The 115,343-nt window shown below is 66.7% G+C and carries 72 protein-coding genes and 1 pseudogene (2 of these 73 only partly in view); 37 read left to right on the plus strand and 36 right to left on the minus strand.

The window, feature by feature from the left end; translation table 11 throughout:
* Positions 1-60, plus strand: the 3' end of a protein-coding gene (locus tag CFB50_RS39235) for a hypothetical protein (RefSeq protein ID WP_144020736.1). The gene continues 1,002 nt to the left of window position 1, outside the view; 60 of the gene's 1,062 nt are visible here — the last part of the coding sequence; its start codon lies off the left edge, out of view; the stop codon is at positions 58-60.
* A gap of 337 nt (positions 61-397) precedes the next feature.
* Here the strand turns inward: CFB50_RS39235 and CFB50_RS34005 are convergent, their stop codons facing one another.
* From CFB50_RS34005 to CFB50_RS34020, 5 genes are all read right to left on the minus strand, one after another.
* A complete protein-coding gene (locus CFB50_RS34005) occupies positions 398-1,750 on the minus strand; it encodes a TRAP transporter large permease (RefSeq protein ID WP_059241306.1) in 1,353 nt (450 codons plus the stop codon).
* 4 nt (positions 1,751-1,754) lie between these two features.
* Entirely contained in the window at positions 1,755-2,324 is a 570-nt protein-coding gene (locus CFB50_RS34010) for a TRAP transporter small permease (RefSeq protein WP_089448839.1), read from the minus strand.
* Positions 2,321-3,307 (minus strand): TRAP transporter substrate-binding protein, encoded by a 987-nt coding sequence (locus CFB50_RS34015; protein WP_069249730.1) that lies wholly within the window; start codon positions 3,305-3,307, stop codon positions 2,321-2,323. Before CFB50_RS34015 ends, CFB50_RS34010 begins: the two co-directional genes overlap by 4 nt.
* A 212-nt stretch (positions 3,308-3,519) precedes the next feature.
* Positions 3,520-3,678, minus strand: coding sequence for a hypothetical protein (locus CFB50_RS39730; RefSeq protein ID WP_179254269.1), 159 nt, complete (start codon positions 3,676-3,678; stop codon positions 3,520-3,522).
* 473 nt (positions 3,679-4,151) lie between these two features.
* A complete protein-coding gene (locus CFB50_RS34020) occupies positions 4,152-5,369 on the minus strand; it encodes an NAD(P)/FAD-dependent oxidoreductase (protein ID WP_089448840.1) in 1,218 nt (405 codons plus the stop codon).
* Positions 5,370-5,927: 558 nt separating this feature from the next.
* On the opposite strand from CFB50_RS34020, the gene CFB50_RS34025 reads away from it, so the two are divergent.
* The 4 genes from CFB50_RS34025 (at position 5,928) to CFB50_RS34040 (ending at position 10,718) form a co-directional block, all read left to right on the plus strand.
* On the plus strand, positions 5,928-6,506 hold the full coding sequence (locus CFB50_RS34025) for a DUF4337 domain-containing protein (protein WP_089448841.1): 579 nt from the start codon (positions 5,928-5,930) through the stop codon (positions 6,504-6,506).
* Between the two features lie 113 nt (positions 6,507-6,619).
* A complete protein-coding gene (locus tag CFB50_RS34030; protein WP_089448842.1) occupies positions 6,620-7,102 on the plus strand; it encodes a hypothetical protein in 483 nt (160 codons plus the stop codon).
* Between the two features lie 749 nt (positions 7,103-7,851).
* Positions 7,852-9,015, plus strand: a complete 1,164-nt coding sequence (locus CFB50_RS39240) for a hypothetical protein (protein ID WP_144020737.1) — start codon at positions 7,852-7,854, stop codon at positions 9,013-9,015.
* Between the two features lie 167 nt (positions 9,016-9,182).
* Entirely contained in the window at positions 9,183-10,718 is a 1,536-nt protein-coding gene (locus CFB50_RS34040; RefSeq protein ID WP_089448844.1) for a hypothetical protein, read from the plus strand.
* 699 nt (positions 10,719-11,417) lie between these two features.
* Here the strand turns inward: CFB50_RS34040 and CFB50_RS34045 are convergent.
* Positions 11,418-12,509 carry a helix-turn-helix transcriptional regulator gene (locus CFB50_RS34045; RefSeq protein ID WP_089448845.1) on the minus strand — a complete coding sequence of 364 codons (1,092 nt, stop codon included), beginning with the start codon at positions 12,507-12,509 and terminating at the stop codon, positions 11,418-11,420.
* A gap of 341 nt (positions 12,510-12,850) precedes the next feature.
* Between CFB50_RS34045 and CFB50_RS34050 the strand changes: the two genes are divergently transcribed.
* A complete protein-coding gene (locus CFB50_RS34050) occupies positions 12,851-14,026 on the plus strand; it encodes a histidinol-phosphate transaminase (RefSeq protein ID WP_256979396.1) in 1,176 nt (391 codons plus the stop codon).
* Between the two features lie 63 nt (positions 14,027-14,089).
* On the opposite strand, the gene CFB50_RS34055 is transcribed toward CFB50_RS34050, so the two are convergent.
* Positions 14,090-14,341 carry a hypothetical protein gene (locus tag CFB50_RS34055; protein WP_069249736.1) on the minus strand — a complete coding sequence of 84 codons (252 nt, stop codon included), beginning with the start codon at positions 14,339-14,341 and terminating at the stop codon, positions 14,090-14,092.
* 804 nt (positions 14,342-15,145) lie between these two features.
* Positions 15,146-15,634, minus strand: coding sequence for a RidA family protein (locus tag CFB50_RS34060; RefSeq protein WP_089448847.1), 489 nt, complete (start codon positions 15,632-15,634; stop codon positions 15,146-15,148).
* Between the two features lie 282 nt (positions 15,635-15,916).
* Here CFB50_RS34060 and CFB50_RS34065 point away from each other — a divergent pair, with 282 nt between their 5' ends.
* Positions 15,917-16,216 carry an H-NS histone family protein gene (locus CFB50_RS34065; RefSeq protein ID WP_011350136.1) on the plus strand — a complete coding sequence of 100 codons (300 nt, stop codon included), beginning with the start codon at positions 15,917-15,919 and terminating at the stop codon, positions 16,214-16,216.
* A gap of 163 nt (positions 16,217-16,379) precedes the next feature.
* Here the strand turns inward: CFB50_RS34065 and CFB50_RS34070 are convergent, their stop codons facing one another.
* The 6 genes from CFB50_RS34070 to CFB50_RS34095 form a co-directional block, all read right to left on the minus strand.
* Positions 16,380-16,712 carry a cupin domain-containing protein gene (locus tag CFB50_RS34070; RefSeq protein ID WP_089448848.1) on the minus strand — a complete coding sequence of 111 codons (333 nt, stop codon included), beginning with the start codon at positions 16,710-16,712 and terminating at the stop codon, positions 16,380-16,382.
* A gap of 221 nt (positions 16,713-16,933) precedes the next feature.
* Positions 16,934-17,773, minus strand: coding sequence for a shikimate dehydrogenase (gene aroE, locus CFB50_RS34075; protein ID WP_089448849.1), 840 nt, complete (start codon positions 17,771-17,773; stop codon positions 16,934-16,936).
* Positions 17,774-17,780: 7 nt separating this feature from the next.
* A complete protein-coding gene (locus tag CFB50_RS34080) occupies positions 17,781-18,995 on the minus strand; it encodes a CaiB/BaiF CoA transferase family protein (protein WP_089448850.1) in 1,215 nt (404 codons plus the stop codon).
* Entirely contained in the window at positions 18,992-19,453 is a 462-nt protein-coding gene (locus CFB50_RS34085; protein WP_069249741.1) for a MaoC family dehydratase, read from the minus strand. The genes CFB50_RS34080 and CFB50_RS34085 overlap by 4 nt, the downstream gene beginning before the upstream one ends.
* A 1-nt stretch (position 19,454) precedes the next feature.
* Positions 19,455-19,847 carry a VOC family protein gene (locus CFB50_RS34090; RefSeq protein WP_069249742.1) on the minus strand — a complete coding sequence of 131 codons (393 nt, stop codon included), beginning with the start codon at positions 19,845-19,847 and terminating at the stop codon, positions 19,455-19,457.
* Positions 19,844-20,794 carry a ketopantoate reductase family protein gene (locus tag CFB50_RS34095; protein WP_089448851.1) on the minus strand — a complete coding sequence of 317 codons (951 nt, stop codon included), beginning with the start codon at positions 20,792-20,794 and terminating at the stop codon, positions 19,844-19,846. The genes CFB50_RS34090 and CFB50_RS34095 overlap by 4 nt, the downstream gene beginning before the upstream one ends.
* Positions 20,795-20,898: 104 nt before the next feature.
* On the opposite strand from CFB50_RS34095, the gene CFB50_RS34100 reads away from it, so the two are divergent.
* Together CFB50_RS34100 and CFB50_RS34105 are read left to right on the plus strand one after the other, a co-directional pair.
* A complete protein-coding gene (locus CFB50_RS34100; protein WP_089448852.1) occupies positions 20,899-21,819 on the plus strand; it encodes a LysR family transcriptional regulator in 921 nt (306 codons plus the stop codon).
* Positions 21,820-22,056: 237 nt separating this feature from the next.
* Entirely contained in the window at positions 22,057-22,596 is a 540-nt protein-coding gene (locus tag CFB50_RS34105) for a cytochrome b (protein ID WP_089448853.1), read from the plus strand.
* A 263-nt stretch (positions 22,597-22,859) separates the two neighbouring features.
* Here the strand turns inward: CFB50_RS34105 and CFB50_RS34110 are convergent, their stop codons facing one another.
* Positions 22,860-24,026, minus strand: coding sequence for a porin (locus CFB50_RS34110; protein ID WP_089429852.1), 1,167 nt, complete (start codon positions 24,024-24,026; stop codon positions 22,860-22,862).
* A gap of 66 nt (positions 24,027-24,092) precedes the next feature.
* Here CFB50_RS34110 and CFB50_RS39245 point away from each other — a divergent pair, with 66 nt between their 5' ends.
* Positions 24,093-24,677: a hypothetical protein gene (locus CFB50_RS39245; protein WP_144020738.1), complete on the plus strand. Its 585-nt coding sequence runs from the start codon at positions 24,093-24,095 to the stop codon at positions 24,675-24,677.
* 65 nt (positions 24,678-24,742) lie between these two features.
* Positions 24,743-25,063 (plus strand): hypothetical protein, encoded by a 321-nt coding sequence (locus CFB50_RS34115; RefSeq protein ID WP_089448854.1) that lies wholly within the window; start codon positions 24,743-24,745, stop codon positions 25,061-25,063.
* Between the two features lie 264 nt (positions 25,064-25,327).
* Here CFB50_RS34115 and CFB50_RS40470 read toward each other — a convergent pair whose 3' ends face one another.
* Positions 25,328-29,146 (minus strand): beta strand repeat-containing protein, encoded by a 3,819-nt coding sequence (locus CFB50_RS40470; protein ID WP_089449053.1) that lies wholly within the window; start codon positions 29,144-29,146, stop codon positions 25,328-25,330.
* Between the two features lie 285 nt (positions 29,147-29,431).
* A complete protein-coding gene (locus tag CFB50_RS34125; RefSeq protein ID WP_089448855.1) occupies positions 29,432-42,163 on the minus strand; it encodes an autotransporter-associated beta strand repeat-containing protein in 12,732 nt (4,243 codons plus the stop codon).
* A gap of 726 nt (positions 42,164-42,889) precedes the next feature.
* Here CFB50_RS34125 and CFB50_RS34130 point away from each other — a divergent pair.
* The 3 genes and pseudogenes from CFB50_RS34130 to CFB50_RS40340 form a co-directional block, all read left to right on the plus strand.
* Positions 42,890-43,348, plus strand: a complete 459-nt coding sequence (locus CFB50_RS34130) for a (2Fe-2S)-binding protein (protein WP_069249748.1) — start codon at positions 42,890-42,892, stop codon at positions 43,346-43,348.
* 21 nt (positions 43,349-43,369) lie between these two features.
* The gene (locus tag CFB50_RS34135; RefSeq protein ID WP_089448856.1) at positions 43,370-45,862 is read left to right on the plus strand and encodes a xanthine dehydrogenase family protein molybdopterin-binding subunit; all 2,493 of its coding nucleotides are present in this window, start codon (positions 43,370-43,372) and stop codon (positions 45,860-45,862) included.
* 19 nt (positions 45,863-45,881) lie between these two features.
* Positions 45,882-46,106, plus strand: a pseudogene (locus CFB50_RS40340) (short chain dehydrogenase); the annotation flags it as partial.
* Here CFB50_RS40340 and CFB50_RS34145 read toward each other — a convergent pair.
* Positions 46,100-47,506 (minus strand): MFS transporter, encoded by a 1,407-nt coding sequence (locus CFB50_RS34145; protein ID WP_089448857.1) that lies wholly within the window; start codon positions 47,504-47,506, stop codon positions 46,100-46,102. The pseudogene CFB50_RS40340 and the gene CFB50_RS34145 sit on opposite strands and share 7 nt — an antisense overlap.
* A 96-nt stretch (positions 47,507-47,602) precedes the next feature.
* Here CFB50_RS34145 and CFB50_RS34150 point away from each other — a divergent pair, with 96 nt between their 5' ends.
* Positions 47,603-48,484, plus strand: a complete 882-nt coding sequence (locus tag CFB50_RS34150) for a LysR family transcriptional regulator (protein ID WP_089448858.1) — start codon at positions 47,603-47,605, stop codon at positions 48,482-48,484.
* Positions 48,485-48,515: 31 nt separating this feature from the next.
* Here the strand turns inward: CFB50_RS34150 and CFB50_RS34155 are convergent, their stop codons facing one another.
* Positions 48,516-49,364 (minus strand): putative type VI secretion system effector, encoded by an 849-nt coding sequence (locus CFB50_RS34155; RefSeq protein ID WP_144020739.1) that lies wholly within the window; start codon positions 49,362-49,364, stop codon positions 48,516-48,518.
* Positions 49,365-49,508: 144 nt separating this feature from the next.
* Entirely contained in the window at positions 49,509-50,432 is a 924-nt protein-coding gene (locus tag CFB50_RS34160) for a LysR family transcriptional regulator (protein WP_089448860.1), read from the minus strand.
* 67 nt (positions 50,433-50,499) lie between these two features.
* Between CFB50_RS34160 and CFB50_RS34165 the strand changes: the two genes are divergently transcribed.
* Positions 50,500-51,117: a LysE family translocator gene (locus CFB50_RS34165; protein WP_089434031.1), complete on the plus strand. Its 618-nt coding sequence runs from the start codon at positions 50,500-50,502 to the stop codon at positions 51,115-51,117.
* A gap of 77 nt (positions 51,118-51,194) precedes the next feature.
* Here CFB50_RS34165 and CFB50_RS34170 read toward each other — a convergent pair whose 3' ends face one another.
* Complete coding sequence (locus tag CFB50_RS34170) at positions 51,195-51,827, minus strand: FMN-dependent NADH-azoreductase (RefSeq protein WP_089448861.1); 633 nt, start codon at positions 51,825-51,827, stop codon at positions 51,195-51,197.
* Positions 51,828-51,959: 132 nt separating this feature from the next.
* Here CFB50_RS34170 and CFB50_RS34175 point away from each other — a divergent pair, with 132 nt between their 5' ends.
* Positions 51,960-52,838 (plus strand): LysR substrate-binding domain-containing protein, encoded by an 879-nt coding sequence (locus CFB50_RS34175; RefSeq protein ID WP_089448862.1) that lies wholly within the window; start codon positions 51,960-51,962, stop codon positions 52,836-52,838.
* A 116-nt stretch (positions 52,839-52,954) separates the two neighbouring features.
* Here the strand turns inward: CFB50_RS34175 and CFB50_RS34180 are convergent, their stop codons facing one another.
* Positions 52,955-54,430 (minus strand): coniferyl aldehyde dehydrogenase, encoded by a 1,476-nt coding sequence (locus CFB50_RS34180; protein WP_089448863.1) that lies wholly within the window; start codon positions 54,428-54,430, stop codon positions 52,955-52,957.
* 99 nt (positions 54,431-54,529) lie between these two features.
* On the opposite strand from CFB50_RS34180, the gene CFB50_RS34185 reads away from it, so the two are divergent.
* Both CFB50_RS34185 and CFB50_RS34190 read left to right on the plus strand, forming a co-directional pair.
* Positions 54,530-55,183: a TetR/AcrR family transcriptional regulator gene (locus tag CFB50_RS34185; RefSeq protein WP_069249754.1), complete on the plus strand. Its 654-nt coding sequence runs from the start codon at positions 54,530-54,532 to the stop codon at positions 55,181-55,183.
* 131 nt (positions 55,184-55,314) lie between these two features.
* The gene (locus CFB50_RS34190; RefSeq protein WP_089449054.1) at positions 55,315-55,998 is read left to right on the plus strand and encodes a type 1 glutamine amidotransferase domain-containing protein; all 684 of its coding nucleotides are present in this window, start codon (positions 55,315-55,317) and stop codon (positions 55,996-55,998) included.
* 20 nt (positions 55,999-56,018) lie between these two features.
* Here CFB50_RS34190 and CFB50_RS34195 read toward each other — a convergent pair whose 3' ends face one another.
* From CFB50_RS34195 to CFB50_RS34210, 4 genes are all read right to left on the minus strand, one after another.
* Positions 56,019-56,510 carry a MerR family transcriptional regulator gene (locus tag CFB50_RS34195; RefSeq protein ID WP_089449055.1) on the minus strand — a complete coding sequence of 164 codons (492 nt, stop codon included), beginning with the start codon at positions 56,508-56,510 and terminating at the stop codon, positions 56,019-56,021.
* Positions 56,511-56,639: 129 nt separating this feature from the next.
* Positions 56,640-57,884: a saccharopine dehydrogenase family protein gene (locus tag CFB50_RS34200; protein ID WP_089448864.1), complete on the minus strand. Its 1,245-nt coding sequence runs from the start codon at positions 57,882-57,884 to the stop codon at positions 56,640-56,642.
* A 43-nt stretch (positions 57,885-57,927) separates the two neighbouring features.
* Positions 57,928-58,845, minus strand: coding sequence for an acetoacetate decarboxylase (locus CFB50_RS34205; RefSeq protein ID WP_089448865.1), 918 nt, complete (start codon positions 58,843-58,845; stop codon positions 57,928-57,930).
* A 176-nt stretch (positions 58,846-59,021) separates the two neighbouring features.
* On the minus strand, positions 59,022-59,471 hold the full coding sequence (locus CFB50_RS34210) for a MerR family transcriptional regulator (protein ID WP_089448866.1): 450 nt from the start codon (positions 59,469-59,471) through the stop codon (positions 59,022-59,024).
* 168 nt (positions 59,472-59,639) lie between these two features.
* Here CFB50_RS34210 and CFB50_RS34215 point away from each other — a divergent pair, with 168 nt between their 5' ends.
* Positions 59,640-60,470 (plus strand): alpha/beta fold hydrolase, encoded by an 831-nt coding sequence (locus CFB50_RS34215; protein ID WP_089448867.1) that lies wholly within the window; start codon positions 59,640-59,642, stop codon positions 60,468-60,470.
* A gap of 72 nt (positions 60,471-60,542) precedes the next feature.
* Here CFB50_RS34215 and CFB50_RS34220 read toward each other — a convergent pair whose 3' ends face one another.
* On the minus strand, positions 60,543-61,205 hold the full coding sequence (locus tag CFB50_RS34220; protein WP_089448868.1) for a glutathione S-transferase family protein: 663 nt from the start codon (positions 61,203-61,205) through the stop codon (positions 60,543-60,545).
* Positions 61,206-61,328: 123 nt separating this feature from the next.
* Between CFB50_RS34220 and CFB50_RS34225 the strand changes: the two genes are divergently transcribed.
* Complete coding sequence (locus CFB50_RS34225) at positions 61,329-62,309, plus strand: helix-turn-helix transcriptional regulator (RefSeq protein WP_089448869.1); 981 nt, start codon at positions 61,329-61,331, stop codon at positions 62,307-62,309.
* 204 nt (positions 62,310-62,513) lie between these two features.
* Here the strand turns inward: CFB50_RS34225 and CFB50_RS34230 are convergent, their stop codons facing one another.
* The gene (locus CFB50_RS34230; protein WP_089448870.1) at positions 62,514-63,158 is read right to left on the minus strand and encodes an HD domain-containing protein; all 645 of its coding nucleotides are present in this window, start codon (positions 63,156-63,158) and stop codon (positions 62,514-62,516) included.
* A gap of 168 nt (positions 63,159-63,326) precedes the next feature.
* Here CFB50_RS34230 and CFB50_RS34235 point away from each other — a divergent pair, with 168 nt between their 5' ends.
* Entirely contained in the window at positions 63,327-63,734 is a 408-nt protein-coding gene (locus CFB50_RS34235; RefSeq protein WP_089448871.1) for a DUF3224 domain-containing protein, read from the plus strand.
* 25 nt (positions 63,735-63,759) lie between these two features.
* Here CFB50_RS34235 and CFB50_RS39250 read toward each other — a convergent pair whose 3' ends face one another.
* Positions 63,760-63,945, minus strand: a complete 186-nt coding sequence (locus CFB50_RS39250; protein ID WP_144020740.1) for a hypothetical protein — start codon at positions 63,943-63,945, stop codon at positions 63,760-63,762.
* Positions 63,936-65,174, minus strand: coding sequence for an SfnB family sulfur acquisition oxidoreductase (locus CFB50_RS34240; protein WP_089448872.1), 1,239 nt, complete (start codon positions 65,172-65,174; stop codon positions 63,936-63,938). Before CFB50_RS34240 ends, CFB50_RS39250 begins: the two co-directional genes overlap by 10 nt.
* A gap of 292 nt (positions 65,175-65,466) precedes the next feature.
* Between CFB50_RS34240 and CFB50_RS34250 the strand changes: the two genes are divergently transcribed.
* Positions 65,467-66,744: an acyl-CoA dehydrogenase family protein gene (locus tag CFB50_RS34250; protein ID WP_089448874.1), complete on the plus strand. Its 1,278-nt coding sequence runs from the start codon at positions 65,467-65,469 to the stop codon at positions 66,742-66,744.
* A complete protein-coding gene (locus CFB50_RS34255; protein ID WP_089448875.1) occupies positions 66,741-68,141 on the plus strand; it encodes an LLM class flavin-dependent oxidoreductase in 1,401 nt (466 codons plus the stop codon). Before CFB50_RS34250 ends, CFB50_RS34255 begins: the two co-directional genes overlap by 4 nt.
* A 271-nt stretch (positions 68,142-68,412) precedes the next feature.
* Here the strand turns inward: CFB50_RS34255 and CFB50_RS34260 are convergent, their stop codons facing one another.
* Positions 68,413-69,840, minus strand: coding sequence for an MFS transporter (locus tag CFB50_RS34260; RefSeq protein ID WP_089448876.1), 1,428 nt, complete (start codon positions 69,838-69,840; stop codon positions 68,413-68,415).
* A 358-nt stretch (positions 69,841-70,198) separates the two neighbouring features.
* Here CFB50_RS34260 and CFB50_RS34265 point away from each other — a divergent pair, with 358 nt between their 5' ends.
* The 3 genes from CFB50_RS34265 to CFB50_RS34275 are packed head-to-tail and all read left to right on the plus strand — an operon-like array spanning position 70,199 to position 72,875.
* Entirely contained in the window at positions 70,199-71,191 is a 993-nt protein-coding gene (locus CFB50_RS34265) for an aliphatic sulfonate ABC transporter substrate-binding protein (RefSeq protein WP_089448877.1), read from the plus strand.
* A gap of 11 nt (positions 71,192-71,202) precedes the next feature.
* Positions 71,203-72,057 (plus strand): ABC transporter permease, encoded by an 855-nt coding sequence (locus CFB50_RS34270; RefSeq protein ID WP_179254270.1) that lies wholly within the window; start codon positions 71,203-71,205, stop codon positions 72,055-72,057.
* Positions 72,054-72,875: an ABC transporter ATP-binding protein gene (locus tag CFB50_RS34275; RefSeq protein WP_089448878.1), complete on the plus strand. Its 822-nt coding sequence runs from the start codon at positions 72,054-72,056 to the stop codon at positions 72,873-72,875. The genes CFB50_RS34270 and CFB50_RS34275 overlap by 4 nt, the downstream gene beginning before the upstream one ends.
* 196 nt (positions 72,876-73,071) lie before the next feature.
* Here CFB50_RS34275 and CFB50_RS34280 read toward each other — a convergent pair whose 3' ends face one another.
* The 5 genes from CFB50_RS34280 to CFB50_RS34300 form a co-directional block, all read right to left on the minus strand.
* On the minus strand, positions 73,072-73,602 hold the full coding sequence (locus CFB50_RS34280; RefSeq protein WP_089448879.1) for an OsmC family protein: 531 nt from the start codon (positions 73,600-73,602) through the stop codon (positions 73,072-73,074).
* A 476-nt stretch (positions 73,603-74,078) separates the two neighbouring features.
* The gene (locus tag CFB50_RS34285) at positions 74,079-75,644 is read right to left on the minus strand and encodes a methyl-accepting chemotaxis protein (protein ID WP_089448880.1); all 1,566 of its coding nucleotides are present in this window, start codon (positions 75,642-75,644) and stop codon (positions 74,079-74,081) included.
* Positions 75,645-75,917: 273 nt separating this feature from the next.
* Complete coding sequence (locus tag CFB50_RS34290; RefSeq protein ID WP_089448881.1) at positions 75,918-76,328, minus strand: VOC family protein; 411 nt, start codon at positions 76,326-76,328, stop codon at positions 75,918-75,920.
* 93 nt (positions 76,329-76,421) lie between these two features.
* The gene (locus CFB50_RS34295; protein ID WP_218829178.1) at positions 76,422-77,159 is read right to left on the minus strand and encodes a formylglycine-generating enzyme family protein; all 738 of its coding nucleotides are present in this window, start codon (positions 77,157-77,159) and stop codon (positions 76,422-76,424) included.
* Between the two features lie 15 nt (positions 77,160-77,174).
* Positions 77,175-77,720, minus strand: a complete 546-nt coding sequence (locus tag CFB50_RS34300; protein WP_089448883.1) for an AAA family ATPase — start codon at positions 77,718-77,720, stop codon at positions 77,175-77,177.
* Positions 77,721-78,392: 672 nt separating this feature from the next.
* Here CFB50_RS34300 and CFB50_RS34305 point away from each other — a divergent pair.
* From CFB50_RS34305 to CFB50_RS34350, 10 genes are all read left to right on the plus strand, one after another.
* Positions 78,393-79,112 (plus strand): thioesterase II family protein, encoded by a 720-nt coding sequence (locus tag CFB50_RS34305; RefSeq protein ID WP_089448884.1) that lies wholly within the window; start codon positions 78,393-78,395, stop codon positions 79,110-79,112.
* A 155-nt stretch (positions 79,113-79,267) separates the two neighbouring features.
* A complete protein-coding gene (locus tag CFB50_RS34310) occupies positions 79,268-80,218 on the plus strand; it encodes a UDP-glucuronic acid decarboxylase family protein (protein ID WP_089448885.1) in 951 nt (316 codons plus the stop codon).
* A gap of 208 nt (positions 80,219-80,426) precedes the next feature.
* Complete coding sequence (locus CFB50_RS34315) at positions 80,427-81,737, plus strand: diaminobutyrate--2-oxoglutarate transaminase family protein (protein WP_089448886.1); 1,311 nt, start codon at positions 80,427-80,429, stop codon at positions 81,735-81,737.
* Positions 81,738-81,800: 63 nt separating this feature from the next.
* Positions 81,801-82,787, plus strand: coding sequence for a TauD/TfdA family dioxygenase (locus CFB50_RS34320; RefSeq protein ID WP_089448887.1), 987 nt, complete (start codon positions 81,801-81,803; stop codon positions 82,785-82,787).
* 192 nt (positions 82,788-82,979) lie between these two features.
* Positions 82,980-87,398, plus strand: coding sequence for a beta-ketoacyl synthase N-terminal-like domain-containing protein (locus CFB50_RS34325; RefSeq protein ID WP_089448888.1), 4,419 nt, complete (start codon positions 82,980-82,982; stop codon positions 87,396-87,398).
* Positions 87,395-90,718, plus strand: a complete 3,324-nt coding sequence (locus CFB50_RS34330; RefSeq protein ID WP_089448889.1) for a bifunctional LLM class flavin-dependent oxidoreductase/SDR family oxidoreductase — start codon at positions 87,395-87,397, stop codon at positions 90,716-90,718. Before CFB50_RS34325 ends, CFB50_RS34330 begins: the two co-directional genes overlap by 4 nt.
* Positions 90,715-104,124, plus strand: coding sequence for a hybrid non-ribosomal peptide synthetase/type I polyketide synthase (locus CFB50_RS34335; RefSeq protein ID WP_089448890.1), 13,410 nt, complete (start codon positions 90,715-90,717; stop codon positions 104,122-104,124). The genes CFB50_RS34330 and CFB50_RS34335 overlap by 4 nt, the downstream gene beginning before the upstream one ends.
* A 10-nt stretch (positions 104,125-104,134) precedes the next feature.
* Positions 104,135-105,751, plus strand: coding sequence for an MBL fold metallo-hydrolase (locus CFB50_RS34340; protein WP_089448891.1), 1,617 nt, complete (start codon positions 104,135-104,137; stop codon positions 105,749-105,751).
* The gene (locus CFB50_RS34345) at positions 105,739-109,659 is read left to right on the plus strand and encodes a non-ribosomal peptide synthetase (protein WP_089448892.1); all 3,921 of its coding nucleotides are present in this window, start codon (positions 105,739-105,741) and stop codon (positions 109,657-109,659) included. The genes CFB50_RS34340 and CFB50_RS34345 overlap by 13 nt, the downstream gene beginning before the upstream one ends.
* Positions 109,656-115,343, plus strand: the 5' portion of a protein-coding gene (locus CFB50_RS34350) for a non-ribosomal peptide synthetase (RefSeq protein ID WP_089448893.1). The gene runs 3,396 nt beyond the window's last position; only the first 5,688 of its 9,084 coding nucleotides appear in the window; its start codon is at positions 109,656-109,658; its stop codon lies beyond the right edge, outside the window. The genes CFB50_RS34345 and CFB50_RS34350 overlap by 4 nt, the downstream gene beginning before the upstream one ends.

A 115,343-nucleotide genomic window follows, 5' to 3' on the forward strand; every position in this document is an offset into this window, starting at 1 on the left:
GCCTCTCTTGACCGCTACCGCGGTAAATTATGGGATCCAGAGAAAACTAAAATAGATTAAATTACACTAACAATTCATACTTAATTCAGAAGTTAATTTTATTAACTCAACAGGCCTCTAGCCTTTGCACCATGAGCACCTCGATAACACGAAGCGTGACCACTTCCCGGGGAAATACCACCACCCGTCCATCACCTGCATGTATATCGCACCAATCAAAGTAAAAGTCTGAATGAGATTACAACACGCAATCCATTCGACCTTACCTTTATCAACAGCCATCTCATCGTGTTCATGGATTGATCGCAGCAAAGTAAAGGCCACCGCAAAAGCGACCGCGGCGCCGGACAACCTCGGTCGTCCGGCGCCGCGTCGGGCGAAGCACGCGATTCGAAAATCAGAACACCGCGTGCCCGCTGATCAGGCTCGGCAGCCAGGTCGAGAAGAACGGCAGGTACGTGACGATGTTGATCGCACTGAAAATCGCGAGGTAGTACGGCCACGCCATCTTCGTGGTCTCGCCGATCGACACATTGCCGATCGCGCAGCCGACGAACTGCACCGAGCCGATCGGCGGATGCACGAGGCCGAGCGAACAGTTCAGCAGCAGCATGATCCCGAACTGCACCGGCCCGACGCCGCACGCCATCGCGATCGGCAGGAACAGCGGTGTCGTGATCAGGATGTGCGCGGCCATGTCGACGAACGTGCCGAGAAACACCTGGATGATGTTGATGTACAGCAGCATCAGCCACGGCGCGGCGGTCGACTGCTTCAGCAGCCCTTCGATCGCATCCGGAATCTCCAGGTACGACATCTGGAAGCGCAGCATGTTGGACACCGCGATCAGCAGCAGCACGACGCCCGTCGTGCGCGCCGCATGCGACAGCGCGCGGCGCAGCTTCTCGGCCGTCAGCGTCCGGTAGACCACCGCGGTCAGCACGAGCGAGTACACGACGGCGATCGCGGCCGCTTCGGTCGCGGTCGCGATCCCCTTCGCGACGCACACGAGGATGATCGCGATCACCATCAGGCCCGGCACCGCGCCGACGAAGCTGCGCAGCACCGCATACCAGCCGGGGAACGCGGGCAGCGCGGACGACCCGTCTTCACGGCGCGGATAGCCGTGACGCACGGCCTGCCAGTACGCGGCGGCCAGCACGAAGCCCATCACCCACAACACCGGCAGCAGCCCCGAGAACAGCAGGTCGCCGATCGACACGCCGCTCACCGGCTGGCCGTGCAGCATTCCGGTGATGCCCTGCGCGGCGAACGCGTAGATGATCATGTTGGTCGACGTCGGCATCAGCGCGCCGGCGAGCGACGCATGCGTCGTCACGTTGACCGCGTACGCGGCGCTGTAGCCTTCGCGCTTCATCAGCGGAATCACCACGCCGCCCATTGCAGACGTATCGGCGGTCGGCGAGCCCGACACGCCGCCGAACAGCGTACAGGCGACGACGTTCGCCATCCCGAGGCCGCCGCGGAAGTGGCCGACGGTCGCCTGCGCGAAGCGCAGGATCCGGTCCGCGATGCCGCCATGCAGCATCAGTTCGCCGGAGAAGATGAAGAACGGCACCGCGAGGAACGAGAACGCATTCATTCCCGAGATCATCGCCTGCATCGCGGTCGCGATCGGCAAGCCTTCGACCATATAGGTCAGCACGCAGGCGATGCCGAGCGCGAACGACACGGGCACGCCCAGCACGAGGAAAATCAGAAAACTGACGGACAGGATCGCGAGTTCCATGGCGTTATTGTCCCGGCGTAGAACGACGAAGCGCGAGCAGGTGCTCGAGCGAGAAGAGGATGATGGCGATCGCCGCGGGCATCGCGATCAGGTAGCGCACGCCTTCGGGCAGCCCGATGATCGGGATGCGGTCGCCCATCGTCTCGGCGGCCATGCTGCCGCAGCCGACCATGATCATGATCGCGAACGCGATCAGGCTCAGGTGCTGGATCGCGATGACGACCGTGCGCGCCTTCGGCGACAGCCGGCGCACCAGCGAATCGAGGCCGATATGGCCGCCGTCGCGCACCTTCATCGCCGCACCGAACATCGCGATCACGATCACGAGCAGCAGCGCGATCGGCTCCACGAAATCCGGCGCGTTCTCGAACACGTAGCGCATCACGACCGCGTAGAACACCAGCACCGTCAGCACCGCGAGGCACGCGGACGCGATCACGGCCAGCACGCGGAACAGCACGTCGTTCACGCAGCGCAGCAGCGGCGCGGCGTGCGGCCGCGCCGGCGCGTCGTCCGGGGCGGCGGCCGCCCCGCCCGCGGCCGACGCGCCGTTCAGGGAAGTGCGACGCGTCACTTGGTGGCCTCGATCTCGTCGACGATCTGCTTCATCTGCGGTGTCTTTTCGTACTTGGTCCACAGCGGCTGCATCGCCTTCACGAACGCCGCGCGGTCGATCTGCGCGGCCGGCAGGATCTTCGCGCCGCCCTTCGTCACCAGCTGCTGCGCGGACGCCTCGCGCGCGGTCCACAGCTTCTGGTAGTACGGCACCGAATCGGCCGCCGCCTTCCTGATCGCCGCCTGCTCCTGCGGCGACAGCGTGTCCCAGACCTTCTTCGAGAACACCAGCACTTCCGGCGTCATCGCATGCTGCGTCTCCGAGTAGTCGGGCGCCACTTCGTAGTGCTTGGTTTCCTCGTACGACGGCAGGTTGTTTTCGGCCGCGTCGACGAGGCCCGTCTTCAGGCCCGTGTACACCTCGGCGAACGGCATCGGCGTCGGCGTGCCGCCCATCGCCTTGATCTCGTCGACCATCAGATCGGACGGTTGCACGCGCACCTTCAGCCCCTTCATGTCCGCCGGCGAGCGTACCGGGCGCTTCGCATAGATCGAGCGCGCGCCGCTCTCGTAGAACGTCAGCGCGATCATCCCCTTCGCGGTGAACGCGTCGAGGATCTTCTGGCCGGCCGGGCCGTACATCGCCTTGCGGAAATGATCGACGTCGCGGAACAGGAACGGGAACGACGGGATCAGCGATTCCGGCACGATCTCGTTGAACGACGCGCCGTTCACGCGCGCCATGTCGATCGCGCCGATCCGCACCTGGTCGACCGTGTCCTTCTCCGAGCCGAGCGCGCTGTTGCCGAACACCTTGATCGAATCCTTGCCGCCCGTCTGCTTCGACAGCTCGTCGCCCATGAACTTCACGGCCATGTTGGTCGGGAAGTTGTCGCCGTGCACGTCCGCCGAGCGGAACACGCGCGCCTGGGCGGACATCGCGAAGCCGGCCATCAGCGCGACGGCCAGGGCGATACGGGAGCGGTTGAGTCGGTGCTTCATCGTCAGTCTCCTTGATGGTTGTGCTCGTTGTTGCGCGGCGATCCGCCGGCTGCGTATGCTTCGGCGCCGTGTTCGCTGACCGCCGAGTCATACGTCGTATGACGTGTTGACGCGAATGTACGTCGGTTAATCGTTTAACTCACTTGGTGCATACCCGTAGAGCGGCTGTTATGGCGGGCTTTGAGGACATTTCAGGGAATCGTTTTCTCTGTTTAGACGAATTTGCGCGAAACGTTTTCTGGAGATGGGTTTGCATTCATGCCGGATGGATGGCCGATCGCTTTTACCGTTGCCGGCAATCTCACTTTCGCTTTGTTTTCAATAGTTGTAGGATGACTGATCACGATGTCGGCATCCTGGCGCAATGTCATGAATACGGGCCGGCCGCGGAAGGAACGACGGGGAATCCGGGCAGGGACAGGCGCCTACGCCTGCCCCGCCGCAGGGCGCCAGAGTATTTTCGACTGGCGCCACGGTTTTGCGACTCGGTGTGACTAAGTTACTGCGACTGCCCTACGCATTGTCGACAACACCCCGTGATGTCGCCGCCCGGATTCATCACTAATAGGTCGCATGTTCGCGTAGAGCGCGCGGCTGACACCATGCTTTTCCGACTTTCGACCAAGTCGATGTAACCGACTTGGTCGAAACTCCAGCGGCGGCTCCCGGCCAGTAAGCGTCATTCGCCCCCACCGTCGCACGGACGTTCAAACATCGGCTTCACCCGTGGGAACGGCCATTCGATTCGCGAGGATGAACGTTGCCTCGTCTGCTATCAGGGGCCATCGGCGCAAACAACGACTATCGCCCGAAACGATCGCTGAAGAACAAGTCGGTGCTTGAGTCATCTTGCACCGTAGAAATGCCGGTACTGCCACGCGGCCCGCCTGATTAACTCGTCGTCCGGCCATGGGCCGGTTCCAAATCTGCCGACCGATAGAGGCGTTAGATCGATCGGAGGGGCACCGTCAACGATCCACGCGGCGAGCATCTCCCCCAGTGCCGGGGCGATGGAGAGTCCAGCAACATTGCAGCCGCTCGCGAAGTAAAACCCCTGAATGGCGGGCGCGGGGCCGACGATGTGCTGGCCATCTGCCGTCATCGTTGGCAGCCCGCCACGATGCTCCCGTATCTCTGCCTTCAAAAGGATCGGAAGCTGGGCCTCGACGTCCCGTGCGTAGTGCCAGAGAATCTCGGCGTCGAGCGACAGATCCTTGATGTCAAAGTTGGCGTCGAAGCCATTCATGTCGAAGAATCTCGGATTTTCCTCGTAGACTCCCCAGAGAAATCCTCCATCACAAGGTCTCATATACACCGCAGCATCCATAATTCGGACCATCGGCAATTCGGCTCGGGCATCGGGCACGGGTTCGGTGACGAACAATTGCTGCGCTGTCGTAACAAGAGGCACTCGAATTCCGCTGGCTTCAGCCACTTGTCGCGTCCAGGCGCCGGCTGCATCGACAACGACCGGGGCTTGTATGCGACCGTATGCGGTGTCGACCCCGGCCACTGCGCCGTCCTCAATCAGGACGCGCGTCACCGCCGTGTTGGGCAGTAACACGGCTCCGTTTGCCTGCGCTGCACGAGCGAAGCCGACGGCCAGTTGCGCGGGATTGAAATACATGTCATCGCCGATGCGCATCGCCGCAGCCACTCCCGTTGTTTGAAGAAACGGATTGAGCCGGTGAGCCTCGTCGATGGAGAGTGCCTCCACGTCCAGGCCGTGGCGCTGGCCGCGCAGGATGTCTTCCTGAATGACCTCGGCATCCACCGGTCGCCGTGCTACCTTGACGCTGCCCGAGTGCACCCAATCCAGGGGCTGGCCGGTATCCTCAGAGAATTGTCGGATCCTGTCAGCCGCCAGCTTGATCAGGTCGATCATTAAGTCACTCTTGCGCATGCAACTCACCATGCCAGCAGCTCGCGGTGAGGTCTGTGAGCCGATTTCGAGGCGCTCGACCAGCGCGACCCGGAGAGCGCCTCTCTTTGCTACGTGGAAGGCCGTCGCCGCTCCTAGCCCGCCTGAGCCAATGACGATCACATCTGCCGATTCGATCATTGATGCATCTCCTGTCTATCACGCGGGCCGAACTACCAAGCGGAAGGGGCCTTGACACATGATAGACCTCGGAACTGAGGCGAAGGCGGCCGTGAACTGACGGACGGCTGTTGGAAGGCGACAGCTGGCATCGGCCGCGAAGGTGGAAACGACCACAACGTGTCAGCACGCCATCGCGATCTCATCGGAAATCGACGAAGCGTTCCAACTATTGCGTGTCGAGCCCGTGGGGCTTGCCGGAATGAATGGCCGGTGTGCACGCGAAAGCCGCCGTTTTGCGTGTGAGGGATCGAATGACGGCAGAGGGTCGACTGCTGTCGACTCGTACTGGGGAAGTGGCAATTCATGCACAATGTCGAATCGTCGCCCTTTTGGCGGGAGTCGGCGTTCAAACAGCGTGCGGTTCCGCAGACCATTGACCGTTCGTTCACACTTTCGCACGAACGGACTGCTTCACCTGAGCTGCGACCCAGCGATAGTGCTACCACTTTTGCTGCACGCTCCTCACGTGTTTGGGAACCGCGTACAAGCCCTTCAACTCATGCGAACGTTCTTGTTATGCCAGAAGATTTCGAAGTTCACGGCCCGCACGATCATGCAGTAGAGCACCCTGCGGCGCATGAAGAAGACCACGGAGCGGCGCGCATCGCCGTGATGACTGCTGTCCTCGCCTGCGTCGGCGCGATTTCCGCATACCAGAGCGGTGCGGAAGAGAATTTCGCGTTGCTGCACAAGAACGAGGCCGCGATCCAGAAAACCGAGGCGGCTAACCTGTGGGCCTATTACCAAGCAAAGGGCGAGAAGCAGAATCTGGCCGAGCTCGGTGCGGCGTTGAGCCAGGAAGCATCGCCGCAAAGAAAGCGTTTCGAAGCAGACGCGGCGCGGTATCGCGAAGAGAAGGAGCCGATCCGCAAGCGCGCCGAAGCGCTCGAGCAAGAAGTCGTGAAGAGCAATGCTGCAAGCGAGGAGCGGCTACACCGGCATCATCGTTGGGCGCAGGCCACTACCATCATCCAGATCTCGATCGCGCTTGCTGCGATCACGATTCTCACGCGGCGGAAATGGATGCAACACCTGTCGATGGGTGCTGCCGCGATCGGCGTCGTACTGACAGGGCTAGCGCTCGTCGGTGTGTAGTGGGCCGACGAGCGGGCGCTTGTCGGCCAAGAGCGGTCGTCGAGACCACGGAGGTCGCGGGGGAGCGGAAAGACCTATCCTGCGCAACTTCCATGGGCTAAACCTGATACGTCATGAACGCAAATCTAGGTATTGTTCTTCATAAAAGCGAACGGGAATCGACGCTGCGACAATTGCCTCCTGAGACAAGAACCTGGGGCGATGAGGTCGTGGAGGTTGACGCACCCAATCGCTATGCATTTGCGGGCCTTGATGGCGTCGAATTCCATATTTATCCGGTCACCGACTTCATTAGGAGCCGGTTGCCAGCAAGTGAAAGGTCTGCAACGCTGGAGTATGCCTGGATGACCGGCGCTGCCTTGAGCAGTTACGCATCTTGGAGCAAGACACGCCACGACGAAGCGGCATTCATCCCGCTCGAACTCGGTTTCGTCACGTTGCTACGTCAACTTTGTTTTTGGGCCGTATTGTTTGCCCCCGAAGGGGAAAGGGTTGGCGAGGTTGCCGCCCTTAGCGCTGAAGATACGGTGCGCCTTCTGAGGTGTGGTGTGCAGAGCATAGCTGAATGCCCAGGGTTTCTGGCGCTGAGCGAATAGCCTGTCAGGCGTTGCCGAATGGACGTCCGCTTCGGGTCAGCTGCAGTCAACCGCGTACAACGAAATGCCACTACGTTAGCGCCGCAGTAAATCGATCGCACAAACTCCGACACACCACCCCAGCATCGGTGGCGCGATTGGCCGTCAGTCACTTTTTTCTGCGCGCGCAGTTGCCGATACCTGTATAAGGCTGAACTAGACCAAACAGACAGCGTCAGATCGTCTGATTCAGTTCGTGGCGGATTCGACCGCTCGATGGCCGGCCGCTCGAGTCAACGGGAGGAACGTTACTCAGTCGAAGTGGCAACGGTAACGTTTTGCCCTGTCTTCATCAGTCAACATCTTGATTTTATCGGCAACTCTCCTGCGAGTAACTTCGCTTTACCACCAACCAACGTCCCCGACGTTCGCTGGGCTTTCCGTGCGCCAGTTATCGGATCTCCTTCCTCCACGACACCAAGCTGGATTGCCCCGACGGGGAAACGTGACGAGTTAAGCGGTGTTCCAGTTCCGCCTCGGAAACGATCTTGGATTGGGCTTTTCTTTCTCATGTGCGCGAGTATGATTGGAACCGTGGGGTATTCGCTTAATCGGCGAGCGCGTCGCAGCCCGATCAAAGCTGCCTCGCACCTTCCGGGCGCCCACACACGCCGGCCGCGTCACGGCAGGAGACCAGTTTCACGCACGAGAAATAGAAACGGTGAGTGGTTGAATTCCAAAAGTCAATATGACTAGTTCGGGGGTCGTCCATGGCAAACGTCAACGTTCTATTGAGTATTGTTCTTCTCTCCTTCAATCTCCCCATCGTAGCGTTCTTGGTAGGTGTTCCCTTCACCAAGTCGTTGTCTCAAGCGTTGAAGGAGAAATCACCTACCGGAGAATCTACGGGGGTCACCAGCTATAGCCGAGTTACTGGGGCGCTTGGCGCCGTGATTCTTACCGCACTATTTTGGGCGGTCGGCAATGTCCTCCTCACTCGCTCCATCTCGGAAAGTGATATCGATAAGCTCGCACAGTTGCCGGATGCATTCAACCATTTCTTTCTGATCGGCTCCGCGCTTTTCTTACCGTATGCCTTTAATCAACTTAAAACCCTGTTCCAGTGGTCCGCAAATGCGGGTATCGCACAAGCTGACCGCCCACCCAAGAGCGCCGTGCCAGTCAGTTATGGGGCGAACGAAGTCACCCACATCACCGTCGTCAACCTTTCGACGTCCATCAACGACGCCGACTTCCAACGGGTTCTGAAAGCCGTCGGTGACCAAGTCGCGCAGCATTTCGCGCCAGAGTGGCAGCACGCGGCCACGCTGTCTCCATCCCGGCTTGCCCCCAAAGGTGCGAATGCCGTTATCGATGACGCGACAGACGCCGTCATCTACGTAGGCGACCAATCCGATGACACCGAGACCGGTCTAGGCTATGCGAAGGGCTATCACGACCAAAATCAAAACGGGAAGCCGTTTGGATTCGTCTTCCTGGACATTTGCAAGCTCTACAACGAGCCTTGGTCGGTTACCCTGTCTCATGAAGTGCTCGAGCTCTTAGCCGATCCGACGGCTACCTTCAGTCTGCAGGATCCGCGCCCGAGTGCCACGGGCGGACTGCAATACGCTCTGGAAGTCTGTGACCCGACGCAGGGAGACTACTACAGTATTGCGGGCGTACCGGTCAGTAATTTCGTGGGTCGCGCGTTTTTTTGCCTGCCAGGCGGAACAGGGGCGATAAACCACCTTCAGTTGCCACAAGTACCATTTGTGCCACGTCTCAATGGCTATCTGCAGTACCAGGATGCCACAGGAGCACCACAACAGATTTGGGGGAGTGGGGTGACCGATCTACAAAAGCAGGCCAAGGAAGCCTACGGTCCTAACCGACGAAATGCTCGACGCGCATCGCGAATGGCACCACGCTAAGCAATCCAGACTAATGTGCTCATCGCAAATTAATAGGGGGAGGATTCATGAGGACTTTAGCCACATTGATGGCGATCGCCATCACGGCTTCCGGTTGTGGGCCAAGTATCAAGGTCACGCGTTTGGCCCCGAATACCGTGCCAACTGGCGTACCGTGGAACCTCGCCATGACGCAGTACACCGTGACGATTGTGCGTCAGGTCAAAAATTGCCAAGGTGCGCTGAATGGCACCGTTTCGGTGTCGGCAGTGCCCGCCAAACGGTTAGATGAAGACCAACAATATACTCTTTTCTCGAGCGGCGTCTGGGCCACATCCGACATCACCTCCACATTGACGGGTGACGGGACCAGCACCGGCTTGAACGCCCATTCTGAGGACCAGACGGCTGCTGCAATAGGTTCTGCTGTGAGCTTCTTGTCGGCCATTAGCCTGCCGACCAGATTAGAGAGAGGAGCAAGTTTCACGTGTTCAGACGATATCGAGAAAGCGCAAGCCAACTTGAAAGGAGACGGAAAAACGACACTGAAACAACGCGTCGACCAGGAAACGCAGGACGTGGCCCGCCTGACTGCGAAGGTGACCCAACTCACAACGCTCTTTCAATCCAGCCAGGGCAAGCACGCCGATCGAACTGCATTAACCGCAGCGATGACCAAGCTGGCGAAGGCCCAAGACATATTGAACACTGATCAGGCGCGGCTCAATGCCAGCCTGAAGGCGATCACCGATACGCAGATCGTCGTGTGGCCACTATCCGCCAAAGAGAGTTTAAGTACCGCTCCGTTTGAACTCGATCAAAGCGTCGCCCAATCCTGGGTGAAGTGGTCCGGGCTCCCCAAAGATCCGGAGGGTAAGGAACTGCCTCCACCACCCCTGAACGCGAATGGGTTTAAAGTCTGGCTCGCCTTATATCGTGCCGATGGATCGGGCGGATGGCAGATTCCGGAGACGCCACCGATGGTTGGCAACACCGACGTTGGCGTGCCAGTGCGCGTGCCGCGGCTTGGTCGGTTGCTCGCGTGTTCGGGAAAACCATGCGAGAGCAAGCTCACTAGGAACTGGGGCGCCGATGAAACACACTCGCAGTTGATCGCCCCAGACGGTCCCGTGCTTCAGTTCGGCCAACTTTATAGCGTGCCTGTGACGGGCGGAATCTTCAAGTCGGAGGGCGCCGTGATTGCGCTTGACGCCAATGGTGTCCCGACATCCATTCAGGTCACAGAGAAGGCTGCGGCAGCGGCGGTCGCGGCCGGCGTGGCGCAGTCGGCCGCCGCCACCATTAGCGACATCCCCGCGAAGATCGCCGCGGCGAAGCTGGCCAAAACGCAGGTGGCCATCAGCCAGGCGAAAGCCGACAATGACCTCGCCGCGGCGAAAGCATCGGCCTCCACCGCGGGTGAAACCGCCGCGGCCAATGCCCAACTGGCCTATGTCAACGCGACCAATTCGCTCGCGACCGCCAATGCCAATGCACAAGCAGCCGGCGAACTTGGCGCCCTAGCCGCACAAACGGCGCTGGCCCAGCAGCAACTCGCGCTCCGGCAACAGCAGGCCGCGCTGGCGAGCGCGAAAGCCAATGCCGCGATCGCCCCCGCCGTCGATGCGCTCAATGCAAACACGACTCTCGTGAATGCGAAGGCGACCAATATCAATGCGCAGGTTGCGCTGACCAAGGCGGAGCAGGCCGTAAAGCAACCGTGATAACCCTGTGGATCGACTGCGCCTGCGCGCTCAAAAGCAAGGCGAGCCTTCCGGCGCAGTCGGCAAACCTGACAGCCTGCTTGCCACGGCCTTGGTGGAGTGGACCGTTGGCCGGGTTTGTTCCGCACAACCCAGCGCGCACTGGTTGGGGCTGCACCGAGCGTGATGCGACGCGCACAGCCTCGCAAGTCCTGCATTGTGCCGACCGCGCCGCGTGGATCGGGCGGTCACCTGAATTTCTCCATTTCTGCACCCTCGACATGCCATCCATCATCGATCGGCTTCGCTAGCGCCCCCACCCCAGCCCTTGCACCGGGGCATCGTGGTTCAGCCCGCAACTTTTCGCCACGACACAGCGAAAAATTCCAGCTTGTCTTCGATCCCGACGAGCGGCTGATCACGCGTGCCGATGACTTCGGCGCCTTTTCGCGTGACGACGAACTGGGCTGCCTCACCGCTTTTGCGTTGGGATCTACGCGCGGTGGGCTACCTGGTGGACGCAGCCTGGAGCGGGCGCTCGGTTGACTTTGAAAACGGCCGTTGAAGTCGCTCCAGCTTGACCGACCGCTTCGGGTCGATCACGGCCCTTGATAAAGTGACGGCGAAGCAATCTCAGACCTCATCTGACGCTGACTGATAGATCAGGTCTTGACTTACGCAGATGCTCTGGCCCCCTACACCCACGCCAGCCCCGCCCCCTCACGTCTGCATAACCAGCGACGTCAATTGCGCCGCCCGCCCCACCGCCGTCTTCGCGTAGATCGACTTGATCTGCGTGCGGATCGTGCCGATCGACACGCCGCGCAACTCAGCGCATTCCTGCGGCGACAGCCCGTCGCGACACAGCAGCACGGCAAGATCGGCCTCGGCCGACGACAGCCCGTAGAACACGCGCAGCCGCTGCGCGCGAGCCGATGGCGAACGCAGATCGGCGGCCGTCATCAGCGTCGCGACGCCCGGCCGCTCGCGCACCAGGCGCGACTGCTCGGGCACCGGCATCAGCGCCAGCGGCAACGGTTCGCCCGTTGTGCGCCGTAACAACAGCCCGCCGCGCGCGTACGCGTGCCGCCATTGCGCATCGTCGACACAGCCTTCCGGCGCGAATCGCCCGTTCACGACCCGCAGCGCCGGTTCCGCCGCGATCAGTTGATCGGCCGCGCGATTCGTGTAGCGCAGCTCACGCTGCGCGCCGAGCAGGAAGACCGGCACCGGAATCGCATCGAGCGTCGATTCGGCGGCGGCCACGCGCGCCTCGAGCTCGCCGATCCGCGCCTGGATCTGCAGCGCACGGCTGATGTGCATCCCCATGTTTTCGATCGCGTGGCGCTGATCGTCGGACAGCCCCTGCGATTCGGGGCCGCCCTGGACGCTGAGGAATGCGCCCGAGCCCTCGCTGCGATGGATGTACAGGCCCGAGATGCTGCCGAGCCCGAACGGGTGAAGGAATTCCTGATAGAACACGCTGTGTGCGCGCTGGTGCGCGGACAGGTGCTTGACGTCCTCGAACCAGCGGCCCGCCGCCCAGTCGGCGGCGACCGGCACGACCGGGTCGTACAGATAGAACTCGGTGTTGTAGGTGTGATAACACGCGGCGACCCATGACGCGTCGTCACCCGCCGCCTGCTCGATCGCCGGCACCCGCGCCGCGTCGTCGAAAGACAGCAGCGTGGCCATGCGCACGCCGACCCACGATCGCAGCCCGTCCAGCACCGTTTCCCATCGTTGATCGCCCAGCGCCGCAGCGTAGACGTCATCGATCCATGCGGATGGAATCAACCCGTTCTTTTGCATCTGGCCACCCCGCGCCGTGCGTTATTGTCGAACGTCTTCTGCGCATCTTAGTCAATCGGCGCCCACGTTTAAATCACTCGTTCGCGTTTGATCGAAATACCACGTTTGTTACCGTTTATCGTCAGACGTAATGACCGTTATTCCGGCACGCACGGTGCCGCCGGCTTTTCATCCGGATCACGGTATGCCATGATGCAGCGCATGACGATTCGAAACACCACGCTCTCGCTGCACCATCACCACGGACGCCCTCTGTTGCGCCGTGGCTCGTTTCGCATCTAGCAATTGCATCGGGTGAATGCCCGATCAAGTCGACAACCAAGGCGCCTCCGGCGCCTTTTTTGTTTTTTGCCGCCTTGAAAGCGGACTACGCCGATCCATCGAACCCGTACGGAGTGTTTTCAATGCAACAGCCCTGGAAAGACGTCGCCTTGTCGGATTTACCGCTCCGCGAGGACCTCAAGTTGCAGCACGCGTACGGGGCGCCGCAGCTCGATGTGCCGGTCTGCCTGAACGTCAACGAGAACCCCTATCCGCCGTCGCCCGCGCTCGTCGAGCGCATCGCGACCGCGGTGGCCGACGCCGCGCGCGCGGCGAACCGCTATCCCGACCGCGACTTCGCCGAGCTGCGGGCGCATCTGGCGGCGTATCTGACGCACGACACCGGCGTGACGGTCGACGCATCGAGCGTGTGGGCGGCCAACGGCTCGAACGAAGTGATCCAGCAGATCCTGCAGGCATTCGGCGGCCCGGGGCGAACGGCGCTGGCCTTTACGCCCGCGTATCCCATGTATGACGAATACTGCCGCACGACTTTCACGCGCCTGCAAACGTTGCCGCGCACCCGTGATTTCGCGCTGGATCCGGAGCAAGCGCTCGACAGCATTCGCGAGCACCAGCCGAGCGTCGTACTGCTGACGTCGCCGAACAACCCGACCGGCACCGCGCTGCCGGTCGACGATATCCGCGCGATACTCGACGTCGCGCCGGGCATGGTCGTCGTCGACGAAGCCTATGCGGAGTTCCGGCGTCACGGCGTCCCCAGCGCGGTGACGCTGCTGCCGGACCATCCTCGGCTCATCGTCACCCGCACGCTGAGCAAGGCGTTCAAGTTCGCGGGAGGCCGCGTCGGGTATTGCGCGTGCGCGCCTGCGGTCGTCGAAGCGCTGAAGCGGGTTCGATTGCCCTACCACCTGTCCGCCTTCACCCAGGCGGCGGCCTGCGCGGCGCTGGTCGCGCGTGATGAGATGCTGTCGCAGGTCGACGCGATCAAAGCCGAGCGCGATTCGACCGTCGACTGGCTGCGTGGCCTGGGGCTCACGGTGGCCGATTCCGATGCCAACTTCGTGATGTTCGGCGAGTTTGCGGATCGGCACCGGATCTGGAGCGGCCTCCTGCGTCACGGGGTCCTGATTCGGGAGTCGGGCCCGTCGCCGTATCTTCGCGTGTCGATCGGCACCGGCGCGGAGATGGCCGCGTTCCGTGCGGCCCTGCTTGTCGTGATGGCGCTCGAATAAACGACCGGCCATCCGGTCGACGACGTGATGGCGCGGATGTCCGCGCCGTATCCGACGATGTACTTACTTCATCGTCGCGAACCGCATTTCCATCGCGTTGATCTTCGCGAGCACCGCTTCGCTAAGCTTTCTGACGTGGCGCGGCACATCGGGCGCCGACAGCAGCTCCTCGATTCGCCCGCGCCAGTAGCTCGGATGCCGCACGCGCCCCGCACCCGACATCGACACATCGTCAGCGTTCGTCTCGCTGTCCAGGAGAGCCACCATTCTCTGAATGTGAGAGAGCTCTCGTTCCGCATAGTCTCGTGCCAGCATATTGATTGAAATTCCCCGAAATACGACAGCAGGCTTTCCGTCATCAACGCGCCATCGTGTTGCGATGTAAGGCATTCATCGCACACGTTTGTCGCCATCGTACGTAGAAGCTGTGTCAGTAAACCGCGTAGGCATTTGCTGAATTCGATACGGAATGGGGAGCCTGTCCGATTGTTCTGATGACTTCCGGCCCCGATGCCCTGTGGTCAATCGTAGGCTTACTGTTGGGCAATGGCATCTCCCAAAGTGGGGATGCGGGGGCGACATTGGCGGGGCGGTGTTTCCGGAATCTTCAGGTCGGTGGGCGGAGCGCGGAAGGCATGCGGTTGCCGGCCGAAGACAAAATCGCGATCAACTGACCACCTCCACGACGCGCGTCCGGCGCATGATTGACCGGCAGGTACGAGGCGACCATTTGCGGTGGGCACGAGGGTAGTGCGTAGCCATGCAAGGCGTGCAGACGCGAACATGCAGCGCTGCTGCTGTCGCACGCGTCGGTCGTCGGTCGTGGCGACCTGCGCGCCCTGCTCGGCAAGTCAGCATGCAAGATTGCCGGGACACGGGTCGATCGACAACGCAGCCCATTCATCCGATCCGCCGCGCACCTTCATATCGCGGATATCGAACGCCGCCTGAAGCTTCGCGAGATCTTCATCGGCGAGCAGCCTGTCGAAGTCCTTTGGCGGCAATTACTTGTTTTGCTTTCCGCATTGCTGGCGCGTGCTTTCACCAGCAGGTGTGTCGTGCGCCGGGTACAGGAATGTTTCGCGGAACTACACACTCGCGAGACAGGGTCCGCTGAAGTCAGATATCGACATCGCCATGCTTCAGCCCGAAAATGAAATCCACTTCGACCGAAGCCCCTTTGGGTAATTGCAGCACACCGACCGACGTGCGCGTATGAACGCCTGCGTCGCCCAGCACCGCGTACAGCATGTCGGATGCGCCGTCGGCGACTTCGCTTTGCATCGTGAAGCCGGGTGCGCTTCGCACATACACGGTGATGCGCGGCACTGTCGCTATCGCGTCGAGCGAGCCGCGGTGCTTCCTGATCAACGACAGCGCACGCAGCACCGATACGCCGGCGGCCCGGCGACCTTCGTCGAGCGAAACGGATTCCCCCACTACGCCCACGAAATGCACCACGTCGCCGATCCGCGGAATCTGGCCGGCAATGTAGGCCGTGTTCCCGTCGACCAGAATGGGCGTGTACTTTCCGCCGATCCTGATTTCCTCGTCCGGATTGAAGCCGAATTCGGCCGCGATCCGTGTCAGCTTATCGTCCCTGTTCATCAGTGAATTCCCCGATACTTCAGAAAAATGTAAAGAATAATTAAGTCTCGCCCGCTTGTCTCGACGAAAAAATCCCGCTGCGAGCGATCAAAGAGCGCGTGCCGTCGCCGTTAAAAGTTTCCGGGTAATCCTCTACGAATTCTCAAACATGACACACTTCTCAGGTGTTCGAAGCAGTCCTGCATTGCTTTATCGATGACAAATCTCGTAGTCGAAGAGAATTTCCTAAAAATTTTCCGCTGAAACCGCTATCATATGGGTACTCAACCTGAAGAGTGATACATGGCAACGTACAAGGAACTGAAAGCCCAAATGGAAGCTTTGGCCGAGAAAGCCGAAGCTGCACGTGCCGCGGAATTCCAGGCGATCGTCGACGACATCCGCACCAAAGTTGCGGAATTCGGCATTACCGAGAAAGACATTTTCGGTACGCGTCGTGGTCGACCGGCCAAACAAGCGGCCGCCCCCGTGCAGGCGAAGTATCGCGATCCGAAGACCGGGGCAACCTGGTCGGGCCGCGGTCGCGCGCCCGCATGGATCAAGGACGCGAAGAATCGCAATCGATTCCTGATCCAGGAATAAGATTCTCGACGCGCACCGGCGCGCAGTTCAGCGCGCCGCCCTGCTATTGGGCATCGATACCGGCGGCATTTAAAATGCCGTTCCGGTGCGGTGAAGATTTGTGCCATCCGGCGCGTGGTTGCACGCTACGCGCCGGATGGCATGCCGCCCAATCTTTCCTGATTCAACGTTCGTAATAAATCGCAAGCCAGACGGATTGCGTTTCTTCGTGCGTCCACGCGACGCGATGACGGCAATGCGGCTCGATCAGCACGTAGTCGCCGGGATGCATTTCATGGCGCGTCGGACCTTCTTCGAATTCGAGTACGGCTGCGCCCGATAGCAGCACGACCCATTCGGCGCGCGAGTCGTCATACCAAAAGCCATCGGGGCTCGTGTGGCCCATCGATACGATCCGCTCTACGTTCAGACGCTGCCCGGTGACGAGGAGGTCGATTTGTTCATCGTTGCCGCGCTGGCCTTCGGTGGTGAACAGGTTACCGGTTTGAAGTTGCATGGGGGCCTCGTCGCTGATCGTCGGGGGAAAGAATCGCGCGTCGAGTGACGGGGAATATTCACCGTCGTCTAACGATTACCATTGACGCTGATTCGTTTCGTCGGAAACAGCATCATAGCGTTCCGCATGCCTGAAATCGGCCTTGGATTCAACCCGTCGATACATCGAATTGATGAAAGCGCTCAGCGGATGTATCGAAGTCCCGTATCGCTCGCTCCCGTTCACACTCGATCCAGCGGAACGGTAAGCAGGTCGATCACCGCTTGCGTCTCGGGGCGCACGCCGCGCCACCACGCAAAGGCTTCCGCCGCCTGCTCCACCAGCATGCCGACACCATCGGCCACACCGGCGACCCCCGCATTGCGCGCCAGTCGCAAGAACGGTGTGAGGTGCTTGCCATAGGCCAGTTCATAGGCTGTGCCATGCGGGCTAAACACGCCGGGCGGCACGGGCGGCAAATCGCCGGTCAGACTCGCGGAGGTCGCGTTGACCACCAGATCGAAGCGCCCCATGCGATCGAGGTCGCCGTAAGCGCACGCCTTTATCGGGCCATGCGAAGCCAATTGCGATGCCAGCGCTCGTGCTTTCTCGACATGACGATTCGCGATCACCAGTTCCGCGGGGTGCGCACCCAGGAAGGGAAGCAACGCGCCGCGGGCCGCGCCGCCCGCACCGAGCAGCAATACACGCTTGCCGGCGAACGGCGTGTGAAGATTCACCTCGATATCACGCAGCAGACCGATGCCGTCGAAGTTGTCTGCGAGAATCCGACCGCCCTCGAACTTGAACGCGTTCGCCGCGCCTGCGAGCGTCGCGCGCTCGCTGCGCTCATCGGCCATGTCGAACGCCGCAAGCTTGAACGGTGCCGTGATGTTCATGCCCTTGCCGCCGGCCGCGATGAATTCCCGCACCGTTACCGCGAACGCGTCATCCGGCTCGCGCGGCCCCTCGATGGCCGTGTAGTGCATCGCCTGTTGCGTCGCTTCGGCGAAAAGCCGATGAATCAGCGGGGATTTCGTATGGCCGATCGGATTGCCGATCACCGCATAGGTATCGCTCATCGTCGCCTCACTTGTCGAACAGCACGCCATCGGTTTGCATCGCATCGATCTCGGCAGGCGTGAAACCCAGCGATTGCGCGACTTCGGTATTGTGCTGCCCCAGATCGGGAGCCACCTCGCGGATCGTGGTGTCGCACTCGGAAAACCGGAACGGCAGATTCGGCAAGCGCAGCGTGCCGTAACGCGGATGCTCCTGTTCGACGATCATGCCGCGTGCCTGAATTTGCGGATCGGCAATCACTTCGTCGATACGTTGCACCTTCGCGCAAGGCACATCGATGCCGTCGAGCAGATCGAGAATCTGCGTCACCGTGCGCGCCGCGACCCACGGCTCGACCACGCCGAGAATGTCCAGCCGATGAGTATTGCGACCCACGCTATTGTGAAACCGCTCGTCGGCGCCGAAGCCGCGGGGGCCGCCGGTCGCCTCGATCAGCGAGGCGAAGCGCTTCCAGGCATCGTCCACCTGCGCGGCGATCACCAGATCGCCATCGGTCGCGCGAAACACACCATAAAGCGTCGAGCCGGGCATGTCGTGCCCGGTCTGTTCGGGCAGCACATCTGCAAGCGTGTAGCACTGGACCGCATATTCGTGCATCGAGACGAGCGTGTCGTAAAGCGCCATGTCGATGTGCTGCCCTCGCCCGCTTTTCACGCGGCCGAGCAGTGCCGCATTGATGGCGGCGACCGCGTGAATGCCCGTGTACATATCCCCGAGCGAAATACGCAGCAGCGGTGGGCGCTCGCCCGGCGTGCCGACCATCTGCATGATGCCGCTCTTGGCCTCGGCGATCAGTCCGAAACCCGCGCGATGGGCGTCCGGCCCCGTGTGGCCATACGCAGAAATGGAGCAGTAGACCAGGCCCGGATTGCGCGCGGAAAGCGCTTCGTAGCCCAGCCCGAGTTTGTCGAGCGCGCCGGGACGATAATTCTCCACGAATACGTCCGCCGAATCGCAGAGCCGTTCCATGAAGGCCTTTCCGCGCGGGTCCTTCATGTTCACGCTGACGCCGCGCTTGCCCATATTGAGCTGTAGAAAATAGCCGCTCGAGCGATCGTCGAGCACGGTCGCATGCTGGCGTCCCGCGTCGCCGCTGCCGGGTCGCTCGACCTTGATCACTTCCGCACCCAGCGCCGCGAGGCAGCGCCCCACGTACGGACCCGCGAGAAAGTGGCTGTAGTCGACGACACGAATCCCTTCGAGTGGACGCGCCTGTTTCATCGTTCGGCTCCCGGGCGGCGCGGCACCATCAGGCGATGCTCGCCTCGCTGCACGACTTCGCCGTGCTGATTGACGAGTTCCGACGGAAGCGTCACGATGCCCCAGTCAGGACGGCTCTTGCTCGGGCGCATTGCGCCGATGCGAAACTTCACATGCAGCACGTCACCGACCTTGATCGGCAGAACGAAGTCCCAGCTCCAGCCCAGCGACATGCCCGGCAGAAAGCGATAATCGCTCCGGGTCTTCAGGCCATCGGCAATCGAAAGACCAAACAATCCATGCGCAACGAGACAACCGAAGTGGCTCGCGTTCGCATACGCTTCATCGACGTGCACAGGCGTGTGATCGCCGGTGAGATCGGCGTACGCGAGAATGCGCTCCTTCGTGACGGTGTAGCTCGGGCTCACGCATTCGTCGCCTTCGCGTGCGTCGTCCCAGTATTTTTCGACGATGGTCATGTCATGCCTCCGCGCGCGGATCGATGGCGAGCGCCTGCCCCACGCAGCGCGCGGGTTTCGCCTGAATGAATTCGATGGCAAGACCATCGGGCAAACGCAGCCAGTTCGCACCTTGCGGCATGGGCTGCACGTCATAGCGGCGGGCGGCGGCGAGCGAGGCTTCGACGTCCTCGCACATGATGCCGAGATGGCCAAGCCTTCCTTCGGGACCCGAAAAATCCGGCTGGTGGATGAACTGCATGCCGCCGAGCGTCCAGTACTGGCGCGGCGCTTCGGTCGTGCCGTCGACCTCGCGCATCGTCATGCCGAACACCTCCTCGAAAAAACGGATGTGCCAGTGGATGTCGCGCACGAAGACGGCGACGTGTTCGAGATAGGCTTTCGATTTGCTCACGCTTGCGCCTCCGCTTTCTGGCGATCGGCCATCGCACGCTCGATGCCCTTGATGCATGCAACGAGCGTGGCGTTGACGGGCGTCGGCACACCATGGCGTGCGCCCCACCGCACGACCGAGCCGTTGATGAAGTCGATTTCGGTCATGGAACCTCGTTCGAGGCTTTGCAGCATCGACGTCTTGAACGCAGCGGGCAAACCCTCGGCGGCAAGCGACCACGCCTGCTCCGGATCGTTCATCGACAGTGTGACGCCTGCCGCCTTCGCGGCCGCGATCGCTTCCGCGACGGCCGCCAGCGAAGTGGCCTTGAGCAGCGGCTCGTCATAAAGCTGGCCGTAAGTCAGCGACGTGATGCCGGTCAGCGCGCCCGTCGCGACATTCACGAGCAGCTTGTCCCACATGGTGCCGACGATGTTGTCGCTGACCTGCGTGTCGAGGCCCGCGTGGCTGAATGCCTCGGCAATACGTCGAACGCGATCCGTCACGCGTCCGTCCAGCTCGCCGACGATGGTGTGCTTGCCCACGACGCCCGACTCGATATGCCCCATGCCGCGCAGTACGCCACCCACATAGGTCTTGCCCGCGAGCACGCGTTCGCGGCCCACCACGTCGGCAAGAATGTCTTCGTGGCCGAGGCCGTTTTGCAGTGACAGTACCCGTGTTTCAGGTCCCACCAGCGCTAGCGCGCCGCGAATCGCCGCATCGGTATGGAACGATTTGACGAGCACGATCACGACCTCGGCCACCCCTGCTTCGTCCGGCCGGGTGGTTGCGCGGACTTGCACCTGGCGAGTGCCGCTTGCATCATCGACGCGCAGGCCGTGGGCGCGCATCGCATTGACATGATCGGGCGAGCGGTCGATCAGCCAGGTCTCGTGGCCGCCTTCGGTGAGCGTCGCGCCAATCGCGCAGCCCAGCGCGCCGGCACCCAGAATGGCAATTTTCAAGAGCGTCTCCTTAACGTATGACGTCACGATAGGAGCCGCCGCCTCATGTCGCAATACAATGGATACAATGGCGTCATTGCCTCACGCAATATCGTTGACCTGCGATGATTCCGACCGATCTGCCCGACCTCAAGCTGCTGCAATTGTTCGACCTGCTCTACGACACGCGCAGCGTCACGCGCGTGGCCGAACAACTCGGCCAGAGCCAGCCGACCATCAGCATCTGGCTCGCGCGATTGCGCGAGCATTTGCACGATCCGCTCTTTATCCGGACGCCCGGCGGCATGGCGCCCACACCGCAAGCCGATGCGCTGATCGGCCCGTGTCGGGAGATTCTCGAATCGTTGCGGCGCTTCTCGGCCTGGGAAATCGCCTTCGATCCGGCGACCGCGCAAAGACGATTTCGCATCTGCATGACCGATGCGAGTCACGTGACGCTGCTGCCGCGCCTGCTCGCCTACGTGCGCGCGCAAGCGCCTGGCGTGCGCCTGGACGCTGCGCGGATCGACGGCAATACGGAACGGGCGCTCGAATCAGGCGAGGCCGATCTTGCGATCGGATACGTGCCGTGGCTGAGCGGCGGGATCTATCAGCAACAGCTATACGAGCAGGATTGGGTGTGCCTGGCGAATCGCCATCATCCGCGTATTCACAAGCGGCTCGGCGTCAAGGCATATCGCACCGAAGGCCATGTGGCGATCACGGGGGGGACGGGCACGACGCTGCTTGAGCAGGCGCTCGTGCGCGAGCGCATTGAACGGCAGGTGGTGCTTGAATTGCCCGGTTTTCTGGGGCTCGGCGCAATCGTACAGACCACCGACCTGATCACGACCTTGCCGCGCCATATCGGCGAGACGCTTGCTCAGGCCAACGACCTTTCGGTACATCCCTGCCCCATTCCCGTCGAGGGTTTCGCCGTTCGGCAACACTGGCATGCGCGCTACCATCAGGAGGCAGGCAATCGCTGGCTGCGTTCGGTCGTCGCCCGGCTGTTCGGCATTTCCAGCGCGAACGTTACAGGCTGACGATTTACCGTTTCGGCATCGATGTCCGCTGATCCGTCGCGAGCGGACAATGGCACCCGGTCGCTCATCGTCCGCTCAGGTCGGTCACCGCCGGGCCGCGCCGGAACAAGCCGCACCTCACACTTCGCGAATCCCGCGGGAATAAAACCATGCCGGCTCCGGTATATCGGGGCGTCAGGCCGCTCACCACGCTGAACGAGCCGGTGCACGACGCCCAACCGAAACGGAGAGACCGCAATGTCACACCCCAACCACGTCGCCTACACACGCTTCGCGATCGCCATGCACTGGTCGATCGCCATCCTGATCCTGTCGAACCTGATGATCGGGATCTACATGGATACCTTTCCGCACAACTCGACTCAGTTCAACGGCATCCTGTTCTATCACGCGTCGATCGGCAGCCTGATTTTCATGCTGACCGTGCCACGCCTCGCCTGGCGTGCGACGCATACCCCGCCGCCGCTGCCGACCAGTGTTCCGGCGTGGCAGGCGCGGATCGCCGGTGCACTGCACGGCGTGCTGTACCTGCTGCTGTGTCTCGTGCCGCTGACCGGCTACGTGCATCGCCTTGCTGGCGCCCATCCGGTCAGTTTCTTCGGAATCACGGAATTGCCGGTGCTGGTCGGCCGCGACGAACCGCTGCGACTCCTGACCGACTCGCTGCATCGCGCGCTGGTGCTGACGCTCGGCTTGCTGCTGGTCATGCACGTCGCGGCCGGACTGAAACACAAGTTCGTCGATCGGGACGGTGTCGCGGAGCGGATGGGGATCTGAGCGCGACCTGGCGGTTGACGTTCGCCAGAAGCGGCCGCCCGAACATCGGAAACCCCGGCAGCGGGCATTCGGCGCTGTACGCAGTGCGGATGCGGATGCGGGTTGATCATCTCGCCATGCAGCAACTTCGTTACTGTCTGCAGAACGAACGATCGATGAGGGGAATTTTCAGCTCACGACACCCGCTCGAGGTGGTGCGCTACCAGAAGAATGCTGCTTTGCCGGAGTAGTGCAGCCACTACTCCGGACTTCCACGCCGGCGATCAGAAGCCGTGGTACATACCGATGTTGACTTGAACCTGGTTGCCGCCCGATGCGGTGTTGCCAAAGTCGGCAACGGAAGCCTGAGCGCCCTTAGCATGAACGTACCCGCCCATCGCGTACAGCGCGGTGCTCTTCGACAGCGAGTACGTCGCACCCAGCGACACCTGGTTGATCGACGCCATCGTGCGGCCTTCGGCAGCCAGCGCGGGCGTGGCCGCGGAGCCGTAGACATACGTGTACCCGGTCGCCAGCGACAGCGCCGGAGTGACCTGGTACTGCAGGAGGGCGCCCAGCACGTTGAAGTGGATTGACGGCTGGCCGGCGTTGCCCTGGTACTGCGCGTTCGAGTAGCGCAAGCCAGCCGTGTACGGACCGATCTGATATTGCGTTGCGACTTGCGCGATGCCTGCGCTCTTGAAGGCATTGCCGCCGTTGTAACCCGAACTCGGATAGCCCAGCGCACCACCGAAACTCGGTTGCGCCGTTGCGTTCATCCACCCGTTCTCACCCTGGTTCGCCGCGTGGAAATAGCCGCCGGCGACCGTCAGACCGCCCTGAGCATAGTTCGCTGCCACCGACCACGATTGGCCCGACCCCATCGAACCGGCCACGCCGCCGAATGAGTACGCGCCTTCAGCCTGGAAGCCATGGATGAGCGGCGAAATGTACTTCACGGCGCTGTTCTGGTTCGTCGTGTTGTCGTTGTTGTCCACGTCGCCCGGAGTCGAGAATGTCGACGCCGAAATGGCGTCGCCCGTCAGGACCTGAACCATTTCCGTCACGGCGTCGAGCTGGCGCCCCAGACGCACGGTACCGTACTGATCGGAAGCGAGGGATACGTATGCCTGGCGGTTGAACAACGAACGCGTGGAACCGATCGGCCCCTGGCCGCCTATGCCGCCCGTACCAATGTTGAAGCCGTTTTCGATCTTGAAGATCGCCTTGAGGCCGCCACCGAGATCTTCCGTCCCCCTGAGGCCCCACTTGTTCGAACCTGCGGCACCACCATCGAGGCCGAACCGCTTGTGGCCATTGATGTTCGAGGTGTAGCCGATACCTGCATCGAGCATGCCATACAGGGTGATCGACGACTGTGCCATTGCCGCCGACGATGCTGCGAAGGCGGCAACAGCGATAACGCTGACCTTGATTTTCTTGTTTTTCATCTGTATTTCACTGTCAGGAGTGGTTGCGGGATTGTTTGAAACGGGTTTTGTTGTATTCGAACGCAGATGACGGTGCACGGCCTGTGCGTCGTCTCAGGTTGCAACAGCCGGCCTCATATTCGCCAGATCGGCATATTTGTCTCGATCATTTCGTCATCCTCAAAATTTCATGCCGGAAGGCGCCTCGCATCTCGACCTATCCGGCATTCCCTCGATTGGAACCGCCGCGACGCCCGCCTGGACGAAAGCCGCTTCCTTGCTTCCGTTATCGCTCCAGCTGCTATCGAATTCGCCATCCGGACGAACGGATGGGCCGAATCCGCGAAGCCGAAAAACTCGAGCGGATCACCGCGCGGAACCGAATGTTTCTTCGATGGCAATTCGAAGAAGCACTGCATCGTCACGTTCCACACTCGCGCCATCCCCACGAGCGAGGTCGGCGATGACGAAACCGGGCCACGCTCCACCCGCGACAACAAGCGGTATGGAAATGCCGACCGCCGTCGCAGGCTGATCGAGCGTCCGGTTCAGCCGCTGGCGAAGCACGCGAACTTTTCGCCGAGCGCCAACGCAACCGGGACGCGCTTTGCAGGTGCGAAAAACCATATCAGGAACATAAATCGTCGTCAAAATTTGTTTGATATAAGTTAATCGCGTTTGATACCCGTGCGGACTATCGGGATTTCCCTGATAGGAATTGGCACCAGGACGAAGTGTTGGAAAAGGCCGTGCGGTCGGACAAAGACCTGGTGCGGAACGGATACGCCCGGGCGAGAGTCGCAGACGATCTCCACCCTGATGTCGCGTCGCTCATGAAATGGCCGCAGGACATCGCCATTCAGGTTGGCATCGCGGGGATACGCCTCTTCTACGCCGGACGCTGGCGCGGACGCAACGCTCGAAGCGGCCTCGGCGAAACGGTTCGTATCGGAGACTTGAGCGAATTTCTCACTGAATGCATTGCGGTGATTCGGATTCGGGACAGGATTACCCAATGCAACGAGGAATACGTGACGTTGGCGCGCCCCCCGATCTAATCCGGAACGTCCGATATTCAACGTCGACGCAATGTCATTGCCTGGATCGCCACATGCAAGGGTCAGGGTTCATGCGCCATTCCAGGATGAACCCACGTCCCGTCAATTGCATCGCGGATGACGCCCTCGACAGGTTGCTCAAAACGGGGGGATGGAGATGGCGCGTCGCAAGTGATGAGACCGCCATCCCGCGACCGTCGATCGTGTCGAACATGAAACGTAGCGGCCGCCCAATCAATGCGGCGGCCGCGGAAGCGACGTCGCCTACTTCTTGACCACCGGAACGGTGAGCGAACTGACGAGCGCCGTCACCGGTGCCAGCAGACCGCCCCCTGTCACGGCACCTCCCCCTTGCGCGGAATTGCCGTTCAGTGAGACAGCCAGTGCCGGGACGACGCCGGCCACCGAGCCGACTGCCGAACCGACAGAATGCACCGCCGTGTTGACGATCGTCGCGCCGCCGGAGACAAGTGTGCCGACTGCATTGGTCGCACCTCCGACTGCACCGGCTGCCGTGCCGCCGTTGAGTGCGACACTCAGTGCCGGCAACGTGCCTGCGATCGCGCCGGTCGTACCGGTTACGGTGTTCGCCAGCGTGCCCGCGAGGCCGGTCGTCACCGTCGCGAGGGATCCGGCTGCACCGCTTGCGCCGTTGATGACGCCGGTTCCGGAACCGATGATGCCGCCGACGCCGCTCGTTGCAGGTCCGATCAGCGACGTGACGGCCGATGCGATCGGCGTGATCGCCGCCGTGCCGCTGCCGGCGATTCCGGTTACCGCGCCGGACGCCGCACCGATTGCACCGTTGGCGGCACCGATCGGCAGCGATCCGCCGAGGGTGCCGACGATGCTGGTGATCGGCGTAATCAGCGCGCCGCCATTGCCCGCGATACCGGTGACGGCGTTGACGACTCCCGTGCCGGTGTTGGCCACCGTGCCCACGACACCACCCAGGCCGCCGATCGCACCACCGCTGCCGCCAACGCCGCCCAATGCGCCGGTCAACGTGCCGACCGCACCGGTTGCCGTGTTGGCTACCGTGCCGACGACGCCGCCCAGGCCGCCCGTTGCACCACCAGTCCCGCCGATGCCACCCAGTGCACCCGTCAACGTGCCGACTGCGCCGGTTGCCGTATTGGCTACCGTGCCGACGACGCCGCCCAGGCCACCCGTCGCGCCACCAGCCCCGCCGATGCCACCCAGTGCACCCGTCAATGTGCCGACTGCACCGGTTGCCGTGTTGGCTACCGTGCCGACGACGCCGCCCAGGCCACCAGTCGAACCACCGCTGCCGCCCACGCCACCCAGCGCGCCAGTGACCGTGCCAACCGCACCGGTTGCCGTGTTGGCTACCGTGCCGACGACGTCGCCCAGGCCATCCGTCGCGCCACCAGTCCCGCCGATGCCACCCAGTGCACCCGTCAACGTGCCGACTGCACCGGTTGCCGCGTTGGCTACCGTGCCCACGACGCCGCCCAGGCCGCCCGTTGCACCACCAGTCCCGCCGATGCCACCCAGTGCACCCGTCAACGTGCCGACTGCACCGGTTGCCGTGTTGGCTACCGTGCCAACGATGCCGCCCAGGCCCGTCGCGCCACCAGCCCCGCCGATGCCACCCAGTGCACCCGTCAACGTGCCGACTGCACCGGTTGCCGTGTTGGCTACCGTGCCAACGACGCCGCCCAGGCCACCCGTCGCACCACCGCTGCCGCCGATGCCGCCCAACGCGCCGGTCACCGTACCGACCACACCGCCGAGGCCACCGGTCGAGCCGCCGCTGCCGCCAACACCGCCCAGCGCGCCAGTGACCGTGCCAACCGCACCAGTTGCCGCGTTGGCTACCGTGCCAACGACACCGCCCAAGCCACCCGTCGCACCACCAGTCCCGCCGATGCCGCCCAACGCGCCAGTCACCGTACCGACCACACCGCCGAGGCCACCGGTCGAGCCGCCGCTGCCACCCACACCTCCCAGCGCGCCAGTGACCGTACCAACCGCACCGGTTGCCGCGTTGGCTACGGTGCCAACGACGCCGCCCAAGCCACCGGTTGCACCACCAGTCCCGCCGATGCCACCCAACGCGCCGGTCACCGTGCCGACCACACCGCCAAGCCCACCAGTCGAACCACCGCTTCCACCCACGCCACCCAAGGCTCCCGTTACGGTACCAATCGCGCCGGTTGCCGTGTTGGCTACTGTGCCAACGACACCACCCAGACCACCCGTCGCGCCGCCACTCCCGCCGATGCCGCCCAAGGCGCCCGTCAACGTGCCGACTGCACCGGTTGCCGTGTTAGCTACCGTGCCAACGACGCCGCCCAGGCCACCCGTTGCGCCACCAGTCCCACCGATGCCGCCCAACGCGCCCGTCACCGTGCCGACCACACCGCCGAGGCCACCAGTCGAACCACCACTGCCACCCACGCCACCCAGCGCGCCAGTGACCGTGCCAACCGCACCAGTTGCCGCGTTGGCTACTGTGCCGACGACGCCGCCCAGGCCACCCGTCGCACCACCGGTCCCGCCGATGCCGCCCAAGGCGCCGGTCACCGTACCGACCACGCCACCGAGGCCCCCGATCGGATCGCCACTGCCGCCCACGCCACCCAAGGCTCCCGTTACGGTACCGATTGCACCGGTCGCCGTATTGGCTACCGTGCCAACGACACCGCCCAAGCCACCCGTCGCACCACCAGTCCCGCCGATGCCGCCCAACGCGCCGGTCACCGTACCGACCACACCGTCGAGGCCACCGGTCGAGCCGCCGCTGCCACCCACGCCTCCCAGCGCGCCAGTGACCGTACCAACCGCACCAGTTGCCGCGTTGGCTACCGTGCCAACCACGCCTCCCAGGCCACCCGTCGCGCCGCCAGTCCCGCCGATGCCACCCAAGGCTCCCGTCACCGTACCAACCACTCCGCCGAGACCACCGGTCGGATCACTGCCGCCAACACCACCCAGTGCACCCGTCAACGCGCCGACTGCACCGGTCGCCGTATTGGCTACCGCGCCAACGACACCGCCCAGGCCGCCCGTTGCGCCACCAGCCCCGCCGATGCCGCCCAACGCGCCAGTCACCGTACCGACCACACCGCCGAGGCCACCGGTCGAACCACCACTGCCGCCCACGCCACCCAGCGCGCCAGTGACCGTACCAACCGCACCAGTTGCCGTGTTGGCTACCGTGCCAAGGACACCGCCCAGGCCACCCGTTGCGCCACCAGTCCCGCCGATGCCGCCCAACGCGCCGGTCACCGTACCGACCACGCCACCGAGGCCACCGGTCGGATCGCCACTGCCGCCAACGCCACCCAAGGCTCCCGTTAAGGTACCGATTGCACCGGTCGCGGTATTGGCTACTGTGCCAACGACACCGCCCAGACCACCCGTTGCGCCACCAGTCCCGCCGATGCCGCCCAAGGCTCCCGTCACCGTGCCAACCACGCCACCGAGGCCACCAGTCGGATCGCCACTGCCACCCACGCCACCCAGCGCACCGGTTACCGTACCAACCGCACCAGTTGCCGCGTTGGCTACCGTGCCAACGACACCGCCCAGGCCACCCGTCGCACCACCGGTCCCGCCAATACCGCCCAACGCGCCAGTCACCGTGCCAACCACACCGCCAAGACCCCCAGCCGATCCACCGCTGCCGCCCACGCCTCCCAGCGCACCGGTGACCCCACCGAGCACACCCCCGATGCCGCCTGTGGCGCCACCGCCTCCACCAATCCCGCCGAGTGCCCCCGTCACGGAGCCGGCCACGCCCGCGACCGGCTCGAGCAATCCGTTACCGAGACCGATGGCCACACTCCCCGCCCCCGACCCTGCTGTCCCGATCGCGATACCGCCGGCATTCGTCGGACTGCCAACCGAGACGATCGCGTTCCCCCATCCCGCCACGGTGCCGACGAGCCCCCCGGGCGCCGGCGATCCGCCTCCGATGATCACGCCATCGGCATTACCCAGGCTTCCCGGCACGGACGTCACGACCACCGCCTCGGACGCGCTGGCGGCCACGCTGAACAAAGCCGCGACCGACAAGGCGATACCTGTCAATTTCACGTTCATTTTCGTTTTCATGAAGACCCTCATTTCGGTTGGACAACCGCGGAACAGCTCGAACGACGACGCCTGGATCCTGCCGCCACGAAGGTGGCGCGAATCGTTTGCGGATCGCCCGATACGACACGTGTTGAAACGGGTTTAGACAGGCCGGTGCGGCGGGACGTAAAACATCGCGCCATACGTTTCATGCCAATTGATTCGCATTACGAAACTTCTGTCATGCGAATCGAACAGCCAACCATCGAACCATCGATCAACCATCTGCCGCTCGCGACAACGACATCGCGAGCGGCCGCCCCCTTAAAACTTCCACAGCAGATTGCCGTACAGCGCGTGGTCGCTGAAGCTTCCGCCGATCTGGCCGCTATACGACAACCCCAGCGACAGGTTCTTCGTGACGGCCGCATCGACACCGACCTCGAGCACCGCGGCATCTCGCGCGACCGGCACGCCGACCACGCTGAACGGTGAACCGCCGCTCGCGAACGCCAGCGTCGAACCCGGCTGCGTATTGCCGAACGCATGCCGCCAGCCGACGGTCCCGAACGCGGTGACCTTGCCCTTCGTCGTGACCGCGACATCGGTCGAGGCCCGCACGCCGAGCGTCGAGAAGCCGAGGCCGGTCGTGCTGGAATCGCCCTGCAGTGCAGCCGCGCCACCGTTCTCCTTGAAGCCGTCGGTATGCAGGCTCGCATACGCGAGTCCGACGAACGGTTCGAGTGCGACGTTGCGGATGGCCGTCGAGTACCCGATCTCGGTGAACACCTGCGTCGCGTTCGCGTCGTAGCTGGCGGTGTCGTGGTCGGCGAAGCCACCGAACGACGGATTGCGCTCGCTGTGCACGCGGTACCACGACTGCGCCAGGCCGCCGCGCACGTTCCACGCGTCGTATCGACCGCTGGCGTACAACGCGATCGTCTCGCCGTTCACCTTCGCCGACTGGTTCTGGTCGGCATTGAGCAGGGTGCGCGATGCGCCGCCCGCGATACCGACGCGCCAGTGGCTGCTGACCTCCGCATCCGTACCGACGACGAAGCCGTACAGGTTGCGGTCGACCGACGCGACGCCGTCGCCGTCGAATCGGCTATGCGAGCCGTACAGCCGGCCCCACACCGCCGGCTTGAACGACTTGGCCGGCGTACAGCCGTTCTCCGACGCCAGGCGCCGGTCGAGCGACGCCGCGTGATCGTCCGCCGACACCGGCGCCTCGCAGCCGCACAACGCGCCACCGGGCTGCGAGCCGAGACGCGCGCGATCGAGCACCGCGTCGCGCACGTAGCGGCTGTCGGACAGCAGCACGCTTCTCGTGCTCGGATGCAGATCGCCGGCAAGCTGCGCGAACGCACGGTTCGCGGTCGGGGCATCCGACGTCAGCACGGTATCGAACAGCGGATTGCCGGCGCCGAGCGTGCCGACCGCGCCCGCCACCGCTTGCCCGTCGGGCGTCGTCGCAACCGACGCGAACGGCGTGCCGTTCGGTGCCAGCGACATCAGCACCTGCGCCGGGTTGTACGTGAGCGTCGGCGTGAGGAACGCATACGTCGAGTTCACCGCGCTGAATTGCCCCTGCACGCCCGCGCCGGCGTTCACGATCGTGTACAGCTTGCCCGGCTGGTATTGCCCGGTCGCCGCGACGACCTGCACCGTCCCGCCGTTGAGCGCGGCCGAGCCGGTCACGTCGAGGCCGCCGCTTTGTTGCGGCGTCGCGCCGACCTGCAGCGTCGAGCCCGGCTGGAACGTCGCATTGCCCGCCACCTTCAGCGGCTGCCCGAGCTGGAGCACCGAAGCGGTGCCGCCGCCCGACACGACGAGGCCGCCGATCGTGCCGGTCCCGGTGACGGTCGCACCGTTGCCGACGGTCACCGGCGAGTTGGCCAGCGAACCGGTGACGGCGAGCGTGCCGCCGGCCACGGTCGTCGGCCCGGACAGCGTGTTCGTGCCGCTCAGCAGCTGCGCGCCCGTGCCGGCCAGCGTCAGCGGCCCGGTGCCCGACAGCGTGCCGGCGAAGGTGCTGGTGCCTGCGGTGTTGACCGTCAGCGGCGTATTGCCGAGGTTCACGTTCGAGCCCGTCGTGCCCGACAGCGTGCCGATCGACTGCGGCGCGGCCGAGCCCGCCAGGTTCAGCGTCGCGCCGCTGCCCGCGAGGATCATCGGGCTGGTCGGCGCGAGGCTGCCTGCGCCGGTGAGCGCCAGCGTGCTGCCGCTGCCGATCGTCGTGTTGCCCGTGTACGTGTTGGCGCCGGTCAGCGTCTGCGTGCCGCCGCCCTGCACCGCGAAGCCGCCGGTGCCCGCGATCGTGCCGCCGAACGAACCGCCCGTCGGGCCGGTCACGGTCAGCGTGTTGCCGCCGAGGTTCACCGTCGAACCCGCCGCACCCGACAACGCGCTGGCCGTCTGCGGCGCCGTCGCCCCGCCGACATCGAGCGTCGCGCCGGTACCGGCGAGCGTCACCGCACTGCCGGCCGACAGGCTGCCGGCGCCGCCGACCGCGAGCGTGCTGCCGCTGCCGATCGTCGTGTTGCCGGCGTACGTGTTCGCGCCGGTGAGCGTCGTGGTCGACGGGCCGTTCACCGTCAGGTTGCCGGCGCCGGAGATCGGGCCGCTCAGGCCGAGGTTGTTCGCGCCGCCGACCGTGAGCGTCGAACCCGTGCCGAGGTTCACCGCGTTGCCGAGCGTCGTGCCGGCCACGCTGGTGGCAAGCGTGCCGCCGTTGCCGACGACGCTCAGCGTGCCGCTGCCGAGTGCCGTCGGCGTGCCGGCGACCAGCGTGCCGCCGCCCGTGACGCTGGTGCCGCCGGTGTAGGTGTTGGCACCCGACAGCGTCGTCGTCGCCGGGCCGGTGACCGACAGATTGCCGTTGCCGGAAATCGCGCCGGTCAGGCCGAGGCTGTTCGGGCCGCTCACAGTCAGCGTGGAACCCGTCCCGAGGTTCACCGCATTGGCCAGCGTCGTGCCCGGCGTGCCGGCTGCCAGCGTGCCGCCTGCGCCGCCGGTGTTCAGCGCGCCGGTGCCGAGCGCCGTGTTGCTGCCCGCGACCAGCGTGCCGCCACCGGTCAGGTTCGTGCCGCCCGAATACGTGTTCGAACCGGTCAGCGTCTCGGTGCCCGTGCCGCCCAGCGTCAGGCTGCCGCCCGTGCCGGCGATCGTGCCGCCGTACGTGCCGCTGCCCGAACCGCCGAGCGTCAGGTTGTTGCCGCCGAGGTTCACCGTCGAACCGGCCACGCCCGACAGCCCGGTCGTCGTTTGCGGCGTCGTCGCGCCGCTGACGTCGAAGGTTGCGCCCGCACCGGCCAGGTTCAGCGGACTGCTGCCGGAGAGGCTGCCGCCCGCGCCGATTGCCAGCGTGCCGCTGTTGATCGTCGTCGCGCCGGTGTACGTGTTCGCGCCGGTCAGCGTTTCAGTACCCGTGCCGGCCATCGTCAACCCGCCCGCGCCGCCGACCGTCCCGCCGAACGTGCCGCCGAACGTGCCGCTGCCCGAACCGCCGAGCGTCAGCGTATTGCCGCCCAGGTTCACCGTCGAACCCGATACGCCCGACAACGCGCCCGTCGACTGCGGCGTCGTGGCGGCGCTCAGATCGAGCGTCGCACCCGTTCCGGACAGATCGACCGCGCTGCCCGACGACAGGCTGCCGCCCGCGCCCACCGCCAGCGTGCTGCCGTTGCCGATCGTCGTGTTGCCGGTGTACGAGCCGGTGCCGCTGAGGGTCGTCGTCGACGGACCGTTCACCGCCAGATTGCCGCTGCCCGAGATCGTGCCGCCGAGGCCCAGGTTGTTCGCACCGCCGACCGTCAGCGTTGAGCCCGAACCCAGGTTGATCGCGTTGGTCAGCGTCGTGCCGGCCGTGTTCGTGCCGAGCGTGCCGCCTGCGCCGCTCGTGTTCAGCGCCCCCGTGCCGAGCGCCGACCCATTGCCCGCGAGCAGCGTGCCGCCGCCGGTCAGGTTCGTGCCACCCGTGTACGTATTCGCGCCGGTCAGCGTTTCGGTGCCCGTGCCCGCCAGCGTCAGGCTGCCACCCGTGCCGGCGATCGTGCCGCCGTACGTGCCGCTACCGGAACCGCCGAGCGTCAACGCGTTGCCGCCGAGGTTCACCGTCGAACCCGCTACGCCCGCCAACGCGCCCGTCGACTGCGGCGACGTGGCCGCGCTCAAATCGAGCGTCGCGCCTGCACCCGCCAGATCGACCGCGCTGCCGCCCGACAGGCTGCCGCCCGCGCCGACCGCCAGCGTGCTGCCGTTGCCGATCGTCGTGCCGCCCGTGTACGAGCTCGCGCCGGTGAGCGTCGTCGTCGACGGGCCGCTCACCGCGAGATTGCCGCTACCCGAGATCGCGCCGCCAAGGCCCAGATTGTTCGCACCACCAACCGTCAGCGTCGACCCCGCACCGAGATTCACCGCGTTGCCGAGCGTCGTGCCGGCCACGCTGGTGCCGAGCGTGCCGCCCGCGCCGCTCGTGTTCAGCGCGCCCGTGCCGAGTGCCGATCCATTACCCGCGATCAGCGTGCCGCCGCCCGTCAGGCTCGTGCCGCCCGTGTACGTGTTCGTCCCGTTGAGCGTCTCGGTGCCCGTCCCGCCCAGCGTCAGGCTGCCGCCTGCACCGGCGATCGTGCCGTCGTACGTGCCGCTGCCCGAACCGCCCAGCGTCAGGTTGTTGCCGCCCAGGTTCACCGTCGAACCGGCGACGCCCGACAGCGTGCCCGTCGTCTGAGGCGTGGTCGCGCCGCTCAGGTCGAAGGTTGCGCCCGCACCCGTCAGGCTCACCGGCGTCGTCCCCGACAGGCTTCCGCCCGCGCCGATCGCCAGCGTGCCGCTGTTGATCGTGGTGGCGCCCGTATAGGCGTTCGCGCCGGTCAGCGTTTCGGTGCCGGTGCCGTTCATCGTCACGCCGCCCGTGCCGGCGATGTTGCCCGCGTAGGTGCCGCTGCCCGCGCCGCCGAGCGTCAGGTTGTTGTTCCCGAGGTTCACCGTCGAGCCGGCCACGCCCGAGATCGCGCCCGTCGATTGCGGCGACGACGCGCCGCTCAGGTCGAGCGTCGCGCCGGACGCCGTCAGGCTGACCGGGCTGCTCGACGACAGGCTGCCATTGCCGCTGATCGCGAGCGTGCCGCTGTTGATCGTCGTCGCGCCGGTGTACGTATTGGTGCCCGTCAGCGTTTCGGTGCCGGTGCCCGACAGCGTCAACCCGCCCGACCCGCCGATCACGCCGCCGTACGTGCCGCTGCCCGATCCGCCCAGCGTGAGCGTATTGCCGCCGAGATTCACGTTCGTGCCCGTGCCGCCGGACAGCGCGCCGCTCGTCTGCGGCGACGTGGCCGCGCTCAGGTCGAGCGTCGCGCCGGTACCCGACAGGTCGATCGCGCTGCCCGACGACAGGTTGCCGCCCGCGCCGACCGCCAACGTGCTGCCACCGCCGATCGTCGTGCTGCCGGTGTAGGTGTTCGCGCCCGACAGCGTCGTCGTCGACGGACCATTCACCGCGAGGTTGCCGCTACCGCTGATCGCGCCGCCGAGGCCCAGGTTGTTCGCACCGCCGACCGTCAGCGTCGAACCGCTGCCGAGGTTCACCGCGTTGCCCAGTGTCGTGCCGGGCGTGCTCGCGGACAGCGTGCCGCCTGCGCCGCTCGTGTTCAACGCACCCGTGCCGAGCGCCGAGCCGCTGCCCGCGATCAGCGTGCCGCCGCCGCTCAGGGTCGTGCCGCCCGTGTACGTGTTGTTGCCGGTCAGCGTTTCGGTGCCCGTGCCCGACAACGTGAGGCTGCCGCCCGCGCCGGCGATCGTGCCACCGTACGTGCCGTTGCCCGTGCCGCCGAGCGTCAGGTTGTTGCCGCCGAGGTTCACCGTCGAACCGGCGACGCCCGACAGCGTGCCCGTCGTCTGCGGTGTCGTCGCGCCGCTCACGTCGAACGTGGCGCCCGCACCGGTCAGGTTGACCGGGCTGCTCGCGGACAGGCTGCCGCCCGCGCCGATCGCCAGCGTGCCGCTGTTGATCGTCGTCGCGCCCGTGTACGTGTTGGTGCCCGTCAACGTTTCCGTGCCGGTACCCGACAGCGTCAGGCCGCCCGTGCCGCCGACCGTTCCGCCGAAGGTGCCATTGCCCGAACCTCCGAGCGTCAGCGTGTTGCCGCCGAGGTTCACCGTCGAGCCCGATACGCCCGACAGCGTGCCCGTCGTCTGCGGCGTCGTCGCGGCGCTCACGTCGAGCGTCGAGCCCGTTCCGGCCAGATCGATCGCGCTGCCGGACGACAGGCTGCCGCCCGCGCCCACCGCGAGCGTGCTGCCGTTGCCGATCGTCGTGTTGCCCGTGTACGAGCTCGCGCCGGTGAGCGTCGTCGTTGCCGGGCCAGTCACCGCGAGGTTGCCGCTGCCCGAGATCGCACCGCCGAGGCCCAGATTGTTCGCACCGCCAACCGTCAGCGTCGACCCCGAACCGAGATTGACCGCGTTGGTGATCGTCGTGCCGGCCACGCTGGTGCCGAGCGTGCCGCCCGCGCCGCTCGTGTTCAATGCGCCCGTGCCGAGCGCCGCGCTGCTGCCCGCGAGCAACGTGCCGCCGCCGGTCAGGTTCGTGCCGCCCGAATACGTGTTGTTGCCCGTCAGCGTTTCGGACCCGCTGCCCGATAGCGTCAGGCTCCCGCCCGCACCGGCGATCGTGCCGCCGTAGGTGCCGTTGCCCGTGCCGCCCAGCGTCAGGTTGTTGCCGCCGAGGTTCACCGTCGAACCGGCCACGCCCGACAGCGTGCCCGTCGTCTGCGGCGTCGTGGCACCGCTCACGTCGAACGTCGCGCCCGCACCGGCCAGATTGACCGGGCTGCTCGCCGACAGGCTGCCGCCCGCACCGATCGCCAGCGTGCCGCTGTTGATTGTCGTCGCACCCGTATAGGTGTTGCCGCCCGTCAGCGTTTCGGTGCCCGAACCGGACATCGTCAGCCCGCCGGTACCGCCGATCGTGCCGGCATAGTTGCCGTTGCCGGAACCGGCGAGCGTCAACGTATTGCCGCCGAGATTGACGTTCGTGCCGGAGACGCCCGACAGCATCCCGCTCGTCTGCGGCGAAGTCGCCGCGCTCAGGTCCAGCGTCGCGCCCGAGCCGGAGAGGTTGAGCGCGCTGCCCGCGGACAGGCTGCCGCCCGCGCCCACTGCCAGCGTGCTGCCGCCGCCGATCGTCGTGTTGCCCGTGTACGTGTTCGAACCCGTCAGCGTCGTCGTCGACGGGCCGCTCACCGACAGGCCGCCGCTGCCGGAAATCGCGCCGCCAAGGCCAAGATCGTTGGCACCGCCAACCGTCAGCGTCGAACCCGCGCCGAGATTCACCGTGTTGCCCAGCGTCGTGCCGCCGACGCTCGTGCCGAGCGTACCGCCCGCGCCCGTGACGTTCAGCGCGCCGGTACCCAGTGCGCTGCCGTTGCCGGCAATGAGCCCGCCGCCACTCAACGTGGTGCCGCCGCCGTACGTGTTCGTGCCGGTGAGCGTCGTCGTGCCCGAGCCGGTTTGCGCGAGGCTGCCGTTGCCGGCAATTGTGCCGCTCAGGCCGAGATCGTTCGCGCCGTTCAGCCCGAGCGTCGCGCCCGCGCCGAGATTTACCGCATTGCCGAGCGTCGTGCCGCTCACGCTGGCGTTCAGCGTGCCGTTGCCGTTCACGTTCAGCGCGCCGGTGCCGAGCGCCGTATTGCTGCCCACGCTCAGCCCGCCGCTGTTCAGCGTCGTGCCGCCGCTGTAGGTGTTCGAGCCGCCGAGCGTGGTCGTGCCCGTGCCCGACTGCACCACGCCGCCCGCGCCGGAAATGATGCCGTTCAGGCCGAAGTCGTTGAGGCCGCCGAGGTTCAGTGTCGAACCTCCGCCCAGGTCGAACCCGTTGGCGAGCAGGATGTTGGCCGTGCTCGCGTTGAGCGCGCCGCCGGTGCCGGTCACGTGGACCGTGCCCGTGCCGAGCGCCGTGCTGCTGCCAACGGACAAACCGCCACCGCTCAGCGTCGTGCCGCCCGTATAGGTGTTGGCGCCCGTGAGCGTCGTCGTCCCGCTGCCGGTCTGCGCGAGGCTGCCGCCGCCCGAGATGACCCCGCCGAGGCTCAGGTCGGCCGCGCCGTTCAGGCCCAGCGTCGCGCCTGCACCGAGATTCACCGCATTGCCGAGCACGGTGCCGGCGACATTCGCCGCCAGCGAGCCGCCCGCACCGGCGAGGTTCAGCGCACCGGTGCCGAGCGCCGTGTTGCTGCCCGCGATCAGCGTGCCGCCGCCGGTCAGGTTCGTACCGCCTGAATAGGTGTTGTTGCCTGTCAGCGTCTCCGCGCCCGTACCGCCCAGCGTCAGGCTGCCGCCGGCGCCGGCGATCGTGCCGCCGAACGTCGCGTTGCCCGAGCCGCCGAGCGTCAGCCCGTTGCCGCCCAGGTTCACCGTCGAACCGGCCACGCCCGACAGCGCGCCCGTCACCTGCGGCAACGTCGCGCCGCTCACGTCGAACGTCGCGCCCGCGCCGGCCAGATTCACCGCGCCACCTGCCGACAGGCTGCCGCCCGCGCCGATCGCCAGCGTGCCGCTGTTGATCGTCGTCGCGCCGGTATACGTGTTGGCGCCCGTCAGCGTCTCGGTGCCGGTGCCGGACAGCGCCAGCCCGCCCGTGCCGCCGATCGTGCCGCCGAAGGTGTTGTTGCCCGCGCCGCCCAGCGTCAACGTGTTGCCGCCGAGGTTCACCGCCGAGCCCGCTGCCCCTGCCAGGCCACCCGTCGCCTGCGGCGACGTGGCCGCGCTCAGGTCGAGCGTCGCGCCCGCGCCGGCCAGGTCGAACAGACTGGCCGCCGACAGACTGCCGCCCGCGCCCACCGCGAGCGTGCTGCCATTGCCGATCGTCGTACTGCCGGTGTACGAGCCGAGCCCCGTGAGCGTCGTGGTCGCCGGGCCGTTCACCGACAGGTTGCCGCCGCCGGAGATCGCGCCGCCCAGCCCAAGATTGTTCGGACCGCCAACGGTCAGCGTCGCGCCCGTGCCGAGATTCACTGCATTGCCGAGCACGGTGCCGCCGACGCTCGTGCCGAGCGTGCCGCCCACGCCCGCGACGTTCAGCGCCCCCGTGCCGAGTGCCGCGCCGTTGCCGGCGATCAGCCCGCCGCCGCTCAGCGTCGTGCCGCCCGAGAACGTATTGGCACCGAGCAGCGTCGTCGTTCCGCTGCCGGTTTGCGCGATCCCGCCGTTGCCGGAGATCACGCCGCCCAGGCTCAGGTCGGCCGAGCCGTTCAGGCCGAGCGTCGCGCCCGCGCCGAGATCCACTGCATTGCCGAGCAGGGTGCCGGCGACGTTCGTCGCCAGCGTGCCGCCCGCGCCCGTCACGTTCAGCGCACCCGTCCCCAGCGCCGCGCCGTTGCCCGCGATGAGCCCGCCGGCGCTCAGCGTCGTGCCGCCCGAGAACGTGTTCGTGCCGGTGAGCGTCGTCGTGCCCGTGCCGGTTTGCGCAAGACTGCCGTTCCCCGCGATCGTGCCGCCCAGGCCCAGGTCGGTCGCGCCGTTCAGCCCCAGCGTGACGCCGGTGCCGAGGTTCACAGCATTGCCGAGCGTCACGCCCGGCACGCTCGCGCCGAGCGACGCCGAGCCGTTGACGTCGAGGGCGCCGAGGCCGAGCGCGGTGGCGCTTCCGACGACCAGGCTGCCGCCTGTCAGCGCCGTGCCGCCCGTGAACGTGTTGTTGCCCGTCAGTGCCTGCGAGCCGGTTCCCGACAGCGTCAGCCCGCCCGCCCCGCCGATGTTGCCGGCGAAGACACCGCTGCCGCTGCCGGCCAGCGTCAGGTGGTTCGCCCCGAGATCGATCGCCGAACCCGCGACGCCCGACAGCGTGCCGATCGACTGCGGCGTGGTCGCACCGGCCACGCTGAAGTGCGCGCCCGCGCCGGTCAGGTTGACCGGGCTCGACGCGTCAAGGCTGCCGCCCGCGCCGATTGCCAGCGTGCCGCTGCCGATCGTGGTGCCACCGGTGAACGTCTCGGCCGCGGTCAGCGTCGTCGTGCCCGGGCCGCTGACATTGAGGCCGCCGGTGCCCGAGATGATCCCGCCCAGCCCGAGGTCGTTCGCGCCGCCCACCGTCAGTGCGGCGCCCGCACCGAGCTGGATTGCATTGCCGAGCACCGTGCCGCCGACCGTCGTGCCGAGCGAGCCGCCCGCACCCGTCACGTTCAGCGCGCCCGTCCCCAGCGCGCCGGCATTGCCGGCGAGGAGCCCGCCGCCGCTCAGCGTCGTGCCGCCGGAGAACGTATTGGCACCGAGCAGCGTCGTCGTTCCGCTGCCGGTTTGCGCGATCCCGCCGTTGCCGGAGATCACGCCGCTCAAGCCGAGATCGTTCGCACCACTCAGCGCCAGCGTCGCGCCCGCGCCGAGGTTCACCGCGTTGCCCAATGCCGTGCCGTTCACGCTCGCGCCGAGCGCGCCGCCCGCGCCCGTGACATTCAGCGCACCGGTGCCGAGCGCCGCGTTGTTGCCGGCGAGCAGCGTGCCGGCGCTCAGGGTCGTGCCGCCGCCGAAGGTGTTCGCACCGGACAGCGTGGTCGTTCCGGTGCCGCTCAGCACGAGTCCGCCGGACCCGTTGATCGCGCCGTTCAGGCCGAGGTCGTGCGCGCCGTTCAGCGTCAGCGACGCGCCGTTCAGGTTGATCGTGTTCGCGAGTGCCGCGCCGGCGGCCAGGTCCGCGCTCAGCGAGCCGCCGAGGCCACTCACGTTCAACGCGCCGCCGATGCCGAGCGCCGTGTTGCCTTCGACGATCAGGCTGCCGCCCCCCGTCAGGCTCGCGCCGCCGGTGAACGTGTTCGCGCCGGACAGCGTCGTCGCGCCGGTGCCGCCGAGCGCCAGGCCGCCCGCGCCGGCAATCGTGCCGCCCAGGCCGAGATCGGCCGAGCCGTTCAGCCCGAGCGTCGCGCCCGCGCCGAGGTTGACCGCATTGCGGAGCACGGTGCCGCTCGCGTTCGTCGCAAGCGAACCGCCCGCGCCGACCACGTTCAGCGCGCCCGTGCCCAGTGCCGCGCCGTTGCCGGCGATGAGCCCACCGCCGCCCAGCGTCGTGCCGCCCGTAAACGTGTTCGCGCCGAGCAGCGTCGTCGTGCCGGCGCCGGTTTGCGCCAGTTGGCCGCTCCCGCCGATCACCCCGCCGAGGCCCAGGTCGGCCGCGCCGTTCAGGCCGAGCGTCGCGCCTGCGCCAAGGTTCACCGCATTGCCCAGCACGGTGCCGCCGACGTTCGTCGCGAGCGTGCCGCCCGCGCCGGACACGTTCAGCGCCCCCGTGCCGAGCGCCGCGCCATTGCCGGCGATCAACCCGCCGCCGCTCAGCGCCGTGCCGCCCGAGAACGTGTTCGCGCCGAGCAGCGTCGTCGTGCCCGTGCCGCTTTGCGCGAGGGCGCCGTTACCGGCGATCGTGCCGCCGAGGCTCAGGCCCGCCGCGCCGTTCAGGCCCAGCGTGGCGCCTGCATCGAGGTTCACCGCATTGCCGAGCAGCGTGCCGCCCACGTTCGTCGCCAGCGAGCCGCCCGCACCGGTCACATGCAGCGCCCCCGTGCCGAGCGCCGCGCCGTTGCCGGCGATCAGCCCGCCGCCGCTCAGCGCCGTGCCGCCCGAGAACGTGTTCAAGCCAAGCACCGTCGTCGTGCCCGCGCCGGTTTGCGCAATCCCGCCATTGCCTGCGATCGTGCCGCCCAGGCCGAGGTTGGCCGAGCCGTTCAGGCCCAGCGTCACGCCGGTATCGATATTGACCGCGTTGCCGAGCACCGTGCCGCCGACGCTCGTGCCGAGCGAGCCGCCCGCACCCGTCACGTTCAGCGCGCCGCCGCCGAGCGCCCCGCTCGTGCCGACGAGCAGCCCGCCGCCGCCCGTCAGATTCGTTCCGCCCGTGAACGAATTGGTGCCGTTCAATGCCAGCGTGCCGGTGCCTTGCGCGTTCAGCGCGCCGCCGCCGGCGATCGTGCCCGACAACGCGAGCCCGTTCGCGCCGTCCACCGTCAGGCTGCCGTTCAGCGTCACGTTGTTGAGCAGGTTCACGCCGGCCGCGCCGGCCTCGAGCGTGCCGCCGCCGGCGACGATCGTGCCGGTGCCCAGCGCACCGGCGCCGTGGACGATCGCGGTGCCGCCGGTCAGCGACGCGTTCGCCGCGGTCGATGCGCCGGTGATGTCCCACGTGCCGCCCTGCACCGCGAGGTTGTTGAAATTGCCGAACGTATCGACCGCGATGGCGCCGTTCGTCGCGCCGCCGGCGGCCGGGTTCAATTGCAGGTTGAGCGTGTTGTTGCCGCCCACGCCCGCATCGACGCCGAGTCCGACCGACGATCCCGTCAACGCATTGAACGTGTTCGACGTGCCGAGGCCCGCGCCGAGCGACACGTTGCCCGTGATGGTTCCCGCGTTGGTGAACGTATTACCGGTGCCGGCCAGTCCGCTCGGCGCAAGCACCACGGAGCCATTGATCGCGCCGCCGCTCGCGTTGGTGAAATTGACCTGGGCGCCGCCCTGCGCGGTGACCACCTGTGCGGTCGGGCCCGCGGTGAAGCCGAGGATGCCGGTCGTGCCGATCGTGCCGGCATTCGTGATGTTCGTCGTCCCGCCAATGCCGTTGTAGACGGTCAATGCGGGCCCGTTGCCCAGCAACCCGCTGGTCGAACCCATCATCACGCCGGTGCTCGTGTTGGTGACGTTGACCGTGCTCGGGGACAGGACATTGCCGACGACCGTGCCGTTCGAAACGGCGCTCAGGCCGGCCAGGGATGGGTCGATCGTCCCGTTGTTGGTCAGCGTGACGCCGCTGCCCGTCAGCGACATCGCCGTCCCGCCGAACAACGGCAGCACGGAAACGGTCGCGCCCGGGGCGACCGTGACGGTGAGGCCGTTTGTGCCGTTCGCGTAGCTGGCGGTCGCGCCGGTACAGGTGACGGCAGGTGTTCCGGTGCAGGCGGCCAGTGCTTCGGCGGGAATGACCCCAGCGCCGACCAGCGCGACCAGCATGCCGGTCGGAACGAGGAATTTCGGACGTGCATCCGCGCGCTTTTTATTCGAACCCATGCGCATACGCATAATCACACCTTCCCATAAAGAGAATCGACGTCCCGAATCCTTCCCGCAATCAGGAATACAGAAAGGAAATACCGGAATCTGTTATTCGATTTTTCTGGATAAACGCCGCCCCATCATCAAACCAAAACGGATGACCGGATTGACAACTGGCGAGAATTAATCAACTGGCATTATTTAATCAGCATTTTTTACTTTTAATCCCCCTGCCCGGTAAATCTTCCACTTATTAGAAACCGCTGCTTCATGCACATCAAAGATGCCGCCGGAGAACCCACGCTGATTACGCGCGTCCCTATACAGGTCAAACGGCGGTCGCACCCAAAGTGCCCGCGTGGCAAGCCTTGCGCCATGAAAACAAACGCCGGAATCCGCCCCCGGAATTCAATCCAGGAACTGTTGTTTCATATATGGATTAGCCTGACTCCATCGTTCGATTCGTCTCCCCCGCATTGATCGCGAGTCAAATATAGGCTCGACTCGCAAACGTTTTCCATGGGGCCTGCAAGTTTTTGTCAAAACTCAACATTCTTTCTGAGACATTCGCACATTTGTATACCGGCTGTAAATTTTATATTTTAACCAACCAGCCAAAATCATTAAGAAAGGCAAAAAATCCGATTTTCGAGATGCTGAATTATTCTCGAATCTGCTTTAATTGGTTCACATCCGTCGCATTGCGGTTTTGTCTCGCGAACGATAACGCGGTGTCCAAGGGAGAACTTCACGATGGTGACGTTGAACATCAACAACCGGTCGGCGGAGATCGATGCCGATCCGTCGACGCCGGTGCTCTGGGTGCTGCGCGACAACCTCGGCCTGACCGGCACCAAGTTCGGCTGCGGCACCGGCGACTGCGGGGCGTGTACCGTGCACGTCGACGGCCGGCCCGTGCCTAGCTGCACGCTCGCGCTGTCGTCGGTGGGAAGTGCGCGCATCACGACGTCCGAACACCTCGCCGACGATGCAATCGGCAAGGCCGTCCTCGACGCCTGGGTCCGCCACGACGTCGCGCAATGCGGCTATTGCCAGAGCGGCCAGATGATGAGTGCGGCAGGGCTGCTGCGCGGCAACAAGGCGCCGACCGATGCCGACATCGATCGCGCGATGGCCGGCAACCTGTGCCGTTGCGCCACCTACCAGCGCATCCGCGCCGCGATTCATGATGCGGCCAGCGCACTTGCCTGAGACCGCCGGGAGACTGTGATCATGCGTATCCGCACTGCCGGGCGCCCGGCGAACACCGACGCCCCTGCCCCCGACGCTTCGACCGTCACCGGAGCCGGTTCTCCGGTGCTCGGCCGGCGCGGCTTCCTGAAACTCACGATGGCGGCGAGCAGCTGCCTCGCGCTCGGCATCAAGCCGACGCGCGCCGGCGTCGAAGCCGGCATGACGCTTCGGGCCTCGGCTCCTCAAGCATTCCTGATCATCGCGCCGGACAACACGGTGACGGTGGCCGTCAACCGGACCGAGTCCGGCCAGGGCGTCAGCACCGCGCTGCCGATGGCGCTGGCCGACGAACTCGATGCCGACTGGCGCAACGTGCGCACCGTGCTCGCGCCGGCCGGCGAACCGTACAAGGATCCGGTGACCGGGATCCAGATGACGGGCGGCTCGACGTCGATCAACCATTCGTTTACGCAATACCGCGAACTCGGCGCGTCCGCGCGCGCGATGCTCGTCGCCGCGGCCGCCCGGCGCTGGAACGTCGATCCGGCCACGTGCCGGACCGCGCAGGGCGTCGTGACGTCCGGCAGCCACACCGCGACCTACGGCGAACTCGCGCAGGACGCGATGACGATGCCGGTGCCGCGGCACGTGCCGCTGAAGTCGCCCGACCAGTTCCGCATCATCGGCAAGCCGACCCCGCGCGTCGAATCGCGCGCCGTGCTCGACGGGACGCTCAAGTACGGGATGGACTGGCGCCTGCCGGACATGATGGTGGCCGTGGTCGCACGCCCGCCGCGCTTCGGCGGACAGGTTGCGAGCTACAACGCGGCGGCGGCCCGCGCCGTCAAGGGCGTGGTCGAGGTCGTCGAAATCCCGACCGATCGCGGCGGCACCGGCGTGGCCGTGATCGCGAACGGCTACTGGCCTGCCAGGCTCGGTCGCGACGCGCTGCAGGTCACGTGGAAGGACACCGGTTCGACCGTCACGTCCGCCGACCAGATGCAGGCATACAAGCAGCTCGCCGGCACGCCCGGCACCGTGGTGCGCACGGCCGATGCCGGCAACGCACCGCCGGCGGCGACGCGAATCCAGCAGGACTACGAATTTCCGTATCTTGCTCATGCGCCGATGGAACCGCTCAGTTGCACGGTCGACGTCGGCCCGCCGAGCTGCGCGTGCGGGATCAAGATCTGGGGCGGTTCGTCGATGCAGACGACCGATCGCGCCGCGGTCGCGAAGGCACTCGGTATCGCGCCCGAGAAAGTCCAGATCTTCACGATGATGTCGGGCGGTGACTACGGCCGGCGCTCGACGCCCACGTCGGACTACGTGGTCGAAGCCGCCCATGTGTCCGCCGCGTACCTCGCGGCCGGCCACCTGGGCCCGGTCAAGACGATCTGGACGCGCGAGGACGATCTGCGCGGCGGCTATTACCGCCCGATGGTGCTGCATCGTGTCGACATCGGTGTCGACGGCAGCGGCGCGGTGCGGGACTGGCAGCACGTCGTCGTCGGCCAGTCGGTGCTGAAGGGTTCGCCGCTCGAGCGCACGACGATTCGCAAAAGCGGCACCGATCCCGACCTCACCGAAGGCGTGGCGAACAGCCCGTACGGTTTCCCGATGCAGGTCTCGGTCCATCAGCCGGACGTCGACGTGCCGGTCCAGTCATGGCGCTCGGGCGGCAATACGCATACGGCGTTCGTGATGGAGACGCTCGTCGACGAACTCGCGCACGCGGCCCGCCAGGATCCGGTCGCGTACCGGATGGCGCGGCTGGCCGGCCCCGAGCACGCGCGCCATCGCCAGGCGCTCGCACTGGCCGTCGACAAGTCGGGCTACGGCGCGCGCACGCTGCCCGCCGGGCACGCGTGGGGCGTCGCCATGCACGAAACCGCCGGCACGGTCGTCGCCTATGTGACCGAGGTGTCGATCGAAGCCCAGAAGCCCCGCGTGCACCGCGTGACGGCCGGCGTGCATGCCGGCCGCATCGTGAACCCGACCGGCGCGGAAGCGCAGATCCAGGGCGGTGCGCTGTTCGGCCTCGCGACGACCAAGCCGGGTTTCGCGATCGACGTCGAGCATGGTGCGGCCCGCAACGCCGGCTTCGCCGACTACTCGCCGGTGCGGATGCAGGAAGCGGCGCCGGTGGACGTGTTCTTCGTCCCGTCGGACGCGCATCCGACCGGCTTGAGCGAGGCCGGCGTGCCGCCGATCGCACCGGCGGTCGCCAACGGCGCGTTCGTCCTGACCGGCGAGCGGATGCGCGCGTTGCCGTTCGCGCCGATGCTGGTCGCGTCGACCGCGCCCGCACTGCCTGCCGCGGCGGCAACGGCCGAAGACGATCCGTACGCCGACCTGCCGGCCGGCGGTTGCCGGATGCCGCACAAGGCGAAGACGGCCGCCTTGAAGCCGAAGGTCAGTCAAAGCCAGGCTGGCGTCGGGCAAGCCAGCCCGGTGCCCAAATTTCTCCGTCCCAAGCGGAAAGCAGGCATCCCGTGCATCGACGATCTCAAGAAGCCAACGACGACCTGATGCCCGTTGCCGGTTTGGCGCGCCGAATGCCGGGATTGAAGGATGCGTGCGCGCGGCCGCGTGCGACTTCCCACGTGGCATCCGGATCAACGCCGTGAGCCCGACCGTACCGACCGAATCCGTGGACAGGTTCGGTCGGTTTTTCCCCGGCTGCGAAAGTGCGCCGGCGGCACGTGTGGCAATGGCCTGTCGACGCAGCGTGGAAGGCGTGCATGGCGGCCGCGTTTATCGGGTAGGTCACTGACGTTGAGGGTTCGTCCCGCGAACCGGAATCCCGCGCGCCCCTGCCTGCTCCAGATTCCGCCAGGCCATCACCGCCCCCGCCACCAGCAACAGAACCGAAACGATCAACGCCCGCTCCATCCCATGGACGAACGCCACGCCCCCTGCCTCACGAACGAAGAAGCCAAACAACGCGACGCCCATCACGCCGCCCACCTGTCGCGCCGTATTCAACAACCCCGACGCCACGCCTGACTGCGCGCCGCTCACCGCCGCGAGCGCCGCGTCCATGATGGTCGGTATCGTCAACGCAATGCCACTGCCTGCAAGCAGCATCGGTATCGCAAGCAACCCGTTGGATTGCGCAGCAATTGCCGGCCACATCGCCAGATAACCGAGCGCTGAAATCGACAACCCGGCCGTCGCCAGCATGCGCGCGCCCAGCCTGCCGGTCAGCCTTCCGGCGACGATGCTCATGATCATCAGCACCCCCATCATCGGCAGAAACGCGACACCCGCGCGCACGGGCGTCATATGCCAGACCGACTGAAACAGCAGGCTCAACGTAAAGACGATGCCGTAGAAGACCAGGTTCGCGATCGCGCCGATCACGATCGCGCTGCGGACGATCCGGTCCTGCCACAACCCGGCCGGCAGCATCGCGTCCGGATTGCGCGCTTCCAGCCGGACGAACGCGATGCCCAACGCAACGCATAACGCGAACGCACTCACGATGACCGGACTGCGCCACCCCAGCGCACTGATCTCGGTCGACGCGAACGTGAGCGCCGCCAGCGCCAACGCACCGGTCAGTTGCGCGGGAAGATCGAGGCGCCTGCCGCCCTGCGTTTTCGTGTCGGGCGCAAACCGCCAGGTCATCCAGATACCGGCGATGCCGACCGGCACGTTGACCAGGAAAATGCTGCGCCAGCCGACTACGGCGATGAGCAACCCGCCGGCCAGCGGCCCGGCTGCCAACGCAATGCCGCCGCCGGCGCCCCACCAGCCGATCGCGCGGCTACGCGCTGCCGCGTCGTCGAATGCGAGACGCAGCACGGCGAGCGAGTTCGGCACCAGCAGCGCGGCGCCTATCCCCTGAACGAGACGCCAGGCAATCAACGCGCCGATGGCATGCGCGATGCCGCAACCGATCGACGACAGCGTGAAGATCGCGTAACCGGCAATGAACACGCGCTTTGCACCCAGCCGGTCGCCGAGCGCACCCGCCATCAGCAGGGTCGCCGCGAACACGAGCGCATACGCGTTGACGACCCATTGCAGGTCGGTGAGCACTGCGCCAAACGCCGTTCGCAACGCATCGAGCGCCACGTTGACGACGCTGACGTCGATCAAGACGACCGCATAACCGAGGCACGCCGCCGTTTGAACCAGCCGCGGGTGATGGGTGGATGATGTCTGCATCGGCAATCCTTCGCATTCGGAGGATTGAAGCGTAGAGGATCGCCTTCTGTGCGAATATTCCGCAAAACGGCACAGCAACCTGGAGAAAATGCACCGATGTTCGACTGGGAAAACCTGCGTTACTTCATTGCCGTCGCTCAAGCCGGGAGTCTTTCCGCGGCCGCCAGGCGGTTGAATGTCGATCATGCGACAGTCAGCCGTCGCCTGGCTGCACTCGAATCCGAATTGAAGATGCGCGTGATCGACAGGTTGCCGCGCGCGTGCCGGCCGACCGCCGCCGGCCGGCAGATTCTCGAGTTCGCCGGAAAAATGGAGGAACACGCATTTGCGATCGAGCGCCTCGCGCTCACGGAACACCTGCCGATGCACGGCACCGTGACGATCAGCGTGCCGCCCGTGCTCGCCAACAATTTCTTCGCGAATCACCTGTATGCGTTCGCGCAATTGCATCCGGGCATTCGGCTGTCGATGGCCAGCCAGGCGCAAAGCGTATCGCTCGCCCGTCGTGAAGCGGATATCGCCGTGCGCCTGTTCCGCCCCGAGGAGCCGCAAAACGTGACGCGCAAGCTGGGCGAGATGGCTTTCGGGCTCTATGCGAGTCGCGACTATGCGCACGCGTCGACGCCTGACGATTGGGCCTTCATCTGCTACGACGCGCAATTCGCGGAAATGCCGCATCAGAAGTGGCTCGAGTCGATCGCTCGGGGTCGCCGCATCGCATGCGAAGTCAGCGACATCACGACGCAGCAGGTCGCGGCCCGCACGGGCATCGGCGTAGCGGGCCTGCCCGTGTTCATGGGCGACAGCGATCCCGGGTTGCAGCGCCTGCCGTTCGACGGGGAACCGTACGCCCGCGACATCTGGCTGGTCGTGCACGCCGATCTCAGGCATTCGCCGTCGATTCGCGCGGCGATCGACTTCATCGCTGACGTGACGGGCAGGACCTTCGCACCGCACGGGCCGTCCGGGCAGTCGTGACGGCCGTCACGGCAGCCCGCGATTCACGATATCAGGCTTGCCGCGCGGGTTCGTACCTGAAGTAGCACAGGTTGAAATACCAGTAAGGATGGGCGGTCGGAAGATCCGCGCTCGGCCGCGCCCGGTTCGGCCATCGAGAGACCTTTTGCAAATTGAAATTCGGCGGATCGGGCCAGCCGAATGCGTGGAAGATGCGCTCGGCCAGTTCATCTTCGATGCTGTTGCGGAACTTCCATTTCCCCAGGAAGTGAACGAGCATCATGACGAAGGCACCCGCGAAGAGTGCTCCGCCCAGCATGATCGCAAAGTCTCCGATACCGCCTTCCCCACGAATGAAATTGATCCCCAGGAAGACGGCCATGATCGACTCCACGAACACGAAGAACCCCAGCGTGCCTTTCCGTTCGAATCGGCCACGCGCCTTCGTCCCCATGACCGCATTCGGGTAGATCGCGACCACGGCGTCCGAATCGCGCTGGACCGCATAGGCGAAATAGCGGTTCTCGCCGATTTTTTCCGCCACGACCTTGACCAGGTCGCCACGGTGCATCGGCATCATCCACAGCACGCCGTGGAAATGATTTCCGCCCATCTCGAACGCCACCCAGTCCGCTTCGTCTTTCCAGCTCGATGCGTCGGTCGCATCGACCATGACCTGCGCCTGGGCTCCCATGTCCATCAACGTCGCGGCAACCGCGGTCGCACCCACGACGCCCGCTGGCGGCGGGGGAAAACGAGACGGGGCAGCCGCGCGCTTTTTCGACACACGGGTTAACGTGCCGTGCAACAGAACCAGGTTGTCCTTCCACCCCGGTGGCTGGCTTTCCGGCTCCCCGGCCTCGCGCCGGGCCGCGATCAACGCCTGCAACTCGTCTTCCATCCGTCGCTCCCTGAAGTGAGGATCCGTCCGCCCGTCCATCGTGGCACTTCGTCGGCGCACGCGCGTTGAAATTGTGCCATTGCGTGATCGGTGCCAACGTCGTTTTACGTCACGCCTGAATGGCCATTCAACCGTGCCGCTCCATCAAACCACCGCCCTCAACCACCCCAGCACATCCCCCTGCGCACTCCCCGCCACCACCGGTTCCGGCGTCAACAAGCAGTAATGCGAGCCATCCTCGACGAACCCCATCGGCGCGACGAGCACACCGCTTTCGATGTCATCGCGAACGAGATGCCACGGGCCGATCGCGACACCGAGCCCCGCGACGGCCGCCTGCAGACTGAAATAGAAATGGTCGAACGTCTGCCCGCGCCCGCCCGCGGCCGGCTGATTCGCCGCCACCGCCCATTCCTTCCACGCGTCCGGCCGTGTCCGCGTGTGCAGTCGCGGCACATCCGCCTTCAACGAACGACTGCCACGACGCGCGGAAAACCACGCATCGACCTTATCCGGCCGGCAGACCGGCCCCACCTGCTCCGCGAACAGCCGCTCCGCGTGGCAATCCGCCGGCCACGCAAAGTCATTGCGTCGAATCGCCATGTCGATGCCGCTGTCGAATGAAAACGGACCGCCCGCGGCAGCCAGGTGAATGTCGACGCCCGCATGCCGCGCCTGAAAATCCGGCCAGCGCGGAATCAGCCAGCGCATCAGCAGCGTCGGTTCGCACGACAGGACCCAGCGCCGCGCCCGGGCGGCCTCGGTACGCAATTCCTGCGCGGCGTGACGCATCAGCCCCAGCCCGTCGTGGACGGCCTGCGCCAGCTTGCGGCCCGCATCGGTCAGGAACACACGACGGCTGCGCCGCTGGAACAGCGCCACGCCCAGGTCGTCCTCGAGCAATCGCACCGCGCGGCTGACTGCACCATGAGTCAGGCACAGCTCGTCGGCAGCGCGGCTGAAATTCTCGTGACGCGCCGCCGCCTCGAAGCAACGCAACGCCATCAGCGATGGCAGGTTCGTGCGAACGGACTGTGAGTCAATCTCACCATTCTGGTCAGAAATCATCGCTTTTCCCGATGGAGCATGACCCATAAGATTGCGCCATCAAGCCATCAATCGCAAGGACAAGACGATGACCGAACTGATAGTTGTAGTCACCATCACGCTGCTGGCCGTGATCAGCCCGGGGCCGGACTTCGCGATGGTCACGCGCAACAGCCTGATGCTGTCGCGCCGCTCGGGCGTGCTCACCGCGCTGGGTATCGGGCTCGGCGTGACGGTGCACGTGAGCTACACGCTGCTGGGCGTCGGCCTGCTGATCCGCCAGTCGCTGTGGCTCTTCAATGCCGTCAAGCTGGTCGGCGCGATCTACCTGATCTACCTCGGCGTGAAGATGCTCATGACGAAGGCCGGCAACGGGCAGACGGATGCACCGGCCGCACCGCTATCCGACCTGGCCGCGCTGCGCACCGGCTTCCTGACCAATGCGCTGAACCCCAAGACCACGGTGTTCATCGTCAGCCTGTTCATGCAGGCCGTGCGGCCCGACACGCCGTTGATCGTGCAGATCGGCTACGGCGCGTTCATCGCCGTCGCGCATGCCGGCTGGTTCAGCCTGGTGGCCCTGTGCTTCTCCGCGACGGCCGTCCGCGATCGCCTGCTGGCGCTGCGGCACTGGATCGACCGCACCTTCGGCTGCCTGCTCGTGGGCTTCGGCGTCGCGCTTGCCATCGCGCGCGGCGGGCGCTGACTCGACACGGCGCGCCACGCGCCGATGCAACCGGCGGGCGCGCTTCGCTGGCGCGCCGGATGCGCCGCGGGTTCGCTTTAGAACGTGCGCGCGATCGTGCGGGCTTCGTCGATCGCGCGACTACGGTCGACCTCTCCGTCTGGACCGAACAGGGTGCGCTCGACCACGATCCCGGTGACGTCGTTCACGCCCACGAACTTGAGCCAGGTCTCCATGTACGGGCGCTGAAGATCGAATTCGGCAGCCGGCGTAAACGAGCCCGGCGACTGATAACCGAGCCCGCGCGCATAGATCACGGCCGCCTTTTTTCCGGTCAGCTTGCCGGCGAAACCGGCGCCGTCGAACGTGAACAGCACGTCCTTCTGCGAGATCGCATCGATCAGGTGCTTGAGTTTGTATGGAATGCTGAAATTCCACAGCGGCACGCCGAACAGGAACTTGTCCGCTTCGTGGAACGGTGCCGCGAGCTGCTCGATCCGTTGCCATGCCGCCGCCTGCGCCGGCGTCAACGCCTTGCCGCTCAGTCCCGCATATTTCGCGGCCAGCGCGGCTTCGTCGAATTCGGGTATCGCCAGATTCCAGATGTCGAGCTTCTGTATCGCGTGATCGGGATGGGCGTGCCGGTACGCATCGAGAAAGGCATTGCACACGTCGATGGATGCCGAGTAGTCCTTGTTGGGTGAGCCTTCGATATAGAGCACGCGTGTCATGAAACCGGTCCTTGCCTAAAGTGACGGCGGCGCGCGGGATGCGCGGTCGCCCACTGCACTTCGCAGCCTATCGGATCGACCTATAATCCGGAAACGATATGAATTGATCGAATTAACCCGAATTGGTGATCAATGAACCCACCCCTCGACACGTCACTACTTCATACGTTCGTCGCCATCGCCGACGTGCGTAGCTTTACCGGCGCAGGTCGCAAGCTGAATCTCAGCCAATCCGCAGTCAGCGCGCAGATCGCTCGTCTCGAGGAGCAGGTCGGCCGGGCGCTGCTCGCCCGCAATACGCGCAGCGTCACGCTCACCGAACATGGCCAGATGCTGCTCGGCTACGCGCGCGCGATGCTCAATCTGAGCGAGGAAGCGAGGACGAGGCTGGGCACCGGCAACGCAGTCGATGTCACGCTGCGGATCGGCGCATCGGAGGATGTCGCGGGCGGCTGGCTTCCCGACGTGATGCGCCGCCATGGCGCCGCGCGGCGCGGCTTGCGGCTGAATCTGACGGTCGACATCGGCGACAGCCTGTTTCAACGGCACGCAAACGGCGAATTCGATCTCGTGATCGGTAGCCGGTGCGCGCACACGGGCCAGGGCGCGACGTTGTGGCGAGAGCCGCTCGTCTGGGCGTTTGCGCGCCATGAGCCGCTGCCGGAAGGCGATGTGCCGCTCGCGTGCTTCCCCGATCCGTGCCCGTACCGGGGCGCGGCCATCAAGGCGCTCGCGCTGGCCGGCATGCGCTATTTCATCGCATGCGAAAGCCCGAGCGTCACGGGCATCCGCACGTTCGCTCGCGCCGGCATCGCGATCGCGCCGGTGCCGCGCAGCGCGATCGACGACACGCTCCGCGAGCTGGGCGTGTCCGAAGGCTTGCCGGCGCTGCCGGACATGGAATTCGTGATGATGCACGACGCGGGAATGCCGGCCGCCGTCGAATTCGCCGCGACGCTTGTCGATGAAACCGCCATTCGCAACGGGGCAGGCGTGCGCAACCGGCCCTAGCGGGCATCCTTCACGGTCGAGGTTCGATCCAGGCACTCACCCACACATCCGCCCTCGACTACGACGGCGCGCTGCTTGCGAAACAGTCGCGCGCCGGCTGCGGTGCGTCGCCGGTCTCAGCGCTTCGCGCTCAATCCCGCCCGCACGCCCGCCGGTTCCCGGCTGCGCCCGAGCAGCGCCGCCAGCGACAGATCCGCGAGCTTGCCGAACGGCGCACGCAGCAGGCTCGGCAGGTTCCAGCGCCCCAGCACGAACACGCCCTTGGCATGACTCATCGCGCGGAATCCCTCGATGCCGTGATACGCACCCATCCCGCTCGGACCGACGCCGCCGAATGGCAAGTCTTCCTGCGCGACATGCAGGAGCGTGTTGTTGATGCCGACGTTGCCCGACGTGGTGCGCTTGAGCAACGACTCGCAATCGCTGTCCTGCGCGCCGAAGTAATACAGCGCCAGCGGCCGCGGACGCGCATTCACGTAGTCGACGACTTCGTCGATCGTGCGATACGTGCGCACCGGCAGGATCGGCCCGAAGATCTCTTCCTGCATGACGGTCGTATCGTCGCCGGCCCCGACGATCAGCGTGGGCGCGAGCGTCCGCTTGCGGGTGGCCGCCTGCTGCGGGTTCACGCCCGCCTCGATCACGCGCGCGCCCTTGCTGCGCGCTTCGTCGACGAGACTTTTCAGGCGATCGTAGTGACGGTCGCTGACGATCGACGTGTAATCCGGGCTGGTCGGACCGTCCGGGTAGAAGCGTGCGACGGCCGCATCGTATTGCGCGACGAACGCGTCCAGGTCGTCTTCATGCACCAGCGCATAGTCGGGCGCGACGCAGGTCTGCCCGCCGTTCGACAGCTTGCCGAACACGATGCTGGACATCGTCCGGCCATCGACGTGCCCTCTCGCGACGATCGCCGGGCTCTTGCCGCCGAGTTCGAGCGTCACCGGCACCAGATTGTCGCTGGCCGCCTTCATGACCTTGCGGCCCACCTGCGTGCTGCCGGTAAACAGCAGGTGGTCGAACGGCAAGCCGCTGAAAGCGGCGCCGACTTCCGGGCCGCCGAGCACGACCGCGACTTCTTCGCTCGGGAAGGTTTCCGCGAGCATCCGGCGCATCACCTCGCTGGTGCGCGGCGTCAGTTCCGACGGCTTGAGCATCGCGCGGTTGCCCGCGGCCAGCGCGGTGGCCAGCGGAATGAACGTGAGCGCGAACGGGTAATTCCACGGCGCCATCACGCCGACGACACCCAGCGGCTGGTACTCCACGTGCGCGTGCCCGGCCCGGTAAAAGATCCCGACGTGCCGGCGCTGCGGCTTCGTGAAGCGGCGCAGGTTGCGCGTCAGGTAGTCGATCGCCTGGATCACGCCGACCAGTTCCATGATCGCGGTCTCGTGCCGCGAGCGATGCCCGAAATCGGCGCTGACCGCCTCCTCCACTTCGCTGCGATATGCGAGCACCACGGCGCGCAGCCGCGCGAGCCGGGCCTTGCGCTGCTGCACGCTCGGCGGCCCCTCGCTGACGAACGCGTCGCGCTGGCGGGCCAGCAACGCCGCCGGGTCGAAGCTCGAGCTGGATTCTGCGGAAACGGCCATGGTGCACCTCACGAGGTTGCGTCGATGTAGACACTGTCAACTTGCATGCGGCGGATCATAGGCTCACAATGTGTTCCCTGTCAACATAGGAGCAACGTGATGTCGTCGGATGGGGCTGCGGACGCCGGGCAAAAGGCTTATCACCACGGGGATCTGCGTCGCGCGATCATCGAAACGGCGCTCGACACGCTGCAGGAGCAACAGGGCTGGCAGTTCACGCTGCGCGAAATCGCGCGGCGCGCGAACGTCAGCCATTCGGCGCCGTACCGGCATTTCCCGGACAAGGCCGCGTTGCTGCACGAGCTCGCGCTGATCGGCTTCGATCGGCTGAACGAAGACCTCGCCGCGTCCGTCGATCCCGCAGCGGACGCACCGGACGTGCTGCGCGCGCTCGCTTACGCCCATCTCGCATTCGGGCAGCGCAACCCGGATCTCTATCGGCTGATGTTTGCCGCGGATGCCGGCGAACCCACGGACATCCATCTCGATCCGCGCGTGCAGGCGCCGTTCCTGCTGGTCGTCGACATCCTGGAACACGGGCAGCGCGCCGGCACGATCCGCCCGCGCCCGGCGCTCGGCCAGGCGACCGCCTGCTGGGCGCATCTGCATGGCCTGACGATGCTGGCGATCGACGGGCGGCTGGTGCGCGAGAAAGTCGGCGATCACGCGATCGAAGATGCGCTGACCACCTTGCTGGACGGTCTCGTGCTGCCTGCGAACCCCGCGCGGGCGGCGAAAACGAAAAGGCCTTGACCTTCAACTTTGCTTAAAGGTTATGGTTTGCCTCGGCAGCGTATCGAGGCCATGGGTATCGGTACTGCCATCCGACAATCCGGCGGCACGTCGACGACGTCCGCCCGTGGCCGATGAAAGGGAACCGCATCATGAGCAAGCGCATCCTTCACGTGGTCAGCAACGTCGCGCACTACGCCGATCCGTCGCAACCGACCGGCCTGTGGCTGTCCGAGCTGACCCATGCCCATCACATCTTCGCGACGCAAGGCTATGAGCAACGGCTGGTGAGCCCCAAGGGCGGCGTGTCGCCGCTCGAGCCGCGTTCGCTCAAATGGCCGCACGCCGACGCCGCCGCGAAGGCGTGGCGCGCCGACAAGGCCAATGAAGCGCTGCTGGCCACCACCGCGCGCCCCGACGAGATCGATCCGGCCGATTTCGATGCGATCTACTTCACCGGCGGCCATGCGGTGATGTGGGACTACCCGGACGATGCGGGGCTGCAGCGGCTCACGCGCGAGATCTACGAGCGCGGCGGTGTCGTGTCGTCGGTCTGCCACGGCTACTGCGGACTGCTGAACACGACGCTGTCGGACGGCTCGCTGCTGGTGGCCGGACGCCGGATCACCGGCTACTCGTGGGTCGAGGAAATCCTGGCCGGCGTCGCGAAGAAGGTGCCCTACAACGTCGAGGAGCAGATGCAGCAGCGTGGCGCGCGCTACGAGAAGGCGCTGCTGCCGTTCACGTCCTACGTCGTCGTCGACGGCCGGCTCGTGACCGGCCAGAATCCGCAATCGGCGAAGGCGACCGCGGAACAGGTCGTCGCGCTGCTGTGATGTGATGCGCCGGCGCCCGTCTAAGCGCGGGTCGGCCGGCGGCGCATAACCGCTTCGTCACGCTCGGCGGCGGCAGTCGTAGCCTCACCACCACCGCCCTCCGCCGCATTCCCCGGCGGGATGCGCGACAGCAATCGCTTCGCATGGGTTGCACAATCGACCGACTCCGGTTTCGCGGCGATGTCGGCGATCAGCGCCACGATCTGCGCCTTGCTTTGCGCCAACCGCGCCTCCAGCGCCTCGATGTCCCGCACCTTGCCGCACAGCGCGTCCAGCAACGAAGCGCAGGGCCACTGTGCGAGGTCGGCCGGCATCAGCGCGCGAATCTCGTCGAGACTGAAATCCGCCTTCTGCGCGGCCGTGATCAGGTCGAGCACCGTCACCGCTTCCTGCGGATACGTGCGATAGCCGTTCGCTTCGCGCTCGACGAGCGTCAACAGACCGATGCGTTCGTAAAAGCGAATGCGCGAAGGGGTAAGGCCCGTGCGTTCCGCCAGTTCCCCGATCTTCATGTTCCGATACTCCCCGGCCGGATCGCGTCCGGCCATCTGCCCCGTCGTGACTGTCTGTTGTCTCCTGATGTTGATTCGCAATCCGATCTTTATCGGCTTCCTGTCGCATGACGAGCGGACGACGCGCGCTCAAATCACCTCGAATCGCAACCCCGCATGGCGCACCAGGCGCTCGATGTAGCGCGCGTCGAACATCGTCGCGGGCGTCCAGAAGCCGCCGCCGCGGCCGGTCTTGACGCCGTCGCCGACGCAATCCAGCGCGAGACTGATCGCGGCCTGGCCGAGCATCTTGCCGGTGGAGCCGTAGCCGGGATCGCGGTCGCCGGTGACTTTCACGCGCAGGGCCTTCCCGTCGTCGGTGCGGCCGAAGAAGCGCAGATCGTAGCGGCCGGCCAGCTGCGCCGTGGCGCTCGGCCCCTCGCCGGGCTTCGGCAGCAGGAAACGCTCCATCAGGCCGCGCACCGGCTTGATGACGACACCCACCATGAACGCGCCGAGACCGGCCACCATCGTCACCGCGGTCAGGCGGCCCTTGAGGCCCGTGCCCGTCATCACCGCTTCGTCATACGTGAAGCGGCTGCCGTACGCGTTGCCGGCAAGCGCATTGGAGCGATGCACGACACGCTCGTTGATCGCCGCCATCACGAACGGCGCGATCCACGCGTCGAAGTCGCGATCGAATGCGGCGGATCGCACCGCATGCTGGCGGGCCGTGAAGCCATGCCCCTTCGGGCACAGCGAATAAGGATCGAGCAGTTCCCTGCGCAACGCGGGATCGGCCGCCGCTTCCCGGACGACGTTGATCACGCTCGCCACGGTGCCGCCCGACGCGCCGCCCTTCAGCGTTTTCACCCGCATCTTCACCTGCGCGGCCGGCACGCCCCACTGCTGCCGCGCCTGTTGCTGCAGGAAGAACACGCCCATGTCCGACGGCACCGAATCGAAGCCGCAGCAATGGACGATGCGCGCGCCGGATTGCCGGGCCGCGGGCTCGTACCTGTCGATCATCCGCTTGATCCATTGCGTCTCGCCGGTGAGGTCGCAGTAGTCGGTGCCGGTTTCCGCGCAGACCCTGACCAGCGGCTCCCCGTAAAGCGCATAGGGGCCGACGGTGGACACGACCACCCGCGTCTGCGCGCAGAGCGCGCGAAGCTGCGCGTCGTCGGCCGCGTCGGCGACGATGATCGGCACCGACTGCCCGGCCGCGCCCAGCGTATCCCTGACCTGCCTGAGCTTCGCTTCGGAGCGGCCGGCGATGGCCCAGCGCAGCGTCTCGCCCGCGCCGGACAGGTACTCGGACAGGTAGCGGACGAGGATCTGCCCGACGAAACTGGTGGCACCGAATACGACGAGATCGTGGGTCGGACGGGTCATGGGCGATTCCTTCGGCGCGGGCGTGCCGCGAAGTGGCGTGACGTCAACGTGGCTTTCCGGGTTCATCGAAGCCCTTCAACGGGGTCGGCAGGTTCAGCACCAGCTGCGCGTCCTTCACCACGTCGAGACGCAGGATGGTGGCCGCGCCCAGCCCGTCGAGCAGCTGGCTCAGCGGGCCGCCGTGCCGCACGAGCTCGACGTTGCGCGGCAGCAGGCGCTGGGCGAACGATAGCGCATTCGTCTGCACGAATGTCTGGTGCCACTCGCCGTCGATGCGGTTGATCATCGTCGACGTGCCCATGTGCGACTGCGACGCGACGTGGGTCAGCTCGGGCATCGGCACGCTCAGGCTCAGGTCCGGCCGGCCGCCCGGGCCGGCAATGCGGGCGCTGGCGGTGGCGCCGAGGTTCACGTCGATATCGGCGAGCCACTTGGGCAGCTGATAGCCGTGCACGCCGCGCACCCGCGCGATTTCCGTGGTGACCGGCAGCGCCAGCACGTGCGCGAAGAAGCTCCGGCGCCGCATCGAGTCGATCAGCTCGAGCGCATGCGACCCGGTCGCGCCGGGCCGCCGGATCACCACCGCGACCGACACTTCGTCATACGGATCGTTGTCGCACACCGAATACGAGAAGAAAGTCAGCGCGACCAGCCCGTATCCCGGGAGCGCGCGCAGCGGCTCGAGCGGCACCGGCAGCGTGGTCCGCAGGCGTTCGAGCGGCGCAAGGAACAGCAGCTGAATGCTGCTGGAACGGTAGTAGAAATTCGGCGCCCAGGTCGGGCCGACCCGCGACGCGACCTGACGCTTCGGAATCCGACGGAAAAAGTCGATGTTCCCCGCCGCGGGATCGCGCGCCACCTCGTCGAGGTCGGGGTTCATCCGGAACCGGTCGTAGTACCCGCCTTCGGGCACGTCGACCCGGTGTGGACCGAATTCGACCTGTGTCAACCGCCTGTCCATGTTCGTTGCCTCCCGTCGATGATCGACCGTGGCAGGCAACACCCGATGCCCGCTGACTCACTGCCGTCAGCAAGCACTCTAAGATTTAAGTCAACTTTAAGGTCAAGGCCCCGAGTAGAGGGGCGCGTCGGATTGCGTCCGGGCAACCGGCAGGCGCTCGCCGCACCGGCGCCGGATCATTTGGCGGTCGTGCGACGGCCCTTGCCGGGTGTCAACACCTCGCCCGGACTGCGCAACCGGTCCATCACCCAGCGCGTGCGCTCCGAGCAGTTCAGTTCGGTCGGCCGGTTCTTGATGCTGTCGATCGCGACGCGCAGTTGCGCCTTGTTCTCCTTGAGGCGCTTCTGCATCGCGTCGATCTCGGCGACTTTCCGTTCGAGCGCCTCCACCAGCCCGTCATGCTGCCAGTTGCCGGCTTTCAGCGGCAGCAGATGGCGGATCTGCTCCAGCGAGAATCCGGCGCTCTGCGCGCCGGCGATGATCTCGAGCATCCACACCGCGTCGTCGCCGTAGTCGCGATAACCATTCGCGCCGCGCTCGACGGCCGTGAGCAGCCCTTCAGCCTCGTAGAAACGGATCCGCGAGGCCGTCAGGCCACTGAGCTTCGCGAGCTCCCCGATTCTCATACCTGCCTCTCCAGCGTGTTGACATTAAACCTAACTTTAAACCTAGAGTGAGCGCATCGCCAATGCAGGCGGGCACCGGATGCCGCGTCATACACCGCGCCGGCCTGGCGACCCTCGCGAACGGCAAGACCGTCACGGATCGATATCGCCCACCGAACAGGAGCAGACATGGGATACGTCACAACGAAGGATGGCGTCGACATCTTCTACAAGGACTGGGGGCCGCGCGACGCCCAGGTCATCTTCTTTCATCATGGCTGGCCGCTCAGCGCCGACGACTGGGATGCGCAGATGCTCTTCTTCCTCGCCCAGGGCTATCGCGTGATCGCGCACGACCGTCGCGGCCACGGGCGCTCCAGCCAGGTGTGGGACGGTCATGACATGGATCACTACGCGGACGACGTCGCCGCGGTCGTGAATCACCTCGGCGTGCAAGGCGCCGTTCATGTCGGCCATTCGACCGGCGGCGGCGAGGTGATCCACTACGTCGCCCGCCACGGCGAAGACCGCGTCGCCAAGGCCGTGCTGATCAGCGCCGTTCCGCCGCTGATGGTCAAGACGGACAGCAATCCGGGCGGCCTGCCGAAAGCGGTGTTCGACAACCTCCAGGCGCAACTCGCAGCGAACCGCGCGCAGTTCTACTACGACGTGCCGGCCGGCCCGTTCTACGGCTACAACCGCGACGGCGCGAAGCCGTCGCAAGGCGTCATCTGGAACTGGTGGCGGCAGGGCATGATGGGCAGCGCAAAGGCCCACTACGACGGCATCGTCGCGTTCTCGCAGACCGACTTCACCGAAGACCTGAAAAGCACCACGATTCCCGTTCTCGTGATGCATGGCGACGACGACCAGATCGTCCCGTATGCGGATTCCGGGCTCCTGTCGGCGAAGCTGGCGAGGAACAGCACGCTGAAGACGTATGCCGGCTTCCCGCATGGCATGCCCACGTCCAACGCCGAGACGATCAACGCCGATCTGCTCGCGTTCATCCGCGGCTGAACACCGACGCGCCACTGCGGCCTTCAGCTGCCATCGCGGCTGAAGGCCGTCTCCTGCCACGCTCGAACGCAGCTAGTCGATCCCGCGAAGAAAGTCGGGAACCGCTTCACCGATCGAGGCAAGATAGCCGGCCATCGCACCGGCGACCTTGCGCACGGCGGGGCGTGCCGTCATCCGCTCACGCCACGCGAGCAGGCGGGGCGTCTCGTCCGTCATTGGTGCGCCCTTGCGCGCGCCGAACAACTGCGCCATGTAGAACGCGATGTCGGCATAGGAATACGTGTCGGCCAGAAACGCGCGATCCGCCAGCACGTGCTCCATGCGCCGATAGTATTCGGCCGCCGCGGCGCGCGCAGCCTGTGCCGCCGGATCGTCCGGTGTCTCCTCCAGACCCATCAGCCGGACGACGTGCGGAAAATAGATTTCGTCGCTGCAGTGCTCGAGCTGACGCGCGATCGCGCGCGCCGCCGAATGGGCCGGCCATAGTGCGGGATCGGGCCGCAGATCCTCGAGATACTCGAAGATCTGCGTGGAATCGAAAAGCTCAAGATCGCCGTCGATCAGCACCGGCACCTGCCGCTTCGGGTTGATGCGCAGCACGTCCGGATGCTTGGGATCGTAGCCGCGACGCTGGCTGAACGGCACCATCACCAACTCGAAGTCGATGCCCTTCTCGTGCGCCGCGATCTCGACCTTCGCCCCGAACATGCTCAGTGGCCCGGAAATGATCTTCATCGTTTGATCCCTCGTGATGTCATGCTGCGTCACCCGAGTCGATGAAACGGATCGGGAATGCGCGAAAGCATAAGTCGGATAACATGACACCTCATGTCAGGTATTTGAGGGAACGTATCGCTCATGAAGGCGAGCCGCCTGTTGTCGATCATGATGATGCTGCAGGCGCGCGGCCGGATGACCGCACCGGCGCTCGCCGCAGCGCTGGAAGTATCCGAGCGCACGATCCTGCGCGACATCGACCAGCTCTCCACGGCCGGCGTGCCGATCTGGGGCGACCGCGGCCGCAACGGCGGCTTTCAGTTGAGCGACGGCTGGCGTACCGATCTCACCGGGCTCACCGAGCACGAAGCGCACGCGCTGATTCTGGCGGGCTTGCCCGGGCCGGCGAGAGAACTGGGCCTCGACGGCATGGCGACTTCCGCGCGGCTGAAGATGATCGCCAGCCTGCCGCCCGGCTCGCGCGAACACGCCGATCGCGTCGCCAGCCGGCTGCACGTCGACACCGTCGACTGGTACCGCGCGCAGGAAACGCCGGCATTCCTGCGTGAAGTGGCCGAAGCGGTCTGGGGTTCGTACCGTATCGACGTGAAGTATCAGAGCTGGCGCGGCGTGTCCCGCCGCGCACTCGAGCCGCTCGGCCTCGTGCTCAAGGGCGGCGCGTGGTACCTGGTTGCCAAGGTGGTCGGCAAGCCCGGCGCACTCACGTTCCGGCTCGCGAATATCCTCGAACTCGATGCATCGCGCCGCCGCTTCAAGCGTCCTGCGCGATTCGACCTCGCGACGCACTGGCGCGACGCGATGAGCCGGGTCGAAGCCGACCTCGATCGGCTGACCGCCCATATCGCCGTGTCGCCGCGCGGCGAAACCTGGCTGGCCAACGCGCGGATCAAGGCCGCGCCTGTCGCGCCCGAAGCAGGCACCACGGAGGTGCCGCCGGGATGGAAAGCGTTCCTGATGCCGATCGAATCGATCGAGCACGGCGCGCGGAAACTGCTGGGGTTCGGCGCACACGTGAAGATCCTCGGGCCGCAGGCGCTCAAGGATCAATTCATCGACGAGCTGGCGCAGGTGAAGGCGCTTTATCAGATCGGTGACGATTGACGCATCGCCTTGCGCACCGACGTGGTCACGACGATTCGAAACCATGGAACCGTTGAGTCTTCATCAAGTTTGAAGCCGCGCGGTTCAATGCAACGGAGGTTTCGCGGGCAGAGCCGGATGATCGGCTCGCGTCGACGCGACCATCATCCGCATCGAGCCGTGCGCGTCAGACGACGTCGGCATCTGAAGGCCACATCGGCACACTCAGATCTCGTCGGAAAACTCGTCGAGAAAGCGCTGCAATCGATCACGGCGGATGATCGCCAGACGCGTACCGGTGACGGTCTGAAAACCAGTTGAAAGCCTCAGCAGTTTCGTGCGGAAGTGATCGATCGCGAATCGCGTGTCGTCGAGTTCCCGTGCCGATGCATGCGGACCGGCCGGGTCATACAACGCGCTGCCCAGCCGGCCCGCGACATAAAAACACCGTGCGACGCCCACCATGCCGATCGCATCGAGCCGGTCGGCATCCTGCAGCACCTTGGCTTCAATCGTCTTCGGCGCGACACAGGCCGAAAAACTGTGCGCCTCGACCGCGTGCGCAACCGCGTCGATCTTCGCATCCGGCCAGTCCAGCGACTTCAGCACCTGCCGTGCCTTTTCGGCCGACAGCCGCGACGCCTGCGCGCGAAGCGGGGAATCTTTCTCCACCGCCACGCAGTCGTGCAGCAGTGTCGCCGCAAACAGCACCTCTGCGTCGCCACCCTCCTTCGCGTGGATAGCAGCCGCGTTCTTCCACACGCGTTGCAGATGCGACGTGTCGTGCGAGCCGTCGCCATTGGCATCACGCCAGTACGCCAGCAAGGTGTTGCCCAGATCCTGAAACGGTGCGAACGCAGGGAGAGTCATCGGGGAAAGCGGTCGAGGTCGGGATGCCGATTATCGCCGCAAGCGACGCGCGGCATACGATCCGCCATCCGTTCCGCCCGTGATTCCGGCCTGTCATGCAAACCGTTACCTCCGGTGGAACCCCGTTGGCTTATAGTGCGGGTTGCCAATTCTACGAGGAGCGCTGCAATGACACTGCTGGCCACTGGTCCGTTTGAAGTGAAGCTGGATCCGGAATCCCTGAGTGCCGTCGCGGAACAGACCGGGCTCGGCCGCATGTCGCTGGACAAGCAGTATCACGGCGACCTGGAAGCCGTCAGCCAGGGAGAGATGCTCGCGTTTCGAAGCAGCGTCCAGGGCTCCGCCGGCTATGTGGCGATGGAAACCGTGCAAGGCGCGCTGGGCGGCCGCCACGGCAGTTTTGTCCTGCAGCACAGCTCCACCATGACGCGCGGGCAGCCGCAGCAGTCGATCACCGTCGTGCCCGATTCCGGCACGGGAGAATTGCTGGGGCTCGCCGGCTCGTTGATCATTACCATCGACAACGGACGGCATTCGTACCGCTTCGATTACACGCTGCCTGACACGCCTCGGTAAACCGACTCACGGGGATGCGACGGCTTCATCGCATCGCCGCGCCGGTGCAGTAAGCGCCCCGTGCAACATTCACCTGCCCGATACCCGGCAATTGCGCTTCGACGAAGGCAATGCCGGGTTCGCGCATGATCGTATGAATGCGTCCGACCGCGGCGACACGTTCAACCCTCGCCGAGCCATGACACCACGATCGCCACGCGTTCAATTCCACGCATGGCGCGCCGGCCGCACGCCGTTCAGGTAGTAGTTGCCGACGAGGTGATATTTCCACCGCACCGGATCGTGCAGCGTATGCGTGCGTGCATTGCGCCAGTGCCGGTCGAGGTTGTGCTCGGCCAGCGTCGACTGCGTGCCGGCCAGCTCGAACAGCTTCTCGCCCGCGAGCAGCGCGATTTCCGTCGTCAGCACCTTCGCCTCGCCCACCGCCACCGACGCGCGTGCGACATCGTCCTCGGTCACGTCGCCACGCGCCGCGATCTCGTCGAGCGTACGCGCCGCGCGCTCGAGCAGCGCCTCCGCCGCATGCAGCTGGATGTGCAGATGGCCGACCTCGCGAATCGTCAGCGGATCGTCGGCTGCCCGCTCGACGCCGCTGTCGACCCATGGCCGCGTGCGCGAGCGCACGAACGCCAGCGTATCGTCGAGCGCGGCCTTCGCGATGCCCGCGTCGATCGCGGCCTGGATGATCTGCGACAGCGGGCCGTTCAGCGTCGGCAGGTCCGACACGCGCTGCGCCGGCAGCACGTGCGACGCAGGCACGCGCACGTTGTCGAGCACGACGGTGCCGCTCGCGGTGGTCCGTTGCCCGAACCCCGACCAGTCGTCGATCACGGTCAGTCCCGGCGCGGGCTGGCGAATGTACGCGAGCCACGCGTGGCCCGTGTCGTCGAGGCCGAGCACCGGCACGTAATGCGCGAACAGCGCCCCGGTCGAATAGAACTTGGTGCCGTCGACGACGTAATCGTCGCCGTCCCGCCGCACGCGCGTCTTCAGGTCGAGCACGTGCTTCGTGCCCTTCTCCGAAAAGCCGTTGCCGAACCGCTTGCCGCTCAGCACTTCCGAGAACAGATGGCGCTTCTGCGCATCGGTGCCGGTCAGTGCGATCACGTCGACCAGCCCGAAATGATTCTGCGGCAACTGCCCGAGCGACGGATCGGCCGCCGCGACGATCTTCACCACCTCCGTCAGCGTCACGTACGACACGCCTGCGCCGCCGTATGCCTTCGGCACGGTGATGGCCCACAGCCCCGACTGCGAGAACCATTCGATCTCGTCGCGCGGCAGCCGGCGCTCCCGGTCGCGCTCGGCCGCCCCTTCCGCGAGCCGCTGCGCAAGTGCATGCGCGGCCGCGATGGCCTGCGCGTCGTCGGCGATCACGTGCGCCGCCTGCGGTTGCGTATCGGCGGGCCGTTCCTGGATCGTGGCGCTCGTCTCTGACATCGGGCTCTCCTGCTGATTGACGAAAACATTCAATCTAGCAGCGCCCCGCGCGCCGGCAAACCGAGCGATTCGCACAACGATATTCCTTCGCATGACAAACGATCCGGCACATCGCTCACGATAAACCGCGCGTCAGCGACGAAATCGACGCCCTGGCATCGACGCCACACCGCCTCGCTCGCGTAATGCCCGATGACGATAACGATGTACGAATCCGTTATTGGATCGTCGGAAGCGTGCTTCCTATACTGGCCTGCCGGCATCGACGGCCCTGCCTTTCAAGGATCACCGCATGACTTCGTCTCCCGCAGCAACCGAACTTTCCACCGGCACCGACTATGACGCGCTTGCCAGCCGCTTCAGGCCGATCTTCGAACGCATCGCGGCCGGCACCGCGGAACGCGAACGCCGCCGCGAGCTGCCGCACGAGGCGATCGGCTGGCTGAAGGCCGCCGGCTTCGGCGCCGTGCGGCTGCCGGTGCGCGACGGCGGCGCCGGTGCGTCGCTGCCGCAGCTGTTCCGGCTGCTGACCGAACTCGCTACCGCCGATTCCAATCTGCCGCAGGCATTGCGCGGGCACTTCGCGTTCGTCGAGGACTGGCTGAACGCGCCGCCCGGCGCCGATCGCCAGACGTGGTTCGACCGCTTCGCGAGCGGCCAGCTCGTCGGCAATGCGTGGACGGAAACCGGCGACGTGGCGCTTGGCCAGACCATCACGAAGGTGTCGGAAAAGCATGGCCGGCTTGTGCTGAACGGCCGGAAGTTCTACAGCACCGGCAGCCTGTTCGCCGACTGGATCGACGTGTTCGCGCAACGCGCGGACGACGGCAGCGACGTGATCGTCGCCGTCTCGACCGCGCAGCCCGGCGTGATCCGCGAAGACGACTGGGACGGCTTCGGCCAGACGACGACCGGCAGCGGCACCACGCGCTTCGAAGACGCGGCGGTCGACGCACGGGACGTGATCGACTTCGCGCGACGCTTCAAGTACCAGACGGCGTTCTACCAGCTCTTCCACGTCGCGACGCTGGCCGGCATCGGCCACGCGATCGTGCGCGACGCCGGCGACCTGGTGCGCCGCCGCACCCGCGTGTACAGCCACGGCAACGCCCCGCGCGCGGCCGACGACGCGCAGCTGCAGCAGGTGATCGGCGAGATCGCGTCGTGGGCCTATGCGGCCGACGCGCTCGCGCTGCGCGCCGCGCAGCCGCTGCAACGGGCCTACGAAGCGCACTTCGACGGCGATGAGGCGGCCGAGCACGATGCGAACGTCGCGGCCGAGATCGAATCCGCGCAAAGCCAGCTCGTCGTGTCGGACCTCGTATTGCGCGCGGCGACGCGTCTGTTCGACGCGCTCGGTGCGTCGGCGACCCGCAGCACGACGGCGCTCGATCGTCACTGGCGCAACGCGCGCACCGTGTCGTCGCACAACCCGCTCGTGTACAAGGCGCGGATCGTCGGCGACTGGGTCATCAACGGGCGCACGCCGCCGTTCGTCTGGCAGATCGGCAACGGCCCGGGTGCGAGTTCAAACACGAGCACGCATGCAGAGACAGGAGCCGCCCGATGAGCAAGACCATCCGCTTCAATGCCTTCGAGATGAACTGCGTCGGCCACCAGTCGCCCGGGCTGTGGGCCCATCCGCGCGACCGGTCGTGGCAATACAAGGACCTCGACTACTGGACCGACCTCGCCCGCGTGCTCGAACGCGGGATTTTCGACGCGATCTTCATCGCGGACGTGATCGGCTACTACGACGTCTACAAGGGCAGCAATTACCACGCGCTGCACCAGGCCGCGCAGATCCCGGTCAACGATCCGCTGCAGCTCGCCGCGCCGATCGCGATGGCGACCGAGCATCTCGGCATCGGCATCACCGCGTCGACGTCGTTCGAGCACCCGTACACGTTCGCGCGCCGGCTGTCGACCGCCGACCATCACACGAAGGGCCGGCTCGCGTGGAACATCGTCACGTCCTACCTCGAAAGCGGCGCGAAGAACGTCGGCGATCACGGCCTGCGCACGCACGACGACCGCTATGCGGTCGCGGCCGAATACGTCGAGGTGCTGTACAAGCTGTTCGAGGGCAGCTGGGAAGACGGCGCGGTCGTGCGCGATCGCGACGGCCGCGTGTTCACGCATCCGGAGAAGGTGCACGAGATCGGCCACAAGGGCCGCTTCTTCGACGTGCCCGGCTACCACCTGTGCGAGCCGTCGCCGCAGCGCACGCCGGTGCTGTTCCAGGCCGGCGCGTCCGGCCCCGGCAAGGCGTTCGCCGCGCAGCACGCGGAATGCGTGTTCGTCGCCGCGCCGACGCGCCCGCAGCTGGCGCGCTACGTGGCCGACGTGCGCGCGCAGGCCACGGCCGCCGGGCGCGACGCGAGCAAGGTCCTGATCTACAACCTCGTCACCGTGATCGTCGACGAAACCGACGAGAAGGCGCAGGCCAAGTTCGACGAATACCGCAAGTACGTGTCGTACGACGGGTCGCTGGTGTTCATGTCCGGCTGGACCGGCATCGATTTCGGCCAGTACGCGCCGAACGACCCCGTCCGGCGCGTCGAAACGAACGCGATCGTGTCGGCGGTCGAGCACCTCGCCGGCGGCGACACCGCGTGGACGATCGAGGAGCTGGCGGCCTGGGGCGGCATCGGTGGCCTGGGCCCGGTGTTCGTCGGCTCGGCCGCGACCGTCGCGGACATCCTGCAGGAATGGGTCGCCGCCACCGACGTGGACGGCTTCAACCTCGCGTATGCGGTGGCGCACGAAACCTTCGAGGATGTCGTGCGTCATCTCGTCCCCGAGCTGCAGCGGCGCGGCGTGTATCCGACCGGCTATGCGCCGGGCACGCTGCGCGAGAAACTGTTCGGCGGGTCGGCGCGGCTGCCGGACGAACATCCGGCCGCGCAGTATCGCGACATCGAGCAGGTCAAGCGCGATGCCGAACAGGTGGCTGCCTACGCGTGACGACCCTGCGTCGGCCGGTTGGCCCGCATGCGGGCCGGCCGGCTTCACGATGAGCCGCAACCGGTGCGTCGGGCCGCCGCTCGTCCGGCACGCCACCGCCTGATCTGCCGTCTCCCCTTACTCGATCGACACCCGGTGCAGCCCCGATGCGGGCGCTGCTTCCGCGCTCGTCCATCGAGCGGGCGAACCTTGTGGCTGCTGCGGCCACCAACGAAGACGCGCGCACCCGCCGTGCGCGCGTTTCCCCGACGACGAGCGACCTCGACCGCGTTCAAACAACGCCGTCGTCGTCGATATCACGCGCCGTCGGCTCATAACGCACGATCAGCAGGAACACGATCGGCGTGGCGGCGCTGATCGCGACGATCCAGAACATGTCCGTGCCGAGCCGCGCCTGCAGGATCGGCAGCACGAACAGCGCGAGCGCCTGGCCGATGCCGCACAGCGAACGCCCGAAGCCGACACCGGTGCCGCGGATCGCCGCCGGATACGACAGCGTCGGGTAGATCATCATCTGCGCGCCGGGCCCGAACCCTTCGGCGAACAGCCAGGTGCCGAGCATCAGCAGCACGAAGCCGATCGCGAGCGCGCCATGCGGATGCCCGGCCAGCGCAAGCGCCACGAGCGCGACGAACTGGAGCGCGAACCCCGCGATCGCGACATGACGCGACGCATGGCGATGGGCCAGGCGCATGCCCAGCAAGCCGCCGGTGAACGCAAACAGCACGTTCAGCGCCAGCGACGCCGCGATCGTTTCGAATACGCCCGCGCCGAGAAACTGCGACAGGATCGACGGCAGGAAGAACGCGATCGCCGTGTATTCGAACGGGATGCACAGGTTCATCACGCTGGCGACGATCGTGCGCCCCAGGTACGGCCGCTGGAACAGCACGCGAATGCGCACGGGCGGCTGGCTCGGCGCGCGCCGGGCGTCCTCTGCTTCGTGTGCATGAATCCCGTACGACTCGCGCAGAATCCGCGCGGCGTTGGCCAGGTCACCCTGGTTCGCGGCCCACAGCGGCGATTCATTCATGAACCGGTTCCTGAACAGAATGATGACGAGGGCCGGCACCGCGCCGAAGATCAGCGACGCGCGCCACAGCCATCCCGCATGCTCGGCGGGCAGTAGGAAATACAGCCCGAAGATCAGCAAGAAGCAGACCGACGACGCCACGTACCACATCGGGCACCACGCCGCGAGCCGTGACGCCTTGTTGCCGCGGCCGTTGAACTTCGAGAATTCCGCGAGAAACGCCATCGCGACGGGCAGGTCGATGCCGACACCGAGCCCCATCACGAAGCGCGCGCCGATCAGCACCCAGACGTTCGGCGCCAGCCCGGCCGCGATCGCCGCGACCACGAAGAACAGCATGTCGGCCATGAACACCTGATAGCGGCCGATCCTGTCGGTCAGCCATCCGCCGATCAGGCTGCCGAAGATCGTGCCGATCATGATCGCCGACCCGACCAGCCCGGTCAGCGCCGATGTCAGGCCGAACTCGCGCGCCACGTCGTCGATCCCGTAGGACAGCGTCGTCAGGTCGTACGCGTCGAGAAAGACGCCGCCAAGTGCCAGCAGCACGATCATCCGGGCATGGCTGACCGAGCTGTCCACCGTGTTGATCAGGCGCGCGACGTCGCTTGCCGAGCGAATGGGTGAGGATACCGGGGTGACGGCGTTCAGGTCGATCGAACTCATCGCATTCCTTAGTTTTCCGCCGGATGACCGGCGATGTCCGCATGGAGCCGGAAGTCGGGCGTATTTCGGGCGTATTGATTCGCGATCGACAGAGACCCTGTGCGGCCACGCGCCGCTCGACACGCGACGCCATCACGTTCCGGCAGCAGGCATTCTGTTCTCCGGTTCCGATTATCCCAAGCGATATAAATCGATAAATTAATCGGCCCGCGTCATTAAGTTTCTCGCCGTGCGCGCTTAGCAGCAGCGCGCATGTTCAATCGCGGATTTCTTCGTTCACGGACCGCCGATGCTTCGTTAAATTGGCTGGTCACCCTCCCTGTTCGCGGCACCTTGCCGCCCTTCCGGAGAATCCCCGATGAAGCTGTCCTGGTCCCGCGCGTGGCAATCCGCGGCCCTCGTCGTTGCCGCGTTCGCCGGTCTCGTCTCGGTGCACGCACGCGGCGCGACGCCCGCGGAGATCCGCGTCGACTATGCGTACTACTCACCGGAGAGCCTGGTGATTCGCCACTTCGGCTGGCTCGAAGACGAATTCAAGGCCGACCGCACGTCGATTCGCTGGGTGCTGAGCCTGGGCAGCAATCGTGCGCTCGAATACCTGAACAGCGGTGCGGTCGATTTCGGTTCCGCCGCGGGCCTCGCGTCGGTGCTCGCGCGCGCGAACGGCAACCCGATCCATACGGTCTACGTGTTCTCCCGCCCCGAGTGGACCGCGCTGGTGGTCCGCAAGGACTCGCCGATCCGCTCGCTCGCGGACCTGAAGGGCAAGAAAATCGCCGCGACGCGCGGCACCGATCCGTTCCTGTTCACGCTACGCGCGCTGCACACGGTCGGCCTGACCCGCGACGACGTCGAGATCGTCAACCTGCAGCATCCGGACGGGCGTACCGCCCTCGCGAACGGCCAGGTCGACGCGTGGGCCGGCCTCGATCCGCACATGGCCGCGGCGCAGCTCGACGACGGCGCGCGGCTGCTCTACCGCAATGTCGCGTTCAACACGTATGGTTTCCTGAACGTCCGCGACGCATTCGCCAGCCAGTACCCGCAGGCGGTCACGCGCGTACTGAAGGTCTACGATCGCGCGCGGCAGTGGATCGTCGCGCATCCGGCCGACACCGCGCAGATCGTCGCCGACGAATCGAAGGTATCGCTGCCGGTGGCGAAACTGCAGCTGCAGCGCAACGATTTCAGCGATCCCGTTCCGGGCGACACCCAGCGCGCGGCGCTGAAGGCGGCCGCCCCCGTGTTGACGGCAGAACAGCTGACCAAGCCCGGCGTCGATCCCGCGAAGATCGTCGATACGCTGATCGATCCGTCGTTCGCACGCCCGCTCGTCGACGCATCGCGCTGAGGCTGCCGCCCATGACCGACACCGCTGCCCGCGACGACACGCTCGCGCCCCGTCGCCCCGCTTCGCCACCCGCCAGCCGGCGCGATCCGCTTCGCCGGTGGAGGATCGCGGGCCTCGCGCTGCCGTTCGCGGCGCTCGCGTTGCTGGAGGTCGTCGTGCGGCAGGGCTGGCTGCCGAATCATCTCGTCCCGGCGCCGAGCGAGATTCTCGACACGCTCGCCCGCCTCGGCGTCACGCGCGTGGCGCGCCATGTCGGCGCGAGTACGCTGCGGGTCGCGGCGGGGTTTGCGGCGGGCGCCGGACTTGCGCTCGTGGTCGGCGCGGCGATGGGCCTGAGCCGCCGGATCGACGCGCTGTTCGAACCGACGTTCCAGGCGCTGCGCGCGATTCCGTCGCTCGCGTGGGTGCCGGTGTTGCTGCTGTGGCTCGGCATCGACGAAGCACCGAAGATCACGCTGATCGCCATTGGCGCCTTCTTCCCGGTCCACCTCGCGGTGGTCGCCGGCATTCGCGACGTCGACCGCAAGCTCGTCGAACTCGGCGCGGTGTACCGGCTCGGCCCGTTCGCGCTGTTCCGTCGCATCCTGCTGCCGGCCGCGCTGCCGCAGATCGTCACCGGCTTGCGCACCGGCCTCAGTCTCGCGTGGATGTTCATGGTCGCCGCGGAGCTGATCGCGGCCACGCGCGGGCTCGGCTTCCTGTTGAGCGACGGCCGCGAAACCGGGCGCCCCGATCTCGTGTTCGGGGCGATCCTGCTGCTGGCGTTGCTCGGCAAGCTGACCGACGGTGCGATGGCGCGCATCGAGTCGCACTGGCTCGGCTGGCGCGACGCATTCGACCACACGCCACGTAAAGGGTCGGCATGAGCACGCGTTCTTCTACACACACGGCGGCGCGCACCGCGACACCGCTGCTCGACGTGCGCATCACCCGCAAGCTTTACGGCGATCGCACGATCCTCGCCGACCTCCCGCTGCAGGTCGCGCGCGGCGAGATTGTCTGCGTGGTCGGCCCGAGCGGTTGCGGCAAGAGCACGCTGCTGCGGATCGTCGCCGGTCTCGATACGGATTTCCGCGGCAGCGTGAAACTCGGCGGCATCGCGCTCGACGGCCCGTCCCCGCGCGCCGGCGTGATCTTCCAGGAGCCGCGGCTGCTGCCGTGGCTGTCGATCGCGGACAACGTCGGCTTTGCGGCCGGCCCGCGCGGCGGGCGCGAGCCGGCCGTCACACGGCTGCTCGACGAAGTCGGCCTGGCCGGGGTCGCACGGCAACTGCCGGCCACGTTGTCGGGCGGGATGGCCCAGCGCGCGGCGATCGCGCGCGGGCTGTTCGGCGAGCCGGACCTGCTGCTGCTCGACGAGCCGTTCAGCGCGGTCGATGCGATCACCCGGATGCGGTTGCAGACGCTGCTGCTCGATGTCGTCGAGCGGCACCGGACGGCCGCGATCGTCGTCACGCACGATCTGGATGAAGCGCTGTATCTCGGCGATCGCGTACTGATGCTCGCGCCCAACCCCGGCCGCATCGACGACGAGATCCACGTCGAGGTTGCCCGGCCGCGCGATCGGCGCGACCCGGCGCTGGCCGTGCTGCGCGCGCGGCTGCTGGACGCATTCCAGCAGCTTCAGGATCGTGCCGACGAGACGAAGCGCCGAACGCGCGACCTTCAAGCCTCCGCAGCCTGACTTCGCGCCGGCCGATTCACGACCGGCGTCGCCCGGCCCCGATTCGGCACGCGCTCTGCACCGGAACGATGCATCCGTCATCGAATACCGGTGCGACAGGAATCGCAGTCGTATCGGAGCGCCGATAGGGTGCGCGAGGAATCGCGCGCCTGCTCACCTCTCAGCGAGGTGACATGCTGCAACCCACCGGCGCACTTCAACCGTGCGTATGCCGCAACTCGCCGTCGATCGTCTGCGGCAGTCGCAGCAGGTTGAAGATCGGGCACAAGGTCTCGACTGCCTGATGCAGTGCGCGAATCGTTTCCGGCGGTTCGGGCGAGACGATATCGAGCGTGTAGCGGAGGTTGTGCGGGAACACCGGCACATGCTCGAAACCCGGTTGCTGCGCGAGCGGATGCTGGTCGCCGGTCACTTCGACCTTGATCGAATCGATTTTCAGGCCGCGCTCCGCGGCCTGAATCAGCGTGATGTGCGTCAGGCAACTGCCCAGCACGCCGAGCTGCAGCTCCGGCGACGCCGGCCCGAGGTTGTAGCCCGCGAAATCGGGCGGGCTGTCGCTGATCACCTGGAAGTCGCGAATGCGGATCTCCCGCACGCCGCTGCGGCCCAGCGCGCGCACGGTCGCTTTCAGCGGGGTGGCCTTGAGTTCCGGATTGCTGCGGGCGGCTTCCTTTTTCGCGAGCCAGGCGTCGCGCTTTTGTTCGAGATAGTCGTTCAGTGTCGTCATGTCGGGCCGATACGGTCGCAATGACTGGCCACGCATACGGCGGCCAATCGAGGGGGATCTTCATGCTATTCCCATCCGCGACAGCCACTAAACGATCATTCCAGCAAAGCAATTCGCCGTATGTGATGTCACATGGCGACACGCGCGCTCGGGAATTTGTCGACTGCCGTTCATCCCCTCGAGTTATCCACAATTTCCGTGCATAACCCTGTGGAGAACGTTCGAGAAATTGCCCGTCCGCCTTGACCGACAAGGATCGCGGCGACGCCGTGCTGCATCGCGGGCCCTGAGCGCAGACAGCGTCGCATCGGGTTCGGCGATCGTCCGATCGTCGTGCTTCACCGCGCCGGTGCATGGTTCGCATCGACATCGGCAGTCAGGAAGTCCGCACCGGAAATGTGCCGCTTCGACACCGGTGCACCGCGTTGGCCATCAGTCCGACCCGACGATCCAGCTCCGGTGCCCGCATCGGTGCATCAGGCGAGCGCCTCGTCACGCAAACGGAATTGCGCAACCGCCGCACTCAGCCGCGCGCCCTGTTCGTCGAGCGACAGCGCCGCGGCCGCGGCCTCCTCGACCAGCGCGGCATTGCGCTGCATCACCTGCTCCATCTGGATGACCGCGGCATTCACCTGCTCGATACCCGACGATTGCTCCTCGAACGCGTGGCTGGTTTCGTTCATGATCGTATTGACGCGCTCGACCGCCGTGACGAGTTCGGCCATCGCCGAACCGGCCCGTGCGACGAGGCCGCTGCCGTCTTCGACACGCTGCGCGGAATGGCTGATCAGTTCGCGGATCTCCTTCGCCGCCGACGCGCAGCGCTGCGCGAGCCCGCGCACCTCGGTCGCGACGACCGCGAAGCCGCGCCCCTGCTCGCCTGCGCGCGCGGCTTCGACGGCAGCGTTCAACGCAAGGATGTTGGTCTGGAATGCGATGCTTTCGATCACGCCGACGATCCCGGAGATCCGCGTGGAACTGAGTGAAATCGCCGACATCGTCTCGACCACGCGCTGCATCGCCTCCCCACCGCGCGACGCGATGCCGGCCGCGCCTTCGACATAGGTGCGCGCATCGCGCGCGTTGTCCGCGTTCTGGCGCACGGCCGCCGTCAGTTGCTCGACGCTCGCCGCCGCCTGTTGCAGCGATACGGCCTGCTGCTCGGTGCGCGCCGACAGGTCGACGTTGCCGCTCGCGATCGTGCGGACGTCGCCGACGATCGTCTCCGTGCTCGTGCGCACCTGGCTCACGGTGTCGACGAGGCCGTCCTGCATCCGCTTCAGCGCATGCAGCAGATAGGCCATCTCGTTCTCGCCGGGCACAACGACCGTTCCGGTCAGGTCGCCTTTCGAGATCTTCTCGAACTGGTCGACCGCGAGCTTGATCGGCTCGATGATCGCCTTCGCGAGCACACGCTGCGCAAAAAAGCCGACGACGAGTGCGAAGGCCGCGACCGCCGCCATCCCCCACACGATCCGGTGGAACTGCACGCCGGCCGCCTCATAGCGCGCCTTTTCGCGCGCGACCTGGAACGCCTCGAGCGCATCGATCGCCTCCTGGTAGGCGGCGAACAGCTCGGGCGGTGCGGTACGTTGCGTGTCGAGGAAGCCGAAACCGTCGTCGCCGTCGAGCTGCGAGAGCGCCTTCAGGAACACGCGGTCGAGCAACGCCCGACGGCGATTCTGCAGCGTGTCGAACAGCGCCTGCTCGTCGGCGTTGCGCGCGTGCAGACCCGCATAGGCATCCAGTTCGTCGTTGCTCTGCTTGAGGAGCGTGCGGAGTTTCGCGATCTCGTCCTTGCCCGAGCGGCCGGCGCTGATGATCTGCGCGACGTCGCTCATGCGTTCGCGCAGCACGAGCATCCGCTCGGAGCTGGTCTTCAGGTGCAGCAGCGACGCGGTGTCGTCGCGGTACATCGCCTCGAGCGAACCGTTGCCCATATAGAGGGCCGCGATGCACGCGCCGACCACCAGCACGAGCAGCACGGTATAGCCGGCGATGGTCGCAACGAGGCCACCACGGATAGTGAGTTGTTTTCGCATGACGTTCCCTTGCGCCGGCCGGGCACGGCCAGCGGCGGATGTGGATTCCGGATCACGAAAGACGCGCGCCGCGTCGCAACACGGGGCGCATGGGCTGCGAACGGGTTAACGGCGGCGGGAACGGGGAGGTTTTATCTGCACGCGACGTGAATCTTGACGATTGCGACAGGCGCAGGGGCGAAGCGGTACGTGACGGGGGCGCGAAGCAATGCCGATGATCACCTGGGCGGGAAGCAAGGCATCCTGATCACTTCGACGCACCCGGACGGGTATCTAGCCGCCGTTCGTCAGCCTCGAACGAATCTCGTCGACCGACAGGTCGCGCTGATGCGTCGCGATCTGCCATCGATTCCCCCACGGATCCTTCACCATCGCCCGCCTGTCGCCGTACGGCATGTCGGCGGGGGCTTCGAGCGGGGTCGCATCCGCTGCAAGCGCCCGCCGATAGGTCAGGTCGGTATCCTCGACATACACGTACAGGAATGCCGGTATCGGCTCACGCAGGCCATCTTCCCCGCTGATCATCACGACGGTATCACCGATCCTGATTTCCGCCGGCAGCCCCGGGCGGTACTCGCCCTGCGCGTGAAATACCGTTCGGATGAATTCGATCAGATTGTGCGGATCCGGCACGACGATCCGGGGCGTGACGGTGTGCCATCCATCGGGCTGGAACTTGGCCATGTCGGGCAGCCTCCGAAGAAATTTCCGGGGGTATTGTGCGCCGGGCTCCCTCTGGCGGCAACGGGGCGACGCTGCGCAACGCGGCCAGCGCCGTCAATCTCCGGGCGATCCACGCACCGCGGGCGCGAGTCGCCCATCCCCCGCATCAAGCGACCGCGCAACGCGAAACCCGAGATCGTCGATTGCAAAGGTCGGATGGCTGCGACGGCGATTCGTCGCAAGGCAGCCCCGCTCGACATCGGCCCAGCCCCCGCCGCGAAACACGCGATACGAACCGTAGACCACCGGGTCGTACTGATCCGCGCACCACTCCCACACGTTGCCCAGCATGTCGTGCAGCCCCCAGCCATTGGGCTGTTTCCGGCCGACGTCGTGCGTGCGGCCGCCGGAATTGTCCCGGTACCACGCGATGGCATCGAGTTCGCCATACCTCGAGCCCTGCGTTCCCGCGCGGCATGCGTACTCCCACTCCGCTTCGGTGGGCAGCCGGTAACCGTTGCTGCCCGGAATCGGGAAGGCGCTCGTGCCGTCTTCGCCGATTTCGTAACCGCAAGGCAGACCGTCGGCCGTCGACAGCCGGTTGCAGAACCGGACGGCATCGATCCACGATACGTTTTCCACCGGGCATTGCGCGCCGACATGCGACGACGGCGATAGCCCCGTTACCGCCGCATATTGCGCCTGGGTTACCGGATAGCGGCCAATCGCAAAGCGTTGCAATTCGACGCACCAGGTGCGGCCGATCCGGTCGTCCCTCAATGCGATGGTCCCGGCGGGAACCTGCACCATCGGCAGATCGAGTGATTGAGACGGATATTCGATGTTCTCCACGCTGCCGCACCTCATTTACGAAGACAGTCTGACGGAACCGGCTTCGTCATAAGCCACGATGTTCAGCCCTTCCGTCGCAGCCGGCGCGACGAAGTACCGCGTGATCCGTTCGAACTCGGCATCCGATGCCTGGAACGGATGGTCGCCTCGCGCATTGCGTGCGTGCAACCGCGCCTTGCAAACGGCATCGCTGACGTCGAGGTAATGCAGTCGATGGTCGCGGCCGGCGGCCCGAGAAACGACGAGCCCCCATGCACGCGCGGCGACGGTATTGAACGGCACATCGAGCACCACCGACACGCCGGCCTGCAGCACCGCGCGAGCCTGATCGGCAATCACGTTGCCGACGCGCTTCGCGCACCGGACATAGTCGTCGATCGACAGGATCTCGCCCGGATAGAGCTGCGCGAGCCACGCATCCTCGCTGATCGAAACGACCGGCCCGGCGCTCGCGAGCCGCGCGACGAGCGTCGATTTTCCGGACGCGATCTTGCCGCATACCATGTGGAGCAACACGGCATCGTCCGATGCGGTCGCATGAAATGATTTCTCTGTCTGCATTTCCAGGCTCTCCCTCGAACGCCCAGAAAGCGAAAAACCCGCCTTCCGGGCGGGTTTTGACGATATCCATTCAGTCGATCGCTATCCCGCCGGCAACATTGCGGCGCAAATAATCGAACGGGTTTGCGAATGGGTCATGCGCATCAGAATAACCAACTGCTCGATCGCGAGCAAGCGGATTGGACGCGGCGCACTTCAACCTGTGCGCTTGAAACCGGTACACCAGCCGGAATTGAACAGGGCGTTCCGTGGTGTCTGCGCGCCGCCATCCATTCAGATAGGGATGGGTTCGACATGGCCGACTACGCGCGTCCCCTCTTCCTACGACATACATCCGCGCGGCCGCATGTTTAACTCATGCCCAACCGGATCGGGCGCATGCCGGATCCGGGCGGCGCGCACCTTGAATTTTCATGAAGCCAATCAACGCTTCGATGACTTCCGATGTGCTTGACGCACTGCTTGTGTACAGCGATCACGAACCGGCTATCGACGCGTGAACCAACGCGCGCGTCGCTGCCGCGCCCGTTGCTCTCCAAGTGAGGATTGCCGACGCATCGCAATGCCAACAACGACTGGAACCTGAATGGTGAGAAACACCGAACACGTGAATTTCCACAGCGCGATCGCCTGTGCGCCGGCAGCCGATGCGCCGCTCGAGTACCCGCTCGCATGCGCCTGATCTGTTTTCCCTATGCGGGCGGTTCGGCCGCCGTCTATCGTGCGCTGCAAGCGTCGTTGCCCGGCATCGAAGTGCACCGTCATGAACTTGCGGGCCGAGGCATCCGCCTGTCCGAGCCTGCCGTACGAGACATGACGACGCTGGTCGACACGTTGCTGTGCGACCTGGACAACTGCTTCGATCGTCCCTTCGCCCTGCTCGGACACAGCATGGGCGCGGCCATTGCCGCCGAACTGGCGCTGCGGCTTCCCGCCCACGCACGGCCGAACCTGCGGCATCTGTTCGTGAGCGCGCGTGCCGCACCGGGCAAGGAGCGCCACGATCGGCGCATGCAGGCGCTGGACGACCGCGCCTTCATCGATGCGCTGCGCGAGATGGGCGGCACACCGAAGGCGGTGCTGGACAACAGCGAACTGATGGCGCTGCTGATGCCGGCGCTGCGTGCGGATTTCACGCTGATCGAAAACCACCGGCCCGTGCCCGGGCCGAGGCTGGCGGTGGACATCACCGCGTTCGCGGGCCGGGGGGACAACGAGGTCCCTGTCGATGCCGTTGCGGGCTGGGGCGCCGCGACGACCGGGCGCTTCGATTTTCACGTCATCGAAGGGGATCATTTCTTTTTGAGAAACGAAATGCGGACGATGGCCGGCATCATCGCGGCCCGCCTGCGGCGCGCGGAACACGCCGCGCCGAGCGCACTGCAGGCATGACGGGCCGATCCTCGCGATCGGCGTGCCGGCCGGTGCCGTGATCGTCGAATGAAAAGGCCCGCGCGCCTGATCCGCTCCCATGCCGGAGCCGCGGGCCGGTCAAGCAAGCCGGGAGGCCGCGTCGCTTCCCGGCGCGCGATACTTGGAGTGCCATTGTGCAACGTAATCGAAAGCGAATCCTCGTAACAGGTGGCGCGGGTTTCCTCGGTTCGCATCTTTGCGAGCGTCTCGTCGAACTCGGTCACGACGTATTGTGCGTCGACAACTATTTCACCGGCACGAAGCAGAACGTGGCTGCGCTGCTCGGCAACCCGAACTTCGAGGCACTGCGCCACGACGTCACCTTTCCGTTGTACGTGGAGGTGGACGAGATCTACAACCTCGCCTGCCCGGCTTCGCCGATCCACTATCAATTCGATCCCGTGCAGACCACCAAGACCAGCGTGATGGGCGCGATCAACATGCTGGGGCTCGCCAAGCGCACGCATGCGCGCGTTCTGCAAACCTCGACGAGCGAGGTGTACGGCGACCCCGATGTGCATCCGCAACCGGAGAGTTACCGGGGCAACGTCAACCCGCTCGGGCCGCGCGCCTGCTACGACGAAGGCAAACGCTGCGCGGAGACCCTGTTCTTCGACTATCACCGCCAGCAGAACGTACGCATCAAGGTGGTACGCATCTTCAACACGTACGGGCCGCGCATGCATCCCAACGACGGCCGCGTGGTGTCCAACTTCATCGTGCAGGCGCTGCGCGGCGAGGACATCACGCTGTATGGCGACGGCAATCAGACCCGGGCATTCTGCTATGTCGACGATATGGTCGACGGGTTGATCCGGATGATGGCCACGCCCGCGGACCTCACCGGCCCGATCAACCTCGGCAATCCGCACGAGATCGCGGTCAGCGAACTGGCGCAGATCATCTTGCGCCTGACCGGCTCGAAGTCGCGGCTCGTCTTCCGTCCGCTGCCGAAGGATGATCCGACACAACGTTGCCCCGACATCAGCCTCGCACGCGCCCACCTCGGCTGGGAGCCGACGATCGGGCTCGAAGCGGGGCTCCGGCGGACCATCGATTATTTCTGCTCGACCCTCCCTGCGTGACGCCGCGTCCGGACACCCCGCTTCGATGCTCGGGAGGCAATGGCATGAGGGGGTGACGTCGCATGGACGATGTCCCATTTTCACGTGACAGACGTGATACGGCGACCATGCTCCAATCCGGTCGTACCGTTAAACATCATTGGCCAGGATGAAGCGATTCTCGTGCGCCAGTGTCCATCAATCCGCCTCGCAAGCCGGATCCGCGCGCATGGAAAAACTCGAGTATCTGAAGCAGGTCGAATCGAACGCGCGAACCTACGCAACTTCTTTCCCGCGGCTGTTTACCCATGCCAAGGGCATACGCGTACGCGACGCCGAGGGCCAGGAATACATCGACTGCCTGTCGAATGCGGGTACGCTCGCACTCGGACACAATCACCCGGAAGTCAATGAAGCCGTGATGCGGTTTCTGTCGTCCGATCAGATGCAACAGGCACTCGACCTGGCGACGCCGGCCAAGCACGCGTTCGTCGAGCAGCTCTTCTCGCTCCTGCCCGGGAAGATCGCCGAATCCGGCAAGATCCAGTTTTGCAGTCCCAGTGGGGCGGATGGCGTCGAAGCGGCGATCAAGCTGACCCGGCACCATACGGGCCGGCCGACGATCATGGCGTTCCACGGCGCCTACCACGGCATGACGGCCGGTGCACTCGCCGCGTCGGGAAACCTCACGCCCAAGTCGGCCGGCGGCAATGGACGCGACGTTCATTTCCTGCCCTATCCCTATGCCTTTCGCTGCCCGTTCGGCACCGACGGCTCGGCGACCGATCAACTCAGCATCAACTACATCCGGACCGTGCTGTCCGATCCCGAGAGCGGGATCACCAAACCGGCGGCCATCATCGTCGAAGTCGTGCAAGGCGAAGGGGGCTGCATCCCCGCCCCCGACACCTGGTTGATCGAGTTGCGCGAGCTGACGCTGCGGCATGAAATCCCGTTGATCGTCGACGAAGTGCAGACCGGACTCGGTCGAACCGGCGCCCTGTTCGCTGTCGAACATTCCGGCATCCGGCCCGACGTACTGGTGCTGTCGAAGGCGTTCGGCGGCGGCTATCCGTTATCGGTGGTGGTCTATGACGAGCGCCTGGACACCTGGCCGCCCGGCGCGCATGCCGGTACCTTTCGAGGCAACCAGATTGCGATGGTCGCCGGCTTGTCGACCATGCGCATCGTCGAACGAGAGAATCTCTCGGCACACGCGGACAAGGTCGGCAAGCGCCTGGTTGCCGGCCTCGAGGGGCTTGCCGAACGCTTCCCCTGCCTGGGCCAGATACGCGGTCGCGGCCTGATGATCGGCGCCGAAGTCGTCGTGCCCGGCACCCATGGCCGAGCCGGCCCGCCCCATGCGGAACGGGCAAAAGCCATCAAGCGGAACTGCCTGCGAAACGGGCTCGTCATCGAAACCGGCGGCCGCAACGGCGCGGTACTCCGGTTCCTGCCGCCGCTGATCGTTTCGGAAGCGGATATCGACGAGATTCTCAATCGCTTCGAGCATGCCGTGGAAACGGCGTGCCGTGCATAACCGCACTGCGGTGCGACCCGATCGGTTTCGCCGTGATCCACGTACAAGAAAGGACTATTGACGATGCAGGGCATGACGGAACGCAGGCTGCTTGCCGACGGAAGCTCGCCGTGGCTGCTGGAGCCCGTGTCGAACAGGCGCGATCTCGCGCAGGCGGTGAAGGACAACCGGGCGGCACTCGAATCCCGGCTTCTGGAACAGGGAGCACTCCTGTTTCGTGGCTTCGACGTTTCATCCGTGGGCGACTTCGAAGCGTTTGCTCACGCGATTTCGGTCCATCAGTCCGACTACGTCTATCGTTCCACGCCGCGCACCTCGATCGGCAACGGCATCTTCACCGCAACCGAGTATCCGCCGAGCGAGACGATCGCCCTGCATTGCGAAAACGCGTACCAACGCAGCTGGCCGCTGAGCGTCGCATTCTGCTGCCTGACGCCGGCCGCGACCGGCGGCGAAACGCCGATTGCCGACATGCGGGAGGTGAGCCGCAGGATCGGACCGCGCATCCTGGACCAGTTCGAGGCGAAACAGGTCCGCTATGTCAGGCACTACCGGCGGCACGTCGACATTCCGTGGGAAACCGTGTTCCAGACCAGCGACCGCAGCCAGGTCGCAGCCTTCTGCGCAGACAACGGCATCGAACTCGAATGGCTCGACGACGACACGTTGCGCACCGCCCAGGTCAACCAGGGCGTGGCCTACCATCCGGCCACCCGCGACCGGGTGTTCTTCAACCAGGCACATCTGTTCCATCTCTCGAACCTGGAAACATCGCTCGCCAGTTCGATCGTCAGCCTGTTCGGCGAGGATCGAATTCCGCGCAATGCCAGCTATGGCGACGGGAGTCCATTCGATCCCGCCGACCTCGAGCAGATCCGCACCGCGTTCCGCGAATGCGCGATCACGTTTCCCTGGCAACGGGGCGACGTCCTGCTGGTCGACAACATGCGCTTCGCGCATGGCCGCAACCCGTTCGAAGGCGAGCGCAAGGTCGTCGTGTCCCTGCTGGACCCGTACGCGCCCGACCTCGAAGGATTCGCCGATCGTTAGCGAGCGCGAGCGTACACATCAATAGCAAGCCGTATTGATCAAGTGCGCGAAACGCCGTGTCCTTGGATTACGGGGCAGACGTCGGGTTAGAGCGATGCTCTAATTTCAATACCGTCCAGTGAAGCGAGCTTGGCGGGATCGCCACAACCGGTCCTGAGATATTCAACGTTTAGAAGACAACGAAGGTTGAGCATGCTTCCCGATACAAAATTCAGGACTGTTACAGAAATTTTGTTGTTTCGCGGCAAGGTCGAACCGGAGAAGACCGCGTTCATTTTTCTCGAAAGCGGCGAAGCGGAACTGACTCGACTCACGTTCGGCGACCTGGACAAGCGGGCGCGCGGCATCGCCGCCAGGCTGCAAGACATCGCGCAACCGGGCGATCGCGTCCTGCTGGTCTATCCGCCCGGGCTGGAATTCATCTGCGCATGGGTGGGATGCCTGTACGCCGGCCTGATCGGCGTACCCGCCTATCCGCCGCGCAGGCATCGTCCCGCCGACCGTCTCAAGGCCATCGTCGCCGACGCCGGGCCAGTCGTCGCGCTGACCGACGCCGCCACGCTCGACGGCATCGCGCATCACGCGGACGGCTATTCCGACACGCTGGAACTGAAGATTCTGGCGACGGACCAGCGCTTCGACGCGCCGGCCGAACAATGGCGCGCACCGGACATCACGCCGCAGACGCTGGCGCTTCTGCAATACACGTCAGGCTCCACCGGTACGCCCAAAGGCGTGATGATCAGCCATGCGAACATCCTGAGCAATATGGCGGTCATCGCCGAGGCGAGCGATGCCGATGCGTCGACGGTGTTCGTCAGCTGGCTCCCGGTGTTTCACGACATGGGCTTTTTCGGGAAGGTGCTGCTGCCGATCTATCTCGGCGTGCTGTCGGTGCTGATGGCGCCGGCGGCGTTCGTGCAGAAGCCCATCCGCTGGCTGCAGGCCATCACGAAGTATCGCGGCACGCATTGCGCCGCGCCGGATTTCGCGTATGACCTGTGCGCGCGCAAAATCTCTGACGAGGCGCGCGCGCAGCTGGACCTGAGCAGCTGGCGCGTGGCATTCAACGGCGCGGAACCGGTGCGCGCGGAGTCGGTGGCGCGTTTTTCGCGCGCATTCGCCGCATGCGGCTTCCACGCGCACACCATGCGCCCGGTCTACGGCATGGCCGAGGCGACCTTGTTCATCTCCGGTCAGCCGGCACGCTCGCTGCCGCGCGTGGCGGACTACGATGCCGACGACCTGGCACAAGGCGTGGCGACGAGAAGCGACCAAGGCAAGCGCCACGCGCTGGTCTCATGCGGTCGGACCTGGGCGGAGCATCGCCTGCAGATCGTGAATCCGGATACCGGCGCGCGCTGCGCGCCCGGCCGGATCGGCGAAATCTGGCTGACCGGCCCGAGCGTCGGCGTCGGCTACTGGAACCGTATCGAGGAAACGGAGCACACCTTCCGCGCGAAGCTGGATGGCGATGACGCGCGTTACCTGCGCACGGGCGATCTCGGCTTCGTCGACGGCGAGGACCTCTTCGTCACCGGCCGTTTGAAAGACCTCATCATCGTCGCCGGCCGCAATCACTACCCGCAGGATCTCGAACAAACCGCGGAGGGAAGCCACCCCGCGCTCGCGCCGAACGCATCGGCGGCTTTCTCGATCAGCGTCGATAACGTGGAGCGGATCGTTGTCGCCTGTGAAGTGCGCCGGGAAGCGCTCAACACGCTGGATGCGGAAGCCGTCGCCGCGGAGATCCGGCGCGCGCTCGCCGAAGCGCACGACGTCGATCTGTATGCGGCGGTCCTGTTGAAGCCCGCGACGATCCTGCGCACGTCCAGCGGAAAAATCCAGCGGAGCCGGATCAGGCAGGCATTTCTCGATGAACAGGGGCTCGCGATCGCGGGCGAGTGGCGGCGTGCGTTCTCCGCGCCGCCACTCGCCCCGCAGACGGCCACGCCACGCGACACGCAAGCGCTGGTGCAATGGTGCATCGAGCGTGTCTCGCGCCTGTCGGGAATCGCTTCCGGCAAGATCGACCCCGACGCGCCGTTCAGCATCCATGGGCTCGATTCGAAGGACGCCATCCTGCTCTCGGGCGAGTTGCAGGACTGGCTCGGGCGGCCGGTTTCCCCGACCGTCGTCTACGATTTTCCGAGTATTTCGCTGCTGGCGCGCCATTTGAGCGGCGCCGGGAATGCCATGCCGGACCAGAAGCCCGGCTCGGTCGAAGCACGCGCGGATATCGCGATCGTCGGCATGGGATGCCGTTTCCCCGGCGCCGGCAATCCCGACGCATTCTGGCAGCTTCTGCTGGAGGGCCGGGACGCGGTCGGTGCGTCGACGCAGCGCGCCGCCGACCTTCCGCCCGCCGGACTGCTGGACCAGGTCGATCAGTTCGATGCGGCTTTCTTCGGCATCAGCGCCCGCGAAGCCGAATCGATGGATCCGCAACAGCGTCTGCTGCTGGAGGTGGCCTGGGAGACGCTCGAGCATGCGGGGATCGCGCCCCGCAGTCTCGCCGGCGGACGCACCGCGGTCATCGTCGGCATCAGCAATTCGGACTACATCCGCCTGGCGCAGGACGAAGTCGCGGACGTCGGCCCTTATGTCGCGACGGGCAACGCGCTCAGCGTCGCCGCCAACCGCATTTCCTATGCGCTCGATTTGCGCGGCCCGAGCTGGGCGGTCGATACCGCGTGTTCGTCCTCGCTCGTCGCGGTGCATCAGGCATGCCGCGCGCTGCAGCGCGGCGAGTCCGATGCGGCGCTGGCCGGCGGGGTCAACCTGATTCTGGCGCCGCAATTGAGCGCGTCCTTCACGCAAGCGGGCATGCTGTCGCCGGATGGCCGATGCAAGGCGTTCGATGCGTCGGCGAACGGTTATGTGCGCGGCGAAGGCGTGGGCATGGTGCTGCTCAAGCGGCTCGACGATGCGCTCGAGAACGGCGACACCGTGTTCGCCGTGATCCGCGGCTCCGCGGTGAACCAGGATGGACGCAGCAATGGCCTGACCGCGCCGAATGGCCCGGCCCAGCAGGCCGTGATTCACGGTGCGCTGCGTGATGCCGGCGTGCGCGCGCACGACATCGGCTTCGTCGAAGCGCACGGTACGGGCACGCCGCTCGGCGACCCGATCGAGTTGAACTCGCTGGCGGCCGTCCTGGGCGAATCCCGCCGGCCGGACGATCACTGCTGGATCGGGTCGGTCAAGACCAACATCGGCCATCTGGAATCGGCGGCGGGCATCGCCAGCCTGATCAAGACCGCCCTTGCGCTCCACCATCACGCCATTCCGCCGAACCTCCATTTCCGGTCGATCAATCCGCAAATCGCGCTCGACGGCACGCCCTTCCGCATTCCGCAGCAGGTCACGCCGTGGCATTCGGAACACGGGCCGCGCCTGGCCGGCGTCAGTTCGTTCGGCTTCGGCGGTACCAACGCGCACCTGATCCTGTCCGAAGCGCCGGGGCCCGCAGCGATCGAAGCCGACCCGGCCGCGCCCGCGGCGCGCGTCGTGACGCTCTCCGCGCGCACGCCGGAAGCGTTGCAAGCGCTGGCCGCGTCCTATGCGGCCTATCTCGACGCCCATCCCGAGGCCCGTGTGCGGGATGTCGCGTTCACGGCCAATACCGGGCGCACCCACTTCACGCGGCGCGCGGCCATCGTCGCATCGAGCCTCGATTCGTTGCGTTCGCAACTTGATGCCGTTTCGTCCGGGGAGCCTGCCGAAACACCGCCTGCGGTGACGTTCCACTTCTGCGCCGACGACGGCGGCAGCGCCGACGCGGTTCGGCAATTGCGCTCGGCCTGCCCCGCTTTCGATGCGCTGATGCAGCGGGAGTCCGAGGCGCCGGGGCTCGCCCCCGCCGACGCCGGGTTCACGGCATTCCAGCGCGCGCTCGCGCAACTGTGGATGTCCTTCGGCATCACACCGGATGCCGTCAGCAGCACCGGCGACGGACATCGCGCCGCAGCCTCGTGGGCCGGCGTGCCGCAGGCGCCGGACGGCGGTGCGGCAGGACAGCCCGGCATCGTGATCGAAATCGGCGCGCACACGGCCGCGTGGGACGCGATCCTGCACACGCTCGCCGCGCTGTACGTACGCGGCGCGTCCATCGACTGGGATGCCGTGGAGCGGGACGCACCGCGCCGCCGGCTCGCCCTGCCGACCTACCCGTTCGAGCGTCGCGGCTTCTGGATCACGCCACGTGCGCCTCGGCATCCGTTGCTCGGGCGCCTCATGGAGCAGCACGCGCATGCGCCGGCCACGTGGATCTGGCAATCGCGTCTCGATGCGCCGGCCACCACCTTTCTCGACGGTCATCGCGTCAAGGGTTCGCCCGTCCTGCCCTATTCCGCCTTCGTGGAAATGGCGCTGTCGGCCACGTCGGAAATCGGCGCTGCCGGCCATACGACGTTGAAGGACCTCGCCCTGCATGCGCCGTTGCCATTGCATCCGCATGCATCGCGCACCGTGCAGACCGTGCTGAGCCGCCGGTCCTGGGGACCGTTTTCGTTTGCCGTCTATCACCGGATCGACGACACCCGCGCCGCCGCGACGTGGCAGATGTGCGCGAGTGCCGAAATTCACGAATCGGATCGGAGCCACGCATGAAATTCGGCTTGATGTTCTTCGCCAGCAGTGAAGAGGCGTTGTCCGGCAACAAGTACCAGCTCGTGATGGAAAGCGCGCGTTTCGCCGATGCGAACGGGTTCTCCAGCGTCTGGGTGCCGGAGCGCCATTTCACCGAATTCGGCTCGCTGTACCCGAATCCCGCCGTCCTGCACGCCGCGCTCGCCGCCGCCACCCAACGCGTGAAGCTGGTCGCGGGCAGCGTGGTCGCCGCGCTGCACAACCCGATCCGGATCGCGGAAGAATGGTCGATGGTGGACAACCTGTCGAACGGCCGCGTGGGCGTGTCGTTCGCGTCCGGATGGAATCCTGACGACTTCGTGTTCGCCCCGGACAAGTATGCGAGCCGGCAGGACGACATGCTGACCACGATGCGCGCCGTCCAGCATCTGTGGCGCGGCGGCACGCTGGATGCGACGAACGGCGTCGGCAAGCCGGTGCGGCTGCGCGTCTATCCGACGCCGGTGCAGCCGGAACTGCCCGTCTGGGTGACCGCCGCGAGCAATCCGCAGACGTTCGAGCGTGCCGGCGAAGTCGGCGCCAACCTGCTGACCCACGTGCTCGACCAGGATCGGGACCAGCTCGCGCACAAGATCGCCCTCTACCGCGAGGCGCGCGCGAAGCAGGGCTTCGATCCGGCGGCCGGCACCGTGTCCGTGATGCTGCACACGTTCGTCGGCGACGATGCGGTGCAGGCGCGCGAACAGGCGCGTGTGCCGTTCTGCAACTACATCCGCAGCAATATCGGGCTGCTGAACGGGCTGGCGCAGAGTCGCGGCCAGTCGGTGGACGTGCGCGCGATGGGTGCACGCGAACTGGACGAGTTCGTCGAGTTTCTCTATGAACGCTTCGCGCAATCGCGCGGGCTCATCGGCACGCCGGAAACCTGCGTCGAACTGGTGCGGGATCTCGAGTCGATCGGCGTGGACGAAGTGGCCTGCCTGCTCGATTTCGGTCCGCCGGTCGAGCGGATCCTCGGCAACCTTCCGCAGTTGCGTCGACTGCGGGAGATGTGCGCCCCCAGGCCATCCGCCGCGCCGACGCGATTCGATGCCGCCGAAGTGCAAGCTCGCTGCCCGGAAACGACGTCGGGCGCGGACTTCAACGGCGAAATCCGGCAGCACGGCGTGCAGATCGACGGTGTGTTCGACGCGATCCGGCAGATCTGGCGCACGACCGGCGAGGCGCTGGGAAAAATCAGCCTGCCGGCCGACGCGCTGGCGTCGTCGCCCTACCAGGTCCACCCCGCCTTTCTCGATGCGTGCAGCCGCGTGCTCGCGGCCGCCATCGATCCGGACGCGCTGGCGTCCGGCGACCTGTACCTGCCCAGCTCGATCGGCGCGGTACGGGTGCTTCAGCCGCCGTCGTCGACCGAGGCATGGAGTCACGCCACGCTGCGCAAGCCGGTCGGACAGGGCACGCTGGAGGGCGACATCCGCATCCATGACCTGGCGGGGCGACTGCTGATCGAGATCGATGGGCTGCGGTTGCAGCAGGTGCGCGCGGGGCGCGCCGTCGAGCGGCACGACTTCGCCGCGCTGCTCTATCAACGCGTCTGGAGACCGTCGAACGTCGACGCGGCAACCGGCGGTTCGGCGCAGGGCGAGTGGCTGATTCTCGCGGACCGCGGCGGCGTGGGCGCACAGCTGTCGGCGCTGCTGGAAGCCAACGGCGATACGTGCACGCTGCGCTTCGCCGACGCGACGCCGGAACTGCCCGCGCCCGACCGCCCGCTGAAGGGCGTCATCCACCTGTGGAGTCTCGATCTCGCGCCCGCCGACATCGCGGCGAGACGGCGTGCCAGCGCGAGCGTGCTGCATCTGGTCAGGGCGCTTGCGTCACGCACGCCGTCGGCCCTGCAGGCGCGTCTGTGGCTGGTGACGTCGGGCGCGATGCATGTTCTGGATGGCGAATCGATCGCGGTGGCACAGGCCCCGCTGTGGGGATTGGGCCGGGCGATCGCGGTGGAGCATGCAGCGCTGTGGGGCGGGCTCGTCGACCTCGATCCCGCGCAGCCGTCGGCGGCTCACATCGTGCAAGCGGTACAGGCCGGCGGCCGTGAAGACATGATCGCGTTTCGCCGTGACCAGCGCTACGTCGCGCGCATCGCCCGCGACAATCGCGAATTCGTCAGCCACCGGCCGGTCCGGTTCCACGATGACGCGACCTATCTGGTGACCGGCGGGCTCGGCGGGCTCGGCCTGCGGCTCGCGTCCTGGCTTGCCGACAACGGCGCCGGGAAAATCGTCTTGCTGGGGCGCGGCGAGCCTTCCGCCGCGCACGAGAAAATCCTGCGCACGCTCGACGCGCGGTTCATTCGCGCCGACCTGTCGCGTCGCGAGGACGTCGAGCAGGCGCTCGGTGAGATCGCGCATTCGATGCCTCCGCTCAAAGGGGTCTTTCACCTCGCCGGCGCGCTCGACGATGCGCTGCTGACGCGCCAGGACGACGACGTCTTCCATCGCGCCGGCAGCGGCAAGGCCGACGGCGCCTGGTACCTGCACGAGCTGACGGCCGACTTGCCGCTCGACCATTTCGTGCTGTTCTCGTCGATGGCCGCGCTGATCACCATGCCGGGCCAGGGCAACTACGCGGCGGCGAACAGCTTCCTCGACGCGCTCGCCCAGCATCGGCGCGCGCAGGGCAAACCGGGGCTCAGCGTCAATTGGGGGCCGTGGGCGGAGATCGGCCACGCCGCCACCGACTACGGACGGCGCGCGCACGAACAGCTGGGCGCGCTCGGCGTCGGCACGCTGCCGCCCGAGCTGGCCATCGCGACGCTGGAACGGCTGATGGCGTCCGGCGTCGCGCAGTCCGGGGTCGCACGGATCGACTGGCCGACCCTGTTCCGGGTCGATGCGCCGGCCGCCGGGTCCGCGCTCTTTTCCGAGCTGGCGCAACCGGCCGCGCAACCCGCGCAGCAGGAAACGGCATTGCTGCGCCAGCTGCAAGCGTGCGCGCCGCGTGAGCGGGTCGAGCGCATCACCGACACGCTCGCCGCGATGCTGGCGGAGACCTTGCGTCTTTCCGGCCCGGACGCCATCGCGCCCGAGCAATCGCTGCTCGATCTCGGCCTGGATTCGCTGGTCGCGCTCGAACTGACCGATCGCCTCACCAAGGTGTTCGGCAGACCGTTTCGCGCGACGTTGTTCTTTTCCTATCCGAACCTGCAGACGCTCGCCCAGTACGTGCTCAACGAACTGTCGCCGTCGCTCCCCGCGCCGGTCGTCGACGAAGCATCCGACGACCTCGACGAGGATGACCTTTCCGAACTGATCGCCCAGGAGATCGGCGCCCAATGAACGCCAAGGCCACGCAAGCACTGAAAGCCGCACTCGACGAATTGCGCCTGCGGCGCGCGGAAATCGCGGCGCTGCGTTCGGACCGCAACGAGCCGATCGCCGTCATCGGCATGGCTTGCCGCTTCCCCGGCCGCAGCGATACGCCGGACGCGTTCTGGCAACTGCTCGATGGCGCGCGCGATGCCGTCACCGAAGTGCCGGGCGAACGCTGGGACATCGATCGCTATTACGACCCCGATCCGTCCGTGCCCGGCAAGATGGCGACCCGCCACGGCGCCTTTCTCGAACGCGTGGATCAATTCGACGCGGCGTTCTTCGGGATCGCGCCGCGCGAAGCGACCTACCTCGATCCGCAACAACGGCTCCTGCTCGAAGTGGCATGGGAGGCGCTCGAGAACGCCCATCTCGCGCCCGAGCGCTTCCGGCAGTCCGCCACGGGCGTGTACGTCGGCATCACCTGCTTCGACCACGCGATCCAGGTGTCCAATGCGTCGATGCCGTCGAGCAGCTACGCGGGCACGGGCAGTGCGCTGAACATGGCCGCGGGCCGGCTGTCGTTCGTGCTCGGCCTCACCGGCCCGAGCATGGCGATCGATACCGCCTGCTCGTCGTCGCTGGTGTGCCTGCACCTGGCCTGCGAAAGCCTGCGCTCGCGCGAAACCGGCATGGCGCTCGCGGGCGGCGTCAATCTGATGCTGTCGCCCGAGGTCATGGTCAGTTTCTCGCAGGCGCGCATGCTGTCGCCGGACGGACGCTGCAAGACCTTCGACGCGGCCGCGGACGGCTACGTGCGCGGCGAAGGGTGCGGCATGGTGGTGCTCAAGCGCCTCACCGACGCGCTCGCCGACGGCGACCGCGTGCTCGGCATCGTGCGCGGTACGGCGGTCGACCAGGGCGGCGCGGGCGGCGGGCTGACCGTGCCGAGCCGCGATTCGCAGGAACGGGTGATCCGCCGCGCACTGAACCAGGCCGGCCTCGCGCCCGGCGACGTCTCCTATGTCGAGGCGCACGGTACCGGGACGTCCCTCGGCGACCCGATCGAGGTCGAAGCGCTGGCCGGCGTCTACGGCGCCGGGCGCGCGGCGAACGAGCCGCTCGTGATCGGTTCGGTCAAGACCAATATCGGGCATCTGGAGTCGGCGTCCGGCATCGCCGGCCTGATCAAGGTCCTGCTGTCGTTCGAGCACGACCGGATTCCGGCGCACCTGCATTTCACCCAACCCAATCCGCATACGCCGTGGCAGGACATCCCGATCCGCGTCGCCGCCGATCCGGTCGCGTGGCAGCGCGGGGAACGCAGGCGCATCGCCGGGGTGAGCGCGTTCGGATTCAGCGGCACCAACGCCCACGCGATCGTCGAGGAACCGCCCGTCGCGCCGGCGCACGCCGCGCAGCGCGCGCTGCTGCTGCTGTCGGCACGATCCGAAGCGGCGCTGGCGGCGCTCGTGCAACGCTACGAGCGCGCGATCGCCGGCGCGACGCCGCGGGAACTGGCCGCCATCTGCCGCGCCGCCGCCACCGGACGGAGTCACTATCCGTTTCGCGCGGCCTATGTATCGGGCGTGAAGGCAGCGTCGGCGGCAGCGCCGCGCACGGGCAAGGCGTTGCGCGTGGGCTTCGGGTTCGGTGCGCCGGACACCGGCGTCGCACGCGCGCTCCACGCGTCGGAACCGCTGTTCCGCGATGCGTTCGCGCGTTGCGCGGTGCCGCTGGAGGCAGTCGAGACCGACGCGGGCCGCTTCGCGATCCAGTTCGCGTGGGCGGAACTGTGGAAGGGATGGGGCATCCGCCCGGCCGTCGTGTCGGGCCAAGGCATCGGCGAATATGTCGCGGCCTGCGTGGCGGGCGTCGTGAGCGTGGCCGACGCACTACGCCTCGTGGCCGCCCGTTCGGATGCCGAAGCGTTGCGCGCCGTGCTTCAGGACATCTCGCTTGCACGGCCGTCGGTCCGCCTGATTTCCGGCTGTCTGGGCACGGAAGTGACCGATGAGGTGACACACCCGCAGTACTGGTTGCAACTGGCTGGAGCGTCGGATCAGGCCGACGCGCCGCACACGTCGGAGGCGCTCGCCGACGGCTGGCTGCCGCCGCCCTGCGCCGGCGATGCACTGGAGCGCGCACTCGCGGCGCTGTACGTGCAGGGCGCGCAGTTCGACTGGCGCGCGCTGTTCCCGGCGCCCGCCCAGCCCGCCACGACGCTGCCGAACTATCCGTTCGAGCGGCAGCGCTTCAGCCTGGAGAAGATCCCGTCGCCCGTCGTCGGCATGGATGCGGGCAGCATCGACGCAGCGGTGCGGCACCTCAAGTCGTCCGGCAAGTACCCCGAGGACATGCTGAACGCGCTGCCGGACCTGCTCAGGACGGCATTCGCCCCCGCCGGAACCGCCGCGTCGAACGCACACCCGCTCTATCACGTGGTGTGGGAACAGCAGGCCGCGTTGCCGGCGGCACAGGTCGCCGCCGACGCGTCCCCGTGGCTGATCTTCGCGGACGCGAGCGGTGTCGGCGAGCGGCTCGCGGCGCTGCTGCGCGCGCGCGGCGCATCCTGCTCGCTGGTGCGCCCCGGCTCCGCCTATGTCGCCGACGCGGAAGCGGGCTGGCAAGTCGCGCCCGAGCGGCCGGACGATTTCGTCCGCCTGCTGGACGAGACCGCCGCCCCCGGCCAGCGCATCGTCTTTCTGTGGGCGCTGGACGAAGCCGTCGGCGCGACACGCATGTCCACGGCCCTGCTGCATCTCGTGCACGCGGTGGTCGGCGGCGAGCGCGAGTGGACGCCTTCGACCCGGCCCAGGATCTCGGTGGTCACGCGCGACGCGGTGGAAGCCGGCGAAGTGCCGCACGTATCCGGGCTCGCCCAGGCTGCGCTGGCGGGCCTGGCACGCGGGGCGATGATCGAGCATCCGGAATGGTTCGGCACCGCGATCGATCTCGACCCGGCCGCGCCGGAAAACGAGGCGCAGGCGCTGCTTCAGGAGATGCTCGGCGAGAGCCGCGAGGACCAGGTGGCATTGCGGCACGGCATGCGCCATGTCGCGCGCCTGAGCCCGCTCGCGCAAGCTGAAACCGCCGCGCTGCCGGTCGATCCGGACGCGGCCTACCTGATCACCGGCGGGTTCGGCGCGCTCGGGCTGCACACCGCCCGGTGGCTGGCGGCGCATGGCGCACGCACGCTGATCCTGGTTGGCCGGCAAGGGGCCGCGAGCGACGAGAGCCAGCGGGCGATCGCCGAGCTGCGTGAGCGGAACGTATCGCTGCGCTGCGAGCGCCTCGATATCGCCGACCCCGCGGCGGTCGCCGATTTCTTCGCCGCGCTCCGGCGCGACGGCGTGCCGCTGCGGGGCATCGTGCACGCGGCCGGCGTCGTCGGCTACAAGCCGATCATGCAGGTCGAGCGCGAGGAGCTGGACGCGGTGCTGCAACCCAAGGTGGCCGGCGCGTGGCTGCTCCATCAGCATAGCGGGCCCTTCCCGCTCGATTTCTTCATCCTGTTTTCGTCGATCGCTTCCGCGTGGGGTTCGCGCGAGCAGGCGCACTACAGTGCCGCGAACCGCTTCCTCGACGCGCTCGCCCATCATCGCCGCGGCCAAGGCCTGCCGGCGCTGAGCGTGAACTGGGGGCCGTGGGCGGAAGGCGGCATGACGTTCCCGGAGGCGGAAGCGCTGCTGCGGCGTGTCGGCATCCGGTCGCTGGCGGCGGATCGCGCGCTCGACGTGCTGAATCGTCTCCCCGCCGTCCCCCAGGTCGCGGTCGTCGATATCGACCTGGCGCTGTTCCAGGGCTCCTACGAGGCGCGCGGACCCAGGCCGTTCCTCGACCGCGTGCGGGTGGCCAAAAGCGCGCCCGGCGCGCCGGCGATGCCGGCGTTGAGCGACGCATCGCCGCGCGAGCGCAAGCGCCTGCTGGCGGACAGCATCGATCGCGCGGTGGCCCAGGTGCTCGGCTACGACGCGGGGACGCTGGATCGCGATCTCGGCTTCTTCGAGATGGGCATGGATTCGCTGATGGCGCTGGACGTGCGCACGCACCTCGAAAATGCGCTGGGCATCCCGTTGTCGGTCGCGCTGTTGTTCGATCATCCGACGGTCAACGCCCTCGCGGATTTCCTGGCGGAGCAGGCGTCCGGCACGGCGCCGGACGCGCACGCGGCCGCCGCACAGGCCGTGCCGCAGCAGCAGCAGCGACCGGTCGCGCCGGCCATCGAGGCCCGCGACGCCGGCACGCCGGAGCCGATCGCGATCGTCGGCATGAGCTGCCGGTTTCCGGGCGCCGCGCACGATCTCGACGCCTACTGGAACCTGCTGAACGACGGCGTGGACGCGATCTCCGAAGTGCCGCGCGAACGCTGGGACATCGACGCGTACTACGATCCCGATCCTGAAAAGCCGGGGCGGATGTACTGCCGCTTCGGCGGTTTTCTCGACGACGTCGACCAGTTCGATCCGGCGTTTTTCCGCATCACGCCGCGCGAAGCGAGCGCGATGGACCCGCAGCAGCGCCTGTTGCTCGAAGTCAGTCACGAAGCGCTGGAGCATGCCGGCATTCCGGTCGACAGTCTCAAGGGCAGCCGGACCGGTGTCTTCGTCGGCATCACCACCAACGATTACGCGAACCTGCAGCTTCGCAACGGCGGCGGCGCCGGCATCGACGGCTATTTCTTCACCGGCAATCCGCTGAACACGGCGGCCGGCCGCATCTCCTACGGACTGGGCGTGCAGGGGCCGAGCATGGCGATCGATACCGCCTGCTCGTCGTCGCTCACCGCGATCCATACCGCCAGCCAGAACCTGCGCAGCGGCGAGTGCGATCTCGCCATCGCGGGCGGCGTCAACCTGATCCTGTCGCCGGACAACTCCATCGCCGTCTCGCGCACGCGGGCGCTGGCGCCGGATGGCCGCTGCAAGACTTTCGACGCATCCGCGGACGGCTTCGTGCGCAGCGAAGGCTGCGGCGCGCTGGTGCTCAAGCGCCTGTCCGATGCGCTCGCCGCGGGCGATCGCGTGCTGGCCGTGCTGCGCGGTTCGGCCGTCAACCACGACGGCGCGTCGAGCGGCTTTACCGCGCCGAACGGACGGGCACAGGAAGCCGTGATCCGCCAGGCGCTGGGCGGGCTGCCCGCCGCGTCCATCGATTACGTGGAAGCGCACGGCACCGGCACCCCGCTGGGCGATCCCGTCGAGTTGCAGGCGCTGGCGGCGGTGTTCGGCGCGGGCCGCGACGCGGACCGGCGGCTGCGCGTCGGCTCGGTGAAAACCAACATCGGCCACACGGAGTCCGCCGCCGGCATCGCGGGGGTCATCAAGGTCGTGCTGTCGCTGAACCACGACCGCCTGCCCGCCCACCTGCATTTCCGCCAGCCAAGCCCGCTGGTGCAGTGGGACGCGCTGCCCCTCGAGGTCTGCGCCGAGGCGAGCGCGTGGCCGCGCGGCGAACGGCCACGGCGAGCCGGCGTCAGCGCGTTCGGCGCGAGCGGCACCAATGCTCACCTGGTGCTCGAAGAAGCGCCCGCGCCGGCGCGGCAGGCAACGCCGTCGACGCACAAGGTGCACCCGCTGGTGCTGTCGGCCAAGACCCCGGCGGCGTTGCGCGAGTTGGTCCGGCGCTATCAGCGGCGGCTCGAAGCCGAACCCGGTCTCGACATCGCGGCCGTGGCCTTTTCGGCGGCGACCGGCCGCTCGCATTTCGCGCATCGGCTGGCGTGGCCGGTGACGTCGCTCGACGACGCCATCGACAAGCTGCGCGCCTTCCAGGCGAAGGAACCGGCCGGCACGACGCAGCCCGCGCCCCGCGTGAAGATGGCCTTCCTGTTCACCGGCCAGGGTTCGCAATACGCCGGCATGGGCCGCCGCCTGTACGACGCGTATCCGGTGTTCCGCGACGCCATCGACCGCTGCCGCGCGGTGGCCGACGCGCTGCTCGACAAGCCGTTGCTCGAGGTGCTGTCGGCCCAGGGCGAGGACATTCACCAGACCGGCTACAGCCAGCCGGCCCTGTTCTCGCTGCAGTACGCGCTCACCACGTTGCTGGCGTCGTTCGGTGTGGTGCCCGATGCCGTGATGGGCCACAGCGTCGGCGAGTACGCGGCGGCTTGCGCGGCCGGCGTCTTCTCGCCGGAAGACGGCCTGCGGCTGATCGCCGAACGCGGCCGGCTGATGCAGGCGTTGCCCCGCGACGGCGAAATGGCGGCCATTTTCACCGACCTCGCCACGGTCGAGCGCGCGATCGAAGCGTGCCCGCACGAGGTCGCGGTGGCGGCCGTCAACGGTCCGGCGAGCATCGTGATCTCCGGCAAGCGCGAGCGCATCGCGATGCTGGTCGACGCGTTCGCCGCGCGGGACATCCGGTCCGTGCCGCTCAATACGTCGCACGCGTTTCACTCGCCGCTGCTCGAGCCGATGCTGGACAGCTTCCAGGCCGCGGCGCAAGCCGTGCCCGTCGCCCGCCCGGCGATCCCGTTCTATTCGAATCTCACGGGCGCCGTGATGGACGAGGCGCCCACCGACACGTACTGGCGCCGCCATTGCCGTGAGCCGGTGCAGTTCGCGAGCAGCGTCGAGCGCCTCGCCGAAGCCGGTTTCAACGTGCTGGTCGAAATCGGCCCCAAGCCGGTGCTCGTCAACCTGGCCCGCGCGTGCTGTGCGCCGGACGCCGGGATCCAGTTCCTTGCCCTGCAGCGGCCGCAAGTCGAGCAGCAAGCGCTGATCGAAACGCTGTCGAGCCTGTATGCCCGCGGCGTCGATGTCGACTGGGCCCCGACCGAAACACCCGCGCCCGCACGCATTGCATTGCCGTCCTATCCCTTCCAACGCAGCCGTACCTGGTTCCAGAAAGCGGACACGTCCATGACTCAGACAAGCGCATCACCCATCGCCGCAGCACCGACGCACAATCGCAGCGGCGAGGTTCTCGAATGGCTTCGCGGCAAGATCGGCGAATTGATCCAGGCCGATCCCGACACCATCAACATCGAACTGCCCTTCCTGGAGATGGGCGCCGACTCGATCGTGCTGATCGAGGCCATCCGGCACATCGAGGCGGAGTACGGCGTGAAGCTGGCCATGCGCCGCTTCTTCGAAGACCTGGCGACGGTGCAGGCGCTCGCCGAATATGTCGCGGACAACCTGCCGGCGGCCGCCGCGCCGTCCGGGCCCGAGGCCGTGGCCGTAGCCGTCGCAGAACCGTCCACGGCGGCGGTCGCGGTCGCGCCGTCCGCGCAGGCGCTTGCGCCGCTCGCCGCCGCGCCGGTGGAATGGGTCGCGGCCGAAGGCGGCTCGACGGTCGAGCGCGTGTTGCGGGAGCAGAATCAGTTGCTGTCCCACGTGATGAGCCAGCAGATGGAACTGCTGCGCACGTCGTTGACCGGCCAGGCCGGCGTGCGGCCGGCGACGGTCGCCGCGCAAGCCGTCGCGAGCACGGCGAGCGTCGCCCCCCAGGCCGCGATCGCGGCCCCGGCCGCCGCGCCCGCGGCGAAGCCCGCGCCTGCCGCTGCCGCGGCGCCCGCGGCCGACAATCAGCCGCCCAAGCCGATGATGCCGTGGGGCAGCCCGGTCCAGCAGCGGGCACGCGGCCTGTCCGCCGTGCAGCAGGAGCATCTCGAGGCGCTGATCGTGCGCTACACGACGCGCACCCGGAAATCGAAGGACTCGGTGCAGGCGTCGCGCCCGGTGCTGGCCGACAGCCGCGCCACGGTCGGCTTCCGCTTTTCGACCAAGGAGATGCTGTATCCGATCGTCGGCGACCGCGCGGCCGGCTCGCGGCTGTGGGACATCGACGGCAACGAGTACATCGATTTCACGATGGGCTTCGGCGTGCATCTGTTCGGCCACACGCCGGATTTCATCCAGCACCAGGTCACCCGGGAATGGCAGCGCCCGCTCGAACTGGGCGCGCGCTCCAGCCTCGTCGGCGAAGTGGCCGCGCGCTTTGCCCGCGTGACCGGCCTCGATCGTGTGGCGTTCTCGAACACCGGCACCGAGGCCGTCATGACCGCGATGCGGCTCGCACGCGCCGTGACCGGGCGCGACAAGATCGTGATGTTCACGCATTCGTACCACGGCCATGCCGACGGCACGCTCGCCGCGGCGAACGCGGAAGGCGTGACGGAAACCATCGCCCCCGGCGTGCCGTTCGGCTCGGTCGAGAACATGATCCTGCTCGACTACGGCAGCGACGCGGCGCTCGACGCCATTCGCGGGATGGCGTCGACCCTCGCCGCCGTGATGGTGGAGCCGGTGCAGAGCCGCAACCCGTCCCTGCAGCCCGTCGCATTCCTCAAGGAACTGCGTCGCATCACCGAGGAGGCCGGCGTCGCGCTGATCTTCGACGAAATGATCACCGGCTTCCGCGTCCATCCGGGCGGCTCGCAAGCAATGTTCGGCATCAAGGCCGATCTCGCGACGTACGGCAAGATCATCGGCGGCGGCCTGCCGCTGGGCGTGATCGCCGGCACCAGCCGCTTCATGGATGCCATTGACGGCGGCATGTGGACCTACGGCGACCACTCGTTCCCCGCCGCGGATCGCACCGCGTTCGGCGGCACCTTCTGCCAGTACCCGCTCGCGATGGCGGCCGCGCTGGCCGTGCTCGAGAAGATCGAACAGGAAGGCCCGGCGCTGCAGGCCGCGCTCAACGAACGCACCGCGCAGATCGCCGACACGTTGAATGCGTTCTTCGTGGAGGCCGAGGCGCCGATCAAGGTCACGTGGTTCGGCTCGATGTTCCGTTTCGAATTCACCGAGAACCTCGACCTGTTCTTCTATCACATGCTCGAAAAGGGCATCTACATCTGGGAATGGCGCACCTGCTTCCTGTCCACCGCGCATACGGACGAGGATATCGACCGCTTCATCCGCGCGGTGAAGGACAGCGTCGCCGACCTGCGCCGGGGCGGCTTCATCCGGCCGCACTCGAAACACGGCACGGTGGCCGCGCTGAGCGAAGCGCAACGCCAGCTGTGGGTGTTGTCGGAAATCGATCCCGAAGGGTCGCTCGCCTACAACGTCAACACCACGCTCGAACTGAACGGCCGGCTCGACGCAGCCGCGATGCGCGCGGCCGTCCAGAGCCTGGTCGACCGGCACGAGGCGCTGCGCACCACGGTGATGGCGGACGGGTCGGGCCAGATCGTGCATCCGTCGCTGAAACTCGAGATTCCGCTGATCGACACGGACCCGGACGCATGGCGGGACCACGAAAGCCGCCAGCCGTTCGACCTGGTGAACGGCCCGCTCTTTCGGGCCGCGCTCGTGCGCCTGGGCAGCGAGCGTCACCTGCTGGTGATGACGGCCCATCACATCATCTGTGACGGCTCGACGTTCGGCGTCCTGCTCGAGGATCTGGCCCGCGCGTATGCCGGCGCGGCGCCGGCCGACGCGCCGCTGCAGTTTCGCGCGTACCTGAAGCAGCTCGACGGCCAGCGCCACAGCCCGGAAACGAAGGCGAATCGCGAGTACTGGCTGGCGCAATGCGCGCGTCAGGCCGCACCGCTGAATCTTCCGGTGGACTACCCGCGGCCCGCGGTGAAGACGTTTCACGGCGAACGCGTGTCCCTGCATCTGGACGCGACGGCGGCCGCGACGCTGCGCACCGCGGCCCGTCAGAACGGCTGCACGCTCTACATGGTGCTGCTCGCCGGCTTCAATCTGTTCCTGCACCGCGTCGCCGGCCAGCAAGAGATCGTCACCGGCATCCCGGTGACCGGCCGCTCCGTGGCCGGCAGCGACCGCCTCGCCGGCTACTGCACGCATCTGCTGCCGCTGCGCTCCACGCTGCCGGAGCAGGCCACCGTGGCGAGCTTCCTGGCCGGCACCCGGCAGAACCTGCTCGACGCGCTCGAGCACCAGGATTATCCGTTCGCCGAGCTGGTCCGCGAAATCGGCGCGCAGCGCGATCTCAACGCCGCGCCGCTGGTATCGGCGGTCTTCAACCTCGAACCCGTGTCGGCGCTGCCCGAACTGCCCGGCCTGACGGTCGGCCTCGTGGCGCCGCTGATCCGCCATACCGCGTTCGACCTGAACGTCAACGTGCTCGACGCGGGGCAAGCGCTCCTGATCGATTGCGACTACAACACCGATCTGTTCGACGCGAGCACGGTGCAGCGTTTCCTCGACATCTACCGGACCCTGCTGACGCGTCTCGCGGACGATGCGTCGGCTGCCGTTGCCACGCTGCCGTTGTCCAGCGATGCGGAGCGGAACCGGCTGACCGTCGAGTGGAACCGCACCGACACGGATTTCGGCGAAGCCGCCGCGCAACCGCTGCATCGCCTGTTCGAACAGCAGGTCGAGCGTACGCCCGATGCCGTCGCGGCCGTCTTCGATGACGCCGCGCTCACCTACGCCGAACTCAACCTGCGCGCCAACCGCCTCGCCCACCGCCTCATTGCGCTCGGCGTCGGCCCCGATGCGCTCGTCGGCGTCACGATGGAGCGCGCCCTCGACATGATCGTCGCATTGCTCGCGGTCCTCAAGGCCGGCGGCGCCTACGTCCCCGTCGACCCCGAGTACCCCGCCGAGCGCGTGCGCTTCATGATCGACCACGCGCAGTTGCGCTGGCTTCTCACCCAGCAGCATCTGCGCGACGCGCTGCCTGAGACCGACGCACACGTGATCGTCGTCGATAGCGACTCGTTCGACCTCGATGCCGCGGCGACGTCCAACCCTGCGCCCGCGCTGAACGGCGACAACCTCGCCTACATGATCTACACGTCCGGCTCGACCGGCCGGCCCAAGGGCGCGCTCAACACCCATCGCGCGATCACCAACCGCATCCTCTGGATGCAGCACGCCTACGCGCTCGACGCTGACGATGCGGTGCTGCAGAAGACCCCGTTCAGCTTCGACGTCTCGGTCTGGGAACTCTTCTGGCCGCTCGTCACCGGTGCGCGCCTCGTGTTCGCCCGCCCCGGCGGCCAGCGCGAGACCGACTACCTGGTCGAGCTCATCGAGCGCGAACGCATCACCACGCTCCATTTCGTGCCGTCGATGCTGCGCGCGTTCCTCGATCATCCGGACCTCGACGCGCACTGCGCGTCGCTGCGCCGCGTCGTGTGCAGCGGCGAGGCCCTGCCCCACGACCTGCAGCAGCGTTGCCTCGAGCGCCTGGACGTCAACCTGTACAACCTCTACGGCCCGACCGAAGCCGCCGTCGACGTGACAGCATGGGAATGCCGGCGCGACGACCCGCACCGCATCGTCCCGATCGGCCGGCCGATCGCCAACACCCGCCTCTACATCGTCGACGCGCAGATGCAGCCCATGCCGACCGGCGTGGCCGGCGAATTGCTGATCGGCGGCACGCCGGTCGGGCGCGGCTACCACGGCGAACCCGAGCTGAGCGCCGAGAAGTTCGTCGCCGATCCGTTCTCTGCCGACCCGCTCGCGCGCCTCTACCGCACCGGCGATCTCGCGCGCTACCGGCCCGACGGCAACATCGAGTTCCTCGGTCGCATCGATCACCAGATCAAGCTGCGCGGCCTGCGCATCGAACCCGGTGAAATCGAGGCGGCGCTGACTTCGCACCCGCTGGTCGACGCCGCCGTCGTGGCGCTGCGCGGCGTGGACGACGGCGCGAGACTGGTCGCCTGGCTGTGCTCGTCGCACCCCGAAGCCGAACTGGTCGAAGCGGTGCGCGGCCACCTGCGGCAGCGGCTGCCGGAGTACATGGTGCCCGCCGCGTTCGTCGTCGTGACGGCATTCGAGCATCTGCCCAACGGCAAGCTCGATCGCGCCAAACTGCCCGAACCCGCCGACGGCCTGGACCACGTTGCGCCCGTCAACGCGCTCGAAGCGCAGTTGACGGCCATCTGGCAGGAAGTGCTCGGCAAGGCGCGGATCAGCACGACCGCCAATTTCTTCGAGCTGGGCGGCAATTCGCTCCTGGCGACGAAGGTCGTCGCGCGCATCCGTCGCGACCTGCATGCGAAGCTGGAAATCCGCAGCCTGTTCGCACTCCCCACCATCTCGAGCCTCGCGAAGCGCATCGCCGATACGCAGCCGATCGACTACGCGCCGGTGACGCCGCTGCCGGCGCAGGCAAGCTACGCGCTCTCCCCGGCCCAGACGCGGCTGTGGGTCCAGGATCGTCTCCATGCGGCGCAAGCCGGCGGGCCGCTGCCCACGTCGCTGCTGTTCGAGGGCGTGCTGGACGTGGACGCGCTCGTACGGGCGTTCCGCGCGTTGAACGAGCGTCACGAGATCTTGCGCACGCGTTTCGTGCTGGAAGGCAACCAGCCGGTCCAGCAGGTGCTGCCGCCCGGCGAAGCCGCGTTCTCGGTCGAGGTCGTGGATCTGCAGGATGCCGAGGACCGCGATGCCCAGGCGATGTCGATCCAGGCGAGCGAACGGCTCGCGCCGATGGATCTCGCGACCGGGCCGCTGTTCCGCGTCAAGCTGCTCAGGCTCTCCGAAGTCCGTCACGTCTGCATCTGCACGATGCATCACATCGTGAGCGACGGCTGGTCCACGGAGGTCCTGCTCGACGACCTGTCGGCGCTCTATGACGCATTCGTCCAGCATCGCGACGATCCGCTGCCCGCCCTCCCGATCCAGTACAAGGATTACGCCGGCTGGCTGAACCGCCTGCTCGCCGGGCCGGACGGCGCGCGCATGAAGGACTACTGGCTGACCAAGCTGGGCGGCGGCCTGCGCGCGCTGGAACTGCCTGGCGACGTCGCGCAGCCGGCCGCGCCGAGCTGGAAATCCTGGCGATTCGACCTGCCCGCCGCCGAGACGACGGCGCTGGAATCGCTCGGCAAGCGCCACGGCGCGACCTTGTTCATCGCGCTGCTGTCCGCCATCAAGGCGCTGTTCTACCGCCGTTCCGGCCAGGAGGACATCGTCGTCGGCACGCCGGTCGCGGGCCGCGAGCTGCCCGAACTCGAGTCGCAGGTCGGCCCCTACCTGAACGTGCTGGCGCTGCGCGATCGGGTCGCGGGCGACGACCGGTTCGACACGCTGCTGACCCGCGTGCGGGACACCGCCCTCGAAGCGTTCTCGCACCCGCTGTATCCGCTGGATCGCTTGCTCGACGAGCTGCACGTCAAACGCGTGGCGGGACGCAATCCGCTCTTCGACATCGGCCTGACGCTGCAGAACCAGCGACACGGCCCCGTCGATCGCTACGCGGGACAAGTGCACATCGCCGAGCTGCCGGACCTCGACCCGCAGGGCGCGGACACGGAAGCCGCGACGGATTTCTGGTTCCTGGCCGAACCGCGCGCCGAGGGCCTCGCGATCCGCGTCGTCTATCACGCGGGGCGGTTCAGCGAAGCGCTGGTGCAAGGCCTCGCCAACGAACTGACGTCCGTCATCGGCGAAGTGCTTGCGAATCCGGGCGTTCGCATCCGGAACCTGACACTGGGACAACGCGCCGAAGCCCGCCAGCCCACCGTCGAACTCAGCGCATTCTAAGGAGCCTTCGTTGACCATTTCGTCCAGCACGCAGGTCTACCTGCGACCAAACATCCAGTTCGAACCGCTGATCAACAGCTGGTACGCGTGGTATCACACGCTGCCGCCGTTGACCGCCGCCCTCAACGTGGCGGAGCGGTTCCTGCCGCTGCTGAAGTCCTATGCCGCATCGCCGATGATGCATGCGGCGGCCTGCAAGGATCCCGCGATGCGCGGCGGGCCGTTCCTCGACCTGGGCGGCCAGCGCGTCGACGAAATCCGCGCGCTGATCGAGCAGACCACCCGGCGCGCGACCCGGCAACTGGAACTGGCGAAGGCCTACAAGGCGTTCTCCACGCTGCTGCTGGAACAGGCCACGGGGATGGCGTCGGACCCGCTCTACCCCCAGATTCCGGAGGTGTTGAAGGGCTATGTCGAGATCTACTACGACCTGAACCACAACCCGTCCTTCCGGGTGTTCGAAAGCCTGCTGTATGCGAGCCCGTTCTATGCGCGCGATGCGCAGAGCATCGCGCTGTCGGCGATCGAGGAGAACACGCCGCGGCCGTTCATCCTCAGCACGCCCCGGCTCAGCGACGCGCGCACGGTGTTCAGCAACATGGCCTTCGACGACCGCGCGCTCGACGCGCTGTTCCGCATGCGCGACACGCCCGGCAGCTACGCGAAGATCGTCGACCTGATGCGCGTGGAGGAGAAGGACGAGCCGCTGTTCCGCTCGTTCTTCACCGAGGAGGCGCCGGCGCCGAAACCGGATCGCTCGTTCGACGGCGACGACATCCGCATCCGCTACTACGGCCACGCGTGCGTGCTGATCCAGAGCCGGGGCGTGAGCATCCTGATCGATCCGGTGATCAGCTACGGCTACGACACCGCGCTGCCGCGCTACACGTTCGCCGACCTGCCGGACCAGATCGACTATGTGCTGATCACGCACAGCCATCACGATCACATCGTCCTCGAAACGCTGCTGCAGCTTCGCCACAAGGTCAAGACCGTGGTGGTCGGCAGGAATCTCGACGGCTTTCCGCAAGATCCGTCGATGGAACTGGCGTTGCGCAAGCTCGGCTTCGACGACGTGCTGGAAGTTCGGGATGCGCAGGAAATCAAGCTGCCCGGCGGCGCGATCACCGCCATTCCGTTCATGGGCGAACACAACGACCTGGCGATCCACAGCAAGCAGAGCTTCATGATCCGCTTCGGCTCGCGCTCGGTGCTGTGCATCGCCGATTCGTGCAACCTGGACCCGCGCCTCTACGAGCATGTCTTCCGCCTCGCCGGCAAGCCGGACACGCTGTTCGTCGGGATGGAAACCGAGGGCGCGCCGCCGTCATGGGTCTACGGCCCGCTGTTTCCGAAGGCGCTGCCGCGCGACATCGATCAATCACGCCGGGCGCGGGGCTGCCAGTTCGGAGAAGCCGCCGCGCTGGTGGACGATTTCGCGTTCAACGCGGCGTATGTCTATGCGATGGGCCAGGAGCCGTGGCTGAACCACCTGCTCGACAACACCTTCGACGAAAACTCGCCCAGCCACATCCAGTCCACCCAGTTCGTCGCGCACTGCAAGGCCAAGGGCATCGCGTCCGAAATCCTGTACGCGACGAGGGAGATCGTGCTTTGTCAGAACTGAATCTCAACGCGCTCTCGACGAGCGGGCAATACCAGGAACACGTGGCGTTCTGGAACGACGCGCTCGGTCGCCTCGACGAAGATTTCCGCCTTCAGCAGGCGTGGCAGGCGTATGAGCTGCCGCTCGGCCCCGAGCCGACCCTGACGTTCGCGCTCGACGGCGACGCGGCGCCGGTGCTGGAGAAGCTCGCCGCCGGCAACGAGCTGGGCGCGTTCGTCGTCCTGCTGGCCGCGCTGTTCCGCGTGCTGGGGCGCTACAACGGCGCGGCCGGCCTGTTCGTGGCATCGCCGCGCCTGATCGTCGAACCCGCGAGCGGCTCCGCCGAGCCCGTCCCGCTGCTCGACGCCAGCGAGCCCGGCCCGACGGTTCGCGCATACCTGAACCAGCTGCGCGACCGGGTGCAGCACAGCTATTCGTACCAGGATTTCCCGATCGCCGCCCTCGCGCACAAGCTGCATGGCGAACGGCGCGCGACCAACGTCGGCGTGCGCTTCGACGGCCTTCACGAAGCCTGGGCGTCGGCGGACTACGACCTGTCGATCGAGATCCGCCATCGCGAGCGCTACGAGATCGTGCTGACGGGCCGGCCGACGGTGTTCACGCTGCACTATCTGCAGCATCTCGCGCGGCACCTGCGCAACGTCGTGGCCGGCTTCGGCGCACTGGACGCGCCGCTCGACACCATTTCGCTGCTCGACGACGAAGAGCGCGCACGCCTGCGTTCGCACGCGGCGCCGGTCGCGGTACCGGGCACCTTCCTCGAACAGTTCGCGCAACGGGTCGCGGCCGCGCCGGACAGCGTCGCCGTGGTGACCGCCGACGCATCGCTGACCTATGCCGAACTCGACGACCAGGCGTCCCGGCTGGCGAGCTTCCTGCTCGCGGAATACGCGATCGAACGCGGCGACGTGGTGGGCGTGGTGGCCGACCGCTCCGAGCGCTGGATCGTCGGCATGCTCGGCGCCCTCAAGGCGGGCGCGGTGTATCTGCCGCTCGACCCGGAATTTCCGCGGGAGCGGCTGCGCTTCATGATCGAGGATGCGAAGGTCAAGGCGCTGCTGACGCACTCGGAACACCTGCCGTTGCTCGCCGATTTCTGGGCGATCCCGATGTTCGCCCTCGACTTCCAGCTCGACACGCTGGAACCCGCGTCGGCGTCGGCGCAGGTCGAGGTCCGGCCGGACGACGCGGCGTACATCATCTACACGTCCGGCTCCACGGGCGTGCCCAAGGGCGTCGTGCTCGAACACGCAGGGCTCCTGAACATGGCGCAGTACCATGTGGACGCATTCGGTTTCGATGCCGCCGACCGGTTCGTCCAGTTCTACTCCCCGGGCTTCGACGGCTCGATCATGGAGATCTTCGTCACGCTGCTCGCGGGCGCGCGCCTGGTGCTGGCGAAGCCCGCCATGATCCGGGACGTCCCGCGTTTCGTCGACTACATCGCGCAGCAGGGTGTCACCACCGTCAACGCGACGCCGGCCTATCTCGCCGCGCTCGACTGGCACGCGCTCGGCACCGTGACACGGGTCATCAGCGCGGGCGACAACGCCCGCGTGGCGGATCTGCGCGAGCTGGCCCGGACCCGCACGTGCCACAACTCGTACGGCCCGACCGAGGCAACCGTGTGCATCGCGGACTATGTGGTCGACCCGGCCGTCGCCTACGGGGCCCGTCTGCCGGTGGGCCGCCCGATCCGCAATACGCACCTGTACCTGCTCGACGAGCATGGGGCGCCGGCCCCCGAGGGCTGCACGGGCGAGATCTGCGTGTCCGGCATCGCACTGGCGCGCGGCTATGTCGGCCGGGACGACCTGACGGCCGCCGCGTTCGTCGACCACCCGTTCGAGGCGGGCGAGCGCCTCTATCGCACCGGCGACCTCGGCGTCTGGCTGCCGGACGGCAACCTCGAAGTCACCGGGCGGCGCGACACGCAAGTGAAGATTCGCGGCTACCGGATCGAAATGGGCGAGATCGAGGCGGCGCTCCGGCAGCACGCCGACGTCGCCGACGCGATCGTGTTCGTGCGCGAGGACGCGCCGCAGCACAAGCAGCTGGTGGCCTGCGTCGCGACGGCGACGGCCAGCGTCGCCAGCCTGCGGGAACACCTGAAGGAACGTCTGCCCGAGTTCATGGTGCCGGCGTCGATCGTGACGCTCGACCGCCTGCCGCTGACGCCGAACGGCAAGCCCGACCGCAAGGCGCTCGCCGCGCTGGACCTGGCGCCCGTGCCGAGCGAAACCGCGTACGTCGCACCGGCCAATGACGTCGAGGCGCGCCTGGGCCGGATCTGGTCCGACGTGCTGGGCCGCGAGCCGATCGGCGTGCACGACAATTTCTTCGAACTGGGCGGCGACTCGATCCTGATCATCCAGGTGATGTCGCTGGCCCAGCAGGTCGGGCTCAAGTTCACTGCCGACCAGTTCTTCGCCCACCCGACCATCGCCGAGCTCGCCCGGGTAGCGGTGGAGGCGCCGTCGATCCGGATCGCGCAGGAGCCGGTGGTCGGCCCCGCCCCGCTGACGCCGATCCAGCACTGGTTCTTCGCGCAGGACGTGGCCGATCCGCACCACTACAACCAGTCGACGATGATCGAGGTGCCCGCGTCGCTGCGGCCGGACACGATCGAGCGCGCGCTCGCGGCCGTCACGACGCATCACGACGCGCTGCGGCTGAGTTTCGAGCGCGTCGCCGGCGCGTGGCAGCAATCGCATGCGGCGCCGCCGCTGGCCATTGCGCTCGGCGTCACGTCGCTGGCGGACGCGGCGCCTGCCGCACGGCAGGCCGCGATGCTCGCGACCGCCACCGCCATGCAGGAAAGTTTCACGCTGTCGGCGGCGCCGCTGCTGCGCGCGCACCTGTTCCAGTTCGGTCCCGACGCGCCGCAGCGCCTGCTCGTGGTCGCGCATCACCTGGTGATCGACGGCGTCTCGTGGCGCATCCTGTTCGAAGACCTGTACACCGCATGCCGCCAGCTCGAAGCGGGCCACGCGGTGCAGCTCCCGGCCAGGACGACGGCCTGGCGTGACTGGTCGACGCGCCTGTCCGAACTCGGCGCGACCGCGCTCGACGGACTGGGGCTGGACTACTGGCTCGAGGGGAACGCCGGCGAGCCGGCGTGCTTCGACGACATGCCGGTCGGCACCCGCGCCCAGGCCGGCTCGACGCTCGTCGAGTTCGACGCCCAGCAGACGCTCGCGCTGTTGCAGGACGTGCCGCGTGCGTTCAACACCCAGATCAACGAAGTCCTGCTGACGGCCCTGCTGCTCGCGTTCGGCGACTGGACCGGCAACGCGTCGCTGGTCGTCGATCTCGAAGGCCATGGCCGCGAGGACCTCTTCGACGGCGTCGATACGTCGCGCACGATCGGCTGGTTCACCGCCCACTATCCGGTGTTCCTGACCGCCGGCGACGCCACCGTGGCGGTCGACGCGCTGCGCCACGTCAAGGAGCAACTGCGCGCGGTACCGATGCGCGGGCTCGGCTACGGCATCGCCCGCTATCTCGGCCGCGACGCCGGCATCACGGCTGCGCTGGAACGGCAGCCGCCGGCGCCGGTGCGCTTCAACTATCTCGGCCAGGTCGATCGCGTGCTGGCCGACGACACGGGCTGGAAGCCGGTGCTCGACTTCCAGAGTCCCGAGCACAGCCCGCGCGCGCGTCGCGGCCATCTGTTCGAGATCGACGGGATGGTGTTCGACGGCCGTCTGCGCCTGACGTGGCACTACAACCGCGAGGCCTGCGCACCCGGCGTCATCGAACAGCTGACGCAGTGCTACCGCAGCCGTCTGCTGTCGATCGTCGCGGCCAGCGGCGACGGCCCGCGCGCGCTGAGCCCGTCGGACTTTCCGGCCGCGCGCATCAGCCAGGAAGCGCTGGACGCCCTCGTCTCAAGGATCAAATCGTGACATCCCCGACCATTGCCGATATCTACGAGCTCTCCCCGATGCAGGAGGGGATGCTCTTTCATGCCGTGCACGAGCCCGGCTCGAGAAGCAGCTTCAACCAGCTCAGTTGCCGGATCACCGGCAGCCTCGATCCCGCGCTGTTTCATGCCGCATGGCAGCAGCTCATCGATCGGCATCCGGTGATGCGCACGTCGTTCCATTGGGAGGAATTCGACAAGCCCATGCAGGTCGTGCACGCGCACGCCACGCTGCCGTGGGTGCAGGACGACTGGCTCGACCTGCCGGAACACGAACAGCGCACACGGTGGCGCGCGCATCTCGAACACGACCTGGCCGAGGGCTTCGCGCTCGATCGCGCGCCGCTCGTGCGCTGTCGCCTGGTGCGCGTCGCCGCCGACGCCTACCTGTTCAGCTGGAGCCACCATCACATCCTGGCCGACGGCTGGTGCCTGTCGCTCGTCATCGAGGAGATCTTCCAGGTGTACGGCGCGCTCGCGCGCGGCGTGCCGCCGGCGCTCCCGCCGGTGCGTCCCTATCGCGACTACATCCAGTGGCTGCAGCAGCACGAGCCGCAAGCCGCGCAGCAATACTGGACGCGCTATCTCGAAGGGTTCCGCTCGCCGACCCCGCTGCCCACGGCCGCGCGCGCGGACGCGGGCGAGCGCTTCGGCCAGGGCCTCGCGCAAGTGCAGGCCGACCTGTCGGCCGACCTGAGCGCACGCCTGCGGCAATTCGCGGCCCGCCATCACGTCACCCTCAATACCCTCGCGCAAGCGGCCTGGGCGCTCGTGCTGTCGCGTTACAGCGGGGAGACCGACGTGGTGTTCGGCGCCGTCGTGTCCGGGCGGGGCGCCAATCTGCCGGGGATCGAAACCATGCTCGGCCTGTTCATCAATACGGTGCCGGTGCGGGTGCGGGTCGACCCGAGGCAGCCGCTGGTGCCGTGGCTGAAGATGATCCAGGCGCGCGTGGCCGCCCGCGCGCCGTTCGAGCACACCCCGTTGCCCGACATTCAGCGCTGCAGCGAAGTGCCGCCGACGGCGCCGCTGTTCGAGAGCAACATCACGTTCATGAATTACCCGCTCGACGCGTCGCTCACGCATGGCGCGCACGGGCTGGCGGTCGACGAGGTGCAGCTCTACAACCGCGCCGACATTCCGCTCGAATTCGTGGTGACGGCGCGCGACGACTGGAAGATGGAACTGTCGTTCGACCCGCGGCGCTTCGATGAAGACACGATGCAGCGGATGCTGGGCCACGTGGCCGCGACGCTCGACGCGTTCGCGGCCGATCCGAACCGGCTGCTCGGCCGCGTGCCGATCTTGCCCGAGGCGGAACGCCGGCAGTTGCTGGAGACCTTCAACGACACCGCCGTGCCGTTCGACGCCGCGCAGACCGTGGTGCATCGCCTGGAGCAGGCCGCCGCGGACCACCCCGAGCGGCCCGCGGTCGAGTACCGGGACGACGTCCTGAGCGCGGGCGAGCTGAACGCGCGCGCCAACCGCATCGCGCACCGCCTGCTGGCCGCCGCCGAGCTCGGGCCGGACGCGCTGGTCGCGATCTGCATGCACCGGTCGGCGCGCCTGATGGAAGCGATCCTGGCCGTCTGGAAGTGCGGCGCCGCCTATATTCCGATCGACCCCGACTATCCGGTGGCCCGCATCCGCACCATCCTCGAGGATTCCGGCGCCGCCCTCGTGATCACCTGCGACGGCCTCCTGCCCCCGGAGCTGGCCGGGATCGCGCCGGTCGTGTCGCTCGACGGCGCCACCGACGTCGTCGACGACACCAATCCCGGCCGCCCCGTATCCCCCGACAGCCTCGCCTACGTGATCTACACGTCCGGCTCCACCGGCAAGCCCAAAGGGGCGATGGTCGAGCACGCCGGCATGCTGAATCACATGCTCGCCGAGATCGACGAGTTCTCGATCTCCGCGTCATCGGTGATCGCGCAAACCGCGCCGCATTGCTTCGATATTTCGGTCTGGCAATTTTTCACGGCGCCGCTCGTCGGCGGCAAGACCGTGATCGTCGACGACGAATGCATTCGCGATCCCGCGCGTTTCGTCGCGTATCTGGACACCACCCGGATCAGCATCCTCGAACTGGTGCCGTCGTATCTGTCCGCCGTGCTCGACCACGCGTCGGAACGGCCCGCGCTGCTGCGGCACCTGCGGCACCTCCTCGTCACCGGCGAGATGGTCAGCCCGGCCCTGGTGAAACGGTGGTTCGACGTGTTCCCGGACATCGCGGTGGTGAACGCGTACGGGCCGGCCGAAGCGTCCGACGACGTCGCGCAGCACCGCATGACGTGCGCGCCGACCACGCCTTACGTACCGGTCGGCAAACCGGTCCGCAACGTGCGCATCTACATCGTCGACCCGCAGATGAACCTGTGCCCGGTCGGGGTTCCCGGCGAACTGTGCGTATCCGGCGTCGCCGTCGGCCGCGGCTATCTCAACAACGAAGCCGGCACGCGGGAAGCGTTCGTCGAGGATCCGTTCCATCCGGAGCGCGGCGTCCGCCTGTACCGCACCCGCGACATCGGCTGCTACCTGCCCGATGGAACGATCGTGCTCCACGGCCGCAAGGACCACCAGCTGAAGATCCGCGGCTACCGCATCGAGCTCGGGGAGATCGACAACGCGCTGGCCGCCATTCCGGAAATCCGCCAGGCGGCCGCGCTCGACTATCGCGACGAGGCCGGCCGCGCCGCGCTGTGCGCGTATGTCGCGTTCCGCGACGGCGCGTCGCTGAGCGACGCCCGGATCGCCGCCGCGTTGTCCGCCACGCTGCCGGACTACATGGTGCCCGGCATCTACGTGGTGCTCGACGCACTGCCACTGAGCGGCAACGGCAAGATCGACCGCAAGGCGCTGCCGCCGCTGGACCGCGCGCGACTCGCGGCCACCGCACACGCGCCGACGCCGCCGCGCACGCCCACCGAGACGCTGCTGTGCCGCATCTGGGGCGAAGCGCTGGGCATTCCTTCGCCCGACATCCACGACAACCTCTTCGCGCTGGGCGGCGATTCGATCCTGAGCATGCGCATCGTGTCGCTGGCCGCGAAGGCGGGCCTGAAGATCACCACCCGGCTCATCTTCCAGCATCCGACGGTGGCCGAACTCGCCGCCGTGGCGACGCGCGGCACGGTCGGCGCGGCGGAGTTCGTCGCGTCGTCCGGCCCGCTGCCGCTGACGCCCATCCAGAAGCGTTTCTTCGCGCAGCGCAAGAACGACCCGGACCAGTACAACCAGGCGGTCCTGCTCGACGTGCCGGCGGATGTCGATCCGGGCCTGCTGCGCCAGGCGCTGCGGCACGCAGCCAAATGGCATGACGCGCTGCGGCTGCGCTTTCGCGCAGGCGAGTCCGGCTGGAGCCAGGAAGTCGTCGACGATCCGGAGGTCCCCGTCGTCGTGTCCGACATTGCGCGCGATCAGCTCGCGCAGCACGTCGCGCAAGCGCATGCGAGCCTGAATCTCGCGGACGGCCCCGTCGTGCGCGCGGACCTGTTCCGCGTCGACGCAGGCCGGTCGCTCCGCCTGCTGCTGGTCGCCCATCATCTGGTGGTCGACGGCGTGTCATGGGGCGCGCTGCTCGAAACCGTGTACGACGCCTATACCCGCCTGCGCAACGGCAAGGCGCCCGAATTCGCGGGCGGCAGCGCCACCTGGACCGCCTGGACCCGGGCGATCTCGACCTGGGCCGGCTCCGGCGCCGCCGACGCCGACCTCGCCCATTGGCAGGCCCTCGCGCGTGCCGCCCTGCCCGGCCTGCCGCTCGATCGCGATGCGCCTGCCGACGCCAATACCGTGTCGTCCGCCGAAACGATCGTGGTCGAGCTGGACGAAGCCGCGACGACGGCGTTGCTGGGCGCCGCGCCCCGCGCCTACGACGCGCAGATCAACGACGTGCTGCTGGCCGCGCTCGCGCGTGCCGTCAGCGACTGGAGCGGATGCGCCGACGTCCTGCTGGATCTCGAAGCGCACGGGCGCGAGGAGCTGATCGACGACCTCGACATCTCGCGCACGGTGGGCTGGTTCACGTCGGTTTTCCCGGTCGTGCTGACGGTCGATGCCGGTTCGCACGATCCGGCCGGCCTGGTCGCATCGGTCAGGACGCGACTGCGCGCGGTGCCGAACGCGGGCATCACCTACGGCCTGCTGCAAGACCGGCTCGACGGCCCGCTTCCGCAGCCGCGACTGCAGTTCAACTACCTGGGGCAGACCGACCAGCTGTTCACCGCCGCACGCGACTGGAAACAGGCCGCGGAGCCGAGCGGTGACGGCCGCCATGCGAACCAGCTGCGCGAGCACCTGCTCGACATCAACGCGTACGTGACCGGCAACCGCCTGCACGTTGCGTGGGAATTCAGCCGGGCCTGCCACGACACGGACACCATCCGGCGCGTCGCGCAAGCGTACATCGCGGCGCTCGAATCCCTGGTCGCCGGCCATGCCGTCCAGTCCGCCTCGACCGTGCCCGCGACCGGCTTGCCGCAGGCGCCGGCGTCGGTGATGCCGGACGAGATCGCCGACGTCTACCCGCTGACGCCGACCCAGCAGGGCATGCTGTTCCACAGCCTGTACGAACCCGCGTCGGATGCGTACTTCAGCAGCCTGAATTTCGGTATCGACGGGGCGCTCGACGTCGAACGGTTCCGCCGCGCGTGGGAGACCGTGGCGCACCGGCACGACATCCTGCGCACCGCGTTTCATTGGGAAGACATCGAAAGCCCCGTGCAGGTCGTGCATCGCCGTATCGACTTGCCGTGGCACGACGAGGATCTGCGCGCGGCGTCCGCCGTGGAGGCCGAACAGCGCTGGGACGCCTACGTGGCGCAAGACCGGGCGCGCGGCTTCGACTTTGCCCACGCGCCGCTGATGCGGCTCGCGCTGTTCCGCGTGGGCGAGCACGCATGGCGCTTCCATTGGAGCCATCACCACATCCTGCTCGACGGATGGAGCTCCGCCCGGCTCCTGAGCGAAGTGGCCGCCGCCTATCAGGCGCCGCCGGCCGAAGGCGCGCCGCAGCGGGACGCGCCGCCCGCCTTCGCCGATTACGTGCGCTGGCTGGCGCGCCAGGACGCCGCCGCCGCGGAACGTTTCTGGAAGACGAAGCTGGCCGATTTCCCGGCGACGACGCCGCTCGTGCTGGGCGGCCCCGAACTCGACGGCACGGCCGCACCGGGCGCCTACGTGGAAGAGGCGCTGCTGCTCTCCGAGCGCGACACGCAACGGCTCGTCGCGTTCGCGCAAACCAGCCGCGTCACCCTGAATACGCTCGCACAGGGCGCGTGGGCGCAGTTGCTGAGCCGCTACAGCGGCGAATCGGACGTCGTGTTCGGCACGATCGTTTCCGGTCGCCCCGCGTCGCTGCCGGCGTCGGACGAAATGGTCGGGCTGTTCATCAACACGCTGCCGGTGCGGGTGCGCATCGACGCGCGCCCGACGTCCGCGTGGCTGGCGCAACTGCAGATGGATCTCGCGCAGCAGGAGGACTATGCGCACTATCCGCTGGCCGACATCCAGAAATTCGCCGGCCTGCCGCCCGGCGTGCCGCTCTTCGAAAGCCTGCTCATCTTCCAGAACTATCCGGTGGAAGAAGCGCTGGCCGATGCGCTGCCCGGCCTGCGGATCGGCGCATTCCAGGTGTCCGATCCGAACAACTACCCGCTGACGCTG

The organism is Burkholderia sp. AU33423, from assembly GCF_002223135.1.
GTDB lineage: Bacteria > Pseudomonadota > Gammaproteobacteria > Burkholderiales > Burkholderiaceae > Burkholderia > Burkholderia lata_D.

Coding starts and splice junctions, on each gene's coding strand:
- CFB50_RS34145 (WP_089448857.1), bottom strand. CDS start 47,506: ATGCAGACATCATCCACCCATCACCCGCGGCTGGTTCAAACGGCGGCG.
- CFB50_RS34235 (WP_089448871.1), top strand. CDS start 63,327: ATGACACTGCTGGCCACTGGTCCGTTTGAAGTGAAGCTGGATCCGGAA.
- CFB50_RS34060 (WP_089448847.1), bottom strand. CDS start 15,634: ATGAACAGGGACGATAAGCTGACACGGATCGCGGCCGAATTCGGCTTC.
- CFB50_RS40470 (WP_089449053.1), bottom strand. CDS start 29,146: ATGAAAACGAAAATGAACGTGAAATTGACAGGTATCGCCTTGTCGGTC.
- CFB50_RS34020 (WP_089448840.1), bottom strand. CDS start 5,369: ATGATCGAATCGGCAGATGTGATCGTCATTGGCTCAGGCGGGCTAGGA.
- CFB50_RS34215 (WP_089448867.1), top strand. CDS start 59,640: ATGGGATACGTCACAACGAAGGATGGCGTCGACATCTTCTACAAGGAC.
- CFB50_RS34085 (WP_069249741.1), bottom strand. CDS start 19,453: ATGACCATCGTCGAAAAATACTGGGACGACGCACGCGAAGGCGACGAA.
- CFB50_RS34070 (WP_089448848.1), bottom strand. CDS start 16,712: ATGCAACTTCAAACCGGTAACCTGTTCACCACCGAAGGCCAGCGCGGC.
- CFB50_RS34320 (WP_089448887.1), top strand. CDS start 81,801: ATGCAGGGCATGACGGAACGCAGGCTGCTTGCCGACGGAAGCTCGCCG.
- CFB50_RS34290 (WP_089448881.1), bottom strand. CDS start 76,328: ATGGCCAAGTTCCAGCCCGATGGATGGCACACCGTCACGCCCCGGATC.
- CFB50_RS34335 (WP_089448890.1), top strand. CDS start 90,715: ATGAACGCCAAGGCCACGCAAGCACTGAAAGCCGCACTCGACGAATTG.
- CFB50_RS34275 (WP_089448878.1), top strand. CDS start 72,054: ATGAGCACGCGTTCTTCTACACACACGGCGGCGCGCACCGCGACACCG.
- CFB50_RS34300 (WP_089448883.1), bottom strand. CDS start 77,720: ATGCAGACAGAGAAATCATTTCATGCGACCGCATCGGACGATGCCGTG.
- CFB50_RS34180 (WP_089448863.1), bottom strand. CDS start 54,430: ATGGCCGTTTCCGCAGAATCCAGCTCGAGCTTCGACCCGGCGGCGTTG.
- CFB50_RS34325 (WP_089448888.1), top strand. CDS start 82,980: ATGCTTCCCGATACAAAATTCAGGACTGTTACAGAAATTTTGTTGTTT.
- CFB50_RS34225 (WP_089448869.1), top strand. CDS start 61,329: ATGAAGGCGAGCCGCCTGTTGTCGATCATGATGATGCTGCAGGCGCGC.
- CFB50_RS34195 (WP_089449055.1), bottom strand. CDS start 56,510: ATGAAGATCGGGGAACTGGCGGAACGCACGGGCCTTACCCCTTCGCGC.
- CFB50_RS34015 (WP_069249730.1), bottom strand. CDS start 3,307: ATGAAGCACCGACTCAACCGCTCCCGTATCGCCCTGGCCGTCGCGCTG.
- CFB50_RS34080 (WP_089448850.1), bottom strand. CDS start 18,995: ATGAAACAGGCGCGTCCACTCGAAGGGATTCGTGTCGTCGACTACAGC.
- CFB50_RS39240 (WP_144020737.1), top strand. CDS start 7,852: ATGGCAAACGTCAACGTTCTATTGAGTATTGTTCTTCTCTCCTTCAAT.
- CFB50_RS39730 (WP_179254269.1), bottom strand. CDS start 3,678: ATGACATTGCGCCAGGATGCCGACATCGTGATCAGTCATCCTACAACT.
- CFB50_RS34255 (WP_089448875.1), top strand. CDS start 66,741: ATGAGCAAGACCATCCGCTTCAATGCCTTCGAGATGAACTGCGTCGGC.
- CFB50_RS34250 (WP_089448874.1), top strand. CDS start 65,467: ATGACTTCGTCTCCCGCAGCAACCGAACTTTCCACCGGCACCGACTAT.
- CFB50_RS34190 (WP_089449054.1), top strand. CDS start 55,315: ATGAGCAAGCGCATCCTTCACGTGGTCAGCAACGTCGCGCACTACGCC.
- CFB50_RS34260 (WP_089448876.1), bottom strand. CDS start 69,840: ATGAGTTCGATCGACCTGAACGCCGTCACCCCGGTATCCTCACCCATT.
- CFB50_RS34220 (WP_089448868.1), bottom strand. CDS start 61,205: ATGAAGATCATTTCCGGGCCACTGAGCATGTTCGGGGCGAAGGTCGAG.
- CFB50_RS34170 (WP_089448861.1), bottom strand. CDS start 51,827: ATGACACGCGTGCTCTATATCGAAGGCTCACCCAACAAGGACTACTCG.
- CFB50_RS34230 (WP_089448870.1), bottom strand. CDS start 63,158: ATGACTCTCCCTGCGTTCGCACCGTTTCAGGATCTGGGCAACACCTTG.
- CFB50_RS34055 (WP_069249736.1), bottom strand. CDS start 14,341: ATGCTGGCACGAGACTATGCGGAACGAGAGCTCTCTCACATTCAGAGA.
- CFB50_RS34200 (WP_089448864.1), bottom strand. CDS start 57,884: ATGACCCGTCCGACCCACGATCTCGTCGTATTCGGTGCCACCAGTTTC.
- CFB50_RS34280 (WP_089448879.1), bottom strand. CDS start 73,602: ATGACGACACTGAACGACTATCTCGAACAAAAGCGCGACGCCTGGCTC.
- CFB50_RS34135 (WP_089448856.1), top strand. CDS start 43,370: ATGCGTATCCGCACTGCCGGGCGCCCGGCGAACACCGACGCCCCTGCC.
- CFB50_RS34150 (WP_089448858.1), top strand. CDS start 47,603: ATGTTCGACTGGGAAAACCTGCGTTACTTCATTGCCGTCGCTCAAGCC.
- CFB50_RS34110 (WP_089429852.1), bottom strand. CDS start 24,026: ATGAAAAACAAGAAAATCAAGGTCAGCGTTATCGCTGTTGCCGCCTTC.
- CFB50_RS34160 (WP_089448860.1), bottom strand. CDS start 50,432: ATGATTTCTGACCAGAATGGTGAGATTGACTCACAGTCCGTTCGCACG.
- CFB50_RS34005 (WP_059241306.1), bottom strand. CDS start 1,750: ATGGAACTCGCGATCCTGTCCGTCAGTTTTCTGATTTTCCTCGTGCTG.
- CFB50_RS34315 (WP_089448886.1), top strand. CDS start 80,427: ATGGAAAAACTCGAGTATCTGAAGCAGGTCGAATCGAACGCGCGAACC.
- CFB50_RS34285 (WP_089448880.1), bottom strand. CDS start 75,644: ATGCGAAAACAACTCACTATCCGTGGTGGCCTCGTTGCGACCATCGCC.
- CFB50_RS34185 (WP_069249754.1), top strand. CDS start 54,530: ATGTCGTCGGATGGGGCTGCGGACGCCGGGCAAAAGGCTTATCACCAC.
- aroE (WP_089448849.1), bottom strand. CDS start 17,773: ATGAGCGATACCTATGCGGTGATCGGCAATCCGATCGGCCATACGAAA.
- CFB50_RS34330 (WP_089448889.1), top strand. CDS start 87,395: ATGAAATTCGGCTTGATGTTCTTCGCCAGCAGTGAAGAGGCGTTGTCC.
- CFB50_RS34125 (WP_089448855.1), bottom strand. CDS start 42,163: ATGCGTATGCGCATGGGTTCGAATAAAAAGCGCGCGGATGCACGTCCG.
- CFB50_RS34030 (WP_089448842.1), top strand. CDS start 6,620: ATGAACGCAAATCTAGGTATTGTTCTTCATAAAAGCGAACGGGAATCG.
- CFB50_RS34130 (WP_069249748.1), top strand. CDS start 42,890: ATGGTGACGTTGAACATCAACAACCGGTCGGCGGAGATCGATGCCGAT.
- CFB50_RS34305 (WP_089448884.1), top strand. CDS start 78,393: ATGCGCCTGATCTGTTTTCCCTATGCGGGCGGTTCGGCCGCCGTCTAT.
- CFB50_RS34100 (WP_089448852.1), top strand. CDS start 20,899: ATGATTCCGACCGATCTGCCCGACCTCAAGCTGCTGCAATTGTTCGAC.
- CFB50_RS34105 (WP_089448853.1), top strand. CDS start 22,057: ATGTCACACCCCAACCACGTCGCCTACACACGCTTCGCGATCGCCATG.
- CFB50_RS34065 (WP_011350136.1), top strand. CDS start 15,917: ATGGCAACGTACAAGGAACTGAAAGCCCAAATGGAAGCTTTGGCCGAG.
- CFB50_RS34045 (WP_089448845.1), bottom strand. CDS start 12,509: ATGCAAAAGAACGGGTTGATTCCATCCGCATGGATCGATGACGTCTAC.
- CFB50_RS34155 (WP_144020739.1), bottom strand. CDS start 49,364: ATGGAAGACGAGTTGCAGGCGTTGATCGCGGCCCGGCGCGAGGCCGGG.
- CFB50_RS34025 (WP_089448841.1), top strand. CDS start 5,928: ATGCCAGAAGATTTCGAAGTTCACGGCCCGCACGATCATGCAGTAGAG.
- CFB50_RS34210 (WP_089448866.1), bottom strand. CDS start 59,471: ATGAGAATCGGGGAGCTCGCGAAGCTCAGTGGCCTGACGGCCTCGCGG.
- CFB50_RS34265 (WP_089448877.1), top strand. CDS start 70,199: ATGAAGCTGTCCTGGTCCCGCGCGTGGCAATCCGCGGCCCTCGTCGTT.
- CFB50_RS34040 (WP_089448844.1), top strand. CDS start 9,183: ATGACGCAGTACACCGTGACGATTGTGCGTCAGGTCAAAAATTGCCAA.
- CFB50_RS34270 (WP_179254270.1), top strand. CDS start 71,203: ATGACCGACACCGCTGCCCGCGACGACACGCTCGCGCCCCGTCGCCCC.
- CFB50_RS34205 (WP_089448865.1), bottom strand. CDS start 58,845: ATGGACAGGCGGTTGACACAGGTCGAATTCGGTCCACACCGGGTCGAC.
- CFB50_RS34165 (WP_089434031.1), top strand. CDS start 50,500: ATGACCGAACTGATAGTTGTAGTCACCATCACGCTGCTGGCCGTGATC.
- CFB50_RS34175 (WP_089448862.1), top strand. CDS start 51,960: ATGAACCCACCCCTCGACACGTCACTACTTCATACGTTCGTCGCCATC.
- CFB50_RS39245 (WP_144020738.1), top strand. CDS start 24,093: ATGACGGTGCACGGCCTGTGCGTCGTCTCAGGTTGCAACAGCCGGCCT.
- CFB50_RS34240 (WP_089448872.1), bottom strand. CDS start 65,174: ATGTCAGAGACGAGCGCCACGATCCAGGAACGGCCCGCCGATACGCAA.